This is a genomic window from Mesorhizobium sp. M7A.F.Ca.US.008.03.1.1 (assembly GCF_003997495.1).
Lineage (GTDB): Bacteria > Pseudomonadota > Alphaproteobacteria > Rhizobiales > Rhizobiaceae > Mesorhizobium.
Map to the genome: position 1 here is coordinate 1 of NZ_RZRU01000018.1, position 113153 is coordinate 113153.

General features: G+C 63.6%; 104 protein-coding genes, 2 other RNA genes and 2 pseudogenes (1 of these 108 running past the window's edge). 37 read left to right on the plus strand and 71 right to left on the minus strand.

Features of this window, described 5'->3' with window-relative positions; all coding sequences use genetic code 11:
• Positions 1-243: 243 nt before the first annotated feature.
• Positions 244-1035 carry a GGDEF domain-containing protein gene (locus EOA16_RS22700; RefSeq protein ID WP_127260243.1) on the minus strand — a complete coding sequence of 264 codons (792 nt, stop codon included), beginning with the start codon at positions 1033-1035 and terminating at the stop codon, positions 244-246.
• A 105-nt stretch (positions 1036-1140) separates the two neighbouring features.
• On the minus strand, positions 1141-2109 hold the full coding sequence (gene miaA, locus EOA16_RS22705) for a tRNA (adenosine(37)-N6)-dimethylallyltransferase MiaA (RefSeq protein ID WP_127260244.1): 969 nt from the start codon (positions 2107-2109) through the stop codon (positions 1141-1143).
• Here miaA and serB point away from each other — a divergent pair.
• Positions 2099-2986 carry a phosphoserine phosphatase SerB gene (gene serB, locus EOA16_RS22710; protein WP_127260245.1) on the plus strand — a complete coding sequence of 296 codons (888 nt, stop codon included), beginning with the start codon at positions 2099-2101 and terminating at the stop codon, positions 2984-2986. The genes miaA and serB overlap by 11 nt on opposite strands.
• Positions 2983-3555: a GNAT family N-acetyltransferase gene (locus EOA16_RS22715; protein ID WP_127260246.1), complete on the plus strand. Its 573-nt coding sequence runs from the start codon at positions 2983-2985 to the stop codon at positions 3553-3555. Before serB ends, EOA16_RS22715 begins: the two co-directional genes overlap by 4 nt.
• A gap of 46 nt (positions 3556-3601) precedes the next feature.
• Here the strand turns inward: EOA16_RS22715 and EOA16_RS22720 are convergent, their stop codons facing one another.
• The 6 genes from EOA16_RS22720 to EOA16_RS22745 all read right to left on the minus strand — a co-directional run bounded on the left by EOA16_RS22720 (position 3602) and on the right by EOA16_RS22745 (position 9222).
• Positions 3602-5119 carry a DegQ family serine endoprotease gene (locus tag EOA16_RS22720; RefSeq protein ID WP_127260247.1) on the minus strand — a complete coding sequence of 506 codons (1518 nt, stop codon included), beginning with the start codon at positions 5117-5119 and terminating at the stop codon, positions 3602-3604.
• A gap of 127 nt (positions 5120-5246) precedes the next feature.
• Positions 5247-5435 carry a DUF2065 domain-containing protein gene (locus EOA16_RS22725; protein ID WP_013531032.1) on the minus strand — a complete coding sequence of 63 codons (189 nt, stop codon included), beginning with the start codon at positions 5433-5435 and terminating at the stop codon, positions 5247-5249.
• 6 nt (positions 5436-5441) lie between these two features.
• On the minus strand, positions 5442-6410 hold the full coding sequence (locus EOA16_RS22730; protein ID WP_013531031.1) for a protease modulator HflC: 969 nt from the start codon (positions 6408-6410) through the stop codon (positions 5442-5444).
• Positions 6410-7534, minus strand: coding sequence for an FtsH protease activity modulator HflK (hflK, locus tag EOA16_RS22735; protein ID WP_127260248.1), 1125 nt, complete (start codon positions 7532-7534; stop codon positions 6410-6412). Before hflK ends, EOA16_RS22730 begins: the two co-directional genes overlap by 1 nt.
• A gap of 168 nt (positions 7535-7702) precedes the next feature.
• Positions 7703-8221, minus strand: coding sequence for a dihydrofolate reductase (locus EOA16_RS22740; RefSeq protein WP_127260249.1), 519 nt, complete (start codon positions 8219-8221; stop codon positions 7703-7705).
• Positions 8221-9222 (minus strand): DUF4424 domain-containing protein, encoded by a 1002-nt coding sequence (locus tag EOA16_RS22745; RefSeq protein ID WP_127260250.1) that lies wholly within the window; start codon positions 9220-9222, stop codon positions 8221-8223. Before EOA16_RS22745 ends, EOA16_RS22740 begins: the two co-directional genes overlap by 1 nt.
• A gap of 227 nt (positions 9223-9449) precedes the next feature.
• Here EOA16_RS22745 and cobF point away from each other — a divergent pair, with 227 nt between their 5' ends.
• Entirely contained in the window at positions 9450-10226 is a 777-nt protein-coding gene (gene cobF, locus EOA16_RS22750; protein WP_127260251.1) for a precorrin-6A synthase (deacetylating), read from the plus strand.
• 111 nt (positions 10227-10337) lie between these two features.
• Here the strand turns inward: cobF and EOA16_RS22755 are convergent, their stop codons facing one another.
• The 4 genes from EOA16_RS22755 to modA all read right to left on the minus strand — a co-directional run bounded on the left by EOA16_RS22755 (position 10338) and on the right by modA (position 13383).
• Positions 10338-10679: a winged helix-turn-helix domain-containing protein gene (locus EOA16_RS22755; RefSeq protein ID WP_013531026.1), complete on the minus strand. Its 342-nt coding sequence runs from the start codon at positions 10677-10679 to the stop codon at positions 10338-10340.
• Between the two features lie 80 nt (positions 10680-10759).
• Positions 10760-11872, minus strand: a complete 1113-nt coding sequence (gene modC, locus EOA16_RS22760; protein WP_127260252.1) for a molybdenum ABC transporter ATP-binding protein — start codon at positions 11870-11872, stop codon at positions 10760-10762.
• The gene (gene modB / locus EOA16_RS22765; RefSeq protein WP_127260253.1) at positions 11869-12573 is read right to left on the minus strand and encodes a molybdate ABC transporter permease subunit; all 705 of its coding nucleotides are present in this window, start codon (positions 12571-12573) and stop codon (positions 11869-11871) included. The genes modC and modB overlap by 4 nt, the downstream gene beginning before the upstream one ends.
• 15 nt (positions 12574-12588) lie before the next feature.
• Positions 12589-13383 carry a molybdate ABC transporter substrate-binding protein gene (modA, locus tag EOA16_RS22770; protein WP_127260254.1) on the minus strand — a complete coding sequence of 265 codons (795 nt, stop codon included), beginning with the start codon at positions 13381-13383 and terminating at the stop codon, positions 12589-12591.
• Positions 13384-13545: 162 nt separating this feature from the next.
• Here modA and EOA16_RS22775 point away from each other — a divergent pair.
• Positions 13546-13722: pseudogene (locus EOA16_RS22775) on the plus strand (TOBE domain-containing protein).
• Between the two features lie 36 nt (positions 13723-13758).
• Here EOA16_RS22775 and EOA16_RS22780 read toward each other — a convergent pair.
• Both EOA16_RS22780 and EOA16_RS22785 read right to left on the minus strand, forming a co-directional pair.
• The gene (locus tag EOA16_RS22780; protein ID WP_127260255.1) at positions 13759-14553 is read right to left on the minus strand and encodes a thymidylate synthase; all 795 of its coding nucleotides are present in this window, start codon (positions 14551-14553) and stop codon (positions 13759-13761) included.
• 149 nt (positions 14554-14702) lie between these two features.
• The gene (locus EOA16_RS22785; protein ID WP_023813086.1) at positions 14703-15014 is read right to left on the minus strand and encodes a DUF2853 family protein; all 312 of its coding nucleotides are present in this window, start codon (positions 15012-15014) and stop codon (positions 14703-14705) included.
• A gap of 170 nt (positions 15015-15184) precedes the next feature.
• Here EOA16_RS22785 and ssrA point away from each other — a divergent pair.
• Together ssrA and EOA16_RS22795 are read left to right on the plus strand one after the other, a co-directional pair.
• Positions 15185-15544: a transfer-messenger RNA gene (ssrA, locus tag EOA16_RS22790) on the plus strand.
• A gap of 86 nt (positions 15545-15630) precedes the next feature.
• Positions 15631-16186 (plus strand): annotated as a pseudogene (locus tag EOA16_RS22795) (AAA family ATPase).
• A gap of 43 nt (positions 16187-16229) precedes the next feature.
• Here EOA16_RS22795 and EOA16_RS22800 read toward each other — a convergent pair.
• Positions 16230-17435 carry a multidrug effflux MFS transporter gene (locus EOA16_RS22800; protein WP_127260256.1) on the minus strand — a complete coding sequence of 402 codons (1206 nt, stop codon included), beginning with the start codon at positions 17433-17435 and terminating at the stop codon, positions 16230-16232.
• 187 nt (positions 17436-17622) lie between these two features.
• Between EOA16_RS22800 and EOA16_RS22805 the strand changes: the two genes are divergently transcribed.
• The 4 genes from EOA16_RS22805 to EOA16_RS22820 all read left to right on the plus strand — a co-directional run bounded on the left by EOA16_RS22805 (position 17623) and on the right by EOA16_RS22820 (position 19416).
• Complete coding sequence (locus tag EOA16_RS22805; protein ID WP_127260257.1) at positions 17623-18312, plus strand: TetR/AcrR family transcriptional regulator; 690 nt, start codon at positions 17623-17625, stop codon at positions 18310-18312.
• A 118-nt stretch (positions 18313-18430) separates the two neighbouring features.
• The gene (locus tag EOA16_RS22810; RefSeq protein WP_127260258.1) at positions 18431-18967 is read left to right on the plus strand and encodes an SspB family protein; all 537 of its coding nucleotides are present in this window, start codon (positions 18431-18433) and stop codon (positions 18965-18967) included.
• Positions 18968-18983: 16 nt separating this feature from the next.
• The gene (locus EOA16_RS22815) at positions 18984-19181 is read left to right on the plus strand and encodes a DUF4169 family protein (protein WP_127260259.1); all 198 of its coding nucleotides are present in this window, start codon (positions 18984-18986) and stop codon (positions 19179-19181) included.
• 10 nt (positions 19182-19191) lie between these two features.
• Complete coding sequence (locus EOA16_RS22820) at positions 19192-19416, plus strand: ribbon-helix-helix domain-containing protein (RefSeq protein WP_127260260.1); 225 nt, start codon at positions 19192-19194, stop codon at positions 19414-19416.
• On the opposite strand, the gene EOA16_RS22825 is transcribed toward EOA16_RS22820, so the two are convergent.
• Complete coding sequence (locus tag EOA16_RS22825) at positions 19413-21215, minus strand: chloride channel protein (RefSeq protein ID WP_127260261.1); 1803 nt, start codon at positions 21213-21215, stop codon at positions 19413-19415. The two genes, EOA16_RS22820 and EOA16_RS22825, sit on opposite strands and share 4 nt — an antisense overlap.
• Positions 21216-21370: 155 nt before the next feature.
• Between EOA16_RS22825 and EOA16_RS22830 the strand changes: the two genes are divergently transcribed.
• The 3 genes from EOA16_RS22830 to EOA16_RS22840 all read left to right on the plus strand — a co-directional run bounded on the left by EOA16_RS22830 (position 21371) and on the right by EOA16_RS22840 (position 23125).
• Positions 21371-21808: a helix-turn-helix domain-containing protein gene (locus EOA16_RS22830; protein WP_127260262.1), complete on the plus strand. Its 438-nt coding sequence runs from the start codon at positions 21371-21373 to the stop codon at positions 21806-21808.
• Between the two features lie 113 nt (positions 21809-21921).
• Positions 21922-22227 carry a hypothetical protein gene (locus tag EOA16_RS22835; RefSeq protein WP_127260263.1) on the plus strand — a complete coding sequence of 102 codons (306 nt, stop codon included), beginning with the start codon at positions 21922-21924 and terminating at the stop codon, positions 22225-22227.
• A 16-nt stretch (positions 22228-22243) separates the two neighbouring features.
• Positions 22244-23125 carry a sigma-70 family RNA polymerase sigma factor gene (locus EOA16_RS22840; protein ID WP_127260264.1) on the plus strand — a complete coding sequence of 294 codons (882 nt, stop codon included), beginning with the start codon at positions 22244-22246 and terminating at the stop codon, positions 23123-23125.
• Positions 23126-23158: 33 nt separating this feature from the next.
• Here EOA16_RS22840 and EOA16_RS22845 read toward each other — a convergent pair whose 3' ends face one another.
• Positions 23159-27163, minus strand: coding sequence for an AsmA family protein (locus tag EOA16_RS22845; protein ID WP_127260265.1), 4005 nt, complete (start codon positions 27161-27163; stop codon positions 23159-23161).
• A 131-nt stretch (positions 27164-27294) separates the two neighbouring features.
• Here EOA16_RS22845 and EOA16_RS22850 point away from each other — a divergent pair, with 131 nt between their 5' ends.
• Complete coding sequence (locus EOA16_RS22850; RefSeq protein WP_127260266.1) at positions 27295-28269, plus strand: Dyp-type peroxidase; 975 nt, start codon at positions 27295-27297, stop codon at positions 28267-28269.
• A 125-nt stretch (positions 28270-28394) separates the two neighbouring features.
• On the opposite strand, the gene EOA16_RS22855 is transcribed toward EOA16_RS22850, so the two are convergent.
• Together EOA16_RS22855 and EOA16_RS22860 are read right to left on the minus strand one after the other, a co-directional pair.
• A complete protein-coding gene (locus EOA16_RS22855) occupies positions 28395-28763 on the minus strand; it encodes an avidin/streptavidin family protein (protein WP_127260267.1) in 369 nt (122 codons plus the stop codon).
• Between the two features lie 167 nt (positions 28764-28930).
• Entirely contained in the window at positions 28931-30343 is a 1413-nt protein-coding gene (locus EOA16_RS22860; protein ID WP_127260268.1) for an FAD-linked oxidase C-terminal domain-containing protein, read from the minus strand.
• A gap of 162 nt (positions 30344-30505) precedes the next feature.
• On the opposite strand from EOA16_RS22860, the gene EOA16_RS22865 reads away from it, so the two are divergent.
• Together EOA16_RS22865 and EOA16_RS22870 are read left to right on the plus strand one after the other, a co-directional pair.
• A complete protein-coding gene (locus EOA16_RS22865) occupies positions 30506-30985 on the plus strand; it encodes a thioesterase family protein (RefSeq protein ID WP_127260269.1) in 480 nt (159 codons plus the stop codon).
• A 235-nt stretch (positions 30986-31220) separates the two neighbouring features.
• A complete protein-coding gene (locus EOA16_RS22870) occupies positions 31221-31418 on the plus strand; it encodes a hypothetical protein (protein WP_127260270.1) in 198 nt (65 codons plus the stop codon).
• A 15-nt stretch (positions 31419-31433) separates the two neighbouring features.
• On the opposite strand, the gene EOA16_RS22875 is transcribed toward EOA16_RS22870, so the two are convergent.
• A complete protein-coding gene (locus tag EOA16_RS22875) occupies positions 31434-31913 on the minus strand; it encodes an Lrp/AsnC family transcriptional regulator (RefSeq protein WP_127260271.1) in 480 nt (159 codons plus the stop codon).
• A gap of 89 nt (positions 31914-32002) precedes the next feature.
• On the opposite strand from EOA16_RS22875, the gene EOA16_RS22880 reads away from it, so the two are divergent.
• Entirely contained in the window at positions 32003-32911 is a 909-nt protein-coding gene (locus tag EOA16_RS22880; RefSeq protein ID WP_127260272.1) for a DMT family transporter, read from the plus strand.
• A 10-nt stretch (positions 32912-32921) separates the two neighbouring features.
• On the opposite strand, the gene EOA16_RS22885 is transcribed toward EOA16_RS22880, so the two are convergent.
• Entirely contained in the window at positions 32922-33809 is an 888-nt protein-coding gene (locus EOA16_RS22885) for a dienelactone hydrolase family protein (RefSeq protein ID WP_127260273.1), read from the minus strand.
• Between the two features lie 435 nt (positions 33810-34244).
• Here EOA16_RS22885 and EOA16_RS22895 point away from each other — a divergent pair, with 435 nt between their 5' ends.
• Positions 34245-34679, plus strand: a complete 435-nt coding sequence (locus EOA16_RS22895; RefSeq protein WP_127260274.1) for a hypothetical protein — start codon at positions 34245-34247, stop codon at positions 34677-34679.
• 138 nt (positions 34680-34817) lie between these two features.
• On the opposite strand, the gene EOA16_RS22900 is transcribed toward EOA16_RS22895, so the two are convergent.
• The gene (locus EOA16_RS22900; protein ID WP_127260275.1) at positions 34818-37133 is read right to left on the minus strand and encodes a glucose/quinate/shikimate family membrane-bound PQQ-dependent dehydrogenase; all 2316 of its coding nucleotides are present in this window, start codon (positions 37131-37133) and stop codon (positions 34818-34820) included.
• Positions 37134-37407: 274 nt separating this feature from the next.
• On the opposite strand from EOA16_RS22900, the gene EOA16_RS22905 reads away from it, so the two are divergent.
• Positions 37408-40077: a UvrD-helicase domain-containing protein gene (locus tag EOA16_RS22905; RefSeq protein WP_127260276.1), complete on the plus strand. Its 2670-nt coding sequence runs from the start codon at positions 37408-37410 to the stop codon at positions 40075-40077.
• A 114-nt stretch (positions 40078-40191) separates the two neighbouring features.
• Here EOA16_RS22905 and EOA16_RS22910 read toward each other — a convergent pair whose 3' ends face one another.
• The 5 genes from EOA16_RS22910 to EOA16_RS22930 form a co-directional block, all read right to left on the minus strand.
• Complete coding sequence (locus tag EOA16_RS22910; protein ID WP_127260277.1) at positions 40192-41241, minus strand: ABC transporter permease; 1050 nt, start codon at positions 41239-41241, stop codon at positions 40192-40194.
• Positions 41238-42035, minus strand: a complete 798-nt coding sequence (locus tag EOA16_RS22915; protein ID WP_127260278.1) for an ATP-binding cassette domain-containing protein — start codon at positions 42033-42035, stop codon at positions 41238-41240. The genes EOA16_RS22910 and EOA16_RS22915 overlap by 4 nt, the downstream gene beginning before the upstream one ends.
• An 89-nt stretch (positions 42036-42124) precedes the next feature.
• Positions 42125-43138: a substrate-binding domain-containing protein gene (locus EOA16_RS22920; RefSeq protein ID WP_127260279.1), complete on the minus strand. Its 1014-nt coding sequence runs from the start codon at positions 43136-43138 to the stop codon at positions 42125-42127.
• Positions 43139-43241: 103 nt separating this feature from the next.
• The gene (locus EOA16_RS22925) at positions 43242-44150 is read right to left on the minus strand and encodes a sugar phosphate isomerase/epimerase (RefSeq protein WP_127260280.1); all 909 of its coding nucleotides are present in this window, start codon (positions 44148-44150) and stop codon (positions 43242-43244) included.
• A complete protein-coding gene (locus EOA16_RS22930) occupies positions 44147-45178 on the minus strand; it encodes a Gfo/Idh/MocA family oxidoreductase (RefSeq protein WP_127260281.1) in 1032 nt (343 codons plus the stop codon). The genes EOA16_RS22925 and EOA16_RS22930 overlap by 4 nt, the downstream gene beginning before the upstream one ends.
• Before the next feature lie 197 nt (positions 45179-45375).
• On the opposite strand from EOA16_RS22930, the gene EOA16_RS22935 reads away from it, so the two are divergent.
• On the plus strand, positions 45376-46401 hold the full coding sequence (locus EOA16_RS22935; RefSeq protein ID WP_127260282.1) for a LacI family DNA-binding transcriptional regulator: 1026 nt from the start codon (positions 45376-45378) through the stop codon (positions 46399-46401).
• A gap of 206 nt (positions 46402-46607) precedes the next feature.
• On the opposite strand, the gene EOA16_RS22940 is transcribed toward EOA16_RS22935, so the two are convergent.
• From EOA16_RS22940 to EOA16_RS22950, 3 genes are all read right to left on the minus strand, one after another.
• Positions 46608-46922, minus strand: a complete 315-nt coding sequence (locus tag EOA16_RS22940) for a hypothetical protein (protein WP_127260283.1) — start codon at positions 46920-46922, stop codon at positions 46608-46610.
• 115 nt (positions 46923-47037) lie between these two features.
• On the minus strand, positions 47038-48591 hold the full coding sequence (locus tag EOA16_RS22945) for a trimethylamine methyltransferase family protein (protein WP_127260284.1): 1554 nt from the start codon (positions 48589-48591) through the stop codon (positions 47038-47040).
• A 12-nt stretch (positions 48592-48603) separates the two neighbouring features.
• On the minus strand, positions 48604-51015 hold the full coding sequence (locus EOA16_RS22950; protein ID WP_127260285.1) for an FAD-dependent oxidoreductase: 2412 nt from the start codon (positions 51013-51015) through the stop codon (positions 48604-48606).
• Between the two features lie 311 nt (positions 51016-51326).
• Here EOA16_RS22950 and EOA16_RS22955 point away from each other — a divergent pair, with 311 nt between their 5' ends.
• Together EOA16_RS22955 and EOA16_RS22960 are read left to right on the plus strand one after the other, a co-directional pair.
• Complete coding sequence (locus EOA16_RS22955; protein ID WP_127260286.1) at positions 51327-52802, plus strand: esterase-like activity of phytase family protein; 1476 nt, start codon at positions 51327-51329, stop codon at positions 52800-52802.
• Between the two features lie 175 nt (positions 52803-52977).
• A complete protein-coding gene (locus EOA16_RS22960; protein ID WP_245456002.1) occupies positions 52978-54438 on the plus strand; it encodes an MATE family efflux transporter in 1461 nt (486 codons plus the stop codon).
• A 33-nt stretch (positions 54439-54471) separates the two neighbouring features.
• On the opposite strand, the gene EOA16_RS22965 is transcribed toward EOA16_RS22960, so the two are convergent.
• Both EOA16_RS22965 and EOA16_RS22970 read right to left on the minus strand, forming a co-directional pair.
• Positions 54472-55683 (minus strand): MFS transporter, encoded by a 1212-nt coding sequence (locus EOA16_RS22965; protein WP_127260288.1) that lies wholly within the window; start codon positions 55681-55683, stop codon positions 54472-54474.
• A 184-nt stretch (positions 55684-55867) separates the two neighbouring features.
• Entirely contained in the window at positions 55868-56194 is a 327-nt protein-coding gene (locus EOA16_RS22970) for an SH3 domain-containing protein (RefSeq protein WP_245456003.1), read from the minus strand.
• Between the two features lie 70 nt (positions 56195-56264).
• Between EOA16_RS22970 and EOA16_RS22975 the strand changes: the two genes are divergently transcribed.
• Positions 56265-56840 carry a TMEM175 family protein gene (locus EOA16_RS22975; RefSeq protein WP_127260289.1) on the plus strand — a complete coding sequence of 192 codons (576 nt, stop codon included), beginning with the start codon at positions 56265-56267 and terminating at the stop codon, positions 56838-56840.
• A gap of 52 nt (positions 56841-56892) precedes the next feature.
• Here EOA16_RS22975 and EOA16_RS22980 read toward each other — a convergent pair whose 3' ends face one another.
• Positions 56893-57174 (minus strand): hypothetical protein, encoded by a 282-nt coding sequence (locus EOA16_RS22980; protein ID WP_023813121.1) that lies wholly within the window; start codon positions 57172-57174, stop codon positions 56893-56895.
• Between the two features lie 189 nt (positions 57175-57363).
• Here EOA16_RS22980 and EOA16_RS22985 point away from each other — a divergent pair, with 189 nt between their 5' ends.
• Positions 57364-58230 (plus strand): SDR family NAD(P)-dependent oxidoreductase, encoded by an 867-nt coding sequence (locus EOA16_RS22985; protein ID WP_127260290.1) that lies wholly within the window; start codon positions 57364-57366, stop codon positions 58228-58230.
• A 3-nt stretch (positions 58231-58233) separates the two neighbouring features.
• Here EOA16_RS22985 and EOA16_RS22990 read toward each other — a convergent pair whose 3' ends face one another.
• The 3 genes from EOA16_RS22990 to EOA16_RS23000 all read right to left on the minus strand — a co-directional run bounded on the left by EOA16_RS22990 (position 58234) and on the right by EOA16_RS23000 (position 60203).
• On the minus strand, positions 58234-58659 hold the full coding sequence (locus tag EOA16_RS22990) for a low affinity iron permease family protein (protein ID WP_127260291.1): 426 nt from the start codon (positions 58657-58659) through the stop codon (positions 58234-58236).
• A 301-nt stretch (positions 58660-58960) separates the two neighbouring features.
• Positions 58961-59602 carry a DapH/DapD/GlmU-related protein gene (locus EOA16_RS22995; RefSeq protein WP_127260292.1) on the minus strand — a complete coding sequence of 214 codons (642 nt, stop codon included), beginning with the start codon at positions 59600-59602 and terminating at the stop codon, positions 58961-58963.
• An 85-nt stretch (positions 59603-59687) separates the two neighbouring features.
• On the minus strand, positions 59688-60203 hold the full coding sequence (locus EOA16_RS23000) for a CreA family protein (RefSeq protein ID WP_127260293.1): 516 nt from the start codon (positions 60201-60203) through the stop codon (positions 59688-59690).
• Between the two features lie 188 nt (positions 60204-60391).
• Between EOA16_RS23000 and EOA16_RS23005 the strand changes: the two genes are divergently transcribed.
• The 3 genes from EOA16_RS23005 (at position 60392) to EOA16_RS23015 (ending at position 63841) form a co-directional block, all read left to right on the plus strand.
• Positions 60392-60970: an SCO family protein gene (locus EOA16_RS23005; protein ID WP_023813126.1), complete on the plus strand. Its 579-nt coding sequence runs from the start codon at positions 60392-60394 to the stop codon at positions 60968-60970.
• Positions 60971-60980: 10 nt separating this feature from the next.
• Positions 60981-61853, plus strand: a complete 873-nt coding sequence (locus EOA16_RS23010; protein WP_127260294.1) for a 50S ribosomal protein L11 methyltransferase — start codon at positions 60981-60983, stop codon at positions 61851-61853.
• A gap of 143 nt (positions 61854-61996) precedes the next feature.
• Positions 61997-63841, plus strand: a complete 1845-nt coding sequence (locus EOA16_RS23015; RefSeq protein WP_127260295.1) for an aminopeptidase P family protein — start codon at positions 61997-61999, stop codon at positions 63839-63841.
• A gap of 94 nt (positions 63842-63935) precedes the next feature.
• Here EOA16_RS23015 and EOA16_RS23020 read toward each other — a convergent pair whose 3' ends face one another.
• The 23 genes from EOA16_RS23020 to mraZ all read right to left on the minus strand — a co-directional run bounded on the left by EOA16_RS23020 (position 63936) and on the right by mraZ (position 91232).
• On the minus strand, positions 63936-64232 hold the full coding sequence (locus EOA16_RS23020; RefSeq protein WP_057142891.1) for an AzlD family protein: 297 nt from the start codon (positions 64230-64232) through the stop codon (positions 63936-63938).
• Entirely contained in the window at positions 64229-64957 is a 729-nt protein-coding gene (locus EOA16_RS23025; protein ID WP_127260296.1) for an AzlC family ABC transporter permease, read from the minus strand. The genes EOA16_RS23020 and EOA16_RS23025 overlap by 4 nt, the downstream gene beginning before the upstream one ends.
• A 154-nt stretch (positions 64958-65111) precedes the next feature.
• The gene (locus tag EOA16_RS23030) at positions 65112-65804 is read right to left on the minus strand and encodes a TIGR02453 family protein (RefSeq protein ID WP_127260297.1); all 693 of its coding nucleotides are present in this window, start codon (positions 65802-65804) and stop codon (positions 65112-65114) included.
• The gene (gene ligA / locus EOA16_RS23035; protein WP_127260298.1) at positions 65804-68008 is read right to left on the minus strand and encodes an NAD-dependent DNA ligase LigA; all 2205 of its coding nucleotides are present in this window, start codon (positions 68006-68008) and stop codon (positions 65804-65806) included. Before ligA ends, EOA16_RS23030 begins: the two co-directional genes overlap by 1 nt.
• Before the next feature lie 112 nt (positions 68009-68120).
• Positions 68121-69794, minus strand: a complete 1674-nt coding sequence (gene recN, locus EOA16_RS23040; protein ID WP_127260299.1) for a DNA repair protein RecN — start codon at positions 69792-69794, stop codon at positions 68121-68123.
• Between the two features lie 120 nt (positions 69795-69914).
• Positions 69915-70784, minus strand: coding sequence for an outer membrane protein assembly factor BamD (locus tag EOA16_RS23045; RefSeq protein WP_063168306.1), 870 nt, complete (start codon positions 70782-70784; stop codon positions 69915-69917).
• A 262-nt stretch (positions 70785-71046) separates the two neighbouring features.
• Positions 71047-71997: a UDP-3-O-acyl-N-acetylglucosamine deacetylase gene (gene lpxC, locus EOA16_RS23050; protein WP_127260300.1), complete on the minus strand. Its 951-nt coding sequence runs from the start codon at positions 71995-71997 to the stop codon at positions 71047-71049.
• Between the two features lie 281 nt (positions 71998-72278).
• Positions 72279-73958: a cell division protein FtsZ gene (gene ftsZ, locus EOA16_RS23055; protein ID WP_127260301.1), complete on the minus strand. Its 1680-nt coding sequence runs from the start codon at positions 73956-73958 to the stop codon at positions 72279-72281.
• A 68-nt stretch (positions 73959-74026) separates the two neighbouring features.
• Positions 74027-75334: a cell division protein FtsA gene (gene ftsA / locus EOA16_RS23060; protein WP_127260302.1), complete on the minus strand. Its 1308-nt coding sequence runs from the start codon at positions 75332-75334 to the stop codon at positions 74027-74029.
• Positions 75331-76272: a cell division protein FtsQ/DivIB gene (locus tag EOA16_RS23065; protein WP_127260303.1), complete on the minus strand. Its 942-nt coding sequence runs from the start codon at positions 76270-76272 to the stop codon at positions 75331-75333. Before EOA16_RS23065 ends, ftsA begins: the two co-directional genes overlap by 4 nt.
• On the minus strand, positions 76260-77186 hold the full coding sequence (locus EOA16_RS23070; RefSeq protein ID WP_064993821.1) for a D-alanine--D-alanine ligase: 927 nt from the start codon (positions 77184-77186) through the stop codon (positions 76260-76262). Before EOA16_RS23070 ends, EOA16_RS23065 begins: the two co-directional genes overlap by 13 nt.
• A 313-nt stretch (positions 77187-77499) precedes the next feature.
• Positions 77500-78465: a UDP-N-acetylmuramate dehydrogenase gene (gene murB, locus EOA16_RS23075; RefSeq protein WP_127260304.1), complete on the minus strand. Its 966-nt coding sequence runs from the start codon at positions 78463-78465 to the stop codon at positions 77500-77502.
• Positions 78462-79868 carry a UDP-N-acetylmuramate--L-alanine ligase gene (gene murC, locus EOA16_RS23080; RefSeq protein WP_127260305.1) on the minus strand — a complete coding sequence of 469 codons (1407 nt, stop codon included), beginning with the start codon at positions 79866-79868 and terminating at the stop codon, positions 78462-78464. The genes murB and murC overlap by 4 nt, the downstream gene beginning before the upstream one ends.
• Positions 79865-80992 carry an undecaprenyldiphospho-muramoylpentapeptide beta-N-acetylglucosaminyltransferase gene (murG, locus tag EOA16_RS23085; protein WP_127260306.1) on the minus strand — a complete coding sequence of 376 codons (1128 nt, stop codon included), beginning with the start codon at positions 80990-80992 and terminating at the stop codon, positions 79865-79867. The genes murC and murG overlap by 4 nt, the downstream gene beginning before the upstream one ends.
• Position 80993: 1 nt before the next feature.
• Positions 80994-82145, minus strand: a complete 1152-nt coding sequence (ftsW, locus tag EOA16_RS23090; protein ID WP_027034940.1) for a putative lipid II flippase FtsW — start codon at positions 82143-82145, stop codon at positions 80994-80996.
• The gene (gene murD, locus EOA16_RS23095) at positions 82145-83545 is read right to left on the minus strand and encodes a UDP-N-acetylmuramoyl-L-alanine--D-glutamate ligase (RefSeq protein ID WP_127260307.1); all 1401 of its coding nucleotides are present in this window, start codon (positions 83543-83545) and stop codon (positions 82145-82147) included. Before murD ends, ftsW begins: the two co-directional genes overlap by 1 nt.
• A gap of 8 nt (positions 83546-83553) precedes the next feature.
• A complete protein-coding gene (gene mraY, locus EOA16_RS23100; RefSeq protein WP_013530954.1) occupies positions 83554-84636 on the minus strand; it encodes a phospho-N-acetylmuramoyl-pentapeptide-transferase in 1083 nt (360 codons plus the stop codon).
• A 19-nt stretch (positions 84637-84655) separates the two neighbouring features.
• Positions 84656-86113, minus strand: a complete 1458-nt coding sequence (locus EOA16_RS23105) for a UDP-N-acetylmuramoylalanyl-D-glutamyl-2,6-diaminopimelate--D-alanyl-D-alanine ligase (protein WP_127260308.1) — start codon at positions 86111-86113, stop codon at positions 84656-84658.
• Positions 86110-87564: a UDP-N-acetylmuramoyl-L-alanyl-D-glutamate--2,6-diaminopimelate ligase gene (locus tag EOA16_RS23110; protein ID WP_127260309.1), complete on the minus strand. Its 1455-nt coding sequence runs from the start codon at positions 87562-87564 to the stop codon at positions 86110-86112. Before EOA16_RS23110 ends, EOA16_RS23105 begins: the two co-directional genes overlap by 4 nt.
• A 54-nt stretch (positions 87565-87618) precedes the next feature.
• Entirely contained in the window at positions 87619-89328 is a 1710-nt protein-coding gene (locus EOA16_RS23115) for a penicillin-binding protein 2 (protein ID WP_127260310.1), read from the minus strand.
• Positions 89325-89723, minus strand: coding sequence for a hypothetical protein (locus EOA16_RS23120; protein WP_127260311.1), 399 nt, complete (start codon positions 89721-89723; stop codon positions 89325-89327). The genes EOA16_RS23115 and EOA16_RS23120 overlap by 4 nt, the downstream gene beginning before the upstream one ends.
• 4 nt (positions 89724-89727) lie before the next feature.
• Positions 89728-90777 (minus strand): 16S rRNA (cytosine(1402)-N(4))-methyltransferase RsmH, encoded by a 1050-nt coding sequence (rsmH, locus tag EOA16_RS23125; RefSeq protein WP_127260312.1) that lies wholly within the window; start codon positions 90775-90777, stop codon positions 89728-89730.
• Positions 90774-91232 carry a division/cell wall cluster transcriptional repressor MraZ gene (gene mraZ, locus EOA16_RS23130; protein WP_127260313.1) on the minus strand — a complete coding sequence of 153 codons (459 nt, stop codon included), beginning with the start codon at positions 91230-91232 and terminating at the stop codon, positions 90774-90776. Before mraZ ends, rsmH begins: the two co-directional genes overlap by 4 nt.
• Before the next feature lie 410 nt (positions 91233-91642).
• Between mraZ and EOA16_RS23135 the strand changes: the two genes are divergently transcribed.
• On the plus strand, positions 91643-92758 hold the full coding sequence (locus EOA16_RS23135; RefSeq protein ID WP_127260314.1) for a cystathionine gamma-lyase: 1116 nt from the start codon (positions 91643-91645) through the stop codon (positions 92756-92758).
• Between the two features lie 17 nt (positions 92759-92775).
• Here the strand turns inward: EOA16_RS23135 and EOA16_RS23140 are convergent, their stop codons facing one another.
• From EOA16_RS23140 to EOA16_RS23170, 7 genes are all read right to left on the minus strand, one after another.
• A complete protein-coding gene (locus EOA16_RS23140) occupies positions 92776-93069 on the minus strand; it encodes a type II toxin-antitoxin system RelE/ParE family toxin (RefSeq protein ID WP_245456004.1) in 294 nt (97 codons plus the stop codon).
• On the minus strand, positions 93066-93341 hold the full coding sequence (locus EOA16_RS23145) for a type II toxin-antitoxin system ParD family antitoxin (protein WP_127260315.1): 276 nt from the start codon (positions 93339-93341) through the stop codon (positions 93066-93068). The genes EOA16_RS23140 and EOA16_RS23145 overlap by 4 nt, the downstream gene beginning before the upstream one ends.
• A 182-nt stretch (positions 93342-93523) precedes the next feature.
• Positions 93524-93933, minus strand: an RNA gene (rnpB, locus tag EOA16_RS23150) — RNase P RNA component class A.
• Positions 93934-93983: 50 nt separating this feature from the next.
• Positions 93984-94715 (minus strand): transglycosylase SLT domain-containing protein, encoded by a 732-nt coding sequence (locus EOA16_RS23155; RefSeq protein WP_127260316.1) that lies wholly within the window; start codon positions 94713-94715, stop codon positions 93984-93986.
• Between the two features lie 209 nt (positions 94716-94924).
• Positions 94925-95680, minus strand: coding sequence for an N-acetylmuramoyl-L-alanine amidase (locus tag EOA16_RS23160; RefSeq protein ID WP_127260317.1), 756 nt, complete (start codon positions 95678-95680; stop codon positions 94925-94927).
• Positions 95677-96396 carry a DnaJ family molecular chaperone gene (locus EOA16_RS23165; RefSeq protein WP_127260318.1) on the minus strand — a complete coding sequence of 240 codons (720 nt, stop codon included), beginning with the start codon at positions 96394-96396 and terminating at the stop codon, positions 95677-95679. The genes EOA16_RS23160 and EOA16_RS23165 overlap by 4 nt, the downstream gene beginning before the upstream one ends.
• 173 nt (positions 96397-96569) lie before the next feature.
• The gene (locus EOA16_RS23170; protein ID WP_013530943.1) at positions 96570-96830 is read right to left on the minus strand and encodes a hypothetical protein; all 261 of its coding nucleotides are present in this window, start codon (positions 96828-96830) and stop codon (positions 96570-96572) included.
• A gap of 195 nt (positions 96831-97025) precedes the next feature.
• Between EOA16_RS23170 and EOA16_RS23175 the strand changes: the two genes are divergently transcribed.
• Genes EOA16_RS23175 through EOA16_RS23185 form a run of 3 tightly spaced genes read left to right on the plus strand, consistent with a single transcriptional unit; the run spans position 97026 to position 102700 of the window.
• Positions 97026-100676 (plus strand): hydantoinase B/oxoprolinase family protein, encoded by a 3651-nt coding sequence (locus tag EOA16_RS23175; RefSeq protein ID WP_127260319.1) that lies wholly within the window; start codon positions 97026-97028, stop codon positions 100674-100676.
• Positions 100677-100709: 33 nt separating this feature from the next.
• On the plus strand, positions 100710-102008 hold the full coding sequence (locus tag EOA16_RS23180) for a DUF3419 family protein (RefSeq protein WP_127260320.1): 1299 nt from the start codon (positions 100710-100712) through the stop codon (positions 102006-102008).
• Entirely contained in the window at positions 102005-102700 is a 696-nt protein-coding gene (locus tag EOA16_RS23185; protein WP_127260321.1) for a class I SAM-dependent methyltransferase, read from the plus strand. Before EOA16_RS23180 ends, EOA16_RS23185 begins: the two co-directional genes overlap by 4 nt.
• Before the next feature lie 96 nt (positions 102701-102796).
• Here EOA16_RS23185 and EOA16_RS23190 read toward each other — a convergent pair whose 3' ends face one another.
• On the minus strand, positions 102797-104176 hold the full coding sequence (locus EOA16_RS23190; RefSeq protein WP_127260322.1) for a serine hydrolase: 1380 nt from the start codon (positions 104174-104176) through the stop codon (positions 102797-102799).
• Positions 104177-104404: 228 nt separating this feature from the next.
• Here EOA16_RS23190 and EOA16_RS23195 point away from each other — a divergent pair, with 228 nt between their 5' ends.
• Complete coding sequence (locus EOA16_RS23195) at positions 104405-105205, plus strand: GH25 family lysozyme (RefSeq protein ID WP_127260323.1); 801 nt, start codon at positions 104405-104407, stop codon at positions 105203-105205.
• 127 nt (positions 105206-105332) lie between these two features.
• Positions 105333-106517 carry a lytic murein transglycosylase gene (locus tag EOA16_RS23200; RefSeq protein ID WP_127260324.1) on the plus strand — a complete coding sequence of 395 codons (1185 nt, stop codon included), beginning with the start codon at positions 105333-105335 and terminating at the stop codon, positions 106515-106517.
• Positions 106518-106640: 123 nt separating this feature from the next.
• Here the strand turns inward: EOA16_RS23200 and EOA16_RS23205 are convergent, their stop codons facing one another.
• Positions 106641-107861 carry an alanine racemase gene (locus EOA16_RS23205; protein WP_013530936.1) on the minus strand — a complete coding sequence of 407 codons (1221 nt, stop codon included), beginning with the start codon at positions 107859-107861 and terminating at the stop codon, positions 106641-106643.
• Between the two features lie 313 nt (positions 107862-108174).
• Between EOA16_RS23205 and EOA16_RS23210 the strand changes: the two genes are divergently transcribed.
• Entirely contained in the window at positions 108175-109092 is a 918-nt protein-coding gene (locus EOA16_RS23210; RefSeq protein ID WP_127260325.1) for a DMT family transporter, read from the plus strand.
• A 471-nt stretch (positions 109093-109563) separates the two neighbouring features.
• Here the strand turns inward: EOA16_RS23210 and metF are convergent, their stop codons facing one another.
• Positions 109564-110481 carry a methylenetetrahydrofolate reductase [NAD(P)H] gene (metF, locus tag EOA16_RS23215; protein WP_127260326.1) on the minus strand — a complete coding sequence of 306 codons (918 nt, stop codon included), beginning with the start codon at positions 110479-110481 and terminating at the stop codon, positions 109564-109566.
• Positions 110478-111500 carry a metalloregulator ArsR/SmtB family transcription factor gene (locus EOA16_RS23220; protein WP_127260327.1) on the minus strand — a complete coding sequence of 341 codons (1023 nt, stop codon included), beginning with the start codon at positions 111498-111500 and terminating at the stop codon, positions 110478-110480. The genes metF and EOA16_RS23220 overlap by 4 nt, the downstream gene beginning before the upstream one ends.
• Positions 111501-111622: 122 nt before the next feature.
• On the opposite strand from EOA16_RS23220, the gene tsaA reads away from it, so the two are divergent.
• Together tsaA and EOA16_RS23230 are read left to right on the plus strand one after the other, a co-directional pair.
• The gene (tsaA, locus tag EOA16_RS23225; RefSeq protein WP_127260328.1) at positions 111623-112162 is read left to right on the plus strand and encodes a tRNA (N6-threonylcarbamoyladenosine(37)-N6)-methyltransferase TrmO; all 540 of its coding nucleotides are present in this window, start codon (positions 111623-111625) and stop codon (positions 112160-112162) included.
• Positions 112159-112473: a DUF2293 domain-containing protein gene (locus tag EOA16_RS23230; RefSeq protein WP_127260329.1), complete on the plus strand. Its 315-nt coding sequence runs from the start codon at positions 112159-112161 to the stop codon at positions 112471-112473. The genes tsaA and EOA16_RS23230 overlap by 4 nt, the downstream gene beginning before the upstream one ends.
• A gap of 6 nt (positions 112474-112479) precedes the next feature.
• Here the strand turns inward: EOA16_RS23230 and EOA16_RS23235 are convergent, their stop codons facing one another.
• Positions 112480-112983: a hypothetical protein gene (locus tag EOA16_RS23235; RefSeq protein ID WP_127260330.1), complete on the minus strand. Its 504-nt coding sequence runs from the start codon at positions 112981-112983 to the stop codon at positions 112480-112482.
• Between the two features lie 159 nt (positions 112984-113142).
• Between EOA16_RS23235 and EOA16_RS23240 the strand changes: the two genes are divergently transcribed.
• Positions 113143-113153, plus strand: partial view of a D-amino acid aminotransferase gene (locus EOA16_RS23240; protein WP_127260331.1) — the 5' end (the start) only. Its footprint extends 952 nt past the window's final position; the window shows 11 of its 963 coding nt (coding positions 1-11); it begins with the start codon at positions 113143-113145; the stop codon falls past the right edge of the window.

Below are 113153 nucleotides of genomic sequence, written 5' to 3' on the forward strand. Positions count from 1 at the left end.
TGAAGCCCATCTTGGCCAGCGCTCACAAATCCGCGCGCAAAAGGCCGGACATATGAGCGCAAGCGATCCGATCAAACTATCTCAGCCAAGCCTTGCAAGCAGGGGGCCGTCCACATATGAGCACCGGCCTACGCCGGCCGTAGCCTTAACTGCCCAGTCACCTATGAGTGCTTCGGCCGGCGAAGGCCGGAAGTCGAGAAAGCCGCGTCAGGCAACCGGCCTCATGAATTCTTCTTCGGGATTTTAGGCGCAGACGCGGTTGCGGCCTTGCCTCTTCGCCTCGTAAAGCTGGCGGTCGGCGCGGCGATAGAACTCTTCCGCTGTTTCCTTGCGGTCCCAGACGGCAAGCCCGACGCTGGTGGTGATCTTCAGGCGGACATTGCCTGACAGCACCGACATGTTGGCGATCGCCTTGCGGATGCGCTCGGCAAACTTGCCCAGAAGCTCGGCGTCCATGTTCGGCGTGACCACGGCGAACTCCTCGCCGCCCAACCGCGCCACCACATCGTGGTAGCGCGTCATGTCCTTGAGACAGCTCGCGACGGCCTTGAGCACTTCGTCGCCGACGTCATGGCCGTGGGTGTCGTTGACCTGCTTGAAATGGTCGAGATCGAGGATCATCAGCCCGACGGGCTTTTCGATGCGCCGGAACTCCTCGAGATACTCCTTCAGCGCATCATCGAAATAGCGCCGGTTCTGCATGCCGGTCAGGCCGTCGGTCAGCGCCGCATGCTCGAATGTTTCCGAGCGCGCGCTGAGCGAGACCGTCATGGCGCGCAGCTTGCCTTCCTCCGTCGCCTGTTTGCGGATCAGCGGATAGATGAAGAAAATGCCGAAGAACAGCGCGGTGGCCAGGAGCACGCCGGTCGCAAACAAGAGCTTGTTGAGATAGATGACCTTGTCCAGACCCGAAGCCGTATGCAACTCGTCGGCGAAGGATTGCAGAAGTCCATAAGCATGCAGCGTCACCAGGCCGGCGGCCAGGATCACGAATATAAAGACGAAAAATGCTGATTCCGCCTTGTGGAAACGCATCTGCTCCCCGTTGGAAAAGTGCCCACCGACCTTATGGCATGGGCGGGCTTACGGAGGGTTAATTTGGACAACCCCAACGGGAACCTTTCCTTGCAGGTAAACTTTTCAGGTTGCATCGGAAGCAAGCGTTAAGATCGTGGTTTCCAGATCATCACCGGGGCGCAACCTCAGCCATTCCGGCCCCAATTGATGCCTGAACCAGGTGGTTTGCCGCTTGGAATATTGCCTGGTCGCGATCTTGGCGCGTTCGATCGCCTCGTGAAAGCCAATCTCTCCGGCCATCGCCGCCTGCAGTTCGCGAACGCCGATCGCTTTCATCGCCGGCAATTCGGGATCGAGGCCAAGTGCCGCAAGCCGCTTGACCTCGTCCAGCGCGCCCTTGTCCAGCATTTGGTCGAAGCGCTTGTCGATGCGTCCGACCAACGCCGCCCGTTCTGGCTCGATCACGAAGAAACGCGCGCTTTCCATGTCGATGAGCGGCTGGCCGCGCTCTGCCTGCCATTCCAGGATCGACCGGCCAGACGCATCGAGAACCTCCAATGCGCGCACGATGCGCTGGCTGTCGGTCGGCTTGAGCATCATGGCGGCCGCCGAATCCTCGCGCAGCAGCAGGCTGTGCAGCTTGACCGCGCCCTGCTCCTTCAATTCGTAGCGCCAACGGTCGCGGACCCGCTGCGGAATGTCGGGCATTTCCGAAATGCCCTCGGCCAGCGCACGAAAGTAGAGGCCGGTGCCGCCGACAAAAATCACTGGCCGTTCGGAGAATGTGCCGTCGTCGATCAACTTCCTCACGTCGCGCAGCCAGGCGCCGGTGGAATAGGGTGTCGCCGGGTGGACATGGCCATACAGAAAATGCGGTGCGCGGGCGAGGTCGGCCGCCTCCGGCCGGGCGGTCAGCACGTCGAGCACCGAATAGCCCTGCATGGAATCGGTGTTGACGATCACGCCACCCCTGCGCTCGGCCAGATCGAGCGCAAGCGCCGACTTGCCGCTGGCGGTCGGCCCGGCTATCAGGATCGCGTTCTTCACGCGGCCCTCGCCCGCCTGCCCGCCGGAATGTTCCATGCCGCTCATCGCCACGCTTGTTTCCCGTCCCACTGAGCGCGCTTTGTCGCTGTCGCTTGCGAATATGGCCTCACGGTCGGTCGGCGCAAGCGCTGTTGTCTGGCTGGCTGAAGCTATTGCCTGCGATCTCGTGCTGCCCGGGGCAGCCGACGCCGCCGTTACGAGTGCCGTCTTGCGCACGGCACTCGCCGGCGAAGCGGTCGACGTGATCATCCAGGAGGCAGAAACCCGCCGCAAGAAAATCCTGATCGCCGACATGGATTCGACCATGATCGACCAGGAATGTATCGACGAGCTGGCCGACGAGATTGGCGTCAAGGATCGGGTTGCTACAATTACCGCGCGATCCATGAATGGTGAGATCGCCTTCGAACCGGCTTTGCGCGAGCGGGTAGCGTTGCTCAAGGGCCTCGACGCCGCCGTGGTCGATCGCATCGTCGCCAATCGCCTGACGCTGGCCTCGGGCGGCCGTGTTCTGGTCCGGACCATGCGCGCCAATGGCGCCTGGACGGCACTCGTGTCTGGCGGATTCGAGGTCTTCACGACGCGCATCGCCGCCATGCTCGGCTTCCAGGAGAACCGCGCCAATCGCCTGCTCGAACAGGACGGCCGCTTCACCGGGCTGGTCGGCGAGCCGATCCTCGGCCGAGCCGCCAAGGCCGACGCGCTGATCGAAATTTCAGCGCGCCTCGGCCTGACGCCCACCGACGCCATCGCCGTTGGTGACGGCGCCAATGATCTCGACATGATCCGCCTGGCCGGTACCGGTGTCGCGCTTCACGCCAAGCCGACGGTAGCGGCACAGGCCAAGGTCCGCATCGATCATGGCGACCTGACCGCGCTGCTCTATATGCAAGGCTACAGGCAGGAGGAGTTTGTGCAATGAAACCAATGCGGACCGAACGCCTGATCCTGCGCAACTGGGAGGATCGCGACCGCGACCTGTTCCACCGCATCAACTCCGACGACCGGGTCATGGAGTTCTTTCCATTCCGCCGCGACCGCGCCCAGGCGGATGCCAAGATGGACGAGGTCCGCGCGTGGATCGATAAGGACGGCTATGGCTTCGCCGCTGCCGAGATTGCGGCCACGGGCCAATGTATCGGTTTTGTCGGGATAACCGGGACGGAAGATATCGACGTCCTGCCAGCCGGTACGATCGAGATCGGCTGGCGTCTCGCGCCGGAATTTTGGGGCAAGGGCTACGTCACCGAAGCCTCAGAGGCTTGGCTGGCCTACGGTTTCGAAACGCTGGGCCTTGGCGAGATCGTCTCCTTTGCCGTCCAGAACAACCACCGCTCCACCGCCGTCATGGAGCGCCTCGGCATGAGCGCGGATCCGTCTGCCGAATTCGACCACCCCGGCATTCCCGACAGCCAACCGCATCTCAAACGACATGTCCTGTACAGACTGTCACGCCAAGACTGGCAGGCAAGAAAAAGGGCGGCCCGCTAGCCGCCCTTTCCATTCAAGATGAGGATTTCGCCGGATCTTCCGAATCTCAGTCCATCCGGATCGTCACGAACCTGAGCTCGCCGGTCTTCGAGGCCAGCATCAAGAGCGCATTCTTGCGCCCCTGTTCCTTCAAGGCGCCGATCCGGTCCATGACATCCTTGGGCGTGGCAACCGATTCCTGTGCGATCTCGGTGATCACCTCGCCGGGCTGGATGCCGCGTTCGGCGGCTGCCGAGTCCTTGGCGACGTCGGTGATGACGACGCCCGAAACATCGGCCGCAATGCTGAACTTCTTGCGTGTCTCGTCGTTCAGTTCGCCGACCGTCATGCCGAGCACCGAAGCCGTGGAAACGGCCGGAGCCTTGTCGCCCTTGTCCTGATCGGTGTTGCTGCCCTCCTGGCTGCTGGCGAGCTTCTCGCCATCCTCGAGCCGGCCAAGCGTCACTTTCACGGTCTGCTCGACACCCTTGCGCACGATGAGCACATCGACCGCCTTGCCAACCGGGCTTTCGGCGACGACGCGCGGCAGATCGCGCATCTCATGGATATCCTTGCCGTCGAACTTGATGACGACGTCGCCCGCCTGGATGGTGCCATTGTCGACCGGGCCGCCCTTGATCACGCCGGCAACCAGTGCGCCCTTGGCGGTCGCCATGCCGAGGCTCTCGGCGATGTCGTCGGTCACCGGCTGGATGCGCACGCCGAGCCAGCCGCGCCGTGTCTCGCCGAACTGGCGCAACTGGTCGACGACACCGGACGCGAGCTGCGAGGGGATGGAGAAGCCGATGCCGATCGAGCCGCCGGAAGGCGAAATGATCGCCGTGTTGATGCCGATGACTTCGCCCGCGCTGTTGAACAGCGGTCCGCCGGAATTGCCGCGGTTGATCGCGGCATCGGTCTGGATGAAGTCGTCATAGGGGCCGGAATTGATGTCGCGGTTGCGGGCAGAGACGATGCCGACCGTCACCGTGCCGCCGAGGCCGAACGGGTTGCCGATCGCCATCACCCAGTCGCCGACGCGCATCTTGGTGGAATCGCCGAACTTCACCGCCGTCAGCTTGTGGCCTTTCGGATCCACCTTGAGCACGGCGACATCGGTCTTGGTGTCGGTGCCGACCAGCGTCGCCTTCAAGGTGACGCCATCGGAAAAATTGACCTCGATATCGTCGGCGTCGGCGATGACATGGTTGTTGGTGACGACGATGCCTTGCTCGGCGTCGATGACGAAGCCGGAGCCCAGCGACTGCACCTTCTGCGCGCCGTTGTCCTTGTCGCCGCCGCGATTCTTGAAGAAATCGTCGAAGAAATCCTGGAAGGGCGAACCCTCGGGCAATTGCGGCATCGGCACCGCGCCCGGGCCTTCGGTACCCTTGACCGTCTGCGAGGTCGATATGTTGACCACCGCGCCGAGCAGGCCTTGCGCCAGATCGGCGACCGAAGCGGGCCCATCGGCGGCAAATGTCGGCGTCACGAAGGACGGGACAGCGACGGCGCTGACAAGAAGTGCCGCCGCGCCGGCGATGAATGTCCGCCGTGCCGCGCGCAGAATTGTATTGGATGTCATCGAGAGGCCTCCCGGTATTCTTGAAAAGAAAAGCGCTTCGACGAAAACGCCGCGTCACGCCATGTTGGCAAAAAATACGGCACGTTTGCGGCTATGACTATGGGCAGAGGATAAATCATCGCCGCCGTCATGCGCCTCGTACCAGCCAGACGATGCCGACGCCGATCGCGATCGCCGCCAGCCCGGCAATCCGCAGCGCGTTCTCGGGCAGCGACAGCACTTCGGTGGCAAGCTTCCTGGCCAGGCCGGGAAAGCCGCCATAGACCAGACCCTCTATGACGAGGACGAGGCCCATGGCGGCAAGAAAATCCTGCACCGGCCGCTACTGGCCGGTGCTGGGCTGTGCCGCCGGCGCGGCGGGTGCCGTCGCCGGAGCGTTTGGCGCAGGCGAAGCCGGCTTTGCCGGCCCCTCGCTGCCGTCGGGATTGCGGAAGAAGCGGAAGAACTCCGAGTTCGGCGACAACACCATCGTTGTTCCGGTGTTGTCGAGCGCCGTGCCATAGGCATTCATCGACCGGTAGAAGTCGAAGAAAGCCGGATCGCGCTGATAGGCTCCCGCGAAGGTGGCGCTGCGCTGGGCCTCGCCCTCGCCGCGCAGGATTTCCGACTCTTTTTGCGCTTCGGCGACAATCTCGACCACTTCGCGATCGGCGCGGGCGGTGATGCGCTGTGCCGCCTCATTGCCGCGCGCCCTCAGCCGGGCAGCTTCCGCCAGGCGTTCCGCCTTCATGCGGTCGAAGGTCTGCTGCGAGACTTCGGCCGTGAGATCGGTGCGGCGAATGCGGACATCCTCGATCTGCAGGCCGAGCGATGTGGCATCGGGCCTGAGCTGGTCGCGGACTTCGCGCATCATCACGCCGCGCTCTTCGGAGAGTGCTGCCTCGAAATCACGCAGACCATAGACACGGCGCAAGGCAGCGTCGAGACGCGTCCTGAGCCGGGCCTCGGCCAATTCGATCTGACCGGACACCGCGGCGCGGAAGACCCGCGGATCCGAGATGCGATAGGCGATGAAGGCATCGACCTCATAGAACTTGCCGCCCGAGACCTGGACGCGAATGTTGTCGAGGTCGAAGCGCAGCACCCGGTTCTCGATCAGCTGCACGGTGTCGGCGTCGAAGAACGAGAACGGCGCCTTGAAGTAGATGCCGGGTTCGCTCTTGACGTCGACGATCTCGCCGAACCTGAGCACCAGCGCCTGCTGGCGGGCATTGACCACGAAGACCGACGAATAGAGCAGGAACAGGATAACCGCTGCTGCGACGACGATGATGGGAAGACGGTTGGCCATCACTGGTTACCTCCCGTAGCGCCACTGGACGCAGCGGGTGCCGGCGCTTTCGGCTGCAATGCCGGCAGCGGCAGATAGGGAACGACCCCTTGCCCGTTGCCCTGCTCGACGATGACCTTGCTCGAATCCTTCAGAACCTTCTCCATGGTTTCCAGGTAGAGGCGCTTGCGCGTTACATCGGGCGCCTTGGCATATTCGTCATAGACCGAGATGAAGCGCTGCGCCTCACCCTCGGCTTCCTGCACGACCCGGTTCTTGTAGGCGGCCGCGTCTTCGCGGATCTGTGCGGCCTCGCCGCGCGCCTGCCCGAGCTTCTGATTGGAATACTGATTGGCCTGCTCGACGAACTTGTCCTCGTCCTGCTCGGCGCGCTGCACCTCGTCGAACGCATCGGCCACTTCGCGTGGCGGTGCCGCATCCTCGATCGAGACGGCGTTGACGTTGAGACCGGCCTTGTAGCCGTCCAACGTCGTCTGGATGATTTCACGCACCGAGGCGGCAATGCCCTGGCGGTCGTCGCGGAAGATGTCCTGCGCCGGCCGGCGGCCGACGGCTTCACGCATGGCGCTTTCGGCAACCTGCCGCAGCATGCCGTCGGGATCGGACACGTCGAACAGATACGCCCTCGGGTCGGAGACCTGATAGGCCACCGAGAACTGGACGTTGACGATGTTCTGGTCGCCGGTAAGCATCAGCCCGGACGTGTTGCCACTCGCCGCGCCGCCCCCGCCGATATCGACGAGCTGCTCGGAAATCTTGGCCGTCTCAACGGTTTCGAGCGGCCACCAATGGAAATGCAGGCCAGGCTGCGACAGTTCGGTCTTCGGCTTGCCGAAGCGCAGTTCGACCGCGACCTCGTCGGGCTGCACCGTATAAACCGCCTTGAACGCCCACAGCACCACAAGTGCAGCCGCGATCAGTGCGAAGATAGCCGGGCTCGCCCCGCCGCCACCCGGAAGAGCGCGCCGCAGCCGGTCCTGGCCGCGGCGGATGATGTCTTCGAGATCTGGAGGCGAGCCCTGTGGCCCGCTCGGTCCCTTTGGACCCTGCCCCCAGGGTCCCTGATTGTTGCCGCCGCCACCCCATGGGCCGCCGCCACCGCCGCTTTTGTCGTTCCAGGGCATGAATGTCCTTTCGCTTGGAATTCCCTCAAGCACCGGTATTACGGCGCAAAATCCAGTATTGTTCTTCTATAGGGACGCCACGAGGCGCTTTCAACGCGATGCGCTGCCGACTTCGTCCGATTTGTCCGGTCGCGACCCTTTGTCTTCCTTCAATGCCCCTTTTTTCAGTCAATGTCTCTCTCGGCGCCGCTCGTAAACCGAATAGCGCGTCGCGTGGCTGTCCTTTTCCCCAGCGGGAAACTCCCGCGAGCTGACAATGCGCCAGGAATCCGGATCGATCGGCGGGAAATGTGCGTCGCCGTCGACCGCTGCCAGCACATGAGTGACATGCAGGCGATCGGCCAGCAGCATGGCCTGGGCATAGATTTCGCCGCCGCCGATGACGCACACCTCGTCCACATCGGCCATGCGGCGCCCGCGCACCGTCGCCAACTGGACCGCGGCTTCGAGCGAATGTGCCACCTCGACGCCCTCGGCACGCCAAGTCTTGTGGCGGGTGACGACGATGTTCAACCTGCCCGGCAGCGGCCGGCCGATGCCCTCATAGGTCTTGCGGCCCATGATGATGGGCTTGCCCATCGTATCGGCCCTGAAGCGCTTGAGATCGGTGGAGAGCCGCCACGGGAGCCCGCCGTCCCGCCCGATCACGCCGTTCTCGGCAATGGCAACGTAGATTGCGACGTGCATCAATTGTCGTCCGTTGGCTCGAGGATCAGGACGTCGATGTCGCGCTCGGGGTAGAAATCATCCGCCGTCATCTCGAAGGTCGTCGGTCCGGTCTTTTTGACATTGTCGCCGCAGAACGAGACCAGGGCTTTCGGATTGCCCTTGTCGATCGTCAGCTTGAACTTGCCGATCGTGCCGGTGGCCCAGTTGCCGCCGGTGGTCAGGACATAGGCGATGCGGTTCTCGACATATTTGGGGTAGCCGTCAGGGTCATCCTTGGCCGCTTTGCGCACAGCATTTTCGAATGTGTCGTCCATGCAATAGCGGGCCTTGTAGGCCGCATACTGACCCTGGAATTTGCCGTCGTAGAAGAAGCTGACTGAAGACGTGCCGCCGACGCTCGGCTTGTAGTGGTGGGAAACATGGACGTCCTTGTTGGCCAGAAAGGTCGAACGCCACCAGTAGGTCGAACGCAGTTGCCAGAACGGCGTGTAGACCTTGGTCGTCTCGGTGCCGTCGCTGCCGGTGTCCTCGATGATGATGCCGCGGTCGACCCAGTCATCGACAACCGCTTGCGGCAGCTTGGCCAGCGCCGCCTTCGCCGCATCGCCGAAAGGATAGAACGGCACGTTTTGCGCCTTCAGCTCTGCGCTGATGTCGATGCCGAGCGCCAACACCTTCTGCTCCAGCTGCGGCTTGACGGCGACACCGTCGATCGTCACCTCGAAGCCGAGGAAATTGTCGCTCTGATTTTCAGGGATCGCCGGGATTTCTTCGGGATTGCCGGAGATGTCGGGCATCGGGAAGGCGACGATGGCCTCGACATCCTTGTCTGTGTTGTTGTGGAAGACGTAGTCGACCGTCACCTTTTCCGGCGACATGAAGAGATCCTCGCTTTGCATCGCCACGGCATCGCTGCGCGACAGGATCAGGCCGCCGGTGCCAAGTTCGGCAACCGAATCATTGGCGAAGGCGGGCGCGGGCGACAGGGCCAGCACAGCGGTCAGAACATATCGCAACATGGAAGCCCCCTCGGCTAGAATGCTTGCAGGACCCTAGCCGTTTCAATGTGGCGTTTCAAAGCCCTTCCGTATCCTCGGACGCACCAAAGGGAGCTGGGCTGCGGTCTGGACACGCGCCAGCGCGGTCTGGACACGCGCCAGCGCGGTCTGGACACGCGCCAGCGCGGTCTGGACACGCGCCAGCGCGGTCTGGACTAACAGGTCCCGATCGGGCAGGAGTTCGCCCCATGCGCAAGCTTCTCGTCATCGGCATCGGCGCCGGCAATCCCGACCATATGACCGTTCAGGCCATATCAGGCCTGAACCAGGCGGATGTTCTGTTCATCCCCGACAAGGGCGCGAAAAAAAACGAACTGGCCGAGCTGCGTCGCCGGATATGCGACCGCTTCGTCACCAATCCGAAGTCGCGCCGCGTCGAATTCGACGTGCCGGTGCGCGACCTCCCGGTAGAAGATGGGCCGGCGCCGTCCTACCGCTCGACCGTCGATGACTGGCACGAAGCCATCGCCGCGATCTACGAAGGCTTGATCCGCGACGAGATTGCAGGCGACGGCTGCGGCGCTTTCCTGATCTGGGGCGACCCTTCGCTCTACGACAGCGCGTTGCGCATCCTCGAGCGCGTGCGCCTGCGAGGCAATGTGGCGTTCGAGCTTGAGGTGATCCCCGGCATCACCGCCGTCCAGGCGCTTGCCGCCAGCCACAAGATGGCGCTGAACCGCATCGGCGATTCCGTCCTCATCACCACCGGCCGCCGCCTGACCGAGGAAGGCATGCCGGACAACGCCGGCAGCGCGGTCGTCCTGCTGGACGGCAAATGCGCTTTCAACACGCTGGCCGACAAGGAAGTCGTCATCCATTGGGGCGCCTATCTCGGAACGGAAGACGAGATCACTCTCTCCGGCAGGATCGGTGACATCGGCACAAAGATCGAAGAGGTTCGAGAGGAAGCTCGTCGGCGGAAGGGCTGGATCATGGACAGCTATTTGCTGCGCAAGCCCGAATAGGAAGGCGGTAGGGCAGCAGGTGAATGACGTTTTGTGTTGGAAGACAGCACGCGAATGCCTCCCTACTGCCCTACTGCCCTACTGCCCTACTGCCCTACTGCCCTACTGCCCTCACCCAGCCTCAATCTCCGCCTGCAGCGCCTCCATATGCGTCGCTGCCGCGGCCGCGGCCGCGCGCTCGATGGCGCGGAAGCGGCTGACCACTGCCAGGCCGACCGCCGTCAGTTGTGCGCCGCCGCCCTTGCGGCCGCCGGTCTGTGCCGCCACCAGCGGCTTGCCGAATACCCGGTTCATGTCCTCGACCAGGTCCCAGGCGTGCTTATAGGACATCTCCATGCCGCGCGCGGCGGCCGAGATGGAGCCGAAGGCGGCGATCTGTTCCAGGAGTTCGATCTTGCCCGGCCCGACGCGCCCGTCGGGATCGAGATTTATCCGCAAGCTCAGCGACGGCATCATTACTCTCCGCGGTCACACCCCAACCTCATACTAGAAGCTCCCTGGCGAAACCGCTATTCCAAAAAGACATAGCGGGATCATCCATCCGCCTCGGCGGGCAGGCCGGCGCCGGTGTTGGCCCGGTCGAAGCTCACCGTCTTGATCACCGCGAAAACCTTACCGCCAAGATGAAGCTTCAGCGCCTGCCGCGACTGTTCGGTGATGCGGGCAAGCACGGTTGCGCCATTGCAGTCGATGCCGACCTCGACCGCCGGGCCCTCGCTCGGGATTATCGCGGTAATGGTTCCCGGCAGGATGTTGAGCGCGCTGAGGCCCCTCGGCTTTTCGGTGGCGATCATCACATCGCGGGCGCGGATACGGATGCGCACCGGCGTACCTGTCTTCATCGCCAGCTGTGGCACCCGGAGCTCGCCCGCGGCCGAGCCGAGCACGGTCATGCCGAAAGGCTCGTCGTGATGCAGCACCCTGGTGTCCAGCACGGCGCCCCCCTCGCCGCGCTCCTCCGCCGGCAACAGGTCGAGCCTTTGCATCACCGCCCCGGTCGGCCCGCTGGCAATGACATTGCCGTACGCCAGCATCACCACGTCGCTGGCCAGCCTCGCCACTTCGGCGACCGAATGACTGACATAGACGATCGGGATTTTCGTCTCGTCGCGCAGCCTTTCGACATAGGGCAGGATTTCGGCCTTGCGCGCTTCGTCGAGCGAGGCCAGCGGTTCGTCCATGAGCAGCAGTCTGGGGCTGGCAAGCAATGCCCGGCCGATCGCCACGCGCTGTTTCTCGCCGCCCGAGAGCTTTGCCGGCCGCCTGTTCATGAGCGGCCCGATGCCGAGCAGGTCGACGACGGCATCGAAATCGGCGTAGCGCTCCGCCGGCGGCGTGAACCAGCGGCCGTAGCGCAGATTGCCGGCAACGCTCATATGCGGAAACAGCCGTGCGTCCTGGAACACCATGCCGATGCGGCGCTTGTGCTTCGGCACGAAAATGCCGGCACCGGTATCGACCAGCACACGGCCGTCGACCTCGATGCATCCCTCGTCGGGCCGGATCAGCCCGGCAATCATGTCGATCAGCGTCGTCTTGCCCGACCCTGACGCTCCAAACAGCGCCGTCAGCCGCCCGGCGCTTTCGAAGCGGGCCTCGATGGCGAAACCACCCAGCCGATGACTGATGTCGACGATAACGCTCATTCGATGTCCAGTCGCCGGCCGACGCGCCGCGCCAGCACCTCCGAAGCCACCAGCGCGGCCATGGAGATGACGATGGAAATCAGCGTCAGGCGGAGCGCCCCTTCATCGCCACCCGGCACCTGCGTGAAGGTGTAGATCGCCGACGGCAATGTCTGCGTCTCATTGGGAATGTTAGAGACGAAGGTGATGGTAGCGCCGAACTCGCCCATCGCCTTGGCGAAGGCCAGGATGGCGCCGGCGATCAGCCCGGGCAGGATCAACGGCAGCGTGATGGTGGCGAACACCCAGAGCGAATTGGCGCCGAGCGTTCCCGCCGCCGCTTCCATCTTGCGGTCCACCGCCTCGATCGACAACCGGATCGCCCGCACCATCAGCGGAAAGCCCATGACGCCGCAGGCCAGCGCCGCACCCGTCCAGCGGAAGGAGAAGACAATGCCGAAATGCTCTGCCAGGAAAGCGCCGGCCGGGCCGCGCCGGCCGAAGGTGAGCAGCAGCAGGTAGCCGGTCACCACGGGCGGCAGGATCAGAGGCAGATGCACCAGCCCGTTGAGAACGGTCTTGCCCCAGAATTGTCCCCGGGCAAGCAGCAGTGCGATCAATATGCCCGGCGGCAGGCTGGCAAGCATCGCCACCGTCGCCACCTTGACGGACAGCCGGACCGCATTCCATTCGTCGGGAGTGAGGTCCAGCAGCCAGTTCATAGTGCCTCTTGGAACTCAGTTGCTCGGCGCGAGCACGGTAAATCCCTGATCCTTGAACAGCGCGGCCGCCTTGGTCGACTGCAGGCACTTCAGGAAAGCCAGCGTGTCCTTGTCCTTCGAATCGGCGGTCTGGGCAACCGGATAGATGATCGGCGGATGCGAATCCTCCGGGAAAGTGCCGACCACCTTGACACCCTTTTCAGCATGCGCGTCGGTGGCATAGACGATGCCAAGGGCTGCTTCGCCCGTCGAAACCAGCTTCAGCGCCGCGCGCACGTTCTCGGCCTGCGCCACCTTGCCCTCGACCGAAGACCAGACGCCGAGCGATTCAAGTGCCGCCTTGCCGTATTTGCCGGCCGGCACCGCCTTGAAGTCGCCCATGGCGAGCCTGCCGTCGCCGATCAGCTTGGCGAGGTCGAAGCCCTTCTCGATCCTGGTGTCGACCGCCGAGTCCCTCGGCGCCACCAGCACGATCTGATTGCCCAGCAGCTTCACTTCGGTGTCCGGCTTGGTCAGCTTCTTGTCGGAGAGATATTTCATCCAGTCGAGGTCGGCCGAGATGAAGACGTCGGCAGGCGCCCCGCCCTCGATCTGCTTGGCCAGCGCCGAGCTTGCGGCATAGGAGACGGTCGCCGCCTCGCCGACATCGGCCTCGCAGGCCTTGTTCACCGCGTCGAGCGCGTCCTTGAGGCTGGCCGCGGCAAACACCACCAGCCTGTCTTCCGCATGTGCTGCCGGCACGACTGCCATCAGCGCCGCAGCGAAACCGCCAATGGCGATCGCCCTCGATCCAAAACCTTTGCGCGTCATGGAAAACTCTCCCTGGTTTGAAATCCGGTCAGCCCTAAGTCTCCGATCGATATATCCGCATGAATATAACAAGGGAAGGCCCAGCGCCTCCTGAAGCGTCTGCACGATACCGATTGTTCTGGTAAGACCGGCAAAGAAACCTGCCCGCGCATCCTCCGGGGAATGATCGCCGAGATCGTCAAGGGAGCCACCACTCGCATGTCAGGATCGACATCGGTGGCGGCGCCATCGTCAGCACCTCGATCACCAACGAGGCCTTCGCCGATCTCAAGCTTGAAAAAGGGCAAGCAGGCCTATGCCGTGGTCAAGGCCTCGGACGTGATGGTCGGCATCAACTGATCGGCGCGTGATTCAGGGTAGAGTAAAACCTTGGACTCAGACCGCGATCGGCGCCTTGATGCTTGCATCGGCGACGTAGTTTTCCAGCCGGAAATCCTCGAAGCGGAAGGCGAACAGATCCTTCACCTCCGGATTGATCCACATCGTCGGCAGCGTCCTCGGCGTGCGCCGCAGCTGCTCGCGCGCCTGCTCGAAATGGTTCGAGTAGAGATGCGCATCGCCAAGTGTGTGGACGAAATCGCCGGGTTTCAGCCCGGTGACCTGCGCCACCATCAAGGTCAGCAGGGCATAGGACGCGATGTTGAACGGCACACCAAGGAAGATATCGGCGGAACGCTGGTAGAGTTGGCAGGAAAGCCGCCCTTCCGAAACATAGAACTGGAACAGGCAGTGGCAGGGCGGCAGCGCCATCGCTTCCACCTCGGCTGGGTTCCATGCCGAAACGATCAGCCGCCGCGATTGAGGGTTTTTGCGTATCTCCTTGAGAAGATTCGCGATCTGGTCGATCGAGCCGCCATGGCCGTCCGGCCAGGAACGCCATTGCTTGCCGTAGACAGGGCCGAGATCGCCATTCTCGTCGGCCCATTCGTCCCAGATCGAAACGCCATGGTCGGTGAGGTATTTGATGTTGGTGTCGCCGGCCAGGAACCACAGAAGCTCATGGACGATCGACTTGAGATGCAGCTTCTTGGTCGTGGTGACGGGAAAGCCGCCCGCCAGGTCGAAACGCATCTGGTAGCCGAAGACGGAGCGCGTTCCGGTGCCGGTGCGGTCGCCGCGATCGGCGCCGTTGTCCAGCACGTGCTGCAGGAGGTCGAGATACTGGCGCATCGGTTCCGGCTCGATTCGGTTGTTCAGCCATCATAGCTGACGGACAGGCGTCCGAACACCAGAAAGCGGCGCGCAAACCCTGCGCGCCAGCCAGTCCCCACACCGGCTGGCGCGCAGGCCGCGCCAGCCCTGCAATTAGCGTGCGATCGTCAGAGGGAGCCGAGCTTACCCAGGTCCTTCGCAACCAGGTAGTAGAAGGTAACCCGGCTCTTGGTGTTATCGGCCGCCATCGCCTTGCAGGTCTTCTCGATGGACGCATCGGCCTTCGCTGCATCGCTGATGCCGAGCTTCTTGGCGACCCAGTTGTCCCTGACACGCCCGAGTTCCTTCGGGTCGGTGCAGGATACCAGCGAGGAATCGCGGTTCCTGAGCGCGATGCCCAGGTGTTTGACGATCTTTTCAACCGCATCAGCACTGGCGCCGGCGTCGTATTTCTTCACGTCTGCAAGATAGTCGGCCATCAAAATTCCCCTCGTCGGCGCCACGGATGCGATCGATGAGGGCTGTGGCGCGCTGCTGCAACGTGTGCGCTAGGTCGGTAACTCCTCACCGTGGCAAAGCTTCGGTTGAGACCGCGCCCGAGTCAACCCTTGGGACTTGCGGTTTTGACACGGGGACAAAGTGCTACTGCGGCCTTTCATTTCCTGCGATCGCCCCCTATATTCGGTTTGTCGGCTTGACCGACTATGGCGATAAATGGGCGATGAAATAAGCCGTTCGGACCCGGGGGCGGTACCCGGCGCCTCCACCAAAAGCCGCTGTTGACGACAGAGCGGTTTTTGCTGGGGGCGAAATAGGATCGACGAAGGTGTAAAGATCGTACTTTTGCCCGGCATGGTACCACCGTCATCGGGCTAAACCTGTAGTTGCAAATGACAACTATGCGGAAGCACGTCTCGCCGCGTAAGCGGTGCGATAGCTTCAAATCAAGCCCTAGAGGTTCGCACTTCTAGGCGGGGTTCGGAGGTACCTGGCAACAGAAACCTCCACTTCTCCCCTCCTCCGATATGCAGCATGCGCAGTGGCAGATTCTCCGCGAAGGCGCCCTGCCGCATGCTCCCTCTCCACGGACAAAACATGCAAAACGATTCCGATCGCTTCTTCGTGCTGACCGGCGGTCCCGGCTCCGGCAAGACCACCCTGATCGAAGCCCTGCGCCACGCAGGCTTTGCCACCTCGGTGGAAGCCGGGCGCGGCATCATCCGCGACCAGTCTGCCATTGGCGGACCCGCTTTGCCCTGGCACGATCGCGCGCTGTTTGCCGAGTTGATGCTGTCATGGGAGATGCGCTCATATCAAATCGCGCGAAAACAGACCGGGCGTCCCGTTTTTTTTCGATCGTGGCGTTCCGGACACGCTCGGCTATCTCAGGCTGAGCGGCCTGCCGGTACCCGAACACGCCAACGCTGCCGCCGAGCGCTTCCGATACAACCCGCGCGTCTTCGTCGCCCCGCTTTGGCCGGAGATCTTCGCGCAGGACGAAGAGCGCAAGCAGACGCTCGACGAGGCCGAGCGTACCCACCAGGCGCTGGTCCGCGTCTACACGGAACTGGGCTATGAGATGATTCCGTTGCCGCTGGCACCCGTCGAGGCGCGGCTGCGCTTCGTGCTGGCCGAGACGGGATTGGCATGAAAAAGGCCGGGCATGACCCGGCCTTTGTCTCATCGAAAGTCCATTACTCGGCTGGTGCCTCAACGGCTTCGCGCGAGCGGCCGAGCGTGAACTTGGCCAGCGTGAACGAGATCACCGCGCACAGCGTGATGCCGGCCACCATCGGCAGCGGCGTACCGTCGAAGAACACGCCGGCGACGCCCATGGCGAGTGCGCCGATGGCGAAGTGCAGCGTGCCCATCAGCGCCGACGCCGTACCGGCGATCTCGCCATGCTCTTCCATGGCCAGCACCGAGGTGGTCGGGATGACCAGACCGAGGAAGCCGTAGCCGACAAACAGCAGCGCCGCCATCACGTCGAGCCGGTCGATGCCTGTCGCCATCACCGCGAACAGCACCACCATCGTCGTCGCATAGCCGGTCACCGCGACGCGCACCACGCGCCGCAGCCCGAACCGCTCGGCCAGCAGCCCCGTCATCTGCGACATGCCGATGAAGGCAACCGCATTGATCGAGAAGAACACGCTGTAGACCGAAGGCGACAGGCCGTAATGGTCGATCAGGATGAACGACGAGCTCGACAGATAGACAAAGAAGCTCGCAATGCCGAAGCCGGCGATCGCTGTCAGGCCGAGGAAGTTACGGTCACCCATCAGGAAGCGATAGGCCGACAGCGCAGTGCCGAACGAGGACCCGGCGCGATCTTCAGCCGGCCGCGTCTCCTTGAGCGAGGTCGCCAGAAGGATGGTGGCCAGCAGAGCCGCGCCCGTCACCGTCCAGAACACGGCGCGCCAGCCGAAACTCTCGATGATCACGCTGCCGGTCAGCGGCGCCAGGATCGGCGACACCGAAAACACCAGCATTAGCAAAGACATCAGCTTGGCGGCCTCATTGCCGGTGTGCAGGTCGCGCACGATGGCGCGCGGAACGGCCATGCCGGCGCTGGCGCCAAGCCCTTGCAGGAAGCGGAAAGCGATCAGCCATTCGATGGTCGGCGCCATTGCCGAACCGATGCCGCCGACCATGAACAGCGCAAGGCCGCCATAAAGCGGCAGCTTGCGGCCGACCATGTCGGAGATCGGCCCGACGACGATCTGGCCAAAACCCATCGACAGGAAGAAAATCAACAGGCTCATCTGCACGGCAGCGGTGCCGGCATGCAGATCCGCGCCGATCGAGGGCAGCGCGGGCAGATACATGTCGATGGCGAACGGGCCGATAGCGGACAACAAGCCGAGCACGACCGCGATGCGGAGGAATTTGGGACTCATGATAGAGGCTTCTTTCAAATCTGGTTGCCGCGCCAGGCGACGTCTAACCTAGGACGTTCCATCCCGTGAGCTTCCGACACATCGAGAGCGAATTCCATTCGTCTCTCTCACGCGAAATCTCTTTATCTTGTGTCCACAAATTTAGACACTCTTGTCTAAATCGTCAATCACCTCTATATAGTTTTTTATGAAGCTGCACGTTTCTCCTGACATTTTCCCGCCACGCGGTCATGAGGCCAAGCGCCTGTCGATCGTCGACTCCGCGGCCACCGTGTTTTGCCGCGAAGGTTTCGCCGGCGCCAACATCGACCTGATTGCCGCCGAAGCCGGCGTCTCGCGGCAGACCGTCTACAACCATCATGGCGACAAGGAGAAACTGTTCGTTGCCGTTGTGCGCGATCTCACCGAACGCTGCAATGCCGGCATCTTCGCCACCATCGCCACCTTCCCCGACCAGCCCCGGGATCTCGAAGCGGATCTGATCGGCTTTGCCGTGCGCTTGAACCAGAACTGCATCTGCAACCGCGATGGAAAATTCCTGCGCAAGCTGATCCAGACCGAAGGCGAGCGCTATCCCGAACTGTTTGCCGAATGGCGCGAACAGGGACCGGGCAGGACATGGCCGGCAATCGCCGCCCGCTTCGCCCGCCTTGCCTATGGCGGCTACCTCACGATCGAGGACCCGGACGTGGCGGCACGCCAGTTCCTTGGCCTCGTCAATGCCGAACTGCAGACCACCTTCATGCTTGGCGGCTCGCCGCGCGAGGACGAGGTGCTGCAATCCGCGACCAATGGCGTGCGCACCTTCCTGCGCGCCTTCGGCAAGCGCCGGTCCGCGGCATCGTCCGAAAAGCAAAGCGCGCTCGCCAGCGCCTGAGCGATCAAATCGCTGGCAATAGTCTTCGCTTCCGCGCGAGGGTGATCTATATGCGGTTTACGCCGCCCTCAAGCTTGATTACAGCTATGCGGACGATTCAACGGAACCCGACCGCCACATGGCCGACGACCACATCCGCTACGACATTCTGGCCCAGGAGGCGTTGCGCGGCGTCATGCGCAAGGTCCTGGCCGAGGTCGCGCGCACCGGCCTCCCCGGCAATCACCACTTCTTCATCACCTTCCTGACCGGTGCGCCGGGCGTACGCGTGTCCTCGCGGCTGCGCGAGCGCTATCCCGAGCAGATGACCATCGTCATTCAGTTCCAGTATTGGGACCTGAAGGTGACCGATACCGGCTTCGAGGTTGGCCTGTCCTTCTCCGATGTGCCGGAAAAACTCGAAATCCCGTTCTCGGCCGTGCGCGGCTTCTATGATCCCTCGGTCAATTTCGAACTCGAATTCGACGTCAAGACGGATGGCGCGGCAGCCGAGGAACCGGCTGCGCCAACTCCGGAGCCGTTGACCATCGTCTCCGAGAAAAAGCCGAAGGCCGAGAAGAAGGCCGCCGCCGAGCCGGAGAAGAAGCCCGCGGCCGCGGACGCCGCCACCAAGGGCGCTGAAGTGGTCTCGCTCGACGCCTTCCGCAAGAAATAAGCCTGCGGTTCACGCCATGGCTGACATCGTCAATCTCCGCCAGGCTCGCAAGCAGAAGGCGCGGGACGAGAAAGTGCGCGTCGCCGAACAGAACCGGGCACTGTACGGTCGCTCCAAGGCAGAGAAGCAACGCGACCGCATAGTCGCCGACAAGGCCGAAAACTTCGTCGCCGGGCACCGCCGTGAGCCATCCGGCGCCGAAGACGACCAGTGAGCTGTCACCAGTGAGCGCGGTCGAAAAGCGCTCGGTGACCATTCGCGGTCACCGCACCAGCTACTCGCTCGAAAAGCCTTTCTATGACGATCTCGTCGTGATCGCGGCGACCAGAGAGCTGACCCTCGCCGCCCTTGTCGCCGAAGTCGACGAGGCGCGGCCTCGCAACACCAACCTGTCCTCGGCCTTGAGGCTCCATGTCCTCGAATGGGCGAAGCGCGGAACGCGTCTCTAAAGGCTTTCGGCCGCGTCTTCCTTTTTCCTGCGCCTGGTGCCGAAGCCAAGCAAGGTCGAACGTTCGCGCTCCTCGGCCTGTTTCCTGGACCGCACGCGCATCAGATCCTTCCAGCCGACATAACCGACCAAATGCGAGCCTTCGCGAGTGACGACGGGCAGATGAGAGACGTTGGCCATCAGCAGTTTGTCGGAAAGGCCTTCGAGATACTCGTCCGGATAGGCCAGCGTCACCTTGCTGCCGGCCAGCAGCGCGCCAAGCGTGGTGGTGCGGTGCGTGCCGGCGCGTCTCCAGCGCAATATAGCCGGCGGATCGATGAGGCCGAGCACATGCCCGTTCTCATCCACCACCGGAAAACTCGGATGCCGTGTTTCCGGCGCGGTCAGGAAGGCTGCTGCGCCATGCAGCGTCATCGTCGCCGGCACGCTTTCGACCTGTGAGGTCATCACCTCGCGCACCCTGGTCAAGGCAAAGGGATCGACGCGGTATTCGCGAACCAGATGGTGTCCCCTTCTGGCGATCTTTTCGGTCAGGATCGACCGCTTCATCAGAAGTACGGTGACGGCGTGCGCCGCGGCGCAGGCCGCAATCAGCGGCACCAGCATATGTGTGTTGCCGGTCAGTTCGACGGCGAAGAACGTGGCGGTCAGCGGCGCACGCATCGTACCGCCCATCGTGGCGGCCATTGCCAGCAGCGCCCAGAAACCCGGATCCGCGGCAGGCAGAACGCCGGCGAGCACAGCGCCCATAGCCCCGCCCATGATCAACAGCGGCGCCAGCACACCTCCCGACGTTCCCGAGCCGAGCGCTACCGACCAGATGATCGCCTTGACCACCAGCAGCAGGAGTGCCGCCGTCGCGACTGTGCGGCCGTCCAGCATGTCGGTGATGTTGTCATAGCCGACACCGAGCGCGTGCGGTTCGATCAGCCCGCCTATGCCGACCACCAGGCCGCCAAGCATCGGCCACCACATCCAGTGGATCGGCAGTTTCTGAAAACCGTCCTCGCAGGCATAGACCATCTGCGTCAGCAGTCCCGACAAAAGTCCTGCACAAACACCGATCGCCACCCAGCCGGCAAGGCCGACAAAGGACACCTCCATGCCGCCCTGAAACGGAAAGATCGGCCCGGGCAGATGCAGCGTGGTGCGCTCGACCTCGGCGATAACAGCCGCGACCGCCACCGGAATGAAGCTGCGCGGGGTCCATTCGAAGAGCAGCAGTTCGACCGCCAGCATGATGGCGGCGATCGGTGTTCCGAACACCGTGGTCATGCCCGCTGCCGCACCAGCCACCAGCAGCGTCTTGCGCTCGTTGTCGCTGACCGGCAGCATCTGCGCGATCAGCGAGCCGATCGCGCCGCCTGTCATGATGATCGGGCCTTCGGCGCCGAACGGTCCGCCGGAGCCGATCGAGATCGCCGACGACAGCGGCTTCAGGATCGCCACCTTGGCGTCGAGTTTCGAGCGCCCGAGCAGGATCGCCTCGATGGCTTCGGGAATGCCGTGGCCGCGGATCTTCTCGCTGCCGAAGCGCGCCATCAGGCCGATGATCAGCGCGCCGATCACCGGAACGATGACGGCGGCAAGCCCAAGCGGCGTGTTCTCGAGTTTCAGGTCGGCAAGCGAGAACTCGCCGAAATAGGCGATGTTGGTGGCAAGCCGGATCAGCTTCAAAAGCGCGATGCCGGCAACCAGTCCGGCTGTCGCCACCACCACCGCAATGGCGGCGACGAGCAGCACCCTGGCATCCGTGGTGAAATCGCGCAGATGCTCCGGATTGGAGTGATGGGTCTTCATGGCAGTTTGCTTCCTGGCGGCGGCCGTATGTCTGAGGTGCGGCACGGTCGACGCGGCCAGCCGGGCCTATCGGTGGCTATGTATCGTAACACGATATAAATATTCAAGCCGGTTTCGCCCGAAATCCGTTTGAGCTTTCGCCAGAAAGCGAACACATGTCTGATATGTCGCAGCCACAAAAACCACGCCCCGCCATCAGCCAGGCCGATTACCAGCGGCTATCGGAGTTTCGCTACCTGATCCGCCGGTTCCTCGAATTCAGCCAGGTCCAGGCGGAAGACGCCGGCCTGACCCCGCGCCAGCACCAGGCGCTGCTGGCGATCAAGGGATTCCCCGGCGGCGGCGCGGTGACGGTTGGCGATCTCGCGGAACGCCTGCGCATTCGCCACCACAGCGCCGTCGAACTGGTCAACCGCCTCGGCGAGGCGGGGCTGGTCACAAGGGATCAGGACAAGGACGACCACCGCCGCGTGCTGCTGCAGCTGACCGAGCGCGCCGACGATTGCCTGGCCGAGCTGTCGGCGGCGCATCTCGACGAACTGTCACGCATCGAACCGATGCTGCGGCGCCTGCTCGATCGGGACCATGCGTGAAGCTCCGGGTCTTGCACGGAACAACATCGAACAATTTTCCCGACATCCCGAATCCTTTGGCTTCGCCGCAACGTCTCGGACATGAGCGCGAGGCACCAAGAGGAACAACCGCAATGAAACGCCACCTGATACGCTACAAGACGAAACCGGAGCGGACCGACGAGAATGAACGGCTGGTCAAGGCCGTGTTCCGGGAGTTGCGGGAAAAATCGCCGGACAGCGTTCGCTACATGACATGGCGTTCCGACGACGGGACCTTTGTCCATCTGGTCGAGACGGAAACCGAAGCCCATGCCGACATCATCACCGGGCTGGCGGCATTCGAGGCCTTTCAAAATGGCATCAGGGATCGCTTGATCGAGCGTCCGCACCGCGAGGAAATGACTGTGGTGGGCAGTTACCGTATGCTCGACCAGTAACGGCGAACAGAGGCGCATGAACACTCCTGGCGAGATCCGCGAGCCTTTTGAGCGCTTGATCGGTGAGATGCGCCCCAAGCTGCACCGCTACTGCGCCCGAATGACGGGCTCGGTCATCGACGGTGAGGACGTGCTGCAGGAAGCCCTGACCAAGGCCTTCGAGGCGCTGCCCAATGCCGGCCCGATCGCCAATCCGGAGGGCTGGCTGTTCCGCATCGCCCACAATGCGGCACTCGACTTTCTGCGCCGGCGATCCCGTGAAAAGGCTTTTTCCGATGAGGACCCGGACATGATCGTCGATCCGACAAATCCCACTGTCGATCGTCAGGCCGCGGCGGCCGGCCTGCATACCTTCATGCGCCTCCCTGTCGCGCAGCGAAGCAGCATCATCATGATGGACGTCCTGGGCTATTCGCTGCAGGAGATCAGCGCCATGCTCGACGCGAGCATTCCCGCGGTTAAGGCGGCGCTGCATCGTGGTCGTCATCGGCTGCGCCATCTTGCGGACGAACCGGACGACCGTCCTGTTCCGAGATTGAGCGGCGCAGAGCGTCTGCTGCTCGATGCTTACATCGATCGCTTCAACGCCCGCGATTTCGACGCGGTGCGCGACATGCTGGCCGACGAAGTACGGCTGGAACTGGTGGCCAGGACGCGGCTGAACGGTCGCAAGGACGTGGCCACCTACTTCCATAACTATTCCCAGGTGAAGGACTGGCATTTCGTGCCGGGCTTCGTCGAAGACAGGCCAGCAGTCCTCGTTCGCGACAGCGATGATCCGGCGGCGCGGCCATCCTATTTCATCCTGCTGGCCTGGCAGGACGGCAAACTCTTGACCGTCCGAGATTTCCGCCACGCCCGCTATGCCACCGACGGCGCCGATTTGCTCGTTCTTTGAGAGTACTCAGGACGGGAAAATCCTCCCTACTCCCTACTGTAGCGACTTCAGCAGATTGTCAATCGTGAACGGATTGGACTTCGGCTTGGCCGGCGACGGATTGTCGTTGGCCTCCGGCAGCGGTGCCCGCTCCACCTTCGGAGCCTGCTGCGCGGCCTTGCGTTCAGCCTCGAGCTTTGCCTTTTCCTGCGAGGCGAGGCGCATCGCCTCTTCCGCCTTCCGCCGCTCCTGCTCGTCGGCCTGTGCCTTGGCCGCCTCGTCGGCCGCCTGCTGTTCGGCAGCGGCCTTGGCGTCCGCGTCCGCCTTGGCTTTCGCCTCCGCTTCGGCCTGAGTTTTGGCATCGGCTTCGGCTTTCGCCTGGGCCTCCGCTTCAGCCTTGGCCTTGGCGTCAGCCTCGGCTTTCAGTCGCGCCGCCTCCTCTTGCCTGCGCAATTCCTCGGCGGCCTTGTCCCGTTCGGTCTGCAGCGCCGCGTAATAGCGCACCTCGCGCCGCAGCCGCTGCTTTTCGAGCAACGCGGCCTGCATCGCCTCGACGCGCTGCTGTTCCTTTTCCAGCGCGCGCTGGGTCAGGAACTGTGCCAGCGGCTCGCTGTCGAACTCTCGTTTCACCGCGCCGAACGGGCCCTCGGCGGTGAAATTCACGACCGGCTCGGAGCCGACCAGCGCCTCGTCGCCAGGCCGATAGGTGATCGCACCCTTGGCCGACACCATGGCAGCGTTGAGATCCGCCGTGACGTCCGCGGACAAGGTCGCCGCCGGATTTTCCAGGCTGACCGGCGGCGCCCGCAGCGTGCCGCCGGCAACCGTGAAGGCTATATCGGTATCGCCAGCGGCAAAGCTGCCATCAGCGGCGATGTCAGGCGCGAAGCCGGCGGTCTTGGCCGCATCGATGTCACGCCCGATCGCATCCGCCTTGGCCAGGAACGCTGGAAACGCATCGGGATTGACGCCGGCGACCCGCAAGTTCTTCAGCGTCGCCGTACCGGAACCGGACAAGGCGGCGACCATCCCTTCAACCGATTTGCCGCTGCTTGACAGCGCCGTCGAGAAATCGCCGATGCCGCTGATGCCGGCATCCGGGAGCACGGTCGCCAGATCGGCGCCCGCCAGTTTCATCTGGCCAGTGAACAGCCCGGTGCCGTCATTGTTCTTCAGCTCGAACAGGCCGGTGAGCGCCCCACCAAGCAATTTCGCCTTGAGATCCGAAACGCGGATGCCTTCCTGGTCGAGCTTGAGCGAAAAAGCGGCGTCATAGGCCGTGGCGAACCGCCCAGCGGCAAGTGCTGCCGTGGTCAGGTCGAGGTCGGCGGTGAAAGGCAGGCTGGATTTCTGGCTGAACGGTGTCGCCGGCCACACGCCACCCTTGCCTGCCCCATCCTTGTCGGCCCCGTCCTTGTCAGCCCCGTCCTTGTCGGCCCCGTCCTTGTCGGCAAGAAAGGCGGAATCGCCGAACAGCGCCACCGCCATCGGATCGAGATCGAGTTCGTCGAGCACCAGCGCCCCGGCCAGATGCGGCACGCCGTCCTTGCCGTCGACCCCCTCCTTTACATCGATATTGACGTCGCCGGACACCGCCGCTTCGTTGATGGCACCGGTGAGCTCGTCCAGCACCAGCAGACCGTTGCCATAGTCACCCTGCGCGGCGAGCGACGTCGACATCCCCGCCCCCATGCCCGGCAGTCCGATGCCTGACGTCATCAGCCATGGCTCGATGTCGGCGGCGTCGAGGCTGAGCTTGCCCTTGGCGGCTAGGCCTTGCGGCGTGTCGGCGATCGTCCCTTCGAAACCGGCCTTGAAGTCATTGCCGGCAAGACTGAAATTGGTCGCCAGGCCGCCGCCAAACGTGCCCTTGGCCTGAATGTCGGTACTTGCCTCGCCCAGCATGCCAAGCGGCAGCGCCGGCAGGCCGTAGAGCGCCAGCAGCGCGGTGGCATCAGGGTTCTTGGCGTTGAAGGTCAGCGCCACCGGCGCTTCGAGAAGCCTGTCCACCGCCCCCTTCCCCGACAGCGACGCCGAAAAGGCCGAGCCGCCGGCCCTGCCTTGCCCGCTCACCGCAAGGCCCGTGGTGCCGTCGCCATTGTCGGCCGCACTCGCCACCAGGTCGATGCGCGCATCCTGGAACAGCTCGGGATAGGCAGCAGCACGGCTCGCCAGTCCCTTGAGCACGGCACTGTCGGGATAGTGCTGGGCGGCGACGTCGATCAGCGGCTTCAGGTCGACGGCAACCACCGACGCATCGAGCTTGCCGGTTGGGCTCGCCGGGAAATCCTTGATCCGGCCGGTAGCGCTGATCGAGGCGCCGGCCAGCCCGCCCACCGACAGCCGGTCGATTTCGAGCAGCCCGTCGCGCAGCCTGAGCGCCGTGTCGACCGTGTCGGCGGTCAGCCCTCCGGCGTTGACCGGCCCTGCCTTGATCTGGAAATCGAGGTCGCGGTCGGCAAAGCGATTGGCGCCCTTGTCGCTGACGAAGATCGAGGCGAAGGCCGCCAGCCCGTCGACATCGAGGTCATCGCCTTCGAGCCGCATCAGCACTGACGGCTTGGCATCGTCGGGCTGGCTGGAATCGATGCGGCCGGAAAACTTCGCCTTGCCCAGGATCAGTTCAAGATCGCTGAAGGCCTGGCGCTTCTGCGAGAGGTCGACTTTGGCCTTGAAGCCGGCGGCGGGCAAACGGCGGATCGCCTCGTCGACATCCTTCGACAGCCAGGCGGCAAAGCCGGAGGGTTGCGCCACGGCCAGCAGCAGCGAACCGTTGAAGCCGAAGTGACCCTCCAAATTGAGCACGAGCATGCCATCGGCTTCCAGCGTGGTGCGGCCGGGCAAGGTCGCGGCAAGCGATTTCACCGACCAGCCGCCATCGACCGGCTCGGCGGAAAGATGCACGTCGCGCACCGTGGTGTCGCCGACCACCACCGCCGGCAGCTTGACCTCGACAGTGCCGGGAATGGTCGGCTTCGGCATATCGAGCAGCGCCTGCTCAAATGCCGCGATGCGCTGATCCAGCGTCACGCCGGCGCCGGCCTCGGCGCCCACCGCCTCGTCGAACTGCACCTGCGCGCCATTGGCCTCGATGGCGAAACTCGGTTTCAGCCCGAGATCGACAGAAGCCTTGCCATCGGCGGTGTAGGGGTTGTCGAGCGGCCCGGTCTCGAAGCGGAACTCGTCGACGCCCAATTTCTGGTGGTCGAGCGAGAACTTGCCGTTCAGCCGAAAGCCCGGATCGGGCTTGCCGGCCGAGACCTTCACCGTCTCGCCATCGGTGCCGCGCAGCTCGGCGCTGTTCTGGTCGGCACCATTCTTGTCCGGATTTGAGATCTTGAACTGGCCGGAATAGACGGCAGCCCCATTGACGATGCCGGCATTGCCGTCGGTCTCGATGACCAGCGGATAGGCGTCCGGGTCGGCCTTCAGCCGCAGCCGCATCTGCCCGGTACCTTCCGCCTTGCCGGTGGACGCCGCGACCGTGGTGCGCAACCCGTCCAGCCGCAGCGTGCCGTCCATGCGCCACGGGCCGGCCAGCGATTTCGCCGAGATGGTCGAATTGATCTCGGAAAACAGATGACTGCGCCCGCCTGCGGCATGGCGCAGTTCGATCTGCCCTTCCGTCACCGTCAGCTTCTCTATCGAGATCTGGTTGAGGTCGAAGGGCGAGGACGGCCGCATCGCCCAGTCGACGGTGCCGTCATTGGCGATATCGATGGTCGCTTTCGGCCGCACCAGCCGCATATCGAAGATCAGCACTTCGCCGCGCAGGAAGGGCGCCAGTTCCGCATCCATCGAAAACGTCTCGACGGTCATGGCTGGCTGGCCATTGGGGCCACCGGCGACCGCGACATTCGAGAAAGTCACCGAAGGGAACGGCAACAGCCTTGCCGTGGCGTCGCCCTGCACCGTCACCTTGCGGCCGAGAATGGCGCTCGCCTCGCGCTCGAATTGGGCTCGGTAGCCTGTCCAGTCGACAAAATACGGCACCACCAGCGCCGCACACAGCACCAGCACAAAAAGGCCACCAAAGATCACGAACAGGCGTGCGAGCATCAGCTCCGAACGGGTTGATTGAAATTCTGCCGCACTCTACCCGCATCCGCGTGTCGATAAAGAGGCAATTCATCCAGTGTTGCGCGATGTCGGATGATCTGAAACAAATCCCGGCGAAGCGGAGAATTCGAATGTCTGGGAAGAACTGGGACCGCGTGCCGATCGATGCGCAGAGCGTCGATGCTCCATTGTCGTTGTCGGCGGTCTTTCTCGTTGTCACCGTCGCCAGCGATGAGAGCGCGCTAGCCAAGGTCGCCTCGGTGCTTGGTGGACTCGACGATCTCGTCAAGACCGTAGGATTCCGCGACCTTTCCGGGCGACTGTCGTGTATTGCCGGCATCGGCCGCGATCTCTGGGATCGTCTCTCTCCAGACCGGCGGCCGCTGGAACTGAAACCGTTCGCGCCGATCAAGGGAGCCGTTCATTCGGCGCCTTCGACCGCCGGCGATCTCCTCTTCCACATCCGCTCCGAACGTCCCGATATGTGCTTCGAGTTTGAGCGCATCCTGCTCGACAATCTCGGAGACGCCGTGAGCGTCGTCGACGAGGTTTCCGGCTTTCGCTATTTCGATGCCCGCGACCTGCTCGGCTTCGTCGACGGCACCGCCAACCCGACCGGCCTCGATCTGCCGGCCTCGGCACTCGTCGGCGATGAAGATGCCGATTTCGCCGGCGGCAGCTACGTCGTCATCCAGAAATATCTGCACGACATGCAGGCCTGGGCGCGCATTCCGACGCCCGAGCAGGAAGCGATCATCGGCCGCACCAAGATCGACAACATCGAAATCGACGATGACGACGCACCGCGCAAGTCGCACAAATCGCTGGCAACCATCGAGGATGCCGATGGCAACGAGTACGACATATTGCGCGACAACATGCCGTTCGGCAGGCCCGGACAGAACGAGTTCGGCACCTACTTCATCGGCTATTCCAGATATCTCTGGGTGATCGAGAAGATGCTGCAGCGCATGTATATCGGCGAGCCACCGGGCGCCTACGACCGGCTGCTCGACTTCTCGACGCCGCACACCGGCACGACGTTCTTCGCGCCAACCCGCCCCATGCTGCAGGCGCTTGTTCAGGACGCGCAGGAGAAGCGCTAACGCTCCGGATTTACTTCCGCTTTGGGCGCATGCGGACACAGTCGACACCCGCTGCTGCCCCTACTGCGATAACCAGAGCGGCGTCGTGCGAAGCCAAATGGGATTAGCTTCGCTGGCCATTGAGACTAGCTTCTTTGGAACGTGTCCGCGCTGGTCGACATCGAACGCCACCAATTCAGTTTTTCGATTTTCGCAGGTTGGCCCTCGCCGCTGGCCTTCATCGCCGCATCCGAGACGACAAACCACAACGTCTCCATTTTTCCCTCCCGAAGGAGGCCGGCATAAGAAACGATTGCATCACCGACTGGCGTTTTCCCGCCGCCGGCAAAGCTAACGCAATCACCACGGTGGACTCCCAGAATTGGAATTTCTTGTCCGTGGAAACCGCTGTCCGTCAGCGCAGTCCGAAACAATCCGGATATGCGATTGTCCGCGTCATCGGTGATTTCGACAATGGACCCGTATTGATTCTTCCAGACGCCTTTCCAGTTCATGGGCGACCGCTCCACTTTGACGATGTTCCGTTGGTTGCCGCAACGTGAAAGCGATCAATCGGTTCCGAAGGTGGCGGACCGTTTCAGACCTCGCAGTGCGGCCGATCTCGGTTCCAATCGTGGCTCGGTCGATGAGTCGTATGTGAGCCTTGCGTACGAGGACCCGCCTAGTTTCCCGGCAATATCTTGCCCGGATTCATAATGTTTTGCGGATCCAGCGCCTGCTTGATCGTGCGCATGATGTCGACGCCGTGGCCGAGTTCGTGGCGCAGGAAGCCGATCTTGCCCTGGCCGATGCCGTGCTCGCCGGTGCAGGTGCCGTCCATGGCGATCGCCCGCATGTTGAGCCGCGCGACGAACTTTTCCGACAGCGCGATCTCCTTGGGATCGTTCACATCCATCAGCACCAGCACGTGAAAATTGCCGTCGCCGGCATGGCCGACGATCGGCGCGATCAGAGCCATCTCGGCTATGTCGGCTTCGGTCTCCATCACGCATTCGGCGAAGCGCGAGATCGGCACGCAGACATCGGTCGACAGCCCCTTGGCGCCCGGCCGCAGCGTCAGCGATGACCAGTAGGCGTCGTGCCTGGCCTTCCACAGTTTCGTCCGTTCCTCGGCGACGCTGGTCCACAGGAACGGTCCGCCGCCATTCTCTTCCGCGATCATGCCGAAGGTCTCGGCCTGTTCGGCAACCCCGGCATCGCTGCCGTGGAACTCGACGAACAGGCACGGGCTCTCGGGATAATCGAGCTTCGAATAATTCTTCATCGCCCGCATCTGCAACGCGTTGACCAATTCGATGCGCGCCACCGGAATGCCCATCTGGATCGTCGCGATGACCGCGTTGCAGGCGGCCTCGACGCTTGGAAACGGGCAGACGCCGCCGGAGATCGCCTGCGGGATGCCTTGCAGCTTCAAGGTCAGCGAGGTGATGATGCCGAGCGTGCCTTCCGAGCCGACCAGAAGCCGCGTCAGATCATAGCCGGCCGAGCTCTTTTTCGCGCGCTTGCCCGTCGTCACCGTTTCGCCGTCGGCCATCACCGCCGTCAGCGACAGCACGTTCTCGCGCATCGTGCCGTAGCGCACCGCATTGGTGCCGGACGCCCGCGTCGCCGCCATACCGCCGAGCGAGGCATTGGCGCCCGGATCGATCGGAAAGAACAGGCCGGTGTCGCGCAGATGCCGGTTAAGGTCCTCGCGGGTGACGCCGGGCTCGACCGTGCAGTCGAGATCTTGCGGATTGACCGCCAGGATGCGGTTCATCCGCGAGGTGTCGACCGAGATGCCGCCGCCCGGAGCGTTGGTGTGGCCTTCCAGCGAGGAGCCGACGCCGAAGGCGATCACCGGCACGCGGTGCGCGGCACAGGCCCGCACGATCTCCTGCACCTCGGCGGTCGTCTCGGGAAAGGCGACGCCGTCCGGCGCCTGCGTCGGAATATAGGTGGTGGTGTGGGCGTGCTGCGAGCGGATAGCCTGGCCGGTCTGAAAACGCTCGCCAAGCTGTTGCTTGAGGATGCCGAGCACGGCGGCGATGCCTTCCTCGTTGCGTTCGACCAGGTTGAGGTCGCTCAGAGCCATGAATTCCTCCGCGAATGGACCAGCGTCCACGCTTGTTATGCAGCTATGGGTGCCTAAAGCAATTCCAGGAAAAGTGTGAAGCGGTTTTCCGTCCGGAATTGCGTCAGAATGAAAAACACTCCGGAGCCACGCTCTGTCCACCGCCAGAACAAGGAAGTTTCGATGCTCATCCCCACTCCCTTCGTCTCAAAACCCATGGACATCGAGAAGGACTGGATCGATTACAACGGTCATCTCAACATGGCCTATTACAACGTGCTGTTCGACCGCTGCTCGGACGACGCCTTCGAGGCAATGGGCATGGGACCGAACTATGCCAGGGATCGCCGCCTCACCATCTACACGGCCGAAGTCCATGTCTGCTACGTGCAGGAACTGCACCTTGAGCATCAGGTCACGGTCTCCTTCCAGCTTATCGACCACGACGACAAGCGGCTGCGGGCCTATCAGGAAATCCGCCATGTCGACGGCTGGCTGGCCGCGACTTCCGAATCGCTGTCGCTGCATGTCGACATGTCCGGGCCGAAGGTGGCGCCCTTCCCCGCCGATGTGCTGACCAGGGTCGAAGCCATGCGCGCCGCCCATTCCGCACTGCCGATGCCGGAACGAGCCGGCCGCTCGATCGGCATCAAACGCAAATAGGGCGAAGCCGACAAATCTCGTTCCCGGCTTCAAAGCCACACCGGCAATCTAAAATCGCAGACCCCTCCCATCGGCCGGCGGCGGCGCTTGAAGCGGCGCGGCGCCCACGTTAACCTTACCAAGGTTTTAACGGGAACAAGCCATTTGGGCCGTTGCGCGACTCAGCAGGTCGGTCGAAAACGATCCGCATCGAGGTAGCGACACGGGCGGCGCGGCGCCGGTTCGAGGAAAGTGCATGAAAACCGACATCAAGGTCGAGGTGGACAGGCTGGCTGCCGATCCGCGCCTCACCGACTACGATTTCTGGCGCTCGCTCAAGAACGTCAACAACGAGATCTTCCACATCGCCAACAACAACGAGCCGATCCCGTTCGACATGATCCGCTGGCGCGCCATCCTGAAACAGGCGCGCATGAAGCGCGGCCACGCTTAGGTCCTCTCCCTGTAGTCAAGCCTGGCGCCTCAACGCCGCCAGGGCCGAGCGTGCCACCACCGGCGACGACTGGATGATGGCCGTGCTCGTCATCGCGTAGGGGATGATCCGGTCGATCACCCGCTCGAGTTCAGCCACCGAGCCGACATGCGCCAGCGCGATGAAACAATCCTCTCCGGTCACACGGTCGCATTGCACGATCTCCGGCAGTTCGCGGATGATCTCGGCCACGACGGCCAGTTGCCCCGGCACCGGCCGGATGCGCAGCCATGCCGACAGCGGCAGGCCGAGTGCCGCCGGGTTGATCCTGACCGAATAGGCCTGGATGACGCCACTTTCCTGCAGCCGCTTGATGCGCTCTGCCACGCTCGGCGCCGACAGGCCGACCGAGCGTGCCAGCTCCGCCGTGCTGGTGCGCGCGTCCTTTTCCAGCAGGCGCAGGATCTTCATGTCCGCGGCATCGAGGTCAGCGATGTCAGTTCGAAGGCGTTTCATGGAAAGCTCCTTGCTTCCGGGACAGAGATAGCCGACGGAGCCAATCATCACCCATATAAACAGGCAAATCCGCCTGCGATACTGATCCGATGGATGATCAAACGCAAGCTCTCGCGGCGACCCCTGCCCTCGGCAACTCCACCCTCGGCAGGCTGACGGAAAAACTGCCGCCGCATGTCTGGTTCGGCGTCAGCGCCGTCTTCCACTATCTCGGGCCGGCATTCGCCGTGCTGCTTTTCCCGCATGTCGGCGTGCTCGGCATGGCGTGGCTGCGCATCGCCACGGCAGCACTCGTCTTCGCACCGCTGACCCGTCCATGGCGCAGCTTCGCCCCCGCCGATCGCTCGACGCGGCTGCTGTTGCTGGCCTTCGGCGCCTGTCTGGCGGTGATGAACTGTTCGTTCTACCTGGCGCTCGACCGCCTGCCGATCTCGCTGGTGGCGGCGATCGAATTCGTCGGCACCATCGGCGTCGCGGTGGTCGGCCTCAGGAGCCCGCGCAATCTTGCCGCCCTTGCCGTCGCCGTGACCGGCACCTTGCTGCTCATCGACGTCAGATGGTCCGATGATCCCATCGGGCTGTTCTGGGCTTTCCTCAACGGCGCGCTGTTTGTCGGCTACATCGTGCTCGGCCACCGCGTCGCCGCTTCAGGTGCAGGCGGAGGCATCGCCGGCCTGGGTGCAGCCATGGCGATCGCTTTCATCGTCGTTCTGCCGATCGGCCTCACCGACGCCCTGCCCGCCTTTTTCTCACCATTGCTGCTGCTCGCCGCCATCGGCGTCGGCATCTGTTCTTCGGTCATTCCTTACATCTGCGACCAGCTCGCCATGTCGCGGCTGCCGCGCGCGAGCTTCGCGCTGATGCTGTCGCTGCTGCCGGTCACCGCAACACTGATCGGCGTCATCGTGCTGCATCAGATTCCGAGTTTTAACGATTGCCTCGGCATTGCGCTGGTGGTCGCCGGCGTCGCCTTCCACAAGCCGGCGAACACGGATTAGACGGAGGCCCCTAGGCCAATTTCTGCTTGAGGAAGGCGATCGTTCTGCCCCAGGCAAGGTCGGCCGCCTTCTTGTCGTAACGCGCTGCCGACGTGTCGTTGTTGAAGGCATGGTTGGCGCCCTCATAGACATAGACCGTGTATTCGACATGCGCGGCGTCGAGTTCCTTCTTGAAGGCGTCGATGCCGGCATTGATGCGCTCGTCCAGTCCGCCATAGTGCAGCAGCAAGGCCGCCTTGATCTTGGATACATCGGCGGCCTTCGGCTGCATGCCGTAATAGGCAACGCCGGCACTGAGATCGGGCGCGTTGACGGCCAGCATGTTGACCGTGCCGCCACCCCAGCAGAAGCCGATAGCGCCGACCTTGCCGTTGCCGTCCTTGTCGCTCTTGAGGAAAGCGACGGTCGCAACACCGTCGGCGATGGTCTGCGCCGGATCGAGCTTGGCGAACATGTCGCGCGCCTTGTCTTCGTCGGCTGGCGTGCCGCCGAGCGGCGACAGGAAATCCGGCGCCAGCGCCACGAACCCTTCCAGCGCCACGCGCCGCGCCACATCGCGGATATGCGGGTTGAGCCCCCTGTTCTCATGCACGACGATCACAGTACCGAGCTTGCCCGCCTTGTCCGCCGGCTTGACCAGATAGCCCTTCATCTCGCCACTGCTGCCGGGATAGCTGATGTCCTCGCCCTTCACCCGCGGATCGTTGTCGGCGACAACGGCCGCTTGCGCCGAATTTGCCGCCAGAAGCGGCGCGATCGCGGCCGCCGCCGCACCCGATCCGGCAAGCCGGGTCAACTGCTCCATGAACCGGCGGCGATCGAGCGTCAGATGCGTGTATTCATCATAGGCATCGATCATCGCCTGGGTGATGGCGGGCTTGGCGTCGGGTTTCGTCATGGAAGAGTTCCTCTGCTTCGGGCTTCAATTCCCCAGCTACATAGGGACCAAGCCGGCATGATCCAGTCGAGCACTCATCGCGGCCGTCGATCGCTTCAGGGTGTAGGCAGCCAACCGCGCCCGGGCAGTAAGCCGGTGCCATGCGCGGCCGTGTCATCACTTTTTGGTCATTGGCGATAAATCCTGCTGGCGTTGCCACAATAGTGAGGGAAGGTGGCTATCGACGGTATCTTGGCCGCGTGCCTACACGTCAGACCCAGAAGGAAGCGATGACCATGACCATGCCTTCCCCGATCCTCGCCAGCGCGCTCGTCCTTGCGGCGACCGCCGCTTTGACCCTACGCGCGATGGTTCTGAATGCAGGCAGACGATCGTTGATCAGGGTCCGCACTGAGCGGAACCGCAACACGAAAACCCAGGGGTTGAGGTGACGCCATGAACGTCCAGGACATCGTCAACACCGTTTCGCAGAAGGCGGGCCTCGACCAGGCGACGACGGAGAAAGTCGTCGGCACCATCTTCTCGGTGCTCGAACACGAGGCGGAAGGCACAAGCGCCTCGGCGTTCTTCGCCAAGATCCCCGGCGCCGACGACCTCGCCCATCAATATGACGTCATGGCCGCCGCTCCGGCCGGCGGTGGCGGTTTTCTGTCGTCGTTGCAGGGCGCGCTTGGCGGCGTTCTCGGCGAGAAGGCCGGCGCGCTGATCAACGGCGTTGCCGCGCTCAAGGCATCCGGGCTCGACATGGCGCAAATCCAGAAGGCCGGCGCGACGCTGATCCAGCAGGCCGAAGCCGCCGCCGGCCCCGACCTGACCAACAAGGTGCTCGGCTCGGTGCCCAGCCTGAAGGGCCATCTGGGGATTGGCTGATCGACAACGGGTCGATCGGAAGATTTGCCGTCCCTCATCGCCCAGTCGGGCACTTTTCCCCGTCACTATACGGGGAAAAGATACCGGCACAGATGAGCGGCGGCGCGACCTCTGAAAGATCGCGTTACCCTGTCGCCCCTACTTCGGCAACGCGTAGGCCATCACATAATCCCCAGGCTTGGTGCCGACCGAACCGTGGCCGCCGGCGACGATGACCACGAACTGGCGGCCGTCGGCGACCGTATAGGTCATCGGCGTCGATTGCCCGCCGGCCGGCAGCCGCGCCTGCCACAGCTGCTTGCCCGACGTCAGGTCGTAGGCGCGCAGATAGTCGTCGACCGCCGCCCCCAGGAAGGCGACGCCGCCAGCCGTGATCATCGGCCCGCCGATGCCCGGCACCCCGACTTTCAGCGGCAGCGGCAGCGGCGTCATGTCGTAGACGGTGCCGTTGCGGTGCTTGTAGGCGATCTTGCCGGTCCTGAGGTCGGCGCCGGCGACATAGCCCCAGGGCGGCGCCTGGCAAGGAATGCCAAGCGGCGACAGGAACGGTCCCATCACCACCGCGTAGGGCGCGCCCTCGTTGCGGTTCAGCCCCTGCTCGCTGCCGCGCCCCTCATCCGGCGGCGGCACCTGATCGCGCGGGATCAACTGCGACTTGAACGCCAGGTAGGTCGGCATGCCGAACAGCACCTGCCGGACCGGATCGACGGCGACGCCACCCCAGTTGAAGGTGCCGAAATTGCCGGGGTAGATCAGCGAGCCCTGGACGGAAGGCGGCGTATAGCGCCCCTCATAGCGCAGGCCCTGGAATTCGATCCGGCAGGCCAACTGGTCGAACATGGTGAGGCCCCACATGTCGGCGCCGGTCAGCGGCTTCGGCATGAAGGTGAGATCGGAGACCGGCTGCGTCGGCGATGTGTGGTCGCCTTCGATCGCACCGCCGGGCGCCGGCACGTCGTTGACCGCAATGACCGGCTCGCCGGTGCGGCGGTCGAGCACATAGAGGTCGCCCTGCTTGGTCGGTCCGACCAGCGCCGGCACCACCGTGCCGTCGGGTTTGGTGATGTCGATCAGGCTCGGCTGCGCCGGCACGTCCATGTCCCAGAGATCGTGGTGCACGGTCTGCCGCACCCATCGCACCTGACCGGTGTTGAGGTCGAGCGCGGTGATCGACGACGAGAACTTCTCGACATTGGCGCTGCGCCCGGCGCCGAGCTGGTCCGGCGTCTGGTTGCCGAGCGGCACGTAGAGCAGGCCGAGCTTCTCGTCGGCGCTCGGCGTCGACCACATGTTGGGCGAGTTGGCGGTATAGGTCTGGCCGGCCGGCAGCGGCGTCGTCTGGTCCGGATTGCCGGAATCCCAGTTCCACACCAGCGCGCCGGTGGCAGCGTCGTAGGCGCGGATGACGCCGGACGGCTCCTGCGTCGAATAATTGTCGTTGACTGCGCCGCCGATGATGATCTTGCCGCCTGAGATCAGCGGTGCCGAGGTCGAGTAATAATAGCCCGACTTCGGATAGGGCATGTTGGTCAGAAGGTTCAGCGTGCCGCCCTCGGCGAAAGCCGGGCAGACCTGCCCGTTGGCGGCGTCGAGCGCGATCAGCCGCGCGTCCGAGGTCGGCAGGTAGACGCGGGTCGCACAGGGCTGCCCGGAGGCGCCGGCGGCATCGGCGTAATAGGCCACGCCGCGGCAGGTCTGGTGCTGGCGGTCCTTGTCGAGCTTGACCTTGGGATCGAAGCGCCATTTTTCCTTGCCGCTCGCGGCATCGATGGCGATGGCGAAATTATGCGGCGTGCAGATGTAGAGCGTGTCGCCGATCTTCAGCGGCGTCACCTGATAGGTGGTCTCGCCGACATCGTCCGGTCCCTTCACGTCGCCGGTCCGGTAGGTCCAGGCAGGCTGCAGCTTGGCGACATTGTCTGATGTGATCTGGTCGAGCGGCGAATAGCGCTGGCCGAACTGCGTGCGTCCGTAATAGTGCCATTCGCCGGCCGGCACATCATTGCCGAGATTGGCGTTGGCAACCACCTTATCGGTGCCGAGTTCGCCGGCAATGTCCTTCGGATCCGATGTCATCGAATAACCGGCGACGGCCAGTGATGCCAGCACGGCAAGGATCAGCGGCGCGCGTGCGTCAGGGCCGACAAGACCCCGCCTCGCCCACGGCGTCAGCAGCCACAAAGCGAGAAGCACGATGATGCCGCCGCGAGGCCCGAGTTCCCACCAGTCGAAGCCGGTTTCCCAGACCGCCCAGGCCAACGTGCCGAGGACGATCACCGCGTAGAGCCACAGTGCGGTGGACCGGCGCCGGTAGAGCAGCCAGGCGGCGATCAGGAAGGCAAGGCCGGCAACGACATAGTACCAGCTGCCGCCCAGCATCGCCAGGCGGATGCCGCCGCCGCCGAGTGCCAGGCCGATGAGGAAAAGAATGAGGGAGGTGATGGTGACAGCCAAGATGATACTCCTTCGACTGTTGCGCTTCGCGGCTTCGACTGTTGCGCTTCGCGGCGCGGCCATGGCAACCCGGCATTGCGTCGCTGCCCGAAGCACAACTTTCTCCTGACGGTCCCGCCTGTCAAGCACGGGCCTCAAACGCAAGCGGTAATGGTCCGTCACAATTGGGATAACATCGACCGCGGTGGGAGCGTGGGGCAGCAATCGGGCGCTTTAGCGGAACAAAACGTAGACAGTTCTGGTCTTTCCCCACCGAATCACTACATTCGGGGCAATGTCCGGCTTTTCCGAAGACATGCCCTTTTTCGACGAACCCAATGCGCGGCCCACGGCCCCGTCGGGCATCGCCGCGCGCGCCATGGCTGCCCGCAGCGGACACAACAACGCGCCCGACTATCTCAAGGGGCTGAACCCCGAGCAGCGGCTGGCGGTGGAAACCACCGAAGGCCCGGTTCTGGTGCTGGCCGGAGCCGGCACCGGCAAGACCCGCGTGCTCACCACCCGCATCGCTCACATCCTCGCCACCGGCAAGGCGTTCCCGTCGCAGATCCTCGCGGTGACCTTCACCAACAAGGCCGCGCGCGAGATGAAGATCCGCATTGGCGTGCTGATCGGCGAAGGCAATGTCGAGGGCATGCCCTGGCTCGGCACCTTCCACTCGATCGGCGTCAAGCTGCTGCGCCGCCACGCAGAACTTGCCGGCTTGAGATCCGACTTCACCATCCTCGACACCGACGACGTCGTGCGGCTGATCAAGCAGCTGATCCAGGCCGAAGGTCTGGACGACAAGCGCTGGCCGGCCAAGCAGTTCGCCCAGATGATCGACGGCTGGAAGAACAAGGGGCAAGGCCCGGCCGACATCGCCGAGGGCGATGCCCGCGCCTTCGCCAACGGCAAGGGCCGCGAACTCTACAAGGCCTATCAGGAGCGGCTGAAAACGCTGAACGCCTGCGATTTCGGCGACCTGCTCTGCCATCCGATCCGCATCTTCCGCGCCAATCCGGACGTGCTCAAGGAATACCACAAGCGCTTCAAATACATCCTCGTCGACGAGTACCAGGACACCAACACCGCCCAGTACATGTGGCTGCGCCTCCTGGCGCAACGGCCGGATGCAGGGCGCGCGTCAACGTCGAAGGATTTGCATTCGGCCGAAGGCCGCAAGCCCGACCGGGCGTCGGCCGGCCAGGCCGCCCCCGCGGAGGCCAGCGAGCGAAACGAGCGCGCGGCCGTGAGCGAAAACAAAGTCAACATCTGCTGCGTCGGCGACGACGACCAATCCATCTATGGCTGGCGCGGCGCGGAGATCGACAACATCCTGCGCTTCGACAAGGATTTTCCCGGCGCCACCATCATCCGGCTGGAGCGCAACTACCGCTCGACCGCGCACATCCTTGGCGCTGCCTCCCACCTCATCGCCCACAATGACGGCCGCTTCGGCAAGACGCTGTTCACGGACCGCAACGATCCCGAAGACGGCAAGGTGCATGTCCACGCCGCCTGGGATTCCGAGGAAGAAGCGCGCGCCGTCGGCGAGACCATCGAGACCTACCAGCGGCAAAAGCACAATCTCAACGACATGGCGATCCTGGTCCGTGCCTCGTTCCAGATGCGCGAGTTCGAGGACCGTTTCGTCACGCTCGGCCTTAACTACCGCGTCATCGGCGGCCCGCGCTTCTACGAGCGCATGGAAATCCGCGATGCGCTGGCCTTTTTCCGCGTCGTCGCGCAAGGCGCCGACGACCTCGCCTTCGAACGCATTGTCAATGTGCCCAAGCGCGGGCTGGGCGAAGCCACCATCCGGCAGATCCACGACACCGCGCGTGCGCTGCGCATCCCGATGCTGGAAGCCGCCGCCAAGCTGGCCGAAAGCGACGAACTGAAGCCGAAGCCGCGCGCGGCCTTGCGTGAAGTGGCGGCCAATTTCGAGCGCTGGCAGAAGGCGCTGGAAACCACGCCCCACACCGAACTCGCCGAGACCATTCTCGAAGAGAGCGGCTACACCGACATGTGGAAGAACGACCGCTCGGTCGAAGCCCCCGGCCGGCTGGAGAACCTGAAAGAGCTGATCCGCTCGATGGAGGAGTATGAATCGCTGCGCTCCTTCCTCGAGCATGTCGCACTGGTCATGGATGCCGAGCAGAATGCCGGCCTCGACGCCGTCAGCATCATGACGCTGCATTCGGCCAAGGGCCTGGAATTCGAAACCGTCTTCCTGCCCGGCTGGGAGGAAGGCTTGTTCCCGCATCAGCGCGCGCTCGATGAAGGCGGCCGCTCCGGGCTGGAGGAAGAGCGCCGCCTTGCCTATGTCGGCCTGACCCGCGCCAAGAAGAACCTGCATCTGTGGTTCGTCTCCAACCGCCGCATCCACGGCCTGTGGCAGTCGACCATCCCGTCACGCTTCCTCGACGAATTGCCCGAAGCCCATGTCGAGGTCGCCGAAAGCGGCAACTCCTACGGCGGCTACGGCAATTCCTATGGCGGCGGTTCGTTTGCCTCCGGCCGCGGCGGCCAGGGCGCAGGACGGCAGAACCCCTATGGCGCCTCCCGCTTCGACAATGTCGGCGCCGACACCGAAAAATCCGGCGCCTTCTCGAACACCTATGCGACACCGGGCTGGCAGCGCGCGCAGGCCAACCGCACCGAGGCGACCGACCGCAACTGGGGCTCGCGCTCCGGCCATCAGGTCGAGCGCATCGGCTATGGCGAAACCGACAGCGGCTACGGCGCCGGCCGCACCTCCGTCAAGGGCCGCACGATCGACGGCGAACTGGTCGCCAAATCCGTCTCCGACACGCCATCGGCTTTCAGCGTCGGCGACCGCGTCTTCCATCAGAAATTCGGTAACGGCAACATTTCCGCCATCGAAGGCAACAAGCTGACCATCGACTTCGACAAGGCCGGCCAGAAACGCGTGCTGGACGGGTTTGTCGCGGCGGTGTGAGGATTGCGTCACCTTCGTCATCCACGGGCGAAGCAAGGAGCTCAGCTCCGTCGCGGAGACCCGTGGATGACGAAACGATGGGCGTCCGCGCCAATCGGTCCGCCAACGAAACCCTCACCTGTACCTTGCCTGGTTCCACTTGTGCCCCAGCAGCGACAGGATGATGATCAGGCCGTTGAAGAACTGCACGTAGAAGCCGCTCAGGCCCGCCGCGACGACGCCGGTCTGGATGAAGGACACGGTGACCGCGCCGATGGCGCCGCCGACGACGGTGCCGATGCCGCCCCAGGTCGGCGTGCCGCCGACGAACACCGAGGCCAGCACCGGCAGGAGATAACCGTCGCCGGCCGTCGGCCACCAGGTGAAGTTGATCATCACCGAGAAGGTGCCGGCGATCGCAGCCCCGATGCCGACGAAGACGAACACTTTCACCCGCACGCGCTTGACGTCGATGCCCATCTGCTGGGCGCTGTCGGGATTGTCGCCGACGACCCTCACCTGCGCGCCGAAGCGATGCCTGTTATAGAGCATCGCCGACAGCACGACGAAGCCGATGGCCCAGAATATCTGCACCGGAATGCCCAGGACCTGGCTTGAGAAGATCGTGTAGGCCCAGCTGTCGCTGAGGCTGGTCAGCGCCATCGACTTGCCTTCGTTGATGATCTGGATCAGGCCACGCAGCAGGAAATTCATGCCGAGCGTGGCGATCAGCGACGACAGCCCGCCATAGACGACCAGCGAGCCTACCAGGAAGCCGAGCAGCATGCCGGTGACGAGTGCCGCGGCGATGCCGAGAAACGGATCGTAGCCGGCCTGCACGACCAGCGCGAAGACCCATGAGGCAAAACCCATTGTTGCCGGAAACGACAGGTCGATCTCACCGCAGGTGACGACGAAGACCAACGGCACCACCACGAACAGCGCAACGGGGAGCGTCGTCAGCACCGAGCGGTAGAGATACCAGGTGGTGAAGACGGTCGGGTTGGCGATCATGAACACCGCCATCATGACGATGAACACGGCGAGCGTGCCGAGCGCGGCACGATTGTCGAGGATGAAACCGCGCATCCAGTGATCGGATGGATGTTTCCACTCTTTCTGGGCACTGGGGCGGGGAATGCCGGCGGACGGCTCGTGCAGGTCGGGCTCCATGGTCTTGCTCATCGTGCTCTCTGCTCCGCGTCACCGGCATCGTGCAGCCCGGCCAACCCGCCGGGATGCGCGACCTCTTCCATGAAGTTGATGAGATCTTCGGCCGACTTGACCTCGCTGCGGTCGGTCGTCAGTGCGACCTTGCCACGGTCGAGCACGACGAAGCGATCGGCGATGTCGAAGACATGATGGATGTTGTGGCCGATGAACAGGATCGAGCGGCCGCTCGCCCGCACCTGGCGCACGAAATGGAACACCTTGGCGGTTTCGGTCAGCGACAGCGCCGTCGTCGGTTCGTCGAGGACGATCAGCTCCGCTTGCTTGTAGATGGCGCGGGCGATCGCCACGCCCTGGCGTTCGCCGCCCGAAAGCTGGCCGACGATCGACTGCGGCGTGAAAACTTTCGAGGTGAAGCCGATCTCGCGCATCAGCCGGCTTGCCTCCTCGATCTCATTGTTGACCCTGAGAAAGCCCATGAAGCCGGTCAGCTCGCGGCCCATGAAGATGTTGCGAACGATGGTCTGCTGCACGGCCAGCGCCCGGTCCTGGAAAACCGTCTCGATGCCGGCCTCGCGGGAACGCGCGGCGCTCCATCCGGTCACCGGCTTGCCGCGCACGAGGATTTCGCCGCTGGTCGGCTTGACCACGCCGGACAGGATCTTGATCAGCGTCGACTTGCCGGCGCCATTGTCGCCGAGCAGGCCGACGACCTCGCCGCGGTCGACGCTGAGATTGACCCCGCCCAGTGCATAGACCTGGCCATAGGATTTGCTGATGTCGCGCAGTTCGATGAGGCGTTCTGCCATCGGATCCTCGCTTTGATTGTCTCTTGCCGGCTTCGTCGCCGGCGGTCCCGCCGGCCGGGGCCTGAGATCCCGGCCGGCGGCTTGGGAGGTCAGCGCAGCGCCTGCTTGGCGAGCTCGGCAACGATCTCGTAATTTTCGGGCGTGACGAAACCGGCGCCGGTGTCGACATTCATCGGCGCCAGCCCCAGCACAACCTGCTGGCAGAGGCTGAGGATCGGCAGATAGCCCTGCAGGAACGGCTGCTGGTCGGCGGTCAATTGCACCCAGCCGCCCTTGAAGCCCTCGACGATCTGCGGGCTAGTGTCGAAGCCGAAGTTGAAGATCTCGCCCGCCTTGCGTCCGGCCGCCTGCATGTAGGTCGAGACATTGCCGAGCATCTGCCCGCCGGGATAGCCGACCGCCTTGACGTCGGGATTGTTGAGCAGCGCCGCGGTGATCACCGGAATGGCCAGATTGGGGTCGGACGCCCATTCGCCGCTCGGCGGTGAGGACAACTGGATGACCTCGACGCCGGCTTCCTTGAGCGCTGCCACCGTGCCGCGCTCGCGCGCGCCGCGACTTTCGTTTTCGAACGGACCGATCATGATCGCCTTGTCGCCGGCCTTCAGCTTGCCCAGCTTGAACGCCTCGGCGCCGAGCGCGCGGCCCTGCTGTTCCTGCTGGGCGCCGACATAGCCTCCGCCGAATGCCGCCATCACCTTCGGCACCGGCACGTTCTGATACATCATCTTGATGCCGTCCTTGTGCGCCTGTTCGGCGAGCGGCATGATCGACGCGTCGCCCGGATGGCCCATCATGGCGATGCCGTTGGGCTTGACCGCGACGGCCTCGCGCAGTTGCTGCACCATCTTTTCGATGTCCCACTGGGAGAAGATGTAGTCGACCTTCGGCCCGAGATCGTCCTCTGCCTGCTTGGCGCCATTGTAGACGATGGTGCCGAAAGCGTCGCCCTCGGCGCCGCCGACGAAGAAGCGGATGTGGACGTCCTTGCACCATTTGGCGTCGAGCGCCTGCGCGGGCAAGGTGGAGATCGCAGCGGCAAGCACAGTGGCGGCGGCCACCACGGTCGAGCGCAGAATTGTCCTTCTCATCGTCATGCTCATGCACTTATCCTCCCTTTTTGTCCTCGCAAGCGAGGGGTTTCGACATTCGCTTCGGCAATGTGCGTTGCAGACATCCCGGCCGGCTCCTCCCGCCGGCCGATCCTCACATCGGGTTCGGCAGGTAGCTGACCCCTCCCCGGCATTGCCTGAGATATTCCAGCGCCCGCACCTGGCCGGTGATCTCGAGGTCGCCGCGATAGACCGGGTCGTGCCAGCCTTCGATGTCGATGGCACCCTTGTAGCCGGCCAGCCGCAATTCGCTGATCACCCGCGTCCAGTCGCTGTCGCCGAAGCCCGGCGTGCGCATCTGCACGAAGGGCAGCCGGCCGAAAACGCCATGCTCGCGGATGACATCCCAGCGCACCGTCGCGTCCTTGCCGTGGACGTGGAAGATGCGCGGCGCCCATTTGCGGATCTGCGGCATGGGGTCGATCAGATAGACGAGCTGGTGGCAGGGCTCCCATTCCAGTCCGAGATTGTCGTCAGGCACTTCGTTGAACATCAGCTCCCAGGCGTCGGGATTGTGGGCGATGTTCCAGTCACCGGCGGCCCAGTTGCCGTCCATCGCGCAGTTTTCGAAGGCGATCCGCACCCCCTTGTCGGCGGCACGCCTGGCCAACGGTCCCCAGATCTCCTTGAAGCGCGGCAGGCTGTCCGTCAGCTTCTTGCCGCGCAGGCGGCCGGTGAAGCCGCTGACCATCGAGGTGCCGAACAGATGCGCATTGTCGATCGCTGTCTCCCAGGCTTTGAGCACGCCGCGATCGACCTCGCCGTCTTCCAGCGGATTGCCGAACACCCCGAGCGAGGACACGGTGACGTCGGCATCGCCGATCGCCTCGCGGATCTGGCCGGCCAGCCGTGGCAAATCCTTGCCGCCCAGCGTCTGCCAGAAGAAGGGTTGGATGCTCTCGAAGCCGAGCGGCAGGATCTGTTTGATGTATGCCGCCGGGTCGTCGAGATTGGCCCGCACCATGGTGCCGATCCGGATGTCGAGAAGCGGGTTCGGCGTCATTGTGCGTCCTCTGCGATCGTTACGCGGCGGCCGGTCTCGGCGCTTTCGATGGCGCCAAAAACCATGGCCAGGCTCTTGATGTTGTCGGCGCCGCGCGTCTCCGGCTCGATACCGGTCTCGATAGCGCGGATGAAATCCTGGATGATGCCGAGATGGCCACCAACACGGTCGGATGCGTCGAGCGGCGGCACCTCGATCGGCTGGGTTTTGTCGAACATCCCGTCGCGGCCCGGCATCACTGCTTCTGCCCTCAGGTCGTCATGACCGTCCCAGATGAGGCTGCCGCGCTCGGCGACGATGCGCCAGCTGCCCTCCCAGCTGGTGCGGAAGCCGGCCGCGCACCAGCTACCCGCATAGGTGAAGACCTTGCCGCCGCCAAGATCGAAGACGGCACTGGCCGACGATCCCTGCCGGTACCAGGAATTGGACGGCTCCCATTCCTGGCAGTGGACGCCGGCCGGCTCGCCATTCACCATGTAGCGGGCAGCATCGAATGTGTGGATCGCCATGTCGAGCAGCAGGACATGGGCCATCTCCTCCCGAAAACCGCCGAAATGCGGCGCGACGAAAAAGTCGGCGTGGATGCTGGTCGGCGTGCCAATGGCGCCGGAGTGCAGGAATCTGCGGATGCGCCTGACATTGGCGACATAGCGGCGGTTCTGCACGACCGCATGGATGCGCCCGGCGCGGCGCGCGGCCGCGACGATGGCGCGCGCATTTTCCCGACTGTCGGCGAGCGGCTTTTCCGTCAGCAGATGGCAATTGTGAGCAAAGGCGGATAGCGCAACTTCGCGCCGTGCGGCGGGAACCACCACATCGAACACAGCTTGCGGTCTGGTCTGGCCGAGCACGGCGTCGAGATCGCTGCCGATGACGGCACTGCTGAGGTCGTATTCGCGCGCCCTCGCCCGCGCCCTGTCGGCATCGAGGTCGACAAGGCCGACAATGGCGAGCCCGTCGACCTGCCTGATGGCATCGAGCCAGGCCTTGCTCATCGCTCCGCAGCCGACCAGGACGGCATTGATCATCCGGCGCTTCTCCTCCGCTCGGTCCCTCCAGACCGATCGTTACGGCATCCACGGCAACTCCGTAAACGTTTTTCCGTAAACGTTTACGAGAACACACCCGAAGGCGTAGAATGTCAATTGGCCCTTGGCGAAAATCGTCCTGTCGCCTTGGCCTCAGCGGCTACCGGTGCTAGCCAAGCAAGGGGGAGTACAGTCACTTGGCATCCAGCATTCACGATCTTGCCCGTCACCTGAACATTTCGATCGGCACGGTGTCGCGGGCGCTGAACGGCCGCGCCGACGTCAATGCCGACACCCGCCAGCGCGTGCTCGAGGCGGCCAGGACGCTCAACTATTCGCCGAACCAGTCCGGCCGCAGTCTCAGGCAAGGCGCCACCCATTCGATCGCCTTCATGCTGCAGCCGCATCCGGGCGACCAGCAATATGGCGAGCCGTTCTTCATTCCGTTCCTGACCGGGCTGCAAGCGAAGCTTGCCGAGCATGGCCTCGATCTGATGGTCGTCATGGGTGAGCCCGGCAAATATCAGCAGGAGCGGTTGCGCCGCGTGGTCGAGACGCGATGGGTCGATGCGGTCGTGTTGGCCAACACGCGACGGGAGGACGATCGGATCGACTATCTCAGCAAGGCCGGCTTTCCTTTCGCCACACTTGGCCGAAGTCAGTCCGGCGACGACAGCTATCCTTCGCTCGATATCGATTTCGAGAGGGCGGGTGCCGAGGCAGTCGACCGCCTGGTCGCGCGCGGACACCGCCGCATTGCCGCCATCCGCCCTGCGCATGATCTAAACTTCGGCTATTTGTTCCTCGATGGCTATCGCAAGGCATTGCAGCGGCATGGCATCGAGATCGACCCCGAACTGATCGCCTCCGGCTTCATCAGCGAGGCCGGCGGCTACGAGGTGACGCCGCAGGTCATGCGCTCCAAGGACCCGCCGACCGCCATCATCTTCAACAATGACGCGATGGCGCTTGGCGGCTGCAAGGCGCTGGCCGAGATGGGCATCAGGCCGGGTCAAGACATGGCCGTGATCGTCATCGTCGATACGCCGCTCTGCCGCTACTTCTCGCCGGCGCTGACCGCATTCCGCCCGGCGCTGGAGCCGATGGGACAGCGGCTCGCCGAAATGCTGCTGGCGTCGCTTCCCGCCTTCGGCGGTCCGGAAGGTCCGCGGATCATCCGCGAGGTCTGGCCGCTGGAACTGGTCGCGCGCGACAGCGATTGATAGTGGCGGATCGGCCGTGAAATTTGCCCGGCCAGGCCTCAAGGTGTGTTGAGATCAGGTCAGGCCGAGCCGGAGTCGAAGACGGGCGCGAAGCGACCAAACAGGATAGTTTTCGAACCGGAGCGGAGCGTGCTTTTCGTACGTGGGCACCGGAAGCGCAGAAGACCTTCGTTTGCAGGCCGGCATCACCTGAATGCCGACACACCTTAGTCCACCTTCTTCTCGCCCTTCTCGCCAGCCTTGACGATGTCGCCCGTGGTGAACAGGATTTCCTTCAGTTCCGCCCGCCAGTCCTTCTTCTGGCGCAGAAGGAATTCGAGATCCATGCCGAAGTGTTTGAACTCCTCGCTCTGCGCGTTCTTCATGATGGCGCGCGCCTGCGGATCTTTCTCCACCGACATGCGCTGTTCGTACCAGCTGATCGCCTCCGCCTCCTCGATCAGCGAGGTGATCATGCGGGCAAAGGTCCGCACCTCCTGCGTCAGTTCCTCGGGCGGTTCGTGATATTGGTCGAAACCCATGGCGTCCTCCCCTCAAACAGCACACCGGTGCGCAGCGCACCGCAACCTTGAATGCGCGGGACGCGCTGTAGGTTCCGGATCGCGCCACAACCAGGGCGATTGGCGAGAGCCAGCCTTAAGATACCGGCGCCGCTCCGCCCTCTGCCGTGCGCCGCGCGATGAACTCATCCAGCACGCCTGACGTGGCAACAGCCGTCGCCGGAGGCACGAAATCGGCAAGTGTGCGCCGCCAGACGCCGGTGGCGCGCTCGCTTGCGGTCTTCGATCCGCTTTGCGTCCGATTGCCGAAATTCGACCAGTCGGCCACCAGCGGCTCGTAGAAGGCCGTGCGGTAGCGCGCCATGGTGTGGCCTGCCGAGAAGAAGTGGCCGCCCGGCTGCACCTCGGCGATCGCTTCGAAGCCGATCGTATCGGCGTCGCCGGGCGTCGCGGCGCAAAGTTCAGCCACCGTCTGCAGCGCCTCGATGTCGGTGATCAGTTTCTCGAAGGAAACACTCAAGCCGCCCTCCAGCCAGCCGGCGGCATGGATGCACATCGTCGCTCCAGCCAGCACCGAGCCCCACAGCGCGAATTGCGTCTCGTGCGCGGCCTGCGCGTCGGAGATGTTGGCCGCGCTGCCGCCGCCGGACCGCCAGGGCAGTCCGGTGAAGCGCGCCAGCTGGCCGGCGCCCAGCGTCGCCTTGACATGCTCGGGCGTGCCGAAGGCGGGCGCACCGGATTTCATGTCGACATTGGAGGAGAACGAGCCGTAGACGACCGGCGCACCCGGCCGCACGATCTGCGCCAGCGTCAGCCCGGCCAACGCCTCGGCATGCTGTAGCGTCAGCGCGCCGGCGACCGTGATCGGCGCCATGGCGCCCGCCAGGCAGAACGGCGTGATGACGGAGACCTGGCCCGCGCGGGCGAAATCGATGATGCCTTGCGCCATCGGGATATCGAGCTGGCGCGGCGAGTTGGTGTTGATGACGGTGTAGCAATGCGCGCCCGCCAGAAACTCGTCCTGCGACAGGCCGCGCGCCAGCCGCAGCATCTCGAAGCCGTCCTCGACCTGCGGCGTGCCGCGCGCGAAGACGAACGGAAACTTGTCCGACAGCGTCAGCTGCGCGCGGTTGACGGCATAGTGGCGAAAGCGGTTGTCTACATCCTGCGGCTCGATGCAGGGTCCCAGCATATGCAGCACGTCGAAATGCTGCACCAGCCGCATGAGATCCTCGAAATCCGCCAGCGTTCCGGGCCGCCGGCCGCGCTCGAGATCGGTGACGTTGGGCGCCCCGCATCCGGCCAGGAAGGTCATCGAGCCGAGTTCGAGTGTCAGATCGCGGGCGCGCGAACCGGCATGGGCGAGGATCGATCTCGGCGCCGAGGCGAGTGCCGCTGTCACCATGTCGCGGCCGATGCGCACCATGTCGGTGTCCGGATCGACCAGCGCGCCGGCACTGGCGAAATACGCGCGCGCTTGCGGCAGCAGGACCTTGATGCCGAGTTCTTCCAGCACCCGCAGCGCCGTGTCGTGGATTGAAGCCACCTGATCGTCCGAAAAGATCGGCTGCGGCAGGAACGGGTTCTTCAGCGAATGGTAGTTCGGCCGGCGGCTGCTTTCGCTGCCGGCCTCGCCGGTGCGTCCACGCCGGCGTTCGCGCCTGCCGTCCCGTGCCGCGTCATCGACCATCGGAAATCCTCCTCATTGCCGCATTGCCTTGCCCTCGGGATCGTAGGGCGAGGCCGCGACGACACGCGCCGGCCGTTCCTCACCCACGACATGCACGGAGAGCGCGGTGCCCTCGCGTGCAACATCGCGGTCGACCAGCGCCAGCGCCAAGCTCTTGCCGACCGTATAGCCATAGCCGCCCGAGGTGACGAAGCCGACGCGCCGGCCCTGATGCCAGACCGGCTCGAAGCCGCTGGCGTCGGCGTCGAGCGCATCGATTTCCAGCGTCACCAGGCATTGGCCGCTGCCGGCCTCCCGCTGTTTCAACGCTGCTTCGCGGCCGGTGAAGTCGCCCTTGCCGAAAGCGATGAAGCGGTCGAGACCGGTCTGGCCCGGCGTATAGCCTTGCGTGAATTCACGCGACCAGATGCCAAAGCTCTTCTCCAGCCGCAGCGCATTGAGCGCGTAATAGCCGATTTCGGCCAAGCCGAGATCCTCGCCCGCAGCCAGCAGCGTGTCGCGCAGAGTGGCATGCATGGTCACGGGGCAACTGATTTCGAAGCCGAGCTCGCCTGATATCGACAGCCGCGCCACACGTGCCTGCACCATGCCGATATCAAATGCGCCACAGGCCATAAATTGCAATGCAGCGCCCGACACATCCTGATGCGTCGTGCGCTCCAGGATCTTGCGCGCATTCGGCCCGGTCAGCAGGAAACCGCTCGTCGTGTCGGAGAGGTCGGTGACGGTGACGCCCTCAGCCGCATGGTTCTCGAACCAGCGCATGTGGAATTCCCGGAGATAGTAGGAGCCCATCAGCCAATAGTCGCCGCCGCCCCAGTTGAAGACGGTGAGGTCGCCCTTCAGCCGTCCGTCATGGCCGAGCATCGGCGCCAGACCGGCCCGCCCCGGCTTCGGCAATCTGCAGGCGAGCAGCCGGTCGAGCCACGCTTCCGCGCCAGGCCCTGAGACCGCATAGCGCGAATAGGCCGAGATATCGACCAGACCGGCGGCACGGCGCACCTGCAGCGCCTCGTCGCCGACGATGCCGAAGGCGTTGGAGCGCCGCAGCGTCGTGTTCTCGGCAAACCCCATCGGCGCGAAATAGGCCGGGATTTCCAGCCCCCAGGACGCTGTCCATTCGCATCCCGCCGCGCTCATGCCGTCATAGGCGCCGGGGCGTTTCAGCGGCCGGCCGGCGGGCAGCCGTTCATTGGGAAAAGTCATAACGAAGCGGCGCGAATAAAACTGGCGTGTCGTCTGCCTGAGATATTCCCGGTTGGCGGCGAAGGCACCATAGCGGGCGATGTCCATTCCGAAGATGTCGGCCTGCGGCTCACCATAAATCATCCATTCTGCCAGCGATTTGCCGACGCCGCCGCCCTGGCTGAAACCGGCCATGACGCCGCAGGCGACCCAGTAGTTTTTCAGCCCGCGCACCGGCCCGACGATCGGATTGCCGTCCGGCGTGAAGGTGAAGGCGCCGTTGACCCATTTGCGGATGCCGGCCGTCGCCAGGCAGGGAAAGCGCTCATGCGCCTTGGCGAGTTCCGGGCTGATGCGGTCGATGTCTTCCGGGATCAGCTCGATGCCGTAGTCCCACGGCGCGCCGTCCATGTTCCAGTGCTTGGGATTCTGCTCGTAGACGCCAAGCAGCACGCCCTTGCGCTCTTGCCGCAGGTAGGAGAAGCCATCGAGATCGACGGCGATGCCGATTTCCCGGTCGAGTGCTGCGATCTCCGGAATGTCCTCGGTGATGAAATAGTGATGCTCCATCGGCGTCACCGGCAGGTTGATGCCGGCCATGCGGCCGAGCTGCTTTGCCCACAGCCCGCCGGCATTGACGACATGCTCGGCGATGATTGTGCCCTGCTCCGTGACGACGTTCCAGCGACCGTCGGCGCGCGCCTTCAGCTCGATGACCCGGTTGCGCAGGATGATGTCGGCGCCGCGCTTTTTTGCAGCACCGGCATAGGCATGCGTGGTGCCGTACGGGTCGAGATGGCCTTCGTTGGAATCATGCAGGCCGCCAAGCACGCCGGTGACGTCGACGATCGGGCAGATCGCCTTGATCTCGTCGGGCGTGACCAGGCGCGCGGTCTCGATGCCGACCGACTGGAACACCGCCCAGGCAGATTTCAGCCACTCCCAGCGCGCGGGATCGCTGGCGATGTTGACGCCGCCGGTCATGTGCAGGCCGACATCCCTACCGGATTCGGCCTCGATTTCCCGGTAGAGATTGATGGTGTAGTCCTGCAGCGCCGCCACGTTGGGATCGACGTTGAGCGCATGGAAGCCTGCCGCCGCGTGCCAGGTCGAACCGGCCGTCAGTTCGGCGCGCTCGATCAGCGCCACATCGCTCCAGCCGAACCGCGTCAGGTGGTAGAGCACCGAGGCTCCGACCACGCCACCTCCGATGACGACTGCGCGGTAGTGCGACTTCAAGGCTTCCCCTCCACGGTTGGTCCGAAGGCCAGACCATATACGTACTAGACATAAGTGTCCAGTACCGGCGCAGGCGCGCGCCTTCTCGGCGACCGGGCCCCGACGGAGTGATCAATTCTTTCCGCCAGGCACACGTTTTTATCGGCACGTGAAGAAGACGCCCGGCATGCACCGCGCTCTGTCACGCAAGCATCATGTTCGCGCCGTAGACCCCGTTTCGGGGAGGCACGCGCGGCATCATCGATGTCGCACCTCTTTCAGTTTTTCATCCCGCGGCCGCTCCGGCACATCCGTCACAAAGAGGATTATCCATGAAACACCTGTATCGAACCGCGTCACTCGGCGTCGCGCTGGCCTTGTTCACCGCCTTGACGCCGACGCTCGCCGGCAGCACCGCGACCGTCGGCGGCCTCGTCAACAAGGGGCTGGTCGGCGTTGGCCGCATCCCGGCCGCCCAGCGCGACAAGTTCGGCGAGACGTTCGGTTCGGGCTCCGGGATGTCGATCGATACAGCAGGCTGGACGCATGGCGCCGATGGTTACAAGGGTTCGCTCTGGCTGCTGCCGGACCGTGGCTACAATGTCGTCGGCACCACCGACTACCGGCCGCGCCTCAACACCATTGGCATCGAATTTGTCCCGGTTGCACCGGGTGCGGCACCCGCTGCCGGCCAGGAGCAGACGGGCGTCAAGGCGACGCTCGCCGACACCATGCTTCTCACCGACGACAAGGGCGCTGATGCCACCGGCCTCGATCCGCTCAACGGCGTGCGCGCGGCAAGCGGTGACATGCCGATGCTGCCCGAAGCCAATGGCAAGCTGGCGCTCGACAACGAAGCGATCGTACGGCTGCCCGACGGCACCATGTTCATCTCCGACGAATACGGCCCCAACATCTACCGGTTCTCCGCCGACGGACATCTGCTGTCGGCGACCCAGCCACCGGCTGCGCTGGTGCCGATGCGCCACGGCGCGCCGAACTTCGCCTCGGACAATCCAGGCCCAGGTGCTGCCGAACCCGATCCGAAGGATCCCGACACCGGCCGCCAGAACAACCAGGGCCTCGAAGGCATGGCGATGACGCCGGACGGCAAGTTCCTGATCGCGGTGCTGCAGTCGGCGCCCCGCCAGGATGGCGGCGATTCGCCCGCGACGCGCCAGAACACCCGCGCCCTGGTCTACGACGCATCCGACCTCGGCCATCTCAAGCTGGCGCATGAGTATGTCGTGCCGCTGCCGGTGTTCAAGGATGCCAAGGGCAAGACCAAGGTCGCCGCGCAGAGTGAGATCGTGGCGCTCTCCGACAAGACCTTCCTGATGCTGGCGCGCGACAGCGGCAACGGCCAGGGGCTGAAGGGCGACACCTCGCTGGTGCGCCAGATCCTCGTCGTCGACGTCTCGGCCGCGACCGACATCGTCGGCGGCGCCGTCGATGCCGCCGACAAGCCGCTGGCACCCAAGGGCGTGCTCGACCCGTCGGTGACGCCAGCCAAGCTGACGCCGTTCATCGACATCAACGACAAGGGCGAACTCGGCCGCTTCGGCCTGCACAATGGCGCGCCCAACGACAAGAACAACCTGTCGGAGAAATGGGAGGCGATCTCGGTGGTCAGCGTTCTCGATCCGAAGCTGCCCGACGACTACTTCCTGTTCGTCGTCAACGACAACGACTTCCTCGCCCAGGACGGCTTCCAGGTCGGCGCACCCTACAAGGCGGAAGACGGCGCCAATGTCGACACCATGTTCCTGGTCTATCAGGTCACGCTGCCGGGTCTCGCCAAGAAGTAACCACCACTGCCCGGGCGCTTGGCGCGTCCGCTGGGGCTCGCGGCTGGCATGAACGAGGCAGCGGCCTTTCAGCCGTGTGGCGCGTTCGCAAGGGTGCATCTCGGTCCCGCCTGCGATATCATCGTGGACTGGATCCAAATCACCATCTGCCGAGCTGCCCGCCATGGACGAAAAAATGCCCGCGCGCCGGCGCACCGGGGACCTGACCAGCGGCCCGATCCCGCGCACGCTCTTGCTGTTCGCCTTGCCGGTGCTCGGCTCCAACGTGCTGCAGTCGCTCAACGGTTCGATCAACGCCGTCTGGGTCGGCCGTTTCCTCGGCGAATCGGCGCTGACCGCCACCTCTAACGCGAACCTCGTCCTGTTCCTGATCCTCGGCACCGTATTCGGCATCGGCATGGCGGCCACCATTCTGGTGGCCCAGTCGGTCGGTGCCCGCGACCTGCCCGAGGCGCGCCGCATCGTCGGCACCAGCGCGACGTTCTTCTTCCTCGTCTCGGTTATCTTCGCGGTCTGCGGCTGGATCTGGGTCGACACCATTCTCAACACGCTCGGCACACCGGCCGATGCCTTGCCGCTGGCGCGCTCCTATCTGCGCATCATCTTCGTCGCCGTGCCGATGATGAACCTTCTGTCCTTCGTCATGACCGTGCTGCGCGGTGCCGGCGATTCACGCACCCCCTTCCTCTTCATGGCGCTGGCCGTCGTCCTCGACATCGTGCTCAATCCAGTGCTTATCCGCGGCATCGGGCCGTTTCCCGAACTCGGCATCGCCGGATCGGCCACGTCGACGCTGATCGGCCAGACGGTCAGCGTGATCGCCATCCTGATCGTGCTCTACGTGCGCAAGCATCCGCTGCGGCTGGCCGGCGCCAACCTCGCTCTGCTGCGGCCCGATCCCACCTTGCTTCGCATCGTCGTTTTCAAGGGCGTGCCTATGGGCCTGCAGATGATCGTCATTTCGGCGGCAGCACTGACGGTGATGGGCATCGTCAATTCCTACGGCTCACAGGTCGCCGCCGCCTACGGCATCGCCGCCCAGCTGTGGACCTACATCCAGATGCCGGCGCTCGCCATCGGCGCCGCGGTGTCCTCGATGGCGGCACAAAATGTCGGCGCCGGGCGCTGGGACCGGATCGGCCGCATCGCCGCCTCGGGCGTCGGCTTCAACCTGGTCCTGACCGGCGCGCTGGTTGCCGTGCTGTCGGTTTTCGACCGTTCGGTGCTGAGCCTGTTCCTGAGCAGCGACAGCGCGGCGATCGACATCGCCGTCCACATCAACAATGTCGCCTCTTGGTCGTTCATCCTGTTCGGCGTAACCATCGTGCTGTTTGCCACGGTGCGTGCCACGGGTGCCGTGATGCCGCCGCTGATCATCCTGGTGATCTCGGTCCTCGTCGTGCGCACCGGCTTTGCCTATTTCATGCGTGGCGTGATCGGCGAAGAAGCGCTGTGGTGGAGTTTCCCGGCCGGTTCGATCAGCTCGCTTATACTGGCCGCCGCCTACTACCGTTTCGGCCGCTGGCGCACCACGCATATGATCGAGAACAGGCCGGCCGCCGGCGAGCCGCCGGACACCGGTCTTGGCGTGCCGCGCGGACGCGCGCATCTTTCGCCTGAAACACCGAACGGCTGAAGCCAACCCGGTTCCGCTGGACCGCTCCAAGGCTCAACGCCCGTGTTGTTTCAGCCCAAAAGCCAGTGCCACCAACGCAAACGCCACAATCATGCCGGCGAACGCCAGGCTGGCAGTGATGGGACTGGCATAGGTCGAAACGATGCCTATGCCGATGACGGGCAAGGCATTGCCGACAAAGCAGCAGATGAAGAAGCTGGACACTACTTCGGCGCGACGATCCTTCGGCGCCATCTCGTTCACCACTTGCAGCCCGCCACGGTAACCAAGCGCCGCCGCAACGCCGCAACAGGCCGTCGCAGCAACCATCAGTGCCATCGAGGCCAGTATCTGCGCCGCCACCACCAAAAAGACGCTTGGGATCATCAATGCCAGCGCAGCCAGCATCGCTTTGTTGCTCTTCATGTGCATCAGAACGACAATGCTGATCGCGGTGACGATCGCCAGTTCGAAGAACAGCGCGCCGGCGACGGCATGGTTGGCCTCATGCAGCTGCTGCGCCAGGATACTCGGCGCCAACGCGGCGTAGAACCCGACCAGCGCCATCGCGCCGAAGCCGGTCACCGCCGGCGCGACGAAGCGCGCACGGATTTCCTCCGGGACGGAAAGTTGCGGCTGCAAGGAAAACCGCCCGAGGCCGACCGGCTTCGCCACCGTTTCGCGAGTGCGCCAGACCAGGATCGTTACCACCACAAGTGCTGCCAGATAGACGATGAAGATCAGCCGCAACGGCCATGGCTCGTATTCAGCCAGAAGTCCTGAAATCAAGGCGCCAAAACCGAGGCCGAGGAAATTGGTGCTGGTGGCAATGACGCTGGCGCGCGACTTGTCCGCGCCGGGAAGAAGCTCGGCAATCCACGCGGTTCCGGTCCCCGCGCCGACGCCGATGCCAAGCCCGCTCAGGATGCGGGCGACGTCGAGCGAGACGACGTTTCCGGCAAACAGGAAGACAAGCGCACTGACGATGGCGACAAGCATGGCCGCCAGGCTCGCGGGCCGGCGCCCGACAACATCGGACACCCCGCCGAACATCAGCAATGCCGCCAGATTGCCGACGACATACACGGCGTAGATCAGCGTCAGGGTGATTTGTGAAAAGCCGAATTGCTGCTTGTACACGATATAGAGCGGCGTCAGCACCGTGCTGCCGGCAAACAGCACCGCAATCATCGCGGCGACGGTGGGGATTGCAAGGGCATCGCCACCTGCCCCGTCATGCGTATGAGCAAAATCGCGAATGGCCATGGCCAACCTCGTCACCAATTTTGGGGATCAAGGATTTAACGCGGTTTCATCCACGACGTTCCAGCCGACAGGCAGGCTCCTGACAGCACGGTGGACACTGCTTGAACGGGATATCCGCCGGCTGAACAGGCTCGGATCGGAGCCAGCGGCTCCGATTCGTCATCTATTGCTTAGGCGGTCGGCCTTACCTGCAAGGAAAGCCGGGCGCGATCTTGCACTTGCCGGGACGCGGCCTGTGCGGCGGCCGATGGTGCGGAGGACGGTGCGGCTTGTGCCAGTGTGGCGGCCGATGCGGCGGACGCACGATGATGATTGGCGGGCGAACGATCTGGGAGCGTTCGAGATAACCGGCACTGGCCCAGCCGCTCACGCCGCCGCCATGGATTCTACACCAGCCCGGCTGGCAGCCGGTGACATTGACCCTGAAGCCGGCGGGCAGCGTTCCCACCCTGGCGTATCCCGCTCCCGGCCCGCTACGGACGTTGAGGTTGAGGAATTTCCCGGTTGCCATTTATTGGCTCCTCAACATCCGCTAGCATTTACTCTCTTTCGGCAATTCATCGCGGGCAAAGGTGCGATCCATGGGCAAAGGCAGGGTCGAGGCATTCACCGATGGCGTCGTGGCTATCATCATCACCATCATGGTGCTTGAGTTGAAAGTGCCGCATGGCGAGGATTTCTCCGCCTTGGTGCCGTTGTGGCCGATATTCTTCTGCTACGTGCTGTCCTTCATCAATGTCGGCATCTATTGGAACAACCTGCACAACATGTTCCACGCCGTGCAGCGGGTCGACGGGCGGGTGCTGTGGGCGAACCTCAATCTGCTGTTCTGGCTGTCGCTGATGCCGGTGACGACAGCCTTCATGGGCGAGAACCACTTTGCGCCGGTGCCGGTCGCGGTCTATGGCACCGACCTCGCGCTATGCGCCATCGCCTACACCATACTGGCGGCCGCGCTGCATCGCCTGCACGGCAATGACACCGCCTTTGCCAAGGCCCTCGGCAATGACCGCAAGGGGAAGCTCTCGCTGGCTGTCTACATCGCAGCCGTCGTGCTGACCTTCGTCAGCCAGTGGATCGGCGTCGCGCTCTATGTGCTGGTCGCGATGATATGGCTCGTACCGGATACGCGTTTTGCGCGGGTGATCGAAAAGTAGCTGTTTTCACGCATTTTCAACGGAAAGCGCTACACGGCTTTCCCGGGTTGCCCTACTTCCGCATCGCTTTCAGTTTTTCCGCCACCGATGCGGCGAGGTCGGCATAGCGCTCCTCCAGCCGTTCCGCGGCCTTGATGATCGAGAAATCATGGCCGAACTTTTCCAGCGCCATGCGCAGTTTCTCGACGAACTCGGCTTGTTTCTCCAGGGCGGAAAAGAGCGTCTTCACCTGCGTTTCGCTGATGTCGGGATTGGCCAGCATCTGCGGCACCTCGCGGCCCATCTGGTCGCCTATGGCGGTCTGTTCCTTCAGAATTGCAACCCAGTCCGTCAATCAGGAAATCTCCGTTTGCCCCCAGGGCTAAAGTTTGTTTTGTGCCCAGGACAAAATCTCTTTTTGCGGAGGCAAAGGGCAACATGCGCAGCCTCGACCGAACTGGTCAACCCGACAAGGCGAGCAGAGGCTTGCACCGGCCGGCTCCGGCGCTAAGTTCGGCGCCATCGAACAAGGAACCCATCGCCCATGATTACCGACGCCGAGATCCAGACCGCCCTGCCCGCGCTTGCCCCAGGCAATGCCGCCGTGATCACCGGCGCCGCCAGCGGCATCGGTCTGGCGGCCGCCAAGCGGCTTGCACTGATGGGCATGAAGATCGTGCTGGCCGACATTGGCGGCGCGCGGCTTGACGACGCCGCGCGCGCCGTCTCCGCGATTGCCGGCGACGATGCCGTGCTTGCCGTCGCCGTCGACGTTTCGAAGGCGGATGAGGTGGACCGCCTCGCCGAGAGGGCGTTCGGCGCCTTCGACGGCGTGTCGCTGCTGATGAACAATGCCGGCGTCGGCGACAACCCCGGAAAGCCATGGGAAAACCGCGATGCCTGGAAACGGCTGCTGGACATCAATTTCTGGGGCGTCGTGCATGGCGTGGAGGCCTTCGCGCCGCGCATGCTGGCCGCGGCCAGGCCGGGTCTGATCGTCAACACCGGCTCCAAGCAAGGCATCACCACGCCGCCCGGCAATCTTGCCTACAATGTCTCCAAGGCAGGGGTGAAAACCTTCACCGAAGGCCTGGCGCATGCGTTGCGCAACGAACCCGGCGCCCATGTCGCTGCCCATCTGCTGATCCCCGGCTTCACCTTTACCGGCCTGACCGAGGGCGCGACGGAAAAACCGGCCGGCGCCTGGACCGGCGAACAGGTTGTGGATTTCATGCTGGAATCCCTGACCAGAGGCGATTTCTACATACTGTGCCCGGACAACGAGGCGGCCCGCCCGCTGGATGAAAAGCGCATGGCCTGGGCGATCGGCGACATCATCGAGAACCGCCCCGCTTTGTCGCGCTGGCATCCGGAGTACAAGGATAGTTTCGCGGCGTTCATGAAGCACTGATCTTCAGGCCGCCTGCTTTTTCGACCCGCGCTTCCTCGCCACAACCTTCTTCGCTGCCATGTCGGCGATCTGTTCGTCATGCCGCTTTGCCGCACGCTCGCATTTGGCGCGGATCTCCTCGACTTCGGATTCGGTCAGATGCTCGATGCCTATGAAGTGGTTGTGGCCCTTGCCGACCCGGATCAGTTCGTCGAGTTTGGCCTGGATCGCCGCGCCGTCGCGGTTCTGAGTGTTCTGTATCAGGAAGACCATCAGGAAGGTGATGATGGTCGTGCCCGTGTTGATGACGAGTTGCCAGGTGTCCGAGAAGCCGAAGAACGGACCGCTCACCGCCCAGACGATGATGATCAGGCAGCAGACGGCGAATGTCGGCGGCAGGCCGGCTATGCGAGCGACCCAGTTGGCGACCTTGGTGAAATGCTTTTCCATCTATCGAAATCCTCAACGCTGCGGCGCGATGAGAAACAACCCGCGACCGTTTCAGGTTCCCGACGCAAACAAATACGTTAGTGCAATCGAATGCACGCATAAGGAGAATAGGGCAGAAAACACACCTTATGGGTTCAATGCCACAGTAATCCTGCAGGCAAGAGAGCCTGTTCCTTCCGCTTCACAGCGGTTTACCTCCAGCCCCTTCCGTTGCGCCACCCCCGCATGGCGGAAGGGGTTTCAGTCCGGAGACGACGGTTCTCCACGTCGCGTGGCCCGCTTCAACGCGGCGCAAACCAAGTCAGACGGCGTCGTTTTCCCAGCGATCGAGGAACGCATCGATCGGCATTGCCTGCATGTCGGGAACCGCTCTGGCGAGCTTTTCGACCGGCCAGTCCCACCAGGCGAGAGTTTCGATACGCGCCGCGATATCCGCAGCGAAGCGTGGCCGGAGAGCCTTCGCCGACACGCCGGCGACGATCGTATAGGGAGGCACATCACGCGTCACTACCGCGTTGGCGCCAACCACCGCGCCATTGCCGATGGTGATCCCGGGCATGATCACCGCGCCGTGGCCGATCCAGACATCATGGCCGATGGTCACGGCTTTCGCCTGCCGCCGCTCACGGAAGGCGGCATCGACGCCCAGCCAGCGAAAATACTCGTTCGGCCGGTAGCTGAGCTTGTGCTGGGTCAGCCGCTCTATGGGATGCTCCAGCGCATTGATGCGGCTGTTGGCGGCGATAGAGCAGAATTTGCCGATCGTCGTGTAGATCGCTTCACAGTGGCGTTCAAAATAAGAGAAGTCGCCAACATTCACCTCGCGCAACACCACCCGCTCGCCGATTGAGGCATAACGGCCGAGCTTGCACGCTTTCAGTTCCGCGGTCGGATGGATGCGCGGCTCAGGGTCTTTCGGGACGAGATTTTCGGAACGGTCCATGCGGCGGCTTTACCCCCGAGCGATTGGTCCCGCAAGCGGGACCAATCGTCCGTCATACCGGCTCCGCGAAGGAGTGCGGCCCCTGTTACGGCTTGCCTTTGCTCCACACCACGTTCTGGCCGTAGAGCGGCACGGTGGTAACCGACATTTTGGCCGAGCCGTTCTGCACCTGGCGCGAATGCGAGAGATAGATCAGCGTCTCGTTGGCCTTGTCGTAGATGCGGTTCACCACCTGCTTCTTCCAGATCAGGCTGATGCCTTGCTTGAACACTTCCTCGCCGCTCTCGCTCATGTCGATGTCGCCGATGGTGATCGGACCGGTCTGGCGGCAGGAGATCGACGAATCGGACGGATCCTCGAACCAGTTGCCCTTGTGCAGGCGATCGATGATGCCGCGATCGAAATAGGAGACATGGCAGGTCACGCCCTCCACCTTGGGGTCCTTGATCGCCTCGACGATGATGTCGTTGCCAAGCCAATCGACGCCGACCTTGCCGACTTCATCTGCCACGGCGGCACCGGCGCCAAGGACAACGCAGGCAGCCAATGCGCCGCCGATCAGTTTTCGCCCAATCAATCCGTGCCCAATCAGTCGTGGCAAAAGAGCCTCCTGCGGTTCGAGTTGCCGGTCACAGGTGGGGCGAGCAGCCCGGCTTTGCAAGCAGATCGGCCGACATCACCGCGGTTGCGGCAACGCGGCACTTTGCCTGTGCGGGGCCGAACCGCTAAGACTGTCGCACAGGCGCGGCATTGAGCCGGCGCGGCGATTTCTGCGGACGGACTTTTCTGATGATGCGTTCTATCCTGGTCGGCATTCTCGTCCTGATGGCGGCCGGCATCGGCTGGCTGACCTTCGACTGGTACCGCGGCCACTATGGCGGCGAGCCCTTCGGTGCCGCCTTTACCTTGGTCGACCAGAAAGGCACGCCGATCACCGAAGCTGCCTTCCGGGGCCAGCCCAGCGTCGTCTTCTTCGGCTTCACCCATTGCCCCGAGGTCTGCCCGACCACGCTGTTCGAACTGGCCGGCTGGCTGAAGACGCTCGGCGACGACGGCAAGAACCTGCATGCCTATTTCGTCTCGGTCGATCCCGAGCGCGACACGCCGGAAGTGATGAACGCCTATGTCAGCAATTTCTCCGACCGCATCGTCGGCATCACGGGCGCTCCAGACAAGGTCCATGCCATGGCCAAGTCGTTCGGCATCTACTGGAAGAAGGTCGACACCGGCGATGGCGACTATACGATGGACCACACCGCCTCGGTGCTGTTGCTCAACGCCAAGGGCGACTTTGCCGGGACCATCGCCTATGGCGAAAGCGCCGATACCGCCATCGCCAAGCTGAAGCGGCTGGCGGCGAAAGGCTAATCACCATTTCATGACCCAGACGCGCCTCTACTTCACCACCGGAAAGATCGAGTCCATCAGCATTTTCGCGGCGCTCGAGGCGGCCTTCGAGGAAGAAGGCCTGCCGATCGCCCTGCGGGAGGTCGACGAGGACAAGGACATCCACGAAGTGTCGCTCTATACCGATGGCGACGTCGATATGGTCGAGACCCGCTTGAAGGACATTCTTGCCGGGCTTTCCCTGTCGAAGCCGATCGAGCGCGAGGCCCTGCCCGACATCGATTGGGTGGCACATTCGCTGGAAGAGTTGAAGCCGGTGCGTGCCGGACGTTTCTTCGTCCACGGCGCGCATGACCGCAGGAAACGCCACAGCGGCGAACTCGCCATCGAGATCGAGGCCGGCCTCGCTTTCGGCACCGGTCACCACGGCACCACGGCCGGCTGCCTGGAAATGCTGGAAAGAGTGGTTCGGCGCGAACACCCGCGCAATGCGCTCGACCTCGGTACCGGCAGTGCGGTACTGGCTATTGCCGTCGCCAAGCTGGCGCATATTCCGGTGCTGGCGACCGACATCGATCCGGTGGCGGTGCGGGTGGCTGCCGCCAATGCGCGGCTCAACCACGTCAAGGCACTGGTGGAAACAGCAACCGCGCCTGGCTTTCACCATCCGATCTTCGGCAAGCGCGCGCCCTTCGATCTGATCGTCGCCAACATATTGGCGCGGCCGCTGATGCGGCTGGCGTCGCAAATGGCCGGTCATATCGCACTTGGCGGCTCGATCGTGTTGTCGGGCATCCTCGAGCGCCAGCGCGACGCCGTCGTCTCGGCCTATGTCGGCCAGAATTTTCGCCACGTGCGCACCTTGCACCGCGAGGGTTGGGTGACGATCCACCTCAAACACTGAAGCAGGCGACCGTCCGCGATCGATTGGACCAAGTTCCGCCGGTTGTCAGCCAAGCGATGCTGTAGCAGGTTGCGCCCAGCCGGAAATCGATTCCGATTTCCGCGACCGTACGCTACGGTTACGCCGACTGCAGGAGGCCCACCATGTTCCAGACCTTCGATTCCGCGGGCGACCCGGCCGTCGGCAAACCGCGCGCGGCGCTGCTGCGCCAATGGCTCGAAGCCAACGGGCTGGACGGCTTCATCGTGCCGCGCGCCGACGAGCACCAGGGTGAATATGTCGCCGACCGTTCGGCGCGGCTGAAATGGCTGACCGGCTTCAGCGGCTCGGCCGGTGTCGCCATCGTCCTGCGCGACCGCGCCTTCGTCTTTGTCGACGGGCGCTACACGCTGCAGGTGCGCAGCGAGGTCGATCTCGACGTCTTTTCGATCGAAAGCCTGGTCGACAATCCCCCGGCTGTCTGGGTGAACGACAATCTTGGCAAGGGCGCACGGCTCGGCTTCGATCCATGGTTGCACACGATCAGCGAGGTCAAGGCGCTGCAGGCCGCAGTCGACAAGAACGGCGCCGTGCTGGTGCCGCTCGACAACAACCCGATCGACATCATCTGGAAGGATCAGCCCGACGCGCCAGTGGCACCCGTCGAGCTTCACCCGATCGGCTTTGCCGGCGAGCTCGCCAAGGACAAGCTGGCGCGGCTGGCGGCGGCGATCGCCAAGGACGGCGCTACCCATGCGGTGCTGACTGACCCCTCCTCCATCGCCTGGGCCTTCAACATCCGTGGCGGCGACGTGCCGCACACGCCGCTGGCGCTCGGCTTCGCCATCCTCGCCGCCGATGGGTCGCACCAGCTTTTCATGGATAAACGCAAATTCTCGCGTCAGGTCGCCGCCTACCTCACCCAGCTCGCTGAGCCGCATGAGCCCGGCGAATTCGAAGCGGCGATCACAGCGCTCGCCAAGAGTGGCGCGAAAATCGCACTCGACCCGGTGCTGGCGGCCGACAGGTTGCGCATGCTGATCGAGGAGAATGGCGGCACGGTGATTGCAGCAGCAGACCCCGCTCGCATCCCGCGCGCCACCAAGAACCAGGCCGAAATCAACGGCTCGCGCGCCGCGCATCGCCGTGACGGTGCGGCCGTGGCAAAGCTTCTGTGCTGGCTGGAGCGGCAAAAACCCGGCTCGCTCGACGAGATATCGGTCGTCACCCGGCTGGAGGAGTCGCGGCGGCAGACCGGCGAGGAAACGCAGATGCCGCTGCGCGACGTGTCCTTCGACACCATTTCCGGCGCCGGCCCGAACGGCGCCATCATGCATTATCGCGTGTCGCGCGCGACCAGCCGCAAGCTACAGGCCGGCGAGCTGTTCCTGCTCGATTCCGGCGCGCAGTATCAGGACGGCACCACCGACATCACGCGCACCGTGCCGATCGGCCAGCCGACGCAGGATATGCGCGAACGGTTCACCCTGGTGCTGAAAGGCATGATCGGCATTTCCACCTTGCGCTTTCCCGCCGGCACGCGCGGCTCCGAGATCGATGCCGTCGCGCGCATGGCGCTGTGGAAGCACGGTTGCGACTTCGCCCACGGCACCGGCCATGGCGTCGGCTCGTATCTGGCCGTGCATGAAGGGCCGCAGCGTATCGCCCGCACCGGCACCGAAAAGCTGCTCGAAGGCATGATGCTGTCCAACGAGCCGGGCTACTACAAGGAAGGCGCCTACGGCATCCGCATCGAGAACCTGATCCTGGTGACGCCGGCGCAAGAGATCGAGGGCGGCGACATCGCCATGCACGGCTTCGAGACACTGACGCTGGCGCCGATCGATACCAGACTGGTGCAGTCGGACCTTCTGACGCGTGACGAGTTGCACTGGCTGGACTCGTACCATGCGCGCGTGCTGGCCGAGATCGGCCCGATGCTCGATGGCGAGACGCTGGCCTGGCTGGAAAAGGCCACCGCGCCATTGCCGCACGACGCGAAGATTTGAGGTGAGCTTCTTTCTCCCCGTTTACGGGGAGAAATGCCCGGCAGGGCAACGAGGGGCGGCGCCAACGTTCAAAGTAATCCCTTCGGAAGAGTTCTTATCCGACGAACTGCCGCGCCAAGATCAACACCGCAGCCCCCGCCAGAAACATCGCCATCAACCCACCGCGCAGCGAAACCACGGCGGTGACCACCAGTGCGGCCCACTCCGCCGGCCCGGCATTCAACAGCTCGGGCGCCACCAGCGTCGTCAGCACCGCGGCCGGCACGGCATTGAGGCCGGCCTCGACGCGCGGATGGATGGTGTCGAAGCGGGAGATGACCAGATGCCCGCCGATGCGCGTCAGATATGTCGCGATCGCGCCGGCGATGATGATCCAGAAGGTCGTGCTCATGGCCGTGCCTTTACGCCGCTGTGATGGGGAGGCAGGATGACCGCAAGCAACACACCGGCAACAGCGCCAATCGAGACATGCCAGGGCGAGCCCACCGTCTTATAGGCGATGATCGAGGCGGCAGCGCTGGCTATGACCACCGGCAGCCACAGCGGCCGTTTGCGGAAGCCCAGGACAAGACCGAGGAAATAGATCGGCAGCAGGAAATCGATGCCGAGCGCATGCGTGTCGGGGATCAGCTTGCCGAACAGCGCGCCAAGCGCGCTTTCGACGATCCAGAACAGATAGACCGGCAAGCCAAGTCCCAGATACCAGGCAAAGCCGACCGTCTGGCCCGATTGCGCCCGCGCCTCGGCCACCGCGAATTGCGGATCGGTGAGGATGAAATAACCAAGTGCCTGCTGGATGACGGGCCAGTGCGCGATGCGCCGGCCGATGCCGGCGGAATAGAGTACGTGGCGGAAATTGACGGCGAAGATCGACAGCACGATCAGCCACGGCGCCACATGCTGGCCGAACAGCTGGATGCCGACCATCTGGCTGGCGCCGCCATAGACCAGCGCGCTCATCAGGAAGGCTTCCAGGACCGAGAAACCATTGTCGACGGCGAGCGCGCCGAACAGCACCGCAAACGGCGCCGACGCCACCACGACAGGCATCGACAGCCGCACGCCCTGCCAGAAATCGCTGCTATCGCCGCTCTCGGAAACTACGTCCGTCGCCATCGACCACTCCTGATGCATGTCGCCCAAAAGTGGATAACGACATGCACAACGACAAGGGAATGGCGGTATGTAGGTGGCGCGCCTCGACGTGTCACACGAATTCGCTTGAGCCAAACGATCAGCGGAAATGATCGCCAGATCGGCGATTAGGCGCTTATTCCTTCAGGATCTTGCCCTCGATCGCCCTGCCCCAGTCGAGCAGCGGCTTGGCGCGCAAGGTGAAATCGACGAGCTCGTCGACCAGATCAGCCGTATGGATTCCGGCCGGATCGATGACATGCTGGACATAAAAATGCCGGTGACGGACGGCCGCGACCAGATCGGGATCGCTGACTTCCTCAAAGCCGCGTGGCGTACGCTTCATCCGGCCTTCGGTCTCGAGTTCAAGCCGGTTCCTCTTCAACGCCGCCACCAGGGCGCGAAACCTGTCCGGCTTCGTCGCGATGGCTTTGCGCATCGCAAGCAGCAAAGCCGGCTCCGGCTGCCACCAGGCAATGTCGGCAAAGCAGCGCTCAAGTCCGATATGCACGTAGAAGACGCCCTGCTCCATCTTGGTGCCGTCGGGCGACAATATGGCCGACAAATGCCTGTTGTAAGGCCGCTTGTCCTTGGCGAAACGCACGTCGCGATTGATGCGAAACAGCGACTTCTTGCGGTCGCCGCGCAGGCCGAGCCCGGCCTCTTGAAAGCGCTCGGTCAGCGTGTCGACCAGATCACTGAGCGGATCGCGCAACTCCTGTTCGAACAGGTCACGGTTCTCCAAGAACCACTCCCGGCTCTGGTGGAAGTCCAGCGCCTTGAGGAACGGAATGGCTTTTGGGCCGAACCCTTTGAATGCGCCTTCCATCAGGCCTTGCCGATCCGCGCCAGCCAGGCATCCTCGTCGATCACCTCGATGCCGAGTTCGCTGGCGAGCTTGAGCTTGGAGCCGGCACCCGGCCCGGCGACCACCAGATCCGTCTTCCCCGAGACCGAGCCCGCGACCTTGGCACCGAGGCGCTCCGCCATCGCCTTGGCTTCGGAGCGGGTCATCTTCTCCAGCGAGCCCGTGAACACGACCGTCTTGCCGGCGACCTCGCTGTCGGCCGAGACGTTGACGATATACGGCTTCGGCTTGACTTGGCGGAGCAGCGCGTCAAGCACGTCGTCATTGCGCTCATTGCCGAAGAAGTCGCGCAAAGCGTCGATCACGGTATCGCCGATGCCGTTGACCGAGGGGAAAACCGTGTGTGGATCCTCCGCTGCCGCTGTCTCCTTGCCGACGCGGATCAGTTCCTCGATGGTCGAGAAGGTGCGGGCAAGCACGGCGGCCGTCGTTTCACCGATATGGCGGATGCCAAGCGCGAAGATGAAACGGTCGAGTTCCGGCTCGCGGCGCGAGTCGATGGCCGCGAACAGCTTGTCGAGGCCCTCATAGTTGCGATCCTCGACGCTGCGCACATTCTTGCGCGTCTTGCCCGATGCGGCCTCGCGCTGCCTTGCCTGCTCCTCACGGCGCTCGGCCAGCGCCCTGGTGACAGCCGGACGGCGGTCCCGAAGCGTGAAGATATCGGCGGCCGTCTTGATCAATCCCGCATTGAAGAAGGTGTCTATGTTCTCCGCGCCGAGCCCTTCGATGTCCAGGGCGCCGCGTGACACGAAGTGGCGCAATCCCTCCACCGCTTGCGCGGGGCAGATCAGTTCGCCGGTGCAGCGCCGGCGCGAATCTTCCTTGCCGGTCTTCTCGTTGATCTCGCGCGTCGCCGGCGAGCCGCAGATTGGGCAATTATGCGGGAACTCGTAGGGCACCGCATCAGCAGGCCGCTTGTCGATGACGACGCTGACGATCTGCGGAATGACATCGCCTGCCCGCTGGATCACGACCGTATCGCCGATGCGCACGTCGATGCCGTCGCGGATCGGCTGGCCGGTGCTGTCCAGGCCCTTGATATAGTCCTCATTGTGCAGCGTGACGTTCTCGACCACGACGCCGCCGACAGTGACCGGCGCCAGCCGCGCAACCGGCGCCAGCGTACCGGTACGGCCGACCTGGATGTCGATCTTCTGCACGGTTGTCATCGCCTGTTCGGCCGGAAATTTATGCGCGACCGCCCAGCGCGGTTCGCCGGTGACGAAACCCCATCGGCGCTGCAATTCCAACTGGTCGACCTTGTAGACGACGCCGTCGATATCGTAGCCGAGGGCCGAGCGCTGTTCCTCGATCCGATGATAATGCGCGATCAACTCCTCGGCCGATTTCGCCCGCACCATCAGGGGACTGATCTTGAACCCCCACTCGGCAAATTTCTGCACCGAATCATATTGGGTCGGAGCGGGATCCGCCGTCGTGTAACCCCAGGCATAGGCGAAGAATTTGAGGTTGCGGCTGGCGGTGACGGATGGATCCTTCTGGCGCAGCGACCCGGCCGCCGTATTGCGCGGATTGACATAGTCCTGGCCGCCCACCGCTGCCGAGCGTTGCTTCAGCGCCTCGAATTCCGCATAGGTCATATAGACCTCGCCGCGGATCTCGATGGTGTCGGGCCAGCCAGAACCTTTCAGCTTCGCAGGGATGTCGGCGATGGTCTTCAAATTGGCGGTGATGTCTTCACCGACGGCGCCATTGCCACGCGTTGCGCCCTGCACGAACACACCGTTTTCGTAACGCAGCGAAGCCGACAGCCCGTCGATCTTCGGTTCGGCCGTGAACGCGATATCGAGCTCCTTGTCGCGATCGAAGAACCGCCGCCCGCGTTCGATGAAATCCGTGACGTCATCGTCGGTATAGGCCTTGGCAAGGCTGAGCATCGGCACGGCATGGCGCACCTTGGTAAAGCCTTCCGCAGGTGCTGCTCCGACCCTGAGCGATGGCGAATCCTCGCGCACCAGCGCCGGAAAGCGCTCCTCGATGGCAAGGTTGCGCCGCGCCAGCGCATCATACTCCGCATCGGTGATAACAGGCGCATCTTCGGTATGGTAGCGCCGGTCGTGCTCGGCGATCTCTTCCGCCAGCCGCTTCAGCTCGGCTTCGGCCTCGCTTTCGGTCAGGGCATCAACGGGTTTCTCGGACATGCTTTTCTTCCCCGAACGGTGGCGCTACACAATAGATCAGGATTTTGGGAAAATCATTCCTGAACAGCAGGATGGAGCCATATCCTGACTCGATCCCTAACACCCGTTGTTCTTATGCAGCCGTGGTGTTCTCACGCAGCAGCCGCTCGGCGGCAGCGCGTGCCTCATCGGTGATGGTGGCGCCGGCCAGCATGCGCGCGATCTCTTCCTGCCGCGCCGGCCGGTCCATCTCGGCAATGCCGGTGGCGACACGGTCGGTGGTGCCGGATTTGGAGATCAGGAAATGCGTCGCCGCGCGTGCTGCCACCTGTGGCGCGTGCGTCACCGACAGCACCTGGACGCGCTTTGACAGTCGCGCCAGCCGCTGGCCGATGGCGTCGGCGACAGCACCGCCCACGCCGGTGTCGATTTCATCGAACACCAGCGTCGGCGCCGAGCCGCGGTCGGCCAGCGCCACCTTCAGCGCCAGAAGGAAGCGCGAAAGCTCGCCACCGGAGGCCACTTTCATCATCGGCCCGGGCCGTGTGCCTGGATTGGTGCGCACCCAGAACTCGATCTGGTCGATGCCCTCCTCCATGCGGCTCTCGGCATCGCTCTTCATTTCCACGATAAAGGCAGCGCGTTCGAGCTTTAGCGCCGGCAATTCCGCCATGACCGCCTTGGTCAGGCCGACCGAAGCTGCATGACGAAGCGAGGACAGCTGTGCTGCGGCAATGTCATAGGTCTCGCGCGCGGCGGCGGCCTGCTTTTCCAGCCCGTGCAGGCGTTCCTCGCCGGCATCGAGGTCGGCGAGATCGGCCGACATCGTGTCGCGCAGCTGCGCCAAATCGTCGACGGCGACGCTGTGCTTGCGCGAGGCCGCACGCAGCGAAAACAGCCGCTCCTCCGCCTTCTCCAACCGCTGCGGATCATATTCGGTGGCGCGCAGTGCTGCCTCGACGCCCGATTGCGCCGCGTCGAGCGACAGCATCGCCTCGTCGAGCGATTTGACGACATCGTCGAGCAGGCCGGGCGCCTCCGTCACCTTGCGTTGCAGCCGCCGCAGCAGGCTGGCCAGTTGCGGCAAGGGCGAGGAAGGGCCGGACAGCACATCCTGCGCATCGTGGATTTCCGACGCGATCTTCTCGGCCCGCATCATCGACGCCCGCAGTTCGGCAAGGTCGGTCTCCTCGCCCGGCTGCGGATCGAGCTTCGTCAGCTCCGCCACCGCCGCGCGCAGATAGTCGGCTTCGCGCGCCGCCGCCGCCACCTTGGCACGGTGACGCGACAGCTCCTGCTCGCAGGCGCGCCAGTGCCGCCATGCCTCGCCCGTCGAGCGGACGGCGCCGAGATGACCGCCGAAAGCGTCGAGCACCTCGCGGTGCGCGCCGGGATCGACCAGCGCGCGCTCGTCATGCTGGCCGTGGATCTCGACCAGCGCGCGCCCGACATCGCGCATCAGGGTGACGCTTGAAGGCTGATCGTTGACGAAGACGCGGGTGCGGCCATCCGCCGTCTGCAGGCGGCGCAGGATGATGTCGCCATCATCCTCGATCGCATTGTCGGCAAGCAGCGTACGGGCAGGATGATTGCGTGGCACGTCGAAGACGGCGATGACCTGGCCCTGTGCCGCGCCATGGCGCACAAGCGACGCGTCGCCGCGCGCTCCGAGCGCCAGCGACAGGGCATCGAGCAGGATGGATTTGCCGGCACCGGTTTCGCCGGTCAGCACCGAAAGACCCGGCTGGAAGTCGATATCCAGCTTCTCGATCAGGACGATATCGCGGATCGACAGTCTGGAAAGCATCAGAACCCAAATCTAGAACGGCACGCGACCATTTGGAGTCGCAGCGCCGCACTATCTTTTTGTTTGAGCACCGGATCAATCCGAAAAAGCGCTGCAAGCGCTTCAGTCGATGCTCAGGCGTCAAGCCCCAGTGATCAGCTTCCCTGCCTTGGATATCCACGAGCCGGCATTTTCGCGCGGTGCAAGCCCATTGCTCTGCAAGAGCTTGTAGGAATCCTTGTACCACGAGCTGTCGGGGTAGTTGGTGCCGAGCACGGCGGCAGCGGTCTGCGCCTCCGAAGTCAGGCCCATCGCGTAGTAGCTTTCGGTCAGGCGGGCGAGCGCCTCCTCCACATGGCGCGTGTTGGAATAGTTCTCGACCACGGTGCGGAAGCGCTTGACAGCGGCGATGTATTCGCGGCGCTCGAGATAGTAGCGGCCGATCTGCATTTCCTTGCCGGCCAGCTGGTCGTTGGCAAAGCGGATCTTTTCCTTGGCGTCGTCGACATATTCCGATGTCGGCCAGCGCGTGACCAGATCCTGCATCGTCTGAACGGTCTGACGCGCTTCCTTCTGGTCCTGCGTCACGTCCTTGATCTGGCGGTAGTAGCTCAAGCCGATAATGTACTGCGCATAGGCGGCGTCATCGGTCGACGGGTAAAGCGTGAGATAGCGCTTGGCCGAACCGATAGCCTCGTCGTAATTGCCTTGGCGATAGTCGGCAAAAGCGCCCATCACCATCGATTTGCGGGCCCACTCCGAATAGGGGTGCTGGCGGTCGACGGCGTCGAACTTGCGGCTCGCCTCCTGCAGGCGCCCGGCATTGAGATTGGCAAGGCCCTGATTGTAGAGAACATCGGCCGGCTCGGTCTGGTCGACATAGGTCGACAGGTCGATATCTTTCTCCGACGACATGCAGGCCGACAGGAAGAGCGATGGAACAACTACTGAAAGCGCCAGGAAAACGGCCCTCTGCGGTGCTTTCAATTGACCAACTCGCTTGAAGAACATGATTGGATCTCGCCCTTTCGGCGCTATTTCAATGCCAGTTGCATGCCATTGTTTCAAAACTGGTCCCCACTTTTGAACGACATGCACTAATCGACGGCAGCAGCCATAAACCATAACCGCCTTGCCCGGCAACGCTATCTCCGGCCAATCGCACATTTTTGTGGCGGCCGGACGCTGCTTGGACATCAATGCAATTTCACTGGCGGGTGGTGCATTCCTGCAACATGCGCTATCGCCCATGGAACCCGAAAAACCCGGGAAATCAGATCATCCAAGGCGCGTAGAGTGGCGCGTTGACGGCGTTCATCTCGGCGCTGCGGCCACGCTCACGGCGCGTCGTCTCGACGATCTCGAACGCCGTGCGGTCCGACAGCAGGCGGCGCAGGGCCGCGGCATTCATCCTGTGGCCGCCGCGATAGGAGCGGAAGCAGCCGATGAAGCGGGCACCGGCCAGCGCCAGGTCGCCCATGGCGTCCAGCGTTTTATGGCGCACGAATTCGTTGGGATAGCGCAGGCCGCCCATATTGATGACGCGGTTGTCGTCGCCGATGACCAGCGAGTTCTCCAGCGAGGAGCCGAGCGCGTAGCCTGCAGCCCACAGCCGCTCGACATCCTTCATGAAGCCGAAGGTGCGGGCGCGCGCGATGTCGCGACGGAAAATATCGGCATTGAGGTCGGAGGCAAACAGCTGACGGCCGATCGCCGGACTTTCGAAGTCGATCTCGATCTCGAAACGGGTCCCGTCATAGGGCCGAAACTCCGCCCACGAGGCGCCGTTCTCGATGCGGACCGGCTTGATGACCCTGATATAGCGGCGCTTGACCGAAAGCGTCTCGATGCCCGCCTGGTCGATGGCTTCGACGAACGCCATGGCGCTGCCGTCGAAGATCGGAACCTCGGAACCATCGATCTCGACAGCGACATTATCGATGCCGAGGCCAAACAGCGCCGCCATGATGTGCTCGACCGTGGCGATATGCTCGCCGGCGGGATCACCAAGCATGGTGCAGAGGTCGGTGGCGCCGACTTCCGAGACCAGGGCACGAAACTCGCGGCCCTGCTCCGCACCGCTGAAAAGCTGGAAAACGATGCCGCTGTCGGCATCCGTCGGCACGAAGCTGATGGACACTTCCTTGCCGCTGTGGACGCCGGTGCCGGTAAGCGACGCGCGCGTCTTCAATGTCGTCTGATAGTCGTGCAAGACAATCCCCATAAGCCCGTAATGCCTAGGTCCGCTTCTCCAGCCCGAGGGCGCGGCTCTTATGTGAATCGGCTGGCAGGGCGACTTCCCCCGAAATCCCGGCAAACCGATGATGGTAGGCAGCGAAGATAATGTCCCGTCAGGGAGACTCCAAATCACGGTTTCTTACTCGGTGTAACCGCGAACTGGAATGGGTGAAACTTTGTAAGTGATTGAAATCAAATCATTTAAAACGTTAACAGGCGAGCGATTCCTCGCTCGCCTGTTAACAAATGTTACAATCCGTTTACCAATCAGTTGGCCTGGCGGCGCAGGAACGCCGGAATCTCCAGCTGATCGTCTTCCTGAGTCGTCCTCACCTGCGGCGTCAGGCGGCCCTGATCATCGAGCTGGCCACGGCGCGGCGCATAGAGCTGCGCATCCTGACTGGCGAGACGGCGCACTTCGGGCGCGGCCTGGCGCAGCTTGGGCTCGCGCGGCTGCGCCGGCTGCAGACGTGCGGGTTCTTCCTCGCGGCGGGTCAGACCATTGGTCAGGCGCTTCAGCAGGCCCATCGGTCCGCTGTTGTTCTCGTGGTCGACCGGGCGGCTCTTGGCATCCACCTCGGCCTTGACGACCGGCGGAAAGTCCTCGACGCGCGGCATACGCTGCGGCGCCATCGCAACCGGCTGCGGGGCTTCGCGCAACATCTCACGCGGCTGCGGGGCCGGCTGCATCTGCTGAACCACGGGATGCGGCATCGGCTGTGCTGGCGGCGCCTGGAAGATCTTGCTCTGCGGGCGGAAATCTTCCGTATGAGCGACCGGAGCCGGGCGCGCCTGCGCCATGGCCGCGGCATTTGCTTCGGCCAGTTGGATGGCTTCCGCGACCGGGTCGACAGCGCGTGGCTCGTATGCCGCCTGTTGGACAGGCGCCGGACGAACCTCCGCGATCTGAGCCGCCGGGCGGCTGACCGGCTTCGGAGGCGCCGTGCGGATCGAGATCGGCGCGGCGGCGATTTCAGCCGCCGACTTGTCGATGCCGGTGGCAACCACCGAGACGCGGATGACGCCTTCGAGTTCTTCGTCGAAGGTGGCGCCCAGGATGATGTTGGCGTCCTGGTCGACTTCCTCGCGGATACGGGTCGCGGCTTCGTCGACTTCGAACAGCGTCAGGTCGCGGCCGCCGGTGATCGAGATCAGCAGGCCCTTGGCGCCCTTCATCGAGGTCTCGTCGAGCAGCGGGTTGGCGATCGCCGCCTCGGCGGCGGCCATCGCGCGGCCCTCGCCGGAAGCCTCGCCGGTGCCCATCATGGCCTTGCCCATCTCGCGCATGACGGAACGGACGTCGGCGAAGTCAAGATTGATCAGGCCTTCCTTGACCATCAGGTCGGTGATGCAGGCGACACCGGAATAGAGCACCTGGTCGGCCATGGCGAAGGCATCGGCGAAGGTGGTCTTGTCATTGGCCAGCCGGAACAGGTTCTGATTGGGGATGACGATCAGCGTATCGACGCATTTCTGCAATTCCTCGATGCCGAAATCCGCCGTCTTCATGCGACGCTGGCCTTCGAAATGGAACGGCTTGGTGACGACGCCGACGGTGAGGATGCCCTTTTCGCGCGCCGCGCGGGCAACGACGGGAGCAGCACCCGTGCCGGTGCCGCCGCCCATGCCGGCGGTGACGAAGCACATATGGGTGTTGGTCAGGTGATCGAGGATCTCGTCGATGCACTCTTCCGCCGCCGCACGGCCGACTTCCGGCTGCGAGCCGGCGCCGAGGCCCTCGGTGACATGCGCGCCGAGCTGGATCAGGCGGCCGGCCTTCGACATGGTCAGCGCCTGCGCGTCGGTGTTGGCCACCACGAACTCGACACCGCGCAAACCGGCGGTGATCATGTTGTTGACGGCATTGCCGCCGCCGCCGCCGACACCGAACACGGTGATGCGCGGCTTAAGCTCGGTGATGTCCGGCTTCTGCAGATTGATGGTCATTGTCTCCGTCCTTTGCCTTTCACGCCGCTTCGCCGCCGCGGCCGCCTATGGGGCTGTCCCCGTCAATTTTAGAAACTGTCTCTCAACCACTGACTCATGCGATGCAGTTTTCCGCCCGTTCCGGTCATTTTGAGACCGGAAATTCCCTTCGCCGGATGGCTCTCGAAGCTCGCCATCTGCGGATAGATCAGAAGCCCCACCGCGGCCGAGAAGGCCGGCCCCTTCGCCGCTTCCGGCAGGCCGGCCACGCCGAGCGGGCGGCCGATGCGCACATTGCGTCCCAGGATGCGGCGCGCCGCCTCCGGCAGGCCGGCAAGCTGGCTGGCGCCGCCGGTAAGAACCACACGCTTGCCCACTGCATTACCATAGCCGGACTTGTTCAGCCGGTCGCGCAGCAGTTCGAGCGTCTCGTCGATGCGGGCGCGCACGATGCGCGTCATCACCGAGCGCGGGATCTGCAAGGGCACGTCACCATCGTCGCCGATCGGCTGGATCGAGACCAGGTCGCGGTCGTCTGCGCTGCCCGGCAGCGCCGAGCCATGCATCACCTTCAGCCGTTCGGCGGCATCGAGCGAGGTCGACAGCCCCTTGGCCATGTCCAGCGTGACGTGGTTGCCGCCGATGGCGATGGCGTCGCCATGGACGAACTTGCCTTCCGAAAACACCGAGATCGTCGTCGTGCCGCCGCCCATGTCGATGCAGGCCGCACCCATTTCCAGCTCGTCGTCGACCAGGGCCGCCAGACCGCTGGCATAGGGCGTCGCCACCATGCGCTCGACCGACAAATGCGAACGGTTGATGGACAGCTCCAGATTGCGCATCGGCGCGGCGTCGCCGGTCAGCACATGCATGTCGACGCCGAGTGCGTCGCCGACCATGCCGCGCGGATCGCGCACGCCGCGTTCGGCATCCAGCGAGAAGCCGACGGGAAGCGAATGGATCACCTCGCGCTCGGCCTTCAGCGCCTGCTTGGCGCCGGCACCGAGAACGCGCTTGATATCGGCCTCGTCGGCCTCATGGCCGCCAAGATTGATGGTGGCGGAGAAGGCTTCGCTCTTCAGCCGGCCGGCGGTCATGTTGACGATCAGAGAATCGACCGTCAGCCCGGCCATGCGCTCGGCCGCGTCGACGGAAAGGCGGATGGCATGTTCCGCCCTGTCGAGATCGACCACGACACCAGACTTCACGCCTTGCGATTTCTGATGGCCGATGCCGATCACCTGGATCCGGTGCGAGCGGCCGCGCAGCAGCTTGCCGTCATCGCACGGCTTGAGCTTGGCCACCATGCAGCAGACCTTGCTCGAACCGACATCCAGCACCGTCAGGGTGCCAGACCGGCGCGACGCGGCATCGCCAGGACCGCCAAGCCAGCTCATATCTTCGTCTCCGGCTTGCGCTTCAGGCTCTTGGGTTTCTCGTTGAGGGCGGCTTCGCGCTGCGTCGCCGCTTCCGCCGACAACTGCACGACCAGCCGGTCCGTCAGGCGCATGTCGACGGCGGCGATGTCGCGCGACAGCAAGCCGTTGTCGTGATCCATCTTCACGAGTTCGGCGAGCGCCTGATCCTCGTCGTCCTCGGGAAGCTTGATGGTGATGCCATTGTCCAGCTTCAGGTCCCAGCGCCGCTCGCCGACACGGATATAACCTTTGATCCGGCTCGCGAGCTCGGGGTATTTTTCGACCTTGGTCAGGAAATCGGGCGCGCTCGCCGGCGCGCCGGTGCCGATCAGCAGCGGCAGAAGCACCTGCTTGCCGCCCGAGAACGGCGCGATCATGGCACCATTCCTCTCGATGACCGAAAGCTCGTCGCCCTGCTGCCAGAGCGCGAAAGCCTCGCGCTCCTCGACACGCACTTCCAGCGTGTGCGGATAGACCTTGCGCACCGCCGCAACCTCGATCCACGGCAGGCCGGAGATCCGCTCGCGCGCCGCCTCGGCATTAAAGCCGATCAGCGATGTCCAGCCATCAAGTTCAAGCCTGTCGAGTATATCGATTTCCGAGGTTTGGCGATTGCCGACCACCTTGACCTGATCGACGGCAAATCCGGTGCGGGCTGTGATGCTCTGCACGATACCGTCGACATGACCACCGAGATAGGCGCCATAGGCACTGCTCGAAGCAATCAGCACGGCCGACATCATGGCCGCGGAAAAGCGCGGCGCCTGGAATTCCCCGACGCCCAGGCGCGCCAGAATGCGCACCGGGCGGCGCAGCATGCGCGGCAGCACGAAATGGCCCGACGACAATGGCAGGCCGAACAGCGCCGGCCCCGCCGCACTCCTCTCCCAACCTTGTCTCCATTTCAACGCAGGCACGAAGCGTCCTCCACCATCCAACTCAACAAATCGCCAAACGAGTGCCCGGCCTGGGCAGCGATTTCAGGCACCAAGGACGTCGGCGTCATACCCGGCTGGGTATTGACCTCAAGCCAGACAATCTCGCCGTTTTCGGAATGACGATCGTCATAACGGAAGTCCGACCGGGAAACGCCCCGACAGCCGATCGCTTGGTGAGCCTTGAGCGCCAGTGTTTGTATTTTTTGGTAAATATTCGGTGAAACTTTTGCGGGGCATTCGTGCTTTGATCCCCCGGCGACATATTTTGAATCATAGTCGTAGAAGGAATGGCCGGTCGGGATGATCTCGCAGACCCCCAGCGCCACATCGCCCATCACCGCGCAGGTCAGCTCCCTGCCGTGGATGTAGCGCTCAACCATGACGGTATCGCCATATTTCCATTCCGACGAGCCGAGAACCTGCGGCGGATGCGACTGGCCTTCATGCACGATGACGACGCCGAAGCTCGAACCCTCATTGACCGGCTTGACCACATAGGGCGGCTTCATCGGATGCTTGTTCTGGATGGCGAAGCGGCTGGCTACCTTCGATTCGGCGACCACGATGCCGACCGACTTGGCAACCCGCTTGGCCTGCTCCTTGTTCATAGCCAGAGCCGAGGCGAGCACGCCGGAATGGGTGTAGGGAATGCCGAGATATTCAAGGATACCCTGGATGGTGCCGTCTTCGCCAAAAGGGCCATGCAGCGCATTGAAGGCGACATCGGGCTTGAGCTCGGCAAGCACGGAGCCGACATCGCGCCCGACATCGACGCGGGTGACCTGGTAACCTTCCTTCTCAAGCTCATCGGCGCAAGCCTTTCCGGAGGACAAGGACACGGGCCGCTCGGACGAAAAACCACCCAGCAGGACGGCCACATGCTTGTTTTTCATTCCCCGGCATCCCCTCTCTCACGGCGGACCAAAACCAGATTTTCCGCAACATTGAGTCAGAGTCTCCCGGCAGGTTGCCCCCCCAGACGGAAAACGCTGAAAACGCGTCGAACGACTCAAATCAGGAAACGCTTTCGAGCAGAGAATCAGAGAGTTGATTCACTGGCAAGTGCTTACGATTCCGAGAGATTCACTTTCTGAGAAAATGGATGCGAAAAGCGTGTCGTTGAGTCTTTGCGGCAACGGTCGCGGACCGTTTCGGCCTCGTTGAAGTTCATGCATCACATGAACTTCACACGCGCCAAGATGCGCCTTAAAGAAGCTGCCCGAGAAACTCCTGGACAGCATGCCCCGGCCGGAAATTGCCGATGCGTTTGATTTCCCATTGCAGACGGATGCCGGAATTCTCCAGCACCCGCGTGCGCACCGTCTCGCCGAGATATTCAAGGTCGTAGCCGGTCGCGGTTCCGGTGTTGATCATGAAGTTGCAATGCATAGGCGACATCTGCGCGCCGCCGATCATCAGGCCGCGGCAGCCCGCTCTGTCGATCTCCTTCCAGGCCGACGTGCCGTCCGGATTCTTGAAGGTCGAGCCACCGGTCTTCTCGCGGATCGGCTGCACGGTCTCGCGATGGTTCTGCACGGCCTCCATCGCCGCCTTGATCGCCGCTCTGTCCTCGGCAAAGCCCTCGAACACGGCCGAGGTGAAGATCAGCCCGGAGGGCGCTGCTGAATGGCGATAGGCGTATCCCATATCGGCATTGCTCAGCGTCTGCACATTGCCCTTGCGGTCGAGCGCCCGCACTTCGACGACGCGCTCGCGCGTCTCGACGCCGTTGGCGCCGGCATTCATCCGCAGCGCACCGCCGATTGCACCCGGAATGCCGTGGTAAAAATGAAAGCCGCCAATGCCGGCCTCGAGCGCCACCGCTGCGACGCGCTTGTCGGGGGTCGCGGCTCCCGCCTTGATCCTGATCGGCGAAATCACCTCGGCCTCGCCGAAGCCCTTGGCCGAAAGCCGGATGACAAAGCCCTCAATGCCGCCATCACGGACCAGAAGGTTCGAGCCGACGCCGACGACGGTCAGTGGTATTTCTTCGGGAACGGCTTTGAGGAACGCTGCAAGATCCTCCTCATCGGCCGGCTGGAACAGCGCTTCAGCCAGGCCACCGGCACGAAACCAGGTGATCTTGTCCATCTCGGCGTTCGGCGTCAGGCGGCCGCGCAAGCCGGCAAGCCGGTCGCCCAGTCTGTCGATCAGGGCCTGGCCGTGCATCATGAGACGGTCCCGCCAAGCTCCTTGGGCAATGCATAGGCCCATTGGGTGATGTTGCCGGCGCCAAGGAAGACGACGAAATCGCCCGGCTTGGCCAGATCACGGATGATGGGGGCAATCGCCGCCGGGCCCTCGATGTAGCGGGCGTCGCGATGACCGCCGGCGCGGATGCGCGACACCAGCGCGTCCGAGCTGACGCCGTCGATCGGCTCTTCGCCGGCCGCATAGACCGGCGCCACCATCACCGTGTCGGCGTCGTTGAAGCAGGTGGAAAACTCGTTGAACAGATCATGCAGCCGGGTGAAGCGATGCGGCTGGGCAATGGCGATGACGCGACCCTGGGTGGCGCTGCGCGCCGCCTTCAGCACCGCTGAGATCTCGACCGGATGGTGGCCGTAATCGTCGAATATTTCGACGCCGTCCCACGAACCGGTATGGGTGAAGCGGCGTTTGACGCCGGCGAAGGACGACAGGCCCTTCTTGATCGCCTCGGCAGAGAGGCCAAGCTCATGCGCGACCGCGATCGCTGCCGTCGCGTTGGAGACGTTGTGACGACCGGGCATCGGCAGGCGCAGGCCTGCTATCGTCGCCTGGCCGCCGGTCTTGCGGTCGCGGATCACCACGTCGAATTCCGAAATGGCACCTGCCATGCGGTGATTGGTGAAGCGCACGTCGGCCTGCGCATTCTCGCCATAGGTGATGACCCTGCGGTCCTCGATGCGGCTGACCAGCGCCTGCACCTCGGGATGGTCGGTGCACATCACGCCAAAACCATAGAACGGCACGTTCTCGACGAACTGGCGAAACGCCTCGCGCACCTTGTCGAAGCTGCCATAGTGATCGAGATGCTCGGGATCGATGTTGGTGACGACAGCGATTTCGGCCGGCAGCTTGAGGAAAGTGCCGTCGCTCTCGTCGGCCTCGACCACCATCCATTCGCCGTCGCCCATGCGCGCGTTGGTGCCGTAGGCGTTGATGATGCCACCATTGATGACGGTCGGATCGAGCCCGCCGGCATCGAGCAGCGTCGCCACCATCGAGGTCGTCGTCGTCTTGCCATGCGTGCCGCCGATCGCCACCGCCTGGCGAAAGCGCATCAGCTCGGCCAGCATTTCGGCCCGGCGCACGATCGGCAACAGCTTTTCGCGCGCGGCCTTCAGCTCCGGGTTGGATTTCTTGATGGCCGTCGAGACGACGACAACCTCGGCATCGCCAAGATTCTCGGCCTTGTGGCCGACGAAGCATTCGATGCCCTTGTCGCGCAGCCGCTGCACATTGGCGCTTTCGGCCTGGTCGGACCCTTGCACCTTGTAGCCGAGATTGTGCAGCACTTCGGCAATGCCGCTCATGCCGATACCGCCGATGCCGATGAAATGCACAAGGCCGATGGTCTGCGGCATCTTCATGCTTGCGTCCCCTTCCTGAAATCCGAAATGGTTTTTTTGGACGCAATAGCCTCTGTGAGATCAGCGAGCAACCGTGCCGCGTCCGGCCTGCCGGCCGATTTCGCGCCCGCCGCCATCGCCGTCAACCGATCGGGGTCGTCCATCAGCTCGCCAATGAGCGCTGCGATCCGTTGAGGCGAGAGCGAGGATTGCGGATGCACTTCGCCGCCGCCGGCAGCGGCAAGGGCTGCCGCGTTCGCCGCCTGGTCGTGATCGAGCGCATAGGGGTAAGGCACCAGCAACGCCGGCCGGCCGATGACGGCGATCTCCGAAACGGTCGAGGCGCCGGAACGCGAAATCACCAGATGAGCGGCCGCCATGCGTGCCGCCATGTCGGTGAAGAAGGGCGAGACCTCGACGGCGACGCCAAGCGCGGCATAGGCCGCCTTGACCCGCGCCACGTCATCGGCGCGAGCTTGTTGGGTAATCACCAGCCGCTTGCGCTGGGCATCGGAAAGCAGCGCAATGGCTCCCGGCACGGCATCGGAAAAAAACTGGGCGCCCTGGCTGCCGCCGAACACCAGAAGGCGGAACGGCTGCTCTCCGGTCGACGCCGCATAAGCCGTCCTGGCCGCTTCCAGCACGGCAGGCCTGACCGGATTGCCCGTCATCACCGTCTTGATGCCGGCAGCACTGGTGTCCTGCGGCAGAAAGCCGCCGGCGATGGCGTCGACACGGCCGGCCAGCGCCCGGTTGGCGCGCCCCATCACCGCGTTCTGCTCATGGATCAGGGTCGGTACCTTGCGCCGTGTCGCCGCGTAGAGCGGCGGCAGGGTCGGATAGCCGCCGAAGCCGACGACCGCATCCGGCTTGATCCTGGCGATGACCGCGGAGGCCTGGCGCACGCCCCGCCAGATTTTCCAGAAGGCGCCAAGCAGGGCAAAAGGGTTTTTCGAGCCCATCGTCGCCGACCGGATCGGGTGGATGGCGGCGGCCGGAAAATGGCCGGCGAAACGCTCGGCACGATCGTCGGTTGCCAGATGCACCGACCAGCCGCGCTCGTTCAGCTCATGCGCCAGCGCCTCGGCCGGGAAAAGATGCCCACCAGTGCCGCCTGCCGCGAGAAGGATGACGCCTCTGGCCATATCACTCCGCCGGCACGGCGCGTTGCGACAGGCCAAAGCCCATCTGCTTGCGCTTTTCCGGCCGCTTGCGTGTCAGCGCCAGCACCATGCCCATCGAGATGGCGATGGCGATCTGCGAGGAGCCGCCATAGGAGATGAACGGCAGCGTCATACCCTTGGCCGGCACGAGCTGGAGGTTGACGCACATGTTGATGACCGCCTGCAGGCCAAACACCGTGACGAGGCCGCCGACCGCATAGCGGGTGAAATCATCATGCTCCTTCAGCGCCGTGTTGAGGCCGCGCAGCACGATGAAGGCGAAGATCGACATGATGAAGAAGCACATGATCAGCCCGAACTCTTCGCCCGCGACCGAGAAGACGAAGTCGGCATGGCTGTCGGGGATGACGCGCTTGACGGTGCCCTCGCCCGGTCCGACACCGAACCAGCCGCCATTGATCAGCGCTTCGCGCCCCATGTCGACCTGGAACGTGTCGCCCTCGCCGGTGAGGAACTTGTCGATGCGCAAGGCAACGTGCGGGAACACCGTATAGGCGGCAAAGACGCCGCCGACGCCCGCCGCGCCGAGCGCGACGATCCACAGCCAGGGCAGCCCGGCCATGAAGAACATGATGCCCCAGGTGCCGGTCGTCAGCATGGTCTGGCCAAGGTCCGGTTGCGCCACCAGCAGCGACACGACCAGCACCAGCAGCAGCATGGCGAACAGATTGCCCGGAATGTCGGGCTGGCGCTTGTGCTCGGCGAAAAGCCAGGCGCACATGATGACGAAGGCCGGCTTCAGGAATTCCGACGGCTGGATCGACAGGCCGGCAAGCGACACCCAGCGGCGCGCGCCCTTGACCTCGACGCCGATGTAGAGCACCGCCACCATCAGCACCAGCATCAGGCACAGCATGATCAGCGCCATGCGCCGGATCTGCCGGGAATCGAGGAAGGAAACGGCCAGCATGACGCCGAGCGCCGGCACGGTGAAGATGATCTGCCTGGTGGCAAAGTGGAAGCTGTCGAGGCCGATACGCTCGGCCACCGCCGGGCTGGCGGCGAAGGACAGCACGATGCCGAGGCCCATCAGCGACAGGAACGCCGCCAGGAACCAGCGATCGATCGTCCACCACCAGGTTGCAACCGGGCTTTTGTCGAGACGGCTCTGCATTATCGTGCCCCTCCGATGGGTTTCACACCCTCGATAGCATTCGCAGCTTGCCTGAAGGCTTCGCCGCGGACTTCGAAATTCTTGAACTGGTCGAAGCTGGCGCAGGCCGGCGACAGCAGCACCACCGCCTCGCCGCTGTCGTCCTTAGCCGCATCATGCGCGGCATGCTCGACCGCCGCGGCCAGCGTGCCTGAAATCTCGTAGGGAACTGCCTCGCCCAGCGTCGCCGAAAAGGCGGGAGCGGCCTCGCCGATAAGATAGGCCTTGGCGATGCGCGGGAAGAAGCCGCGCAAGGGTTCGATGCCGCCTTCCTTGGGCAGGCCGCCGGCGATCCAGTAGATGCGCGCGAAGCTGGACAGCGCCGGCGCCGCAGCATCGGCATTGGTCGCCTTGGAATCGTTGATGAACAGCACATGGTCCTTGCGGCCGACCTGTTCCATGCGATGCGCAAGGCCGGGAAAGCTTTCCAGCCCCGACTGGATCTCGCCAAGCGCCAGCCCGACCTTGAGGCAGGCGGCGACCGCTGCCAGCGCGTTCTGCGCATTGTGCTGGCCACGCAGCGAGCCGATGCCTTCGAGGAAGGCGACACGGCTGTAACGGCCGTGCACCGCCTCCATCAGGTTGCTGCCGTCGGCGAAATAGCCGTCGGTCAGCGGCAGGCGCTTGGAAATACGGATGACATGCCGCCCCGCCCGCTCCAGCCGCTCGGCAATCTGAGCGCACCAGGAATCGTCGATGCCGACGATAGCCGTCTCGCTGCCGGCCACCAGCCGCTCCTTGATCGCGGCGTAGTGCTGCATGGTGCCGTGGCGGTCGAGATGATCGGGCGTCAGGTTGAGCAGAATGCCGGCCGTCGGGTTGATCGAGGGCGCGAGGTCGATCTGGTAGGACGAGCATTCGACCACATAATGCCGATCGGGCTCGGGCGGATCGAGCGTCATCACGGCGCGGCCGATATTGCCGCCCATCTGGGTGTCGCGTCCCGCGGCTTTCAGGATGTGCGCGGTCAGCGCGGTCGTCGTCGACTTGCCGTTGGTGCCGGTGATGGCGATGAAAGGCGCCGTAGGCGCGCTCAGCATCCGCTCGCGGCAGAAAAGCTCGATGTCGCCGATGATCTCGACGCCTGAACCGCGCGCCAGTTCCACCGTCCAATGCGGCTTGGGATGCGTCAGCGGCACACCCGGCGACAGCACGAAGGCCGAGAAGCCAGCCCAGTCGGCGCCGCGCAGATCGGCGGTCGCGATACCGGCAACGGCGGCCTTGGCCACGCTGTCGGGATTGTCGTCCCAGGCCAGCACGTCCGCACCGCCCTCAATCAGCGCACGCGCCGTCGCGATCCCCGAGCCACCGAGCCCGAAGAGCGAAACGCGCTTGCCTGAAAAGGATGCGGCGGGGATCAATGGGCCTCCTATCTCAGCTTGAGGGTCGACAGGCCGACCAGCGCCAGGATGACGGCGATGATCCAGAAGCGGATCACCACCTGGCTTTCGGTCCAGCCGAGCTTTTCGAAATGATGGTGGATCGGCGCCATCAGGAACACCCGCTTGCCGGTCATCTTGAAGTAGCCGACCTGAATGATGACGGACAGGATTTCGACGACGAACAATCCGCCGACGATGACCAGGACGATCTCGTGCTTGGTGGCAACCGCGACGGTGCCGATCAGGCCGCCCATGGCCAGCGATCCGGTGTCGCCCATGAAGATCGCCGCAGGCGGCGCATTGAACCAGAGGAAGCCCAGGCCAGCGCCGATGACCGCGCCAAGCACGACCGCCAGTTCGCCGGTGCCGGGCACGAAATGGATCTGCAGATATTCGGCGAACACCGCATTGCCCGAGAGATAGGCGATGACGCCGAAGGAGGCCGCCGCGATCATGATCGGCACGATCGCCAGCCCGTCCAGGCCGTCGGTCAGGTTCACCGCATTGCCGGCGCCGACGATGACGAAGCAGGAGAACGGAATGAAAAACCAGCCGAGATTGACGATGAATTCCTTGGCGAAGGGAAATGTCAGCGACGACGAGAACGGCGCCTGGCCATTGTGCATGATCACCCAGGCGGCGATGCCGGCGATGACGAATTCAAGCGCCAGCCGTGCCTTGCCGGAAAAGCCGAGATGCGACTGCTTGGTCACCTTCAGATAGTCGTCGTAAAAGCCGATCGAGCCGAAGCCCAGCGTCACCAGCAGAACCACCCAGACATAGATGCTCGACAGGTTCGCCCACAAAAGCGACGAGCCGATGATGCCCGACAGGATCATCAGCCCCCCCATGGTCGGCGTGCCGGCCTTCTTGAAATGTGTCTGCGGCCCGTCGGCGCGGATCGGCTGACCCTTGCCTTGCCGCAGCCGCAGCGAATTGATGATGGTCGGTCCGAAGATGAAGACGATCAGCGCCGACGTGATCAGCGCCCCGCCGGTGCGGAATGTGATGTAGCGGAAGACATTGAAGACCGAGACCTTGTCCGCAAAATCGACGAGCAGTGTAAACATGCGCTTTTCGTCCCCCGACCTAGGTCTGTTTTCTGGCTGTCGATTCAGCCGGGAACTTGCCCAGCAGCGCATCGACCAGTTTTGCAAAACCGATGCCCTTCGACGATTTGATCATCACCACGTCACCCGGCTTAAGCGCGGCAAGCAGCACCGGCCTCAGTTCCTCGACACCGGCGCGGTATTCCGTCTCGATCTCAGCCGGCAGCGCTTCGGCCAGCGCCCGCATTTCCGGGCCGCCCAGGAAGACGGTCCGCGTGCCCGTGCCGACGATGAGATCGGCAAGGGCCGCATGCAGCTTGGCCGAATGGTCGCCGAGTTCGAGCATGTCGCCGAGCACGGCGATGCGGCGGCCCTCGCCCGTCACAGGCGTCGCGTTGAGCAATGCCATGGCAGCAGCCATCGATGCCGGATTGGCGTTGTAGCTCTCGTCGATCAGCGTGATCGACCCTCCCGGGTGGCTCGAAGTCGAGCCACCCGAATGGCGCAGCATATGGCGCTTGCCGCGCCCGCGCTCGGCGGAGAGATCGGTCAGTGCTGAAGCCACCTTGTCGAGATCGGCGCCGACCAGATGCGCCGCACCCAGCACCGCCAGCACGTTCTGCACCATATGGCGGCCGGGCGCGCCAATCCGCGCCGTCACTTCGTGGCCGCCGATCCTGGCGATGATGTCGGAATGATCCGCATGCAGTTCGCATTTGGTAAGCTTGAAGGTGGAGCGCGCATTCTCGCCGAAGCCGTAGACGTGCTCGACCCCGGCGGCATGGGCCATCTTGTCGAGCAGCTTGAAGCGCGCATCGTCGCGGTTGAGGACGGCGGCCCCCTCGGGCTCCAGCCCCTCGAAAATCTCGGCCTTTGCCTTGGCGATCTCGTCCAGATTGCGGAAGAAACCAAGGTGGGCGGCCGCGATCATGGTGACGATGGCGACATGCGGCCTCACCATCTTGACCAGCGGACGGATCTCGTCGGGATGGTTCATGCCGATCTCGAACACGGCATAGTCGCAATCATCAGGCATGCGTGCCAAAGTCAGCGGCACGCCCCAGTGATTGTTGAAGGACTGCGCCGAGGCATGCACCTTGCCGACGGCTTGCAGCACAAGGCGCAGCGCTTCCTTGGTGGTGGTCTTGCCGGCCGAACCGGTCACAGCGATGATTTTCGCGCTCGAGCGGGCGCGCGACGCAACTCCGAGCTTTTCCAGCGCGACCAACACGTCCTCTACGACGATGATCGGCGCTGTCAGCCGCCCAAGCGACGGCAGCTTGCCTTCGGCCACCACCAGCACGCCGGCGCCGGCCTTGATGGCGGCAGTTGCAAAGTCATGGCCGTCCATCGCCTCGCCCTTGATGGCGAAGAAGGCGTCGCCCGGCTGCAGGCTGCGGCTGTCGATCGAAATGCCTGAAATGCCGTCCGGCATCGGCCCGAGCGGCCGCCCGTCCATGGCGGCAACCAGCGCCTCGGAGGTCCACAGCAAGCTCATGCGGCACGCTCCGTGAGTGCCGCGCGGACTTCCTCGTGATCGGAGAAATGCAAGGTCTCGGAGCCGACCGTCTGGCCCTCCTCATGGCCCTTGCCGGCCACGATCAGCGTGTCGCCGGCATGCAGCATGGCGACCGCTTCGTAGATCGCCTGGCGCCGGTCGCCGATTTCGATGGCACCTGGAGCAGCGGCCAAAATAGCGGCGCGGATCGTTTCCGGCACTTCGGAGCGCGGATTGTCGTCGGTGACGATGACGACATCTGCAAGTCGCGTCGCAATCTCGCCCATGATCGGTCGCTTGCCGCGGTCGCGGTCGCCGCCGCAGCCGAACACGACGATGATGCGGCCGGTGGTGAATGGGCGCACCGAGGACAGCACGTTTTCGAGCGCGTCGGGCTTGTGGGCATAATCGACATAGACCGGCGCGCCATTGCCGGTGGTGCCGACGAGGTCGAGCCGGCCCGGCGCGCCCTTCAGTTTCTCCAACGCCATCAAGGCCTTGGCGACAGATGTTCCCGTGGAGATGGCAAGACCCGCCGAAACCAGCGCGTTCGAAATCTGGAAATCACCGGCCAGCGGCAGGTCGATCTCGTAGAGCACGCCATCGGCCTCGACTTCGGCGCGCTGGCGATGGCGCTCGTGCTCGACCCGCTTCAGCCTGAGGAAATCGCCATGACGGCCAACTGTCAGCACATCAAGCCCGGCGGCCTGCGCCGCCTTTATGGTCGGCGCCGACCACGGATCGTCGGCAAAGATGACGGCCGGCGCGCCTTTCGGCAGCAGCGTGTCGAACAGGCGCAGTTTGGCGCGGTGATAGTCCTCGACGGTCGGATGATAGTCCATATGGTCGCGGCCGAGATTGGTGAAGCCGCCGGCGGCCAGCTTCACGCCGTCGAGGCGGCGCTGGTCGAGCCCATGGCTGGAAGCTTCCATCGAGGCGTGGGTCACGCCGGCATCGGCCAATTCCCGCAGCAATTGATGCAGGGCGACAGGATCAGGCGTCGTCAGCGAGCCATAATCGTTACGGCCCGGCGCCACGACGCCGGTGGTGCCGATCGAAGCGGCGGCATAGCCGGCCTGCTCCCAGATCTGCCTGGTGAAGGCAGCGACCGACGTCTTGCCGCTGGTACCGGTCACCGCGACCATGATCTCAGGCTGCTTGCCGAAATAGCGTGCCGCACTCAGCGCCAGCGCCAGGCGCGGATCGTCGACCGCCAGCACCGGAACCGGGAGCCCGGCAATGGTGCTGCCCTTGCCCGCCACGATCGCGGCCGCACCGCGCGCGGCGGCATCTGCGGCATAAACGGCGCCATCGGCCTTGGTTCCGGCGAGCGCAAAAAAGACAACGCCCGGTTTTACCTGGCGGGAATCCGAAGAAATCCCTGTAACCTCCAGATCGACGGAAGCTATTCCCTCGACGGGCAGGATACCGGCTAGATCTCTGAGCTTCATCGAGTCCCGTTCACCGCAACAAAATAGCGCGCTGTTGCCGGCGCGCCCTAAGAATCACTGATAGGAAACCAGCGTTGCACCATTTTCATGGCTGAAATCTGGCTTCACGCCAAGCATGGCAGCTGAACGCCTGATGATATTGCCGGCCATAACCCCGGCATTCGCGGCCGCGACATCCGTCATGCCGGGCTTTTCCGGGTGCGGGGCATCGGCAATGGTAAACACCAGATACTGTGGATCGTCCATCGGGAAGGCGGCGACGAAGGTGTTGAAATTCAAATCCTTCGAGTAGCGGCCATTGACGACCTTCTCGGCCGTTCCGGTCTTGCCGCCAACGCGGTAGCCGGGGACTCTGGCGTTTCTGGCAGAGCCCTTTTCGGCATTGAGCGAATAGAGGTAGCGCATGCCTTCGACGGTCTTTTCGCTCACCACTCTCTTAGCGGTGGCCATTGCTTCGGCCTGCGTCCGCACCAAAAAGGTGGGGTTCATCAGGAAGCCGCCATTCATCAACGCCGCGCAGCCCACAGCCGCTTGCAGCGGCGTCGTCGACACGCCATGGCCGAAGGCGATGGTGAATGAATTGACCTGTTTCCAGACCTTCGGTTCAGTCGGACGGGCAGTCTCCGGCAATTCGGTCTGCATCCTGTCCAGAATACCAAGACGATGCAGGAATTCGCGATGCCCCTCGATGCCGACCATCTCGGCTTCCCTGGCCGACCCGATGTTGGACGAATAGAGGAACACCTCCGGCAACGACAGCACACGGTTCTTGCCATGGAAATCGTGAATGGCCTGATGGCCGACCCGGATTGGATGCGAAGCATCGAAGCGGCTCGCCATCGTCGCCTTGCCGGAATCGAGCGCCATGGCTGAGGTGAAGCTCTTGAAGGTCGACCCCATCTCGTAGAGGCCCGCCGACATGCGATTCAGCCGGTCCTTGTCCTGTGCATTGTAGGGATTGTTCGGATCAAAATCCGGCACCGAGGCCATGGCCACCACTTCGCCGGTCTTGACGTTGAGCACAACGGCGCCGGCGCCCATGGCACGATAGCGCTCGAGGCCGGCGGCGATTTCGTCGCGCACGACATGCTGCACGCGCAGATCGATCGAAAGCTTTACCGGCTTGAGATCCTTGGCAATGGCAAGGCCCGATGCCTGCAGGTCGCTCAGCCCCTGCTCGTCGACATATTTCTCCATTCCGGAGATGCCCTGGTTGTCGATGTTGGTGAGGCCGACAATGTAGGACGAGGTCTCGCCGCTCGGATAGAAGCGGCGCTTTTCGGTACGGAAGCCGAAACCGGGAATGCCGAGCTGCATGATGTCGGACTGCTGCTTGGGCGTCAGCTGCCGCTGCAGCCAGACAAAGCCGGCGCCGCTCTTCAGCTTGTGGTAGGTCTGCTCATAGTCGATGTCCGGAAGCACCGTCGACAGCTTCTCGATCGCCTCGTCGGCGTCGACAATCCGGCGCGGTTCTGCAAACAGCGACGCCGTCTTGATGTCCGTGGCCAGCACTTCGCCGTTGCGGTCGACGATGTCGGGCCGTGATGCCGTCACCCGGCTCTGCGGACCGCCCGACATATCGGGGGTCTGGAAGCCGAGATAGACCAGCCGCCCTGATATGGTCGAGAAGATGCCGAAGAACACCGCCATCGTCATCACGATGCGTGTCCTGCCCTTGCCGCCGGTCGCCTTGCGGGCGCCCTCGACCACGATCGATCCATCTACACTCGTCCTGGCGCGACGCTTCAGCAGTTTGCCGATCATTGGGCGATGCCTCCGGTCACCACGGGATCCCTGCCGTCCGACGGCGCCTTGCCGCCCGAATTGTCGGCCATGCCGCCCTGGCGTCCCGACAGGATGTCCTGGATGTCAAGGGATTTGGCCGGCAGGTCGCCGATGCCGCCGATCTGGCGAGCGCTGACCGGCTCGAGTTCGAGCTGCGACTTGTAGAGTTCAGTCAGCTTCTGCAGCCGCGACGGCTGGGTAAGCAGGCTCCAGTCGGCCTTGAGCAGGTCGATCGTGTCCTCCTCATAGCGTATCTGCGCATGGATCTTCTGCACCGAAGCCAATTGTTCCTCGGCCTCGCGCTTGGCCTTGTAGGTAAGGGCCGCGACCGCAACCATGACGGCGATCAGGACAATGTCGCTGGTACGAAACACTTAGCTACCTCTCCCCCGGCCGGCCTGTACCGGGAAGTGTTGGGCCGGGAAGCTTTGGAAGGCCGAAAATCGAAAAGTCGCTGCTGCGCGCCGGCGCCTCGGTGCGGATCGCCGCGCGCAGCCTGGCCGAACGAGCGCGCGGATTGGCCGCCACCTCGGCATCGCCGGCCGTCTCGCCGCCACCCGCCTTGCGGAAGGTCGCGGTGCGCGCATGCGCCTCGGGCAGGTGACGCGAGCCGGTCGCGACGTCTGCCCGGTCGGCGATGAAACGCTTGACGATGCGGTCTTCCAGCGAATGGAACGTCACCACGGCGAGCCGTCCGCCCGGTTTCAGAGCGCGTTCGGCGGCAAACAAGGCCTTGGCCAGTTCGCCAAGCTCGTCATTGACGAAGATGCGCAGCGCCTGGAAGACACGCGTCGCCGGATGGATCTTGTCCTTCGGGGCGCGACCGACATGCGTCTCGATGGCGTCGGCGAGTTCCAGCGTGCGCTCGAACGGACGCTTTTCGCGGCGCGCCTCGATCATCCGGGCGATGCGTCCGGCATGGCGCTCCTCGCCGAGGAAGCCGAAGATACGGGCAAGATCGCCTGGCTTGAAGGAATTGACGACATCGGCGGCGCTGAGGCCCGATTGCGCCATGCGCATGTCGAGCGGTCCGTCGGCGCGGAACGAAAACCCGCGCTCCGCCTGGTCGAGCTGCATCGAGGACACGCCGATGTCGAGCACGATCCCGTCGGCGCTCTCGACATGTTCGTCCAGCGTCGAGAACGGCGCCTGCACCAGCCGCAGCCGGCCGCCCGACTGCGCTTCCAGATCGCGCCCGGCAGCGATTGCGTCCGGATCGCGGTCGATCGCCACCACCGAGGCGCCCGTTGCCAGAATGGCCTTGGTATAGCCGCCGGCGCCGAACGTGCCGTCGATGATGATGTCGCCCTGCGCGGGCGCCAGCGCTTCGAGCACTTCGGCAAGGAGGACCGGAATGTGGCGGGCCGATCCGCCAACGGCGTGCCCATCTACGGCGCGAGGAAGGTCATCGCCGTGGCCTGCCGTCATTCCGGTCGCTCCCCAGGCTTCGTCCCCTGCCGAAGCTGCAAAAGCCGTGCGCGCGCCTGCGCCCCATAGGCGGCAAGCCGTCCCGGCTCCCAGATCTGAAAGAAATTGCCGCGCCCGACAAAGGCCACTTCGGCCGAAATGCCCGTGTGTTCGCGCAGGAAATCGCTCATCGTGATGCGGCCATCCTGGTCGAGCTTCAAGAAGGTTCCGTCGCCATGGCAGAAGAACGACATATCGTCCGCTGTCTGCAGGAAGGGATCCTCGAGCGCTATGCGCTGCTCGTAGCGGTCGAGCAGATCGAGCCCGCCGACATCCATCGCCGGCAGATCCAGGCAGCGCAGCCCATAGAGTTCCGAATAGCCGCGCTTCTGCACGACGGCACGGAAATGCGCGGGAACGGACACCCGTCCCTTCGCATCGATCCTGCTCACCGTGTTTGACAGAAACCGGTCCATTGAACACTGCAGCCGCTTGCGCCGCCGCACCCCTCTCCATCTTGTCGCACGCGCCGCCGCAGCGCGCTCCCTGCCCCATATCAGCCTCGTCCGCACAAGCAAAAACCGGCAAACGCGCAGCCGCCGCGGCTGCTCGATTGGCGTACGCTTTACCCTGACACGGAACGAAGGCTTTGATGTCTAGATGGGGTATCATGGGACACTATGGGCGTCAACGGGAATAGGCTTCACAAACACGCGCGCCGCGACCAAGGAGAGCAGCCGTGACGGCACGTCTCGTCTTTATGGTCTATTAAGCCTAACGAAGCGTTTAGAGCCGTCTGGCCCAACCGGACGCGCCTTGCCGCGAACCGCTACCGGGCATAGCGTCTCGCCAAATCTCGTCGGTCGCAAACAGGGTTGGAAATTCGATGTCTGAAACAGCAAAGTCACGCGCGGCAGCACTTCCCCATTTGCGTCGCAGCCGGCTTGCAATGGGCGATTCCATCCCGCTGCCGCTGACCATGGCCGCCATTTTTCACGCGCCCGGCGACGCTACCGGCTTCAACCAGTACGGCCGCTTCAGCAACCCGACCTGGGATGCGGTTGAACATATGCTGGCCCATCTGGAGGACGCGCCCTGCGTCGCCTTCCCTTCCGGAATGGCGGCAATCTCGGCGGCGTTTTTTGCCGTGCTCAAAGCCGGCGACCGTATCCTGCTGCCTTCGGACGGCTACCACACGACAAGAGCGCTGGCCGAACGCTTCCTCAAGCCGCTCGGCATCACCTACGACGTCAGGCCGACCTCGACCTTCCTCGATGGCGGCTTCGATGGCTATCGCCTCGCCTTTGTCGAAACCCCTGCCAATCCGGGGCTGGATATCTGCGATATCGCCGCCGTTGCCGATGCTGTTCACAAAGCCGGCGCGATCCTTGTCGTCGACAACACGACCATGACGCCCTTCGGCCAGCGGCCGCTCGACCATGGCGCCGATGTTGTCGTTGCCGCCGACACCAAGGCACCCAATGGCCACTCCGACGTGCTGTTCGGCCATGTGGCCAGCCGCAACGCCGATATCATCGCCGCCGTGACCGGCTGGCGCGAGGTTTCCGGCAGCATTCCCGGGCCGTTCGAGGCCTGGCTGGTGCATCGCGGCCTCGAAACACTGGATGTGCGCTTCGACCGCATGTGTTCCTCGGCGGAGGTCATCGCGCGGCGGCTGCAGGGCCACAGGGCAATCAGCGGCCTGCGTTATCCTGGACTGGAAGGCGATCCGTCGCACAACCTTGCCCGCGCCCAGATGGAGCGCTTCGGTTTCCTCATCTCTTTCGAGCTCGCCTCGGAGGACAAGGCCGAGGATTTTATCAACAATTGCGAACTGATGCAGGCCGCGACATCCTTCGGCGGCGTCCACACCTCCGCCGAGCGGCGCTTGAAGCGAGGCGATGCGGTTTCCGCTGGCTTCGTTCGCCTCTCGGTTGGCTGCGAACCGGTGGACGAGCTCTGGAAGGCGATCGAGACGTCGCTGGACAAAATCAGCGGGTGAGCGGATCGGTTACGGGTTCAGGTCATCGGCTTCGATCTTGCGCTTGCCATGCAGCACGCGAATGATCTCGATCGCGTCGTCGCCGACCTATACAATGTGAGATAGTCGCTAACGACCAGATGACGGATGCCGGGCGCAAAATCATCGCGCGGTGCGCCTGAGAAAGGGTAAGTTGCCAGCTGTTGCCACCGTGCCTCGAAGCGATCGAGCAACCGGTCGGCTGCAACTTCGTTGTCGTGCGCAATATGAAGCCAGATGCCGATCAGGTCGTCTTCAGCACGCGCGGCCCGGACGATAGGCAACAAACTCATGCTGCGTCATCGGATCGCAAGCGTCTGCGCGCCTCGGCCTTGATTTCATCCATTGACGCAAACCGCCCCGGCCCGCTATCGATCCCTTCTTGCACCAGTCTGCGTAACTCCTCGATCGTATAACCGAAGAGGTCGCGTCGGTCCTTCCATTGCCTAAGCGCGTCGCGGATCACCTCGCTCGCCGACGCGTATTCGCCGGCGGCGACCACATCGTCGACCGCCGCCGCCAGTTCCGGCGAAAGCGTAATGCTGCGTTTGTCGACCTGACCGATGAGTGGCTCCTTATTCTATTCACCGGCGTGGTACGATTTAATCGCACCGCTTTCAAGGAAAGCCTCTCTGGCCTGGGTTGACGGTGAATTGACCAGGCAACAAGAGACCTTGAATCAGCAGGCGCGCCCGAGGGCGCAACCTGCTGATTTCAAGAGGTTTCTCTTGATATCGGGGGAGAAAAATTGCCAGCTGGCCTGTAAGCCGGGTTCTGTATGGCCCCCGCCCCTTGCGAGGCGAGAACGTGGCGGCCATTCATCTTGGGCGCATGTTGCCATGCGCCTCACGCAACCTACCCGGACGGTGAGCCGGAAACAGCCCTCGAGGGTTTCCCCTCGCACCGTCCCTATTCGGTCTTGCTCCCGGTGGGGTTTACCGTGCCGCTCCTGTTGCCAGTCGCGCGGTGGGCTCTTACCCCACCCTTTCACCCTTACCCCGAATCCGGCAAGCCGGATCGTGGCGGTTTTCTTTCTTTGGCACTTTCCCTGGGGTCGCCCCCGCCGGCCATTAACCGGCACCGTGTTTCCATGGAGCCCGGACTTTCCTCACCCACGACCTTTCGGCGTTTGCGGGTGCGGCCGCCCAGCCAGCTGGCAGAGCGTATAAAGGGGTTCACGCCCAAAAACGCAAACGAAAAAGCAGACTTATGCGGGCGATCCCAGCGCGGCCATCTGCACCTTGACCTTGCCGCAATAGGCTGCCGAGACGGGGTTCATCCGCGTTGCGGCGTGGCCGGCATTGTATTTCAGAATCGTGCCGCAGGTCGTGCCGCCACCGAGGCTCCGTGCCATGGCAAGGTATTTCATGCCGTATTTGATGTTGGTGTCGGGATCGAACAGGCCTTTGGCGGAGCCGCTATAGCCCATCATCCGAGCCGTTGCAGGCTTGATCTGCATCAGGCCGATCTCGCCGGCGCTGCCGACGATGTTGGGCCGATAGTTGCTTTCGATCTTGATAACCGCCGTGGCGAGCGACACCGGCACGCCTTCGATCGCCGCATAGCGTGCAACGATAGCGGAATACTGACCACTGCTGGCCACCGCCGCCGTCGATGCCGCCGCGTTCCGGACTCCGATCGACGCCGTTGCCGTCATGTCGACGGTCTTGCGGCCGCGCTTCGTCTGCCTTTTGGCGGTGGACTTCTTCGCTTTGGACCAGCTTGCCTTTTCCGCTTTGGCGGAAGCCCGCTTCGTCTCCGCCTTGGCGGAAGCCCGCTTTGTTGCCTTGGCGTCGTGGCCTGCCTTGCCGCTTTTTGCGGACATCACGGGAAACCCTTGATCGGCCCGCGGGCTGAATGACGCTGCATGCGCCGCACTGAAGGCAAAAGTCATTACGCCGGCAGCAAGAGCTGCCGTTAAAACGGTAAATTTCTGCATGTGATCCTGTTCTGTCTGAACCGCGCGAAGATGTTCACGCAGCAACGCCTAACCAACGTCGGAACAACCCGGGGGGCTTGGGGTCCGACATCTACACGCCAGCCGTTTGACGCCCGAATTGGTGTCAAACAAGGCCAGGCAAGTCACTTTGAGTGACAGCTTGTAACTTAAGGATTGGAAAGAATTGCTTGGGAGGGGCCTCCCGGAGCTTAGCGCCTCACGGAAGCAAGCAGCCTTTGCAGCGTCCGCAGCGTCGAGCCGTCGGCAACGCCGTCCACCTTGCGCGGCCGGAAATGTCGTTGGAAAGCTTCTACCACCGCCTCCGTCTGCCGGTCGAAAATCCCGGATATTTCAACGCCATAGCCGTAGAGAGCCAGCATCGACTGCAACGCTTCGACATCGCCGCCGGTATCGCCGGTTGTCAGAGTGGCGCCTCGCCTGACGGGTGCGGCCGCCACGAGATGGCCCACGCCGGCCTCGAACAGCGTCCGCCACGGAAACTTCTCGCCGGGATCGATTTTGCGCCCCGGCGCAACGTCGGAATGCGCGAGTACCCGCTCGGCGGCGATCGAATGCCGACCGGCGATCCCCCGGCACAGCCCGATCACCGCATCGATCTGCCGCCGGGGAAAACCAGGATAGCCCAGAGAATGTCCCGGATTGACGATCTCGATGCCAACGGAACAGGAATTGATGTCGGCACGTCCGAACCACGAACTCTTTCCGGCATGCCAGGCGCGGTCGCTTTCCCTGACCATCTGCACGACATGGCCATTCTCGTGCACCAGATAATGCGACGAGACCTCGCTGGCCGGATCGCAAAGCCAGGCCTCGGCCCCGGCGCCGGTCGCCATACCGGTGTAGTGCAGCACGATCATGTCAGGCCTGGGTGTCTCGCGCCGCGGGCCGAAGTTCGGCGATACCCTGACTTCGGCACGTGGCTCGTCGGGCAGAAAGCCGCTCATGCGTGGCGCAGGCCCCGCTCGATCATCTCGTAGGCGGCGTTGATCGCCGCCACCCTGGTCGTCGCTATCTTGATGAATTCCTGAGGCAGGCCACGCGCGATCAGCCGGTCGGGATGGTTGTCGGAAACCAGCTTGCGATAGCGTTTCCTGACCTCGTCGAACGACTTGCCGCGCTCGATGCCAAGCACGACATAGGGATCCCCGGCGCCGAGATTGACGTGCCGCGCCATGATGGCCTCGTAATGCGCTTCGTCGATGCGGAAAATCTCGGCGATGCGGTGCAGGAAGAGCCCTTCGTGCTCATGCACCAGGCCGTCGGCCTTGGCGATGTGGAACAGACCGTCGAGTATGTCTTCCAGCATCACGCAATTGGAATGCCCCGAACCGCACATCTGCGCCATCCGCTCGGCATAGGTCTCGAAACCGGCCACGTCGCGCTGGGCGAGATCGAACAGCCGCGCCACATTGCGCGTCTCCTTTGGCGGCACTTCGAATATTTCCTGGAAGGCGCGCACCTCGTCCTGGGTGACGATGCCATCGGCCTTGGCCATCTTGGCCGACAGCGCGATCATCGCCACCGAAAAGGCGACACGCCGGCGCAAATCCGCATCGCCGGAGAAAACCGTGCGCACAGCCTCGACGACGTCGGCGACACCCGACGAGGCTGAGGATGAAACGCGGGTGATGAATTCGCCGAGGCGATCCCAAATCGACATGGCCTGCTTCTTAGAGCCACCGCCCCCTCCTATCAAGCCGGGACAGTGCCGCAGGCTCTGCACGACAAATCGATCCGACGCGCAAGAGGGATTAGCCACGGCGCTCGGACAATATGAGAAAGGCCGGCGCGAGCCGGCCTTCCTCATTCATCACACGAAGTACCGCTTGCTCACTACTGCGCGGGCGCAGGAGCTGGTGTTGCCGGAGCCGGCTCGGCAGGCTTCTCGGGTGTGATGCTCTTCGTAGTCGAATTATCCGTTGCCGGAGGCGTCGCGGCCGGCGGCGTGGCTTCCGGAGTAGCCGGTTTCATCGGTTCCTCGGCGGCCGGCGGATTGGTGCTCTGGGTGGTGGTGTTGTCCGTACCGCTGTCACTGCAGGCGGCGACGCCAAGCAACGCCAAACCGGAAACGGACGCGAGAATGAGCTTTTTCATTTTGTCTCTCCTTCAACACACGCTCACGTTGCCGTGAGCGGTCGAAGGACAAATGCGTCAGACGGCCATGAGTTTCGTAACGTTGCGTTTCCGCATGTAACATCGTCTGGTTCATTTGCGATTGCCGCTCAGGCCGTGGCGAACTAACAGCATGTGCCGAACCACAGATCGAACAGAAGAGCGCCAGGGGCTGTCATGACCGAAAAATGGGATTTCTGGATCGACCGCGGCGGCACATTCACCGATATCATCGGCCGAGATCCGGAAGGCGGGCTGCACCCGCGCAAGCTTCTCTCCGAAAATCCCGAAGCCTATAGCGATGCCGCCATCCAGGGCATTCGCGACCTTCTTGGCTTGTCGGCCGGCGACACGATCCCGAGCGGCCTGATCGGCGACATCAAGATGGGCACCACAGTCGCCACCAATGCGCTGCTGGAGCGCAAGGGCGACCGCGTGCTTTTGCTCATCACCAAGGGCTTTCGCGATGCGCTGAAGATCGCCTACCAAGCGCGCCCGGACATCTTCGCCAAGGAGATCATTCTTCCCGAACAGCTCTACGAGCGCGTCATCGAAATCAACGAGCGTGTGCGCGCCGATGGCTGCGTCGAACAATTGCTCGACATCGCCGCCTGCCGGCCGGCGATCGAACAGGCCAGGGCCGATGGTATCGATGCGGTCGCCATCGTCTTCATGCATGCCTGGAAATACCCCGACCACGAGAAGGCGGTGGCAAAGGTCTGCCGCAAACTTGGTTTCGGCCAGGTCTCGGTCAGCCATGAGGTCTCGCCGCTGATCAAGCTGGTCGGCCGCGGCGACACCACGGTGGTCGACGCCTATCTGTCGCCGATCCTGTCGAGATATGTGCAAAGGGTTGCGGGAGAGTTGGGGATTGTTGGAAGCGGCGCCAGCAGTGCCGCCGAGGGGCCGCACCAGCCTCATCTCATGTTCATGATGTCGTCGGGCGGCCTCACCGCCGCCGACATGTTCCAGGGCAAGGACGCATTGCTGTCAGGACCGGCCGGCGGCGTTGTCGGCATGGTCGAGACAGCCAGGCTCGCCGGCTTCGACAAGGTCATCGGCTTCGACATGGGCGGCACCTCCACCGACGTCGCCCACTATGACGGCGAATACGAACGTGCCTTCGACACCGAGGTCGCCGGCGTGCGCATCCGCGCGCCGATGATGCGCATCCACACCGTCGCCGCCGGCGGCGGTTCGATCCTGCACTACGAGGCCGGCCGATTCCGTGCCGGACCGGATTCGGCTGGCGCCAATCCCGGCCCGGCAGCCTACCGGCGCGGCGGCCCGCTCGCCGTCACCGACGCCAATGTGATGCTGGGCAAGCTGCAGCCCGATTTCTTTCCGGCGATTTTTGGGCCCGGCCAGGACCAGACGCTCGACGTCGACACAGTGCGCGAAAAATTCTCCGCACTCGCCGCCGAAATCGGCGATGGCCGGTCGCCCGAGACTGTCGCCGAAGGGTTCGTCACCATCGCCGTGGAGAACATGGCCAACGCCATCAAGAAGATCTCCGTGCAGCGCGGCTACGACGTCACCGAATATCTCCTGAACTGTTTTGGCGGCGCCGGCGGCCAGCACGCTTGCCTGGTCGCCGATGCGCTCGGCATGGAAGCGGTGCTGATCCATCCCTTCTCAGGTCTGCTGTCGGCCTATGGCATCGGCCTGTCCTCGGTCTTTGCCTCGCGACAGCAGGCGCTGCTCAAGCCGCTTGCCGAAGAGTCCAGAACGGAGATCGGCAACCTCATTGCCAGCTTGAGAGAAGCCGTCATCGCCGAGCTCGCGGCGCAAGGCATCGGCGAGGATACGGTCGCCACGAAGCCGGTGCTGCACATTCGCTATGACGGCACCGACACGACACTGCCTGTGAATTTCGAGGCGGATTCGATTTTCCAGGCCAGGCGCGATTTTGAAATCGCCCACAAGGCGCAGTTCGGTTTCGTCTATGACGACAAGCCGATGATCGTCGAGACCGTTGGCGTCGAAGGCACCGACACCGGCGGCACCGGCCGCGACGAAACTGAATCGCAAACCGAGGACCTTGCCGCAAGCCCTTCGCAAACCCGCGAAATCTTCACCGAGGGAGAGTGGCGCACTTCATCCATCTTCCGCCGGGAGGCGCTGAAGCCGGGAAACAGGGTTGCGGGACCTGCCTTGATTATCGAGCCGAACCAGACAATCGTCATCGAGCCGGGCTGGCAGGCCGAAATCACCGCCAGGAACCATGTGCTCCTGCGCCGTGTCGAGAAAAAGCGCCGGCAGGCAGCGCTCGGCACCGAGGCCGATCCGGTCATGCTGGAGGTCTTCAACAACCTCTTCATGTCGATCGCCGAGCAGATGGGCGTGACGCTGCAGAACACCGCCTATTCGGTCAACATCAAGGAACGGCTGGATTTCTCCTGCGCCGTCTTCGACCGCCATGGCGCGCTGGTCGCCAATGCGCCGCACATGCCGGTGCATCTGGGTTCTATGGACCGTTCGGTCGAAACCATCATCCGGCTGAATTCCGGCGACATCCATCCCGGCGACGTCTTTGCCCTCAACGCACCCTACAATGGCGGCACGCATCTGCCCGACATCACTGTCGTGACGCCGGTGTTCGACGATATCAAACACGAAATCCTCTTCTGGGCAGCCTCGCGCGGCCATCATGCCGATATCGGCGGCACGGCACCCGGCTCGATGACGCCGCTTGCCACCACGGTCGACGAGGAAGGGGTGCTGTTCGACAATTTCCGCATCGTCGATCGTGGAAAATTCCGCGAGAAGGAGCTGGAAACGCTGCTCACCGATCACCGCTATCCGGCGCGCAACCCGCACCAGAACATCGCCGACCTCAAGGCGCAGATCGCCGCCAACGAGAAGGGTGTCGCGGAACTCCGCAAAATGGTCACGCATTTCGGCCTCGATGTCGTCGAGGCCTATATGGGCCATGTCCAGGACAATGCCGCCGAAAGCGTGCGCCGCGTGCTGGAGCGGCTGCCCGATAGTTCTGAGTATGAATACCCGACCGACACCGGCCAGGTGATCAAGGTGAAGATCACGGTCGACCGGAAGACGCGCGAGGCGACCGTCGACTTCACCGGCACGTCACCGGTCATGAAGAACAATTTCAACGCGCCGGAACCAGTCGCCCGCGCCGCCGTGCTCTATGCCTTCCGTGTCATGGTCGAGGACATGATCCCGATGAATGCCGGGTGCCTGCGGCCCATCAACATCATCATTCCCGACGGCTCGATGCTGAAACCCGCCTATCCCGCCGCCGTCGTCGCCGGCAATGTCGAGACCTCACAGCATGTCACCAATGCGTTGTTCGGCGCGATGGGCGCCATGGCCAACGCGCAAGGCACGATGAACAACCTGACCTTCGGCAACAAGACATACCAATATTACGAGACCATCTGCTCCGGCTCGCCGGCCGGCCGGATGAACTCGGGCCGCGGCTTTGCCGGCACCTCCGGCGTCCACACCCACATGACCAATTCGCGCCTCACCGACCCGGAAGTGCTGGAGCTGCGCTTTCCCGTCCTGCTCGAGGATTTCCACATTCGGGAGAACTCAGGCGGCAAGGGCAGATGGAGCGCCGGCGACGGCACCAGGCGCACCATCCGCTTCCTCGAAAAGATGGAATGCGCGATCCTGTCCTCACACCGCAACCGGCCGCCACAAGGTCTGGACGGCGGTGGCGATGGCGAGGTCGGCTCGACCAAGATCCGCCGCAAGGACGGCACGATCGACATGCTGAAAGCCTGCGACCAGACAGTGCTGCAGGCCGGCGACGCCGTCATCCTGACGACACCGACGCCGGGCGGGTTTGGCAAACCGTAAGAAGAGGCGTCAACAGGCTGTCACCGGCCTGTCATGACCCTGAGTTACCCGCTTGCGGCAAAGCAAATGGGGAATCATCTTGCCATGACGGACGTTTCCGCAGATCTGGTTTTTCGCCGCGGCAAGGAAGTTGGAAAGGCCGTCTACCAGAACCGGCCGCTGTCGAAGGCCGGCATTTCGGAGCGGCTGTTCGCCTTCCTGTTTTCCGGCCTCGTCTATCCGCAGATCTGGGAAGACCCAGATGTCGACATGGAGGCGATGCAGCTTGGCCAGGGCCACCGCGTCGTCACCATCGCCTCCGGCGGCTGCAACATCCTGGCCTACCTCACCCGCTCGCCGGCACGGGTCGACGCCGTCGACCTCAACGCCGCGCACATCGCGCTGAACCGCATGAAGCTGGAGGCGGTGCGCCATTTGCCATCGCAGGGCGACCTGTTCCGCTTCTTCGGCGCCACTGATACCAGCCACAATTCGGCAGCCTACGACCGTTTCATCGCGCCGCATCTCGATCCTGTCAGCCGTCACTACTGGGAGCGCCGCAACTGGCGCGGCAGCAGGCGCATCGCCGTTTTCGACCGCAATTTCTACCAGACCGGCCTGCTTGGCCTGTTCATCGCCATGGGCCACCGCACGGCAAAATTCTTCGGCGTCGACCCTGCCGGCATCATGCGGGCCAAGAACATCGGCGAGCAGCGCCGCTTCTTCAACGAAGAGTTGGCGCCAGTCTTCGACAAGAAGCTTTTGAGATGGGCGACGTCGCGCAAGGCTTCGCTGTTCGGCCTCGGCATCCCGCCGGCGCAGTACGATTCGCTGATCACTTCTGGCGACGGCACCATGGCCAGCGTGCTGAAAGCCCGGCTGGAAAAACTCGCTTGCGATTTTCCGCTGGAGAACAACTACTTCGCCTGGCAGGCCTTTGCCCGGCGCTATCCGAACCCAGGCGAGGCCGCCCTGCCCGCCTATCTCGAAAAACAGAATTACGGGGCCATCCGCGGCAACATCGATCGCGTTGCCATCCACCATGCCAATCTGATCGAATTCCTCGCCGGCAAGGATGCCGGCTCCGTCGACCGCTTCATCCTGCTCGATGCGCAGGACTGGATGACCGACGATCAGCTCAACGCGCTGTGGGCGGAAATCACTCGCACCGCTTCGGCCGGCGCCCGCGTCATCTTCCGCACCGCTGCCGAACCCAGCCTGTTGCCGGGCCGCGTCTCCAGCTCGCTGCTCGACCAGTGGGACTATCAGGACGAGGCTTCGCAGGAATTTTCGGCCCGCGACCGCTCGGCCATCTATGGCGGCTTCCACCTCTATGTGAAGCGTGCGGCATGAACACGACAGAGCTGCCGGCCAGCCCCGAATTCAAGGCCAGCCATGCCGAATTGATGGACGGCGTCTACCGCTGGCAGCGCCACATCTACGACCTGACCCGCAAATACTACCTTCTCGGCCGCGACCGACTGATCGACGGGCTCGACGTGCCGGCCGGCGGCACGGTGCTGGAACTTGGCTGCGGCACCGGCCGCAACGTGATCGTGGCCGCGCGTCGCTATCCCGACGCGCGTTACTTCGGCCTCGACATCTCAGCTGGGATGCTGGAGACGGCCGGCGCCGCGATTGCACGCGAAGGCCTGTCCGACCGCGTCCTGTTGGCTAGGGGTGACGCCACCGACTTTGATGCGAAGGCACTCTTCGGTGCCGAACGCTTCGATCGTGTCTTCGTGTCCTACTCGCTGTCGATGATCCCCGGCTGGGAAAAGACCGTGGCGGCGGCCCTTGCCGCTCTGTCGCCGAACGGTTCGCTGCACATCGTCGATTTCGGCCAGCAGGAAGGCCTGCCGGGCTGGTTCCGCGCGTTGCTGCGCGGCTGGCTCAAAAAATTCCACGTCGCGCCGCGTGAATCGTTGCGCGAAGTTCTGGAATCGGAATCTCGCCGAACCGGCGCAAGCTTCCGTTTCCGCACGCTTTATCGCGGCTATGTTTGGCTGGCGGTGATCGGACCGCGCACCCTCACCTCCCCTTGATGCGAGGGATCGCGTCGAAGGCGCGGGTGGGGTGAAGCGCCAAGCATCCCACCCCGGCGCTGCGCGCGGACCCTTCCTATTGAGGGGGTAAGGAAATTAATGCAGCGCCTTGACCAGCGCCCCCACCATCGTCTGCGGCCGGTAGCCGAGCTTGGCAGGCGTCAGCCCCAGCCGCACCACCACCAACTGCTCCGAGGGGATGATGGCGACCGTCTGTCCGTCATGACCTTCCATCCAGTACGTGTCCTTGGGCATGCCTGCCGCGACGCTGGCGCCGGGGTTTTCCTCATCGCCCGGGGCCTCGATCCACAACTGACCCTTGCCGTAGACTTTCGAGGCGGATGCCGGCTCGCGCATCCAGTCGACGAAACCGGTTGGCAGGATCTGGTTGTCGTTCCACACCCCACCCTGGAGCAGGAACTGGCCGAAGCGCGCCCAGTCATGCGCGGTTGCGTAAAGATAGGACGAGCCGACGAAGGTACCCTGCTCGTCGGTCTCGAGCACTGCGCTATGCATGCCAAGCGGATCGAACAGGGCGGTGCGAGGCCACGTCAGCGCCTTGGCCTTGTCGCCGATCGCATCTTGCCAGAGGCGCGACAGCATCACCGCCGTACCGCTCGAATAGGAAAACACCTTGCCCACCTCGGCCGCCAGCGGCTTTGATTCGGCAAAGCCCGCCATGTCAGGTTCGAGATAGAGCATGCGCGTGACGTCGGCGACGTCGCCATAGTCCTCGTTGAACTCCAGCCCGCTCGACATCGCCATCATGTCGGCAAGGCTGATCGCGGCGCGGCCGTCCGCCTTCCACGGCGCAAACAGGTTTTTATCGTCGAAAGCCATCTTGCCGTCCTTGGCCAACGTACCGACGATGGCAGCGTTCACCGTCTTGGTCATCGACCAGCCGAGCAGCGGCGTCCTGGCGGAAAAGCCATCGCCGTAGCGCTCGGCGACGACACGGCCATTCTTGACCACCACCACCGCGCGCATGCCCATGCCGGTCAGCGCCGCATCGTCCAGCAGCTTGGCAATCACCGGATCCTGTGAAGCCTCGACCCGCTCGCCCTCCGGCCACAAATCGCCTTTAATGGCCGCCGACGGCTCGGCGTGGATTGTCGTGCGCCGTGCCTTGCCGACATCGCCGTCCGGAACCGAAGCACAGCCAAGCCCGTCGCGGGCTACGGCGACGCTCTTGCCGAGGAAACCGAACAGGCCGGCAGACACCGTTCCCCTGTTCTTGTCCACCGAAACCCGCATTAACCGCAGCAGGGGATGCCCGGGTGCCTGCACGTCGACGGCGAGCACCTCATTGGGATCGCGGCCGGCAATGAAGACGTTCGAACAGACGATCTTGGCCGAGTAGCCCGAGCCGACCCTGATCAACTCCGGCGGCGCGATATAAAGCCAGGCAAAAAGCGCGGCGATCGCCAGAACGATCAGGCCAAGCAGCCATTTGACGATCTTGACCACGATCCGCATTTATTTCCTCCGGGCTCTGCGCGACCCTTATGTCATCGATTTGCCGCCATTGCTTCCGCAAATCACAATGCTTGTCGAGCGCCATCAACGGATTATCAACCATGATCGGCGATCACAGGATATGCTGAGCGATGCTGTGGGGCGATCGCTCGGAGGGGCCCGATCACAAAACCGGCCATCAGTGTATAGACCCATCAGCGACCGGCTGAATCCGGCTCGGGAATTACGATGCGCCGTCTTGCGGGCCTCCTTATGCTAGCGCTGCTTGGCGGTTGCTCGACCGTGGACGATCTCTCGCCGCTGTCGCCGTCCGCTTCGAGCAGCCCGACTGTTGCCGTGCGCGCGCCGCGCTTTGCCGATTCCAAGCCGCATGAATGGGAGAGCGGCGCGCCGTGGAACTATGCCGTCCACGGCACCGATGTCTCCAAATACCAGACCTCGGTCGACTGGCCGGCGGCCAAGGCCAGCGGCATCTCCTTCGCCTTCATCAAGGCAACCGAGGGCGGCGATCGCTTCGATGAATACTTCAACGAGCATTGGGCGCGCACGAAAGCCAACGGAATTCCGCGTGCCGCCTATCATTTCTACTATTTCTGCACCCCGGCTGCCGTGCAGGCGCGCTGGTTCATCCGCAACGTCCCCGTCGACCGCTCGGCGATGCCACCGGTCCTCGACATGGAATGGAACCCGAAATCGCCGACCTGCAGGCTGCGTCCCGACGCTGCCACGGTACGCGCGGAGATGACCACCTTCCTTGAAATCGTCGAGCGGCACTACGGCAAGAAGCCGATCATCTACACTTCGGTCGACTTCTTCGACGACAACGAACTGTCGGGGTTCCGCGGCTATCCCTACTGGCTACGTTCCGTCGCCGGCCATCCGCGTGAGAAATACGGCAGCCACCCCTTCACCTTCTGGCAGTACACCGGAACCGGCATCGTTCCCGGCATGACCGGCAAGTCCGACATCAACGTCTTCAACGGCAGCGAAGCCGCCTGGAACAAATGGCTGCGGCAGAACACCCGTTGACACCAGGCCTGCCGCCTGCTTTTCGACACAGCCAGCGGTAAAGTCTGCAACCGCCGGTATTCCAGAGCCCTGCGCCCCGATGGACGCGTGAGGACGCCCTGGAACTCTGAATGTCGAAAGGAAGCTGATGCGACTGCGTTCTCAAGCCCTCGCGGCGCTGTTCTTGTGCGCCACGGCCTTGCCGGCGATGGCCCAGGAATGCGGCGGCGACTTCGAAGCCTGGAAGCAGGGCGTGGCGGCCGAGGCCAAGGCCGCCGGTGTCGGCCCCGCTGGCCTTGACGCGCTGGAGGCCGCGACCATCGACGACAAGGTGCTGGCGCGCGACCGCGCCCAGGGCGTTTTCACCCAGACCTTCGTCGAATTCTCCAACCGCATGATCTCGGCCTATCGCCTGAAGCAAGGCGCGGCAAACCTGAAGAAATACGCCGACGTCTTCGCCCGCGCCGACCAGCAATTCGGCGTCCAGGCGCCGATCATCACCGCCTTCTGGGCGCTGGAGACCGACTTCGGCGCCGTGCAGGGCGACTTCCACACGCTGAGCGCCCTGGTGACGCTTTCCCATGATTGCCGCCGGCCGCAGCTCTTCCGGCAACAGCTGGTACCACTTCTGGAGTTGATCGATCGCGGCGTGCTGCCGGCCGATGTCAGGGGCGCCTGGGCCGGCGAGATCGGCCAGACGCAGATCCTGCCCTCCGACTATCTGGCACGCGGCGTCGACGGCGACGGCGACGGCAAGATCGACCTGCGCGGCAGCGTGCCCGATGTGATCATGACCACCGCCAACAAGGTGCTGTCGCGCGGCTGGAAACGCGATCAGCCCTGGATCCAGGAAGTCCGCGTGCCCGAAGACATGCCGTGGGACCAGACCGGTCGCACCAACAAGCTGCCGCTGTCACAGTGGGCGCAATGGGGCGTTACCTACCCCAGCGGCGCGCCGCTGGTCGACAACGGCCTGAAAGCAGGCCTGGCGCTGCCGATGGGCCGCAGGGGACCGGCCTTTCTCACCTACGACAATTTCGACGTCTATCTCGAATGGAACCAGTCCTTCACCTATGCGCTGACGGCAGCCAACCTTGCCGCACGACTGGCAGGCGCGCCGCCGCTGGACCCGCGCAATCCCGAGACCGGTCTCAACAACGAGCAGATGAAGGCGCTGCAGACCAAGCTGGAAGCCAGGGGATACGATGTCGGCACTGTCGACGGCATTTTGGGTACCAACACCCGCGAGGCGATCCGCAAGGAGCAGATGCGCCTTGGCCTGCCGGTCGATGGTTGGCCTACGCCGGAGCTGTTGGGGAAATTGAGCGAGTAGTGAGTAGTGAGTAGTGAGTAGTGAGTAGTGAGTAGTGAGTAGAAGATAATGGTGCGCCGCACCCGAGCCGGCAAAATATTTATACTCCCTATCTGCTACTCACTACTCACTACTCACTATTCCCTAATCCGCCATCGTCTCCAGACTGGCAAACCCCTGTGGCGCGTCACCCTCGTCGAACGGTGTCGTCACCTCGACGAAGGTGTCGGGGTAAAAGCCGTTGAATCGGGTCCTCAGCGACAGCGAATAGGCGCCGATATGGCCGATCTCGATCCAGTCGCCGGTATCGACCGTCTCCGGCAGCCAGAACGGCCGCGACAGGATGTCGACGGAATCGCAGGTCGCCCCGCAAACCTTGAACGGCACGATGTTCTTCTCCTCGCCATTGCGCGAGCGGATCGCCGGATCGGGGATGAAGCGCGCCGGCAGCGTGATCTTGCCGGTCCATGAATCCGATAGGGATGCCCAGATGCCGTCATTGATGTAGAGCCGCTTGCCCTTGCGCAGCAGCACCCGCACGATCAGCGACAGGCAGCGCGCCACGATCACCCTGCCCGGCTCCGCCACCAGCGGCATCTGGTCGAACTGATACTCCTTCAGGTCGCCCGACAGCCGCGACATGATCTGGCCGAGCGACGGCATCTCGATCTGCTTGCGATTGGGGTCGTGGCCGTATTCGGCGGGGAAACCGCCGCCGACGTCGAGCCCGGCAATATCGAAGGTCAGCCGGTTGCGCACCCAATCGGCGGAAGCCAGCGCCCGCTCATAGGTGTCGGGATCCTCGATCTGGCTGCCGACATGGAAGCACAGGCCAACCTTGTAGCCGGTGCGGTTCAGCCGCTCGGCCAGTTCGACGGCATAGGCCGGCCCGGCGCCGAACTTCTTCGACAGCTCGTAAGCGGCATGCCCCTTGGTCTGCACCCGCACAAACACGCTGATCGAGCCCGGATCGATGTCGAGAGCCCGCACCACTCGGGTCAGCTTGGTGATCTCGTCCTCATGATCCAGCGAAATAACGCGGATGGCGTATTTCTCCAGCGCCAGCTTGATGTCCGACTGCGCCTTGACCGGATGCATGTAGAGCATCTCGGCATCGGGAGAGACGGCGCGCACGGCGGCGAACTCGCCCGGCGAAGCGACGTCGAAAGCCTTGACGCCGGCTTCGACCAGGGTCTTCAGCACGATCTGCTCGCCATTGGTCTTGACCGCATAGGCGGTCTTGCCGGGGAACATGCCCATGAACTGCCTGGCATCCGCCATCAGCACTTGCGGGCGGAAGCAATAGACCGGATCGTCCGGACGAAGCGCCAGTGCCGCCTCGCGGGCATTTTCGAATCGCTGCATCGACGAATCCTTGACCTAGCCTGCGCACAATTAATCCAAGCTAGCGGCTAGCGCATGACCCCGAAAGTCGATTTCGACTTTCGGAAAGGATCATGCGCCAAATATGAGTCTTTGCAGTGTCCTTTGCGCGTCTCTAGAGACGCGCGGCGCTGCAATGAAAACAATTCTTTGTCGCGTGCGGCTGACGCAGCGGCGCCAGGTCTTTGCCGGCAACGTTTGCCAGCGATCAGGTTTCGGGTGGCCCTTGTCACTTAGTCCGATATGGCTTCTGCGTGACTAACTGGCATTCAGGCCGTCTGGGAGGGCGACTCACATGGCAATAGCCGTGACATCAGCGCCACGCGGGCCGATGGTGCTCAAGGACTGGGGACAACTGCTGCTGCTTGGCGCGATCTGGGGCGGCTCGTTCTTCTTTGCCCGCATCGCGGTGGCGGAACTTCCCCCGCTGGTGCTGGTGCTGTTTCGCGTCGCCATCGCCGCGATCGCGCTGCAGATCTATCTCGGCCTGCGCGGTCCGTCCTTCCGCCTTGCGCTTCCGCATGCAGGCCTGTTCTTCCTGCTGGCGCTCACCAACAATGTCGTGCCCTTCTCGCTGATCTTCGCCGGCCAGACGGAGCTTGGCGCCGGCGTTGCCTCGGTGCTCAACGCGACGACGCCGTTCTGGACATTGATTCTTGCCAATGCGCTGACATCGGACGAAAAGCTCTCCTGGAACAAGCTCGCCGGCATTGCGCTCGGCATCGCCGGTACGGCCGTCATGATCGGCCCCGGCCTGCTTGCCGGGCTCGGCGGCCCGGTCTGGGCCAAATTCGCGCTGATCGGCGCTTCGCTGTCCTATGGTATTGCGCTGATGGTCGCCCGCCGCTTCAGAGGCGTGCCCTCACCGGTCATCGCCACCGGACAGTTGACGGCATCGACCATCATCATGATCCCGATCGTGCTCTTCACCTACGGTCCGTCCGGCCTGTTCTCGGCCTCGCCGCCGGTCTGGGCGGCGGTGCTGGCGCTGGCGCTTCTGTCCACGGCCTTCGCCTATATCCTCTATTTCAACCTCGTCGCCTCGGCCGGCGCGACTAACGCCTCGCTGGTCACGCTTGTAGTGCCGGCCAGCGCCATGCTGCTCGGCTTCCTGTTCCTTGGCGAGCGGCTGGAGCTGTTCGAAATCGGCGGCGTGGTGCTGATCGCGCTCGGCCTCGTCACCATCGACGGGCGGCTGTTCGGCCGACGTTAGAGCGCCGCGTCCACTGGACGCGCAAAGGATGCTCTAACCACCCAGTTGCCCCCCGCATCGCGAAAGTCGAATTCGACCTTCGCAGCGGTAGCGCTGCCATGACACGGCAGCGACACGAGTCGGCCACATTTTATTCACAGGTCTGAAGCCGGTTTTTGCCTAGGAGTTTCAAAGCCTAACGGCAAAAGACATGTCGCGGATTTCACAATCACGTCGCAATGCAGCACATTTTCCGCTTGCCTGTGGCACAAATGAACCTAGACTCCATGAAATAGCTCTTTAAGAGGAGGCTATGTCATGGGACTTACGAGGCCTATCAACGCATTGATGATCTGTGCTGCGTTCGCCTTTATCGGAGCCCTTATTATGGGCTTCCTTCCCTGACCGCCAAAGCGGGGAAGACCAGCACCCAATAGTCCAACCAATTCAAAAGGCCGGGTTTTTCCCGGCCTTTTGTTTTTGAGCCCGACCTCAAGCCGCGGCTGATCCGGCGGCCGCCGCCTCGTGCGAGCGGATGCCGATCATATGACAGATGGCAAAGACCAGATCGGCGCGGTTCATGGTGTAGAAGTGGAAATCGCCGACACCGCGCTCGACCAGGTCCATCACCTGTTCGGCCGCCACCGCCGACGCCACCAGCGCATGCGTCTGCGGGTCCTGGTCGAGGCCTTCGAAACGCTCCGCCAGCCAGCCGGGCACGTGCGCGCCCGCCCTCGCGGAAAAGTTCGCGACCTGCCTGAAACTGTGAACCGGCTGGATACCCGGCACGATGGGGATGTAGATGCCGGCGCGGCGGACGCGCTCGACATAGCGCTCGTAGAGATCGTTGTCGAAGAAGAACTGGGTGATGGCTCGCGTCGCACCATTGTCGACCTTGCGTTTCAGCATCTCGATGTCGGTGGCGAAATCGGGGCTTTGCGGATGCTTTTCCGGATACGCCGCGACCGAGATGTCGAAATCCGCGATTGCCTTGAGACCGGCGACCAGTTCCGCGCCATTCTCGTAGCCACCGGGATGCGGCCGATAGGGTTCGCCGACGCCGGAGGCCGGGTCGCCGCGCAGCGCCACGAACCGGTTGATGCCGATCGATTTGTAATCCTGGATGACCGCGTCGACCTCGTCGCGCGTTGCACCGACACAGGTCAGATGCGCCGCTGCAGGAATACCGGTTTCCGTCAGGATGCGCTTTACAGTGCGTGCGGTGCGCTCCCGCGTCGAGCCGCCGGCGCCGTAGGTCACCGAGACGAATTTCGGCTTCAGCGGCTCCAGCCTTGTCACCGTCTCCCACAGCCTCGCTTCCATCTCGTCGGTCTTCGGCGGGAAGAATTCGAAGGAAACCCTGACCTTGTCGCCGATATCGGGGCGGCGGGAAAAGCGGAACTGGTTCATGCGATTTCCCCTATCGAGTTCGCTTTGGCCTGCCTTGTGTCGTTGGATGGATCGGCGATCAGCAGGCGCCGGTCGCGGCCAAGCCAGAGTTTTACGGTGAGCCTCGCCTCATTGCCGCCGCGCGGCTCGAACTCCTGGGCATCCTCGAGATCGAGGCCGGCTTCCGCAAACCAGTCGGCGATCTGCCGGTCGGAAAAGCCGAGCCGCATATGCGCGTGCTCGTCACGCAGGAATTCCAGCGAATGCGGCGCGAAATCGACGATGACCAGGCGCCCTGCCGGACGCAAAAGCCGCGCCGCCTCGTGGATGGCGCGGGCGGGATCGTCGAGATAGTGCAGCACCTGATGGATGGTGACGAGATCGAAGGCATCGCGCTCCACCGGCGGCGCGAAGATGTCGCCCTGCCGCACCTGCGCATTCGAAACCCCAGCCTTGTCGAGATTGGCGCGCGCCACGGTCAGCATCTCGCGAGACATGTCGATGCCGACACCGCGCCGATAGAGCGGCGAGAAGATTTCGAGCAGACGCCCGGTGCCGGTGCCGAGATCGAGCATCGACTGGAACGGCCGCTTGCCGACCAGTTTCAGCATTGCGGCTTCGACGGCGCGGTCCGGCACATGAAGCGAGCGGATATGGTCCCAGCTTGCCGCATTCACGGAAAAATACTCGACCGCCCGGTCCTGCCGCTTGCGCTTGACCGAGGCCAGACGCTCAAGATCGCGCTCGACCTGCGGATCGGCGCCGCGAATGCCGGAAACCAGCCCCATGACGAAGTCACGCGCGGAATCCGCATCCGACAGACGGAAGAAGGCCCAGGACCCTTCCTGGTAGCGGCCGATCAGCCCTGCCTCCAGAAGCAGCTTCAGGTGCCGCGAAACGCGCGGCTGCGACTGGCCGAGAATTTCGGTAAGATCGGAAACGGTGAGGTCACCGCGCGACAGAAGTGCCAGTATGCGCAATCGGCTGGATTCGGCCGCCGCCTTTAACGTATCCACCATAGTGTCGAGCGAGACATGCATCAGCGTATTCTCTTTGAAAAGATATAAACATATGTTTATGTCGGTTTTCGAGACGTTGCAAGGGCTATGTCGCTTCCGGACAAGAAAATGCCGCTTGTGTGGCGTTTTAAGAGACGTGGGCCATGACTGAAACGCGTGAGATGTTCGAAGAGCGCGAAGGCGAGCAGAGGCTGGAAAACGATCCGGCCTTGATGCCGCCTGATGGCGGCATCGTCTTCATCGGCCGCATTGCCTCGCCGTGGACGACAGGCGAAACCTGCCCTAAGAACATGCGCGCCGCGCGCGAGACCGGGCAGAAGGCGGTGCTGACCATCGACGCGCCCTACCGAAGTGGCCTGCGGGGGCTGGGACGCGCCAGCCACGTCATCATCCTCTCCTGGCTGCATCATGCGCCGCGGGACCTGATTGTGCAGAAACCGCGCCATGCGGCTGAAGCGAAGGGTGTATTTTCGCTGCGCTCCCCTGCCCGCCCCAACCCGATCGGGCTGCATGTGGCCAGGCTCGTCGGGCTCGACCAAAACACCAGTCGCATCGATCTCGACGCCATCGATGTGCTCGACGGCACGCCGGTCATCGACATCAAGCCTTATTTCGCCTCGACCGACGCTATTGCCGAGGCGACCATCGAAGGGCGCGACGAGCCCGATCGGATCGGGCAATGACGGCGCCGACCGGCCGCCGCCGCGCCATCGCCAAGGCACTGACGGCACTGCTGCCGCTGGCGCCCTATGCCGACATGGAGAAGATCCGCACCGACGCCGGCGCGGTCCACATGAAGACCCTGCCGCCAGGCATCGCCGTTTGGCTGGCGACGATTGCCCATATCCGCCACATGCACACAGACTACGAGAAACTGCTGAGCGAAGGTTACGACCGCGACTCGGCGCGTTTCTTCGTCATCGAGCAGACCAACATCGTGCTCACCCGCTGGCGCGCAACCCGCCTGCTCGACGCGGACGACGAGGAGGAATGACCACGGCTACTTCCGCTTTAGCACTGCGACCGCATTGTAGGGCTGGCCGTCGGCCTGGCCGACCCAGGTCCAGGACAGATTTCCCTTGAAAAACCTGACGGTGATGTTGCCGCCGTCGATGCACTTGTCCTGACCGTAGGTGATGCTCTCGTGGTATTCCGCCGAATTGTCGTCCCTGGACGTTTGCGACAGCGATCCGCCGCAGCCGAGTGACGGATAGTCGATCGACGCGCTGCCATCGTTGATGGTCATGGCGATCGCCCAGTCGGCGCCGGCATCGCCAGCCGGACTCTGGTGGCCATTGCCGAGCCAGGTGCCGCTCAGCGACGGCACGCTCACCGCACAAGGCAGGTTCTGGAAGATCGGTGTCAATTCGCTGCCGGTTTTCTCGCAGCGATAGGTCTGCCCGCCCTGGCACAATTCCTCGCCTTCGCGCGCGCACTCGGCGCTGGCTTCGCTCGCAGCAGCGAACATCGTCATGGCTGCTATGACGGCCCCAAGCCTGCCCATCTTCCTCCCTCCCGTTCAGAGCGCGCAATCTAAGGCAATTCCGATCCGATGTATCGGCGAGATCGTCATCGAGGCCGAACAGCACCGGGCGGGTGGCTCTATGCCTTCTGCCCTGCGCCGATAGCCTGCTGATCTCGCCTTGCGCGACAGGAGGCCCCGATGAGCCACAC

What these genes read in the sequence shown, in the direction of transcription:
- EOA16_RS22700 (WP_127260243.1), bottom strand. Translation starts at nt 1,035, where the DNA reads ATGCGTTTCCACAAGGCGGAATCAGCATTTTTCGTCTTTATATTCGTG.
- serB (WP_127260245.1), top strand. Translation starts at nt 2,099, where the DNA reads ATGCCGCTCATCGCCACGCTTGTTTCCCGTCCCACTGAGCGCGCTTTG.
- miaA (WP_127260244.1), bottom strand. Translation starts at nt 2,109, where the DNA reads ATGAGCGGCATGGAACATTCCGGCGGGCAGGCGGGCGAGGGCCGCGTG.
- EOA16_RS22715 (WP_127260246.1), top strand. Translation starts at nt 2,983, where the DNA reads ATGAAACCAATGCGGACCGAACGCCTGATCCTGCGCAACTGGGAGGAT.
- EOA16_RS22720 (WP_127260247.1), bottom strand. Translation starts at nt 5,119, where the DNA reads ATGACATCCAATACAATTCTGCGCGCGGCACGGCGGACATTCATCGCC.
- EOA16_RS22730 (WP_013531031.1), bottom strand. Translation starts at nt 6,410, where the DNA reads ATGGCCAACCGTCTTCCCATCATCGTCGTCGCAGCAGCGGTTATCCTG.
- hflK (WP_127260248.1), bottom strand. Translation starts at nt 7,534, where the DNA reads ATGCCCTGGAACGACAAAAGCGGCGGTGGCGGCGGCCCATGGGGTGGC.
- EOA16_RS22740 (WP_127260249.1), bottom strand. Translation starts at nt 8,221, where the DNA reads ATGCACGTCGCAATCTACGTTGCCATTGCCGAGAACGGCGTGATCGGG.
- EOA16_RS22745 (WP_127260250.1), bottom strand. Translation starts at nt 9,222, where the DNA reads ATGTTGCGATATGTTCTGACCGCTGTGCTGGCCCTGTCGCCCGCGCCC.
- cobF (WP_127260251.1), top strand. Translation starts at nt 9,450, where the DNA reads ATGCGCAAGCTTCTCGTCATCGGCATCGGCGCCGGCAATCCCGACCAT.
- EOA16_RS22755 (WP_013531026.1), bottom strand. Translation starts at nt 10,679, where the DNA reads ATGCCGTCGCTGAGCTTGCGGATAAATCTCGATCCCGACGGGCGCGTC.
- modC (WP_127260252.1), bottom strand. Translation starts at nt 11,872, where the DNA reads ATGAGCGTTATCGTCGACATCAGTCATCGGCTGGGTGGTTTCGCCATC.
- modB (WP_127260253.1), bottom strand. Translation starts at nt 12,573, where the DNA reads ATGAACTGGCTGCTGGACCTCACTCCCGACGAATGGAATGCGGTCCGG.
- modA (WP_127260254.1), bottom strand. Translation starts at nt 13,383, where the DNA reads ATGACGCGCAAAGGTTTTGGATCGAGGGCGATCGCCATTGGCGGTTTC.
- EOA16_RS22780 (WP_127260255.1), bottom strand. Translation starts at nt 14,553, where the DNA reads ATGCGCCAGTATCTCGACCTCCTGCAGCACGTGCTGGACAACGGCGCC.
- EOA16_RS22785 (WP_023813086.1), bottom strand. Translation starts at nt 15,014, where the DNA reads ATGGCCGACTATCTTGCAGACGTGAAGAAATACGACGCCGGCGCCAGT.
- EOA16_RS22800 (WP_127260256.1), bottom strand. Translation starts at nt 17,435, where the DNA reads ATGAGTCCCAAATTCCTCCGCATCGCGGTCGTGCTCGGCTTGTTGTCC.
- EOA16_RS22805 (WP_127260257.1), top strand. Translation starts at nt 17,623, where the DNA reads ATGAAGCTGCACGTTTCTCCTGACATTTTCCCGCCACGCGGTCATGAG.
- EOA16_RS22810 (WP_127260258.1), top strand. Translation starts at nt 18,431, where the DNA reads ATGGCCGACGACCACATCCGCTACGACATTCTGGCCCAGGAGGCGTTG.
- EOA16_RS22815 (WP_127260259.1), top strand. Translation starts at nt 18,984, where the DNA reads ATGGCTGACATCGTCAATCTCCGCCAGGCTCGCAAGCAGAAGGCGCGG.
- EOA16_RS22825 (WP_127260261.1), bottom strand. Translation starts at nt 21,215, where the DNA reads ATGAAGACCCATCACTCCAATCCGGAGCATCTGCGCGATTTCACCACG.
- EOA16_RS22830 (WP_127260262.1), top strand. Translation starts at nt 21,371, where the DNA reads ATGTCTGATATGTCGCAGCCACAAAAACCACGCCCCGCCATCAGCCAG.
- EOA16_RS22835 (WP_127260263.1), top strand. Translation starts at nt 21,922, where the DNA reads ATGAAACGCCACCTGATACGCTACAAGACGAAACCGGAGCGGACCGAC.
- EOA16_RS22840 (WP_127260264.1), top strand. Translation starts at nt 22,244, where the DNA reads ATGAACACTCCTGGCGAGATCCGCGAGCCTTTTGAGCGCTTGATCGGT.
- EOA16_RS22845 (WP_127260265.1), bottom strand. Translation starts at nt 27,163, where the DNA reads ATGCTCGCACGCCTGTTCGTGATCTTTGGTGGCCTTTTTGTGCTGGTG.
- EOA16_RS22850 (WP_127260266.1), top strand. Translation starts at nt 27,295, where the DNA reads ATGTCTGGGAAGAACTGGGACCGCGTGCCGATCGATGCGCAGAGCGTC.
- EOA16_RS22855 (WP_127260267.1), bottom strand. Translation starts at nt 28,763, where the DNA reads ATGAACTGGAAAGGCGTCTGGAAGAATCAATACGGGTCCATTGTCGAA.
- EOA16_RS22860 (WP_127260268.1), bottom strand. Translation starts at nt 30,343, where the DNA reads ATGGCTCTGAGCGACCTCAACCTGGTCGAACGCAACGAGGAAGGCATC.
- EOA16_RS22865 (WP_127260269.1), top strand. Translation starts at nt 30,506, where the DNA reads ATGCTCATCCCCACTCCCTTCGTCTCAAAACCCATGGACATCGAGAAG.
- EOA16_RS22870 (WP_127260270.1), top strand. Translation starts at nt 31,221, where the DNA reads ATGAAAACCGACATCAAGGTCGAGGTGGACAGGCTGGCTGCCGATCCG.
- EOA16_RS22875 (WP_127260271.1), bottom strand. Translation starts at nt 31,913, where the DNA reads ATGAAACGCCTTCGAACTGACATCGCTGACCTCGATGCCGCGGACATG.
- EOA16_RS22880 (WP_127260272.1), top strand. Translation starts at nt 32,003, where the DNA reads ATGGATGATCAAACGCAAGCTCTCGCGGCGACCCCTGCCCTCGGCAAC.
- EOA16_RS22885 (WP_127260273.1), bottom strand. Translation starts at nt 33,809, where the DNA reads ATGACGAAACCCGACGCCAAGCCCGCCATCACCCAGGCGATGATCGAT.
- EOA16_RS22895 (WP_127260274.1), top strand. Translation starts at nt 34,245, where the DNA reads ATGAACGTCCAGGACATCGTCAACACCGTTTCGCAGAAGGCGGGCCTC.
- EOA16_RS22905 (WP_127260276.1), top strand. Translation starts at nt 37,408, where the DNA reads ATGTCCGGCTTTTCCGAAGACATGCCCTTTTTCGACGAACCCAATGCG.
- EOA16_RS22910 (WP_127260277.1), bottom strand. Translation starts at nt 41,241, where the DNA reads ATGAGCAAGACCATGGAGCCCGACCTGCACGAGCCGTCCGCCGGCATT.
- EOA16_RS22915 (WP_127260278.1), bottom strand. Translation starts at nt 42,035, where the DNA reads ATGGCAGAACGCCTCATCGAACTGCGCGACATCAGCAAATCCTATGGC.
- EOA16_RS22920 (WP_127260279.1), bottom strand. Translation starts at nt 43,138, where the DNA reads ATGAGCATGACGATGAGAAGGACAATTCTGCGCTCGACCGTGGTGGCC.
- EOA16_RS22925 (WP_127260280.1), bottom strand. Translation starts at nt 44,150, where the DNA reads ATGACGCCGAACCCGCTTCTCGACATCCGGATCGGCACCATGGTGCGG.
- EOA16_RS22930 (WP_127260281.1), bottom strand. Translation starts at nt 45,178, where the DNA reads ATGATCAATGCCGTCCTGGTCGGCTGCGGAGCGATGAGCAAGGCCTGG.
- EOA16_RS22940 (WP_127260283.1), bottom strand. Translation starts at nt 46,922, where the DNA reads ATGGGTTTCGACCAATATCACGAACCGCCCGAGGAACTGACGCAGGAG.
- EOA16_RS22945 (WP_127260284.1), bottom strand. Translation starts at nt 48,591, where the DNA reads ATGGTCGATGACGCGGCACGGGACGGCAGGCGCGAACGCCGGCGTGGA.
- EOA16_RS22955 (WP_127260286.1), top strand. Translation starts at nt 51,327, where the DNA reads ATGAAACACCTGTATCGAACCGCGTCACTCGGCGTCGCGCTGGCCTTG.
- EOA16_RS22960 (WP_245456002.1), top strand. Translation starts at nt 52,978, where the DNA reads ATGCCCGCGCGCCGGCGCACCGGGGACCTGACCAGCGGCCCGATCCCG.
- EOA16_RS22965 (WP_127260288.1), bottom strand. Translation starts at nt 55,683, where the DNA reads ATGGCCATTCGCGATTTTGCTCATACGCATGACGGGGCAGGTGGCGAT.
- EOA16_RS22970 (WP_245456003.1), bottom strand. Translation starts at nt 56,194, where the DNA reads ATGGCAACCGGGAAATTCCTCAACCTCAACGTCCGTAGCGGGCCGGGA.
- EOA16_RS22975 (WP_127260289.1), top strand. Translation starts at nt 56,265, where the DNA reads ATGGGCAAAGGCAGGGTCGAGGCATTCACCGATGGCGTCGTGGCTATC.
- EOA16_RS22985 (WP_127260290.1), top strand. Translation starts at nt 57,364, where the DNA reads ATGATTACCGACGCCGAGATCCAGACCGCCCTGCCCGCGCTTGCCCCA.
- EOA16_RS22990 (WP_127260291.1), bottom strand. Translation starts at nt 58,659, where the DNA reads ATGGAAAAGCATTTCACCAAGGTCGCCAACTGGGTCGCTCGCATAGCC.
- EOA16_RS22995 (WP_127260292.1), bottom strand. Translation starts at nt 59,602, where the DNA reads ATGGACCGTTCCGAAAATCTCGTCCCGAAAGACCCTGAGCCGCGCATC.
- EOA16_RS23005 (WP_023813126.1), top strand. Translation starts at nt 60,392, where the DNA reads ATGATGCGTTCTATCCTGGTCGGCATTCTCGTCCTGATGGCGGCCGGC.
- EOA16_RS23010 (WP_127260294.1), top strand. Translation starts at nt 60,981, where the DNA reads ATGACCCAGACGCGCCTCTACTTCACCACCGGAAAGATCGAGTCCATC.
- EOA16_RS23015 (WP_127260295.1), top strand. Translation starts at nt 61,997, where the DNA reads ATGTTCCAGACCTTCGATTCCGCGGGCGACCCGGCCGTCGGCAAACCG.
- EOA16_RS23020 (WP_057142891.1), bottom strand. Translation starts at nt 64,232, where the DNA reads ATGAGCACGACCTTCTGGATCATCATCGCCGGCGCGATCGCGACATAT.
- EOA16_RS23025 (WP_127260296.1), bottom strand. Translation starts at nt 64,957, where the DNA reads ATGGCGACGGACGTAGTTTCCGAGAGCGGCGATAGCAGCGATTTCTGG.
- EOA16_RS23030 (WP_127260297.1), bottom strand. Translation starts at nt 65,804, where the DNA reads ATGGAAGGCGCATTCAAAGGGTTCGGCCCAAAAGCCATTCCGTTCCTC.
- ligA (WP_127260298.1), bottom strand. Translation starts at nt 68,008, where the DNA reads ATGTCCGAGAAACCCGTTGATGCCCTGACCGAAAGCGAGGCCGAAGCC.
- recN (WP_127260299.1), bottom strand. Translation starts at nt 69,794, where the DNA reads ATGCTTTCCAGACTGTCGATCCGCGATATCGTCCTGATCGAGAAGCTG.
- EOA16_RS23045 (WP_063168306.1), bottom strand. Translation starts at nt 70,784, where the DNA reads ATGTTCTTCAAGCGAGTTGGTCAATTGAAAGCACCGCAGAGGGCCGTT.
- lpxC (WP_127260300.1), bottom strand. Translation starts at nt 71,997, where the DNA reads ATGGGGATTGTCTTGCACGACTATCAGACGACATTGAAGACGCGCGCG.
- ftsZ (WP_127260301.1), bottom strand. Translation starts at nt 73,958, where the DNA reads ATGACCATCAATCTGCAGAAGCCGGACATCACCGAGCTTAAGCCGCGC.
- ftsA (WP_127260302.1), bottom strand. Translation starts at nt 75,334, where the DNA reads ATGAGCTGGCTTGGCGGTCCTGGCGATGCCGCGTCGCGCCGGTCTGGC.
- EOA16_RS23070 (WP_064993821.1), bottom strand. Translation starts at nt 77,186, where the DNA reads ATGAAAAACAAGCATGTGGCCGTCCTGCTGGGTGGTTTTTCGTCCGAG.
- murB (WP_127260304.1), bottom strand. Translation starts at nt 78,465, where the DNA reads ATGATGCACGGCCAGGCCCTGATCGACAGACTGGGCGACCGGCTTGCC.
- murC (WP_127260305.1), bottom strand. Translation starts at nt 79,868, where the DNA reads ATGAAGATGCCGCAGACCATCGGCCTTGTGCATTTCATCGGCATCGGC.
- murG (WP_127260306.1), bottom strand. Translation starts at nt 80,992, where the DNA reads ATGGCCAGAGGCGTCATCCTTCTCGCGGCAGGCGGCACTGGTGGGCAT.
- ftsW (WP_027034940.1), bottom strand. Translation starts at nt 82,145, where the DNA reads ATGCAGAGCCGTCTCGACAAAAGCCCGGTTGCAACCTGGTGGTGGACG.
- mraY (WP_013530954.1), bottom strand. Translation starts at nt 84,636, where the DNA reads ATGTTTACACTGCTCGTCGATTTTGCGGACAAGGTCTCGGTCTTCAAT.
- EOA16_RS23105 (WP_127260308.1), bottom strand. Translation starts at nt 86,113, where the DNA reads ATGAGCTTGCTGTGGACCTCCGAGGCGCTGGTTGCCGCCATGGACGGG.
- EOA16_RS23110 (WP_127260309.1), bottom strand. Translation starts at nt 87,564, where the DNA reads ATGAAGCTCAGAGATCTAGCCGGTATCCTGCCCGTCGAGGGAATAGCT.
- EOA16_RS23115 (WP_127260310.1), bottom strand. Translation starts at nt 89,328, where the DNA reads ATGATCGGCAAACTGCTGAAGCGTCGCGCCAGGACGAGTGTAGATGGA.
- rsmH (WP_127260312.1), bottom strand. Translation starts at nt 90,777, where the DNA reads ATGACGGCAGGCCACGGCGATGACCTTCCTCGCGCCGTAGATGGGCAC.
- mraZ (WP_127260313.1), bottom strand. Translation starts at nt 91,232, where the DNA reads ATGGACCGGTTTCTGTCAAACACGGTGAGCAGGATCGATGCGAAGGGA.
- EOA16_RS23135 (WP_127260314.1), top strand. Translation starts at nt 91,643, where the DNA reads ATGTCTGAAACAGCAAAGTCACGCGCGGCAGCACTTCCCCATTTGCGT.
- EOA16_RS23140 (WP_245456004.1), bottom strand. Translation starts at nt 93,069, where the DNA reads ATGAGTTTGTTGCCTATCGTCCGGGCCGCGCGTGCTGAAGACGACCTG.
- EOA16_RS23155 (WP_127260316.1), bottom strand. Translation starts at nt 94,715, where the DNA reads ATGCAGAAATTTACCGTTTTAACGGCAGCTCTTGCTGCCGGCGTAATG.
- EOA16_RS23160 (WP_127260317.1), bottom strand. Translation starts at nt 95,680, where the DNA reads ATGAGCGGCTTTCTGCCCGACGAGCCACGTGCCGAAGTCAGGGTATCG.
- EOA16_RS23165 (WP_127260318.1), bottom strand. Translation starts at nt 96,396, where the DNA reads ATGTCGATTTGGGATCGCCTCGGCGAATTCATCACCCGCGTTTCATCC.
- EOA16_RS23170 (WP_013530943.1), bottom strand. Translation starts at nt 96,830, where the DNA reads ATGAAAAAGCTCATTCTCGCGTCCGTTTCCGGTTTGGCGTTGCTTGGC.
- EOA16_RS23175 (WP_127260319.1), top strand. Translation starts at nt 97,026, where the DNA reads ATGACCGAAAAATGGGATTTCTGGATCGACCGCGGCGGCACATTCACC.
- EOA16_RS23180 (WP_127260320.1), top strand. Translation starts at nt 100,710, where the DNA reads ATGACCCTGAGTTACCCGCTTGCGGCAAAGCAAATGGGGAATCATCTT.
- EOA16_RS23185 (WP_127260321.1), top strand. Translation starts at nt 102,005, where the DNA reads ATGAACACGACAGAGCTGCCGGCCAGCCCCGAATTCAAGGCCAGCCAT.
- EOA16_RS23190 (WP_127260322.1), bottom strand. Translation starts at nt 104,176, where the DNA reads ATGCGGATCGTGGTCAAGATCGTCAAATGGCTGCTTGGCCTGATCGTT.
- EOA16_RS23195 (WP_127260323.1), top strand. Translation starts at nt 104,405, where the DNA reads ATGCGCCGTCTTGCGGGCCTCCTTATGCTAGCGCTGCTTGGCGGTTGC.
- EOA16_RS23200 (WP_127260324.1), top strand. Translation starts at nt 105,333, where the DNA reads ATGCGACTGCGTTCTCAAGCCCTCGCGGCGCTGTTCTTGTGCGCCACG.
- EOA16_RS23205 (WP_013530936.1), bottom strand. Translation starts at nt 107,861, where the DNA reads ATGCAGCGATTCGAAAATGCCCGCGAGGCGGCACTGGCGCTTCGTCCG.
- EOA16_RS23210 (WP_127260325.1), top strand. Translation starts at nt 108,175, where the DNA reads ATGGCAATAGCCGTGACATCAGCGCCACGCGGGCCGATGGTGCTCAAG.
- metF (WP_127260326.1), bottom strand. Translation starts at nt 110,481, where the DNA reads ATGAACCAGTTCCGCTTTTCCCGCCGCCCCGATATCGGCGACAAGGTC.
- EOA16_RS23220 (WP_127260327.1), bottom strand. Translation starts at nt 111,500, where the DNA reads ATGCATGTCTCGCTCGACACTATGGTGGATACGTTAAAGGCGGCGGCC.
- tsaA (WP_127260328.1), top strand. Translation starts at nt 111,623, where the DNA reads ATGACTGAAACGCGTGAGATGTTCGAAGAGCGCGAAGGCGAGCAGAGG.
- EOA16_RS23230 (WP_127260329.1), top strand. Translation starts at nt 112,159, where the DNA reads ATGACGGCGCCGACCGGCCGCCGCCGCGCCATCGCCAAGGCACTGACG.
- EOA16_RS23235 (WP_127260330.1), bottom strand. Translation starts at nt 112,983, where the DNA reads ATGGGCAGGCTTGGGGCCGTCATAGCAGCCATGACGATGTTCGCTGCT.